This window comes from Pseudomonas sp. LAMO17WK12:I5, from assembly GCF_900215165.1.
Lineage (GTDB): Bacteria > Pseudomonadota > Gammaproteobacteria > Pseudomonadales > Pseudomonadaceae > Aquipseudomonas > Aquipseudomonas putida_A.
Map to the genome: position 1 here is coordinate 386,767 of NZ_OBDS01000003.1, position 110,119 is coordinate 496,885.

A 110,119-nucleotide genomic window follows, 5' to 3' on the forward strand; every position below is an offset into this window, starting at 1 on the left:
ACGAGACCGTCGCTTACGACAATCACGAGGCACGTTATGACTCGCGACACCGCCGTCACCCGTTATGGAAAACTCTCAATCACCCTGCACTGGCTGATGCTGGCGCTGTTCGTCGGCGTCTATGCCTGTGTCGAAATCAAGGGCTTCATGCCCAAGGGCAGCGAAGCGCGCGGCTTGCTGATGGGATTCCACGGCCTGTTCGGCACGAGCATCTTCGTCCTGGTCTGGGTGCGCCTGCTCGGTCGCTTGACCCCACGCCCGCCGATCACCCCCAAACCGCCTGCCTGGCAGACCGGCATCTCGCACCTGATGCACCTGGCGCTGTACGTGCTGATGATCGCCACGCCGATCCTCGCCTGGCTAATGCTCGCTGCCGCCGACAAACCGTTCCCATACTTCGGCTTCCACGTCCCGGCACCGGTCGCCATCGACCCGGACTTCGCCAAACAGCTCAAGTACTGGCATGAAACGCTGGGCAGCGCCGGCTACTGGCTGATCGGCTTGCACGCGGCGGCGGGGCTGTTTCACCACTACTGGGTGCGGGATAACACGCTGGTTCGGATGTTGCCGGGCCGCACGGAATAACCTCTTTCCTATTCAACCCCCAATCCCTGTGGGAGCGAGCTTGCTCGCGAAGGCGTCGTGTCAGCCGGCATCATCGCTGACTGACACACCGCCTTCGCGAGCAAGCTCGCTCCCACAGTTTTTTGTGGCGTCTGGCAGGACGGGAAAGTTGCCGCAATCGTACTTCGCGTCCACTCTATGGCATGCCGACAAGGAGCGTCGCCGACCCTCCGTCGTGACCCAAGGGAGCTTGCAGCATGAGCGAAGACAACAAGGTAAAAGGCCCGGCGTCGTACTTTCCCTCCATCGAAAAAAAGTACGGCCAGCCCATCGAACACTGGCTGAACCTGCTCGCCAGCATCACCGACAAGAAACACATGGAACTGGTGGCGTGGCTCAAGGCAGAACACGGCATGGGCCACGGCCATGCCAACGCGCTGGTCGCGCACCATTTAGGCGCAGGCAAAAAGTGAGGGCAGGGCAGCGATGAATTTCACCCACCGGCCCGTAACGGCCGACGACGTCAAAACCCTGTGCGGCTTTCCGCAGGGCGTTCAAGAGTTGTACTTCATGTTCCCGAAAGCGCAGTACCCGCTGACGGAAGAACAAATGCACACCGCGATCAGCCAGCGCTTCGACTCCACGGCTTTTCTGGCCAACGGCGAGTTCGTCGGCTTCGCCAACTTCTACCGTGCCGAGCACGACGGCGTCTGCTGCATCGGCAACGTCATCGTCGCACCTTACGCCCGTGGCCAGGGCGTCGCGCGCTACATCGTCGAAACCATGACTGCGGTCGGCTTTGAAAAGTACGGGGCAAGGGAAGTGCAGCTGTCCTGTTTCAACGAAAATACGGCGGGGTTGCTGCTCTACCCGAAACTCGGCTTCGTGCCGTTCTCCATCGAAGAGCGTGCTGCGCCGGGTGGCAGGCGTGTGGCGCTGATCAACATGACCCGCCACCGACAATAGCCATCCCCCAATCCCTGTGGGAGCCGGGCTCGCCCGCGATGACGCCAGCCGGCCAGAGATGCTTCCGAGCCTTGCGCGGAACCTGTGCGAGCTAGCACTCCAGGCGACGCATCAATTGTTGAGGGCTGTGCTAATCCGGGCCTAGTAAATGAATCAACAACAAAGCGAACAAGAATGGACACACTGAAAGAAGACTCGCGAGCAGTAAAGGTGGCAGCGGCTTGGCAGTCGCTGACCAAGCAGATGCTCAATGCAAAAGCGGTGCACCGGATCGAGCATCTGGTTTCCAGGCATCACCCTGTCAACGTACCGTCGAGTGCAGGAGTTTATGCATTCTGGTGGATGGGCTGCCGTAAGCTTCTCATGAGCGCTAATCGGCATATTATTCTGAAGGGGCCGGGAGGCTCTGATGTCGATGTGCGTTACCACGACTGGTGGCCGGCAGACGCACCGTACCCGTGTTTGTATGTCGGTAAGGCGACCGATTTAAAGCGTCGGCTGAGGGAACACCGTTTGCCTGGTACACCTGGTCGCGCGCACCCACCGTTAACCCAGAACAATAAGGCCAAGCCTCGAACAACCTCATGCCAGTTGCGGTTTGGCATCGAACACGTTTTTCCTCGGGAAGCTGATCCCCTGACATTGATAAACAACAACATCGGGTTTTCCTGGTGCGATGACTTTCCGGATAACGCGGTCGCTGAGCGTTTCTTTGCCGAAGACAAACTGGTTGGGCACCTTCGACCCTGGTTCAACATCGATTCAGAGCGGTGATATGCGATGAGGGGTTCTTGCCCCTTGTTGAGACTTTTCAAAGGGTTTGATGATGTCAGAAGCAATCTCACGCTTGATCTACCGACGCCCGAAGCCAGCAGACCTGCCTACCGTTTTCGCCATTTTCGGCGACCCACAAACCAACCTGTTCAACCCCGCCGGCCCCATGACCGACATCACACAAGCCGAAGCACTGCTGAATCGCTGGCTGCAACACTGGGAAGCCCACGGCTACGGATGGTGGGCAATCAGCAGCGCACAAGCCCCTGAGCAGATCCTCGGATTCGCCGGCATCGCCGCTCATGACTACCTGAGGAAAACGGTCACCAATCTCGGCTATCGTTTCGCCGTGGAAGCATGGGGCCACGGCTATGCAACAGAGGCCGCACAAACCGCGCTAACCCACGCCTTCGACCATCTCGGGTTGCCTGAAGTGTTCGGCCTGGTCAGGCCGGATCATGTGGCCTCGATCCGCGTTCTTGAGAAAATCGGCATGCGCCGTATCGATGAGTTAGACGACGTACCGGGCAAAGCACCAAGTCTGATATTCCGCATCCAACGGGACGACATTTGAACAAGGCACGTCATTCGAAACGCGTCCCCTGTAGGAGTGAGCCTGCTCGCGATGGCGCCCGCACAAGCGACACCGCACTCTATCCATAAAAGCCATCAACCAACCACTCAATCACTCAATCACTCAAACCTCCTCACCCCTAAGCTGACGACTCATCAGATCACAACTCGCCGACCACGACGTCAACCACTCCGGCATCTCGGGCGACTGCTCAGGCAACCCCAACTCCCTGACAAACTCACCCGGCGCAATCGTGCCTTTCGCCGAACGAAACAGCCCACGCATCACCACCACGCCGATCACCCGTCCCTTGCTCACGAAGCGATGCTCCATGAAGCTCCATTTATCGTCCCAGCCAAGCATCCGGCTGTGAATTTCAAACGCTTCAAACAGCTTCAGCTCACGCCGAAATTTACCCCAGGTATCGCCAACGATAGGCAAGGCTTTAGCGCGCAACGCCACCCGAAACGCGCCACTGCGCAACACAAAATCCATGCGCCCGACGTCAGCCATAGTGAAGTAGCGACCATTGGTGACATGCCGATTCAAATCGAGATCCAGCGGCCACACGCGCATGCGGATCACGGTGGATTCCAGCGCATTGACCGGCTTGCGCCACGGTCGGCGAAAAAGCATGCAGAGCAATCGAAACCACAGATTCATCAGTACGTCAGCCCGTTGAAAAGAGCGCTGCACTCTAGCGAGCCGGGCGATAGCGAGGTAGGTGCGTAAATGACTTTTTTGGACGGAACAGTGCATTCCGATCATTGCGGGTTGATGCTGGATCGGTAGCCCGTTTAACCGGCGGATAAACAGGAAATAATCGTGGTGTTTATATGAAGCCTGCGGTTACCACCGAAGCCCTACAACGCCTTGCGCCATCGCCTACGAGTACGCCAGAATCCGCCGGCTTGTGCGTCTAGAGCGCGGGTTCTATCGTCTGTCGGTCACTGAAAAACAGTGATCGGGTTTGGTAGCCCGCCATAACTAGTCGCATCGCGCACCGTTCGCAGACCTCATCAGGTCGCTGCTCAATGGTGGCCATGCGCAGGACACCTTCGGGTGTGCCGGGTCCTAGTTACCGGTCTACCAACCCGCGTGTGGCCGCCACCCTTCGTTTGGTAGCGAAGGTGAAGGCTCCTCTTCAATAACTAGGAATTTCACCATGATCAAACCAACACCCAACCCGCCAGAAACCGACCTCGCATCCCCCTACGAATCCCTCGATTCGAAAAAGCTCCACGAAGCCGCCGAACGCGCCCTCGACCATTACCTGTCCCCGGCCACCCAAATCATGGCCAGCCCCCACAAACCCGAACCCATGTACCTCGCCAACCCGAAGTGCGACACCGAATCCCTGCTCGCCAACGCCAGCGAAACCCTCGGCTCCGCCAGCGAAATGCTCAACAACTTCGCCGCCACACTCGACACCTCCCACCGCAAAACCGCACTGGGCATCGCCCAGGTCGTCATGCTCGGCGAACTCGCCGTAAACCAGGCCCTCGACAACGTCGAAATCGCCCACTGACCACCCGGTGCGACGAGCCCAAACCCTCGCCGCACCCAGCAATTTCAACCGAGCTGGCACAGAGCCACGCCTTGCGCCCCCAAGCCTCGGCTGTCACCCTTCGGCCCGTTCTTCAAGGATCAGAACAAGGAATCAAGGATTGAGTGGCTACGTTCCCAACCCCCCGAAAAACTACCGCTACGAAGAAGCCAAACCCGTCGATATTCATGCCCAGCGTTGGGCTGAGTATGAGAAACACGGGAAAGAGCCTGCGCGCGAGCCCGAGAAAATCGGCATTGCGTTGAGGATTGGGGTTTTCTTTGATGGTACTGGTAACAATGCGAACAACACGGCAGCAGGGTTGCTGTGTGGTGCGCAGCATCCGATTGCGCCGCAGGATATTCCTGCGAGTTGCATGCCTTACATGAGTGATCCGGATAGCAGCTACGGTAACGATGTCAGCAACGTGAAAAAGCTGAGCGAACTGTATGAGGCGCCGCGACGCGCTGAGGGGGAGGGGCCACGAAAGAAGGCTTCCGGTATGGTCTACGTCGAAGGCATAGGCACCCGTTCAGGTGAAGAAGACAGTAAATTCGGCGCTGGTACAGGACGTGGCGAAACCGGTGTTGCCGGGCGCGTCCAATCTTCTTTCGTGTTGATCGAACAGCGTATCACTGAGGTATTGGATAAAAATCCCGATAGTGAAATTACTTCGTTGACCTTCGACACTTTTGGCTTCAGTCGCGGTGCGGCAGCCGCCAGACATTTCGCCAATGAAATCGTGCGTGGCAAACAAGGCCCTTTGGGCGAGATTCTCCGCAGTAAGTCCGATGCCTTCAGTTCGACCTTTGTCGATCAATACAACAGCGACATCAACATGGGCTTCATTGGGTTGTTCGACACTGTACCGTCGATTGCTGGATGGTCCAATTTAGGCAACATCAAAAGTGCAGTCGCAACGGGGATCAAACTCTACCTCGACCGACGTTATTTCACCGACGTTGTGCAGTTGGCTGCTCGGGACGAATGCAGGGCTAACTTTGCTCTCAATCGAGTAGCGATGGATCATCCGGAAATTGTCTTGCCAGGAGTGCATTCTGATGTGGGCGGGGGTTACCTTGAGGAGGCTGAAGAATGCGTGCTCGTTAGCCCAATGCAAACGCTAGAAGTCGGCAATTACGCGGATGTCACCACCACATCGATCTATCAGGATGCGGTCAATGTGAGAAATCAGTGGTTAGCCAACGGCTGGCCTTCCGAAATGCTGGAAATAGTTACTCCAGCTCCATTGCTGATGCCGATCAGTCCTCAGGATCGACTGAGTCCTCGAGTCAAACGAGTCTATGCCGCCGTTCAACTCAAACGTCCGGTGAGTGGATTATTGTCGAGAGTGAGCCTGCGCGTGATGCATCAACTCGCCAAAGCTAAAGGCGTTCGCTTCGAAGATATTCCCGAGACGCCTGGCTTCTTCGTTCCTGAAGAACTCCAGCCTATGTGCGATCGTTTCGTCTCCGGCGACTACCGCACCACCCCCGAGGAGGAGCAAATGCTCAAGCTCAAGTACATTCACACATCTGCCAACTGGAATCATCCGCTTGGTAGGAGAGATGGAAGTGGTCTCAGAGCTGTTTACATTAATGCCCCCACGGAAGATGCAATCCGGGTAAAACACCCTCACGTACCTGACTGGACGCTTTGGTAATGAAGTTATTTGCAGCCCTGCTGTGCACGCTTTTTGTGGCCGGTTGTAATGCCGATCCGCTTTCAGCAAAGAACGACCCTAAATCTCCATGGTGGGAACTCGGTTTTACCGAACCTGACTACATGAAGGTCTGGGTTGAAGACAGCGCCGTGGAAGACATAAAGGGCAAGACGTTTCTACGCACTGGCGGTGGAATCGCATCGGGCGGGCAGCCTGAAGACGGTACAGAATCGGCCCGAGGTTGGGACGGAGTGGGTGCATCTGCCAAAGCAGTAGTAGGCGCTGATCTCCCAAAACGAATTTTTGTTCGCTGGCAGTCCATCGTGGAGCCTCAGACCTATCGCGCATGGGTGGACATACCCGAAGAAGCCAGACAATTGATGCTGACCTCGGTCAACCAGCGCTGTGCGAAAACCCCGGACCAGAAAGCTACCTATATATCTTCGGTCTACCTGGGATTGGCTCCCGGAGGTGTCGTACAAGTGTGGGTTAGAGACTCCTGCCACCATCCAGTCAAAGTGGCTAAAGCCCAAGCTGAAATCGAACCGCTAGGACCAAGCCAAGGTAAAACCCAAGGGCGTTACGCTTATCCTGTCAGCGAAAAGTCCAAGCGATATATCGAGAAATTCGGCATTCCTTACGGGAGTTGGTAAGCGGTAAACCCATGAAGCAATGCATAGTGGCGGTATGCGTGTTGTTACTGAGCGGCTGCCAGTCTGCCTCCCCGCTTTCCGTAAAAAACGACCCGAAAGCCGATTCGTGGGAGCTTGCGTTCACCGAACCCTATTACATGAAGGTTTGGGTTGAGGACAGTGCCGTCGAAGACATAAACGGCAAGCTATTCACGCGGACGGGAGGAGGCACAGCCGCTGGTGGCGAACCAGAGAATGGCAAAGAGTCCGCGCGCGGTTGGCATGCGGTAGGCGCGGCTGCGAAACCAGTGATTGGCGCTGGCTTGCCCAAACGCATTTACGTGCGCTGGCAATCCATTGTCGAGCCGCAGACCTATAAGGTTTGGGTGAATGTGCCTGAAGAGGCGAGGCAGCTGATGGCGCAATCGGTCAGTCAGCGGTGCCCGGAAACACCCGAGGAACAGGCCAGCTACAGCGCATCTATTTATCTGGGATTGGCTCCAGGGGGCGTTGTACAAGTTTTTGTTCGGGACGAGTGCCATCGCCCTGTCAAAGTCGCCAGAGCGCAGGCAGCGGTTGAGCCGCTGGGGCCTAGCCAAGGAAAGAACCAAGGGCGCTATGCGTATCCCGTCAGCGAAAAGTCTAGGCGGTATATCGATAAATTCGGCATCCCGTACGGGAGTTGGTAATCCTTAAGCCAATGAAACAACTCATAACGATACTTTGCGTTTTACTGATCTCAGGGTGCCAAGAAACTGATCCACTCTCAGCCAAAAATGACCCGAAGTCCGAATGGTGGGAGCTGGCGTTTACTGAGCCGGACTATATGAAGGTCTGGGTTGAAAACAGTTCTGTTCAAGACGTTAACAACCGGATTTTCTACAAAACCGGCGGCGGCACCGCTGCCGGGGGAGAGCCTGAAGATGGCACAGAGTCAGCCCGGGGGTGGGCAGGTGGAGTTGGCGGCAGCGGGAGGAGGGTGATAGGAGCAGACCTGCCCGTTCGAATCTGGGTCCGTTGGCAATCAATCCTCGAACAGAAAACCTGGCAAGCATGGGTAGATATTCCGGAAGAGGCCAGGCAGTTGATGGTGACGTCCGTCAATCAGCGCTGCCCGCGAACTCCCGATCGGCAAGCAAGATTCATGGCATCGGTTTATCTCGGCCTGGCTCCCGGCGGTGTCGTGCAGGTTTGGGTAAGAGACTCATGTCATCACCCAGTCAAGGTCGCGCGAGCACAGGCGGAAATTGAGCCACTGGGGCCGAGCCAAGGTAAGAACGAAGGGCGGTACGCCTATCCTGTGAGTGAAAAGGCTAAGCGGTATATCGACAAGTACGGCATTCCATATGGAAGTTGGTAGTCGTGACAAATACTTGAATGGATCATTCGTAATGAAAGCAACGATTGCACTGCTGGGCGCTTTATTGTTGTCCGGCTGCCAACGCAGTGGCCCAGAAACTGGCGAAAATGACCCTAAATATCCATGGTGGGAATTAGTGTTCGTTCAGCCGAATTACATGAAGATCTGGGTAGAGGACAGCTCCGTCCAAGACATCAATAACAGAGTCTTCTTTAGAGCTGGCAAAAGCACTGCAGCCAGCGGAGAACCCGATATCGGAACAGAGTCTGCCCGTGGTTGGGGGACGGTGTCGGGGAGCGGGATGCCTGTGACAGGCGCCGATCTTCCAAAACTGATCTTTGTCCGCTGGCAATCTATAACAGAGCAAAAAACCTACAAAGGCTTCATCGAAATTCCGGAAGAGGGCAGGCAACTGATGGTGAAGTCAACACACCAGCGTTGCCCGGAAACACCGGAGAAAACTGCTCGCTTTATGGCGTCACTTTACGTGGGGCTCGCTCCGGGCGGCGTGCTCAAAACATGGGTTAGAGATTCATGTCGAAATCCGGTTGAGATTTCTCGCGGTCAAGGAGCGATAGAGCCTCTGGGGCCGGAACAAGGGAAGCACGGTGGTCGTTATGCTTATCCGGTAAGTGAGAAGGCTAAGCGATACGTCGAGAAGTACGGCATTCCGTATGGGAGTTGGTAGGCGACACTTCTCTTGCCTGTCTTTCAATGACGTTGCCTTGAGTGAGTCACCTTTTTGAAAGCTTCCGCGTCAATGCTGAGCTCAACGAAGGTTCGCTTTCGGCCAAAAAGCGGACGCAGAACATTTCTGGGGAACGAAAGCGTCCCGCAAGTAGAACAAGCAGGGAATTAGGCGCTGTCAGATTAAATGCTTGCGTCAATGAGTATTTTACTCTCTGCGCTCTTCGATCGACTTTATCGCGTTCAAGGCAGTAAGTGCGGATTGCGAATCGTCAACTAACGACCGAAGACGTACTAGGTCATCTACAGAGCCATATTTACCTATGACGTTGATGGCAAATCTCAGTGCCTCGGCGTGATCCGCAAAGAATGCCCCATCGAAATAGCCCGGCTGGATGCTAGGGCTCTGGAGCGCGGCACGACACATCTCTAATGTTTGATCGGGGAATGCACGTACCAATTCAACCGAGCGTCCCTTGAAATCGGAGATAGACCGGGAGATGGTGTAAAGAACGCCTACTGCTACATCAGGGCTAGACTGAAGTACCTCAAGTGCCAATGCCGCCTGATACTCCTCCAGCACAAAGCTAGCGTCCCGCCGCTGAAGCCAATGGTAAAGAACGCCACATGCGAGAAGCGCATCCTCACGAGGCTCCCCTCCGAATCGAAGGTTTTCGGCGGGTAGGTCATTCGCAAGAGCGCCAAGCGCCACGAACGCAGCGATGAACGTTTCAATAGCTTGTTGAGGTAGCTTCGACTGCTGCGATGGCAGCTGAGTCCAGCGCATGATGTAGGGGATAGCAAGGCGATCTCCCTGCCGTGCAAGCTCATCAATAAGGGAGCTAAGAAAGAAATCGTCACCTTCAGCTCCTTCGCATGCGAGACGCAGCAATGATAGTTGCTCTTGGGCTGGCAATTCCTCAAATACCTGTATGTAGGCGCTGCTGAAGGGATGGTCGAATTGAGCGTTGTAGAAACCCCACGCTACGCCGGGAGCTTCTGCGGACTCCGAAGACAGTATTTCGCGTACTTGTAGACGAACACTCTCTACGTGCTGATCTTCCTCTTCTTGCAAAGCGCCCAGCCCGCTGAGTGCCTCAATGGCTGTCTGGGCCAACCATGGATGCAGATCAGGCAGGAGATATTGGAGTGCTTCGACGTACCCTTGTTGGATATGGTCCGGGACTTCACGAAGGGTGTGTGCGTAGTCAAGAAGGTCGAGGTGAACATGATAGGTAAGAAATTTCCAACGCTCTTGCTGAAGATACGGCAACACATACTGGGCGAAGGTATCCCGAACCTCATATGCCAAGCGTGATAGCGCTAAAATAAAGTAAAGCTGCCCGGTTGACGCGACGTCGCGCCATGCAAGTTCCAGTGATGCGGCCAAAGTTGAAGTGCTAGCTCTGCGCAAAGTGAGAGCGCCACTATGGAGGTCCGAGGCTATACGGGTGAGCCCCACACGCTCTGAGACGAACACGTACGTGACCGCGAACAGGCCACTGCGAATGTTGATCTGTTTCTCCGCTGCTTCCGAATGCAGCCTCCGGAATTCTGCGGCGAGAGTGGCATCCATCCTCTTCACCGCGCCGAGTACCTCCTTGATCCAGCGTCCTTCTGCCATCCCGGCCGCAAGCACTGAAAGAAGCGCAAAGTCGCGATCTGACCAAGTGGTTAGGCTGTCAGGGTTGATCGCCACCTTCCACAAACGTTCTGCAGAGATATCAAACCTCAGCCGCGATGCCTCCTCAGTGAGTCGCGCCGGAAGAGCAGCTACCACATCTGTGATGAGAAGGCGCGCAGCACTGCCACATTCACCAAGTAAACATGCTTCCAATAACTTGCTGTCAGACACCTTGCTGAGGATCGTCGCTAGCAGCGATTCGTCTTCAATAGCACCAATGAGAAATGTACGTAAGGCATCGTATTTCGGCACTGAAAGGGCGGCTAGGATCGCACCATCATCGAAACCTACCTGACGAACGAGAGCTTCGGTAGCAAAAACGCTACGGTACATCTCGTGGCACAGGCTCACACGATCGCCCCGCAGGTTTAGAACGCCTGATCTATGAGCCTGCCGCAGCGTCGAGGCCGGTAGGTCGAGTTCTGCTAGGAGCCGATCCACCTCTCTGATGGACAAGCTGTATGTCATGCGATCCACCAGTCGCTTCGCTATTGCGCAAAGAAGGCGTATGCCTTCGGTGGCCGAGTCACCTAACTTACGTCGCACGAAATAGTCGAAGAGCGCGAACCTGCTCGAAGATTGCGGAATCTCGCGCCCTATCTGGCCAACGAGGTCCGCCTCGATACCAGTGGTGGCCGCCTCAAGGAGCGGAATTAGGGATGCATCTGAGGACGGGTTGATACTCGCAATTTTCGCCTTCAGCTCATTCCCAGGCCGCCCGACGCTGACATGTCGAAGCTGCAGGAGATCGGGTCGCTCAATGTCGATCTGGGATGTGATTACAATTAGCGCGTTGTATCTGACTGATGCAGCGCGAAGAGCCCTTGTGAGTTGAACCCTACTAGTTTCCTGACACTCATTGTAGCCATCGACAAACACCGCAATCGGCCGGGACATACGCCGAGCAGCAGCAATCAGGGCAGCAGCGGATCGTAGGTCGAGCAGTGCGGCTTCGCTGTCTAGCGATGCAGCCAACTGTCCGTCGAAGGACTTGCAGTCAATTAAGACAGGGACAATACCTCCAGCAACAACGCGATTGGCAATGCACAGGGAAAGCAACGTCTTTCCACAACCTGAAGGGCCGCGAATCAGTAGGTCCGACCGCTCGCGCGAAAGCGCGACCTCAATGTCACCGAGCTCGCAGCTCTGTCCGTCCTGATCGTAGATGTCCGACACATATCGTGCGGCAATCGGCCCATAGGTGGCCGCAAACGCGCTTGTATAACGATTCAGAGATCGTTCCGCGTCGAGCAAACGCGTGTCGAACGCGCTCTCTGCATTGGTTATCCGCTGAAGGCCATGCATTTCAGCAAAATGATGCCAGCGGTCAGGACTCCACCGGAGCGTGGAATTCTGGTCGATCAGCGCTGAGAGTTCGTCAAGATCATTGAGGCTTACTTTGTGATTGCTTGCAGGAAGATCAGAGCCGTTAGGCAGTGAGGGCGTGAACATCACGCAGGCATCGGGGTACCCAGACAACAAGGGATCGTGTGCTCGCATGGCATCACGTAATACGTTCTTAGCCTGAAGTGCCTGAAGATAGGCGTTTCGATAGGGCTTCCACCGCCCGAGCCGTGTCAATGCGGTCCAGTCACTGTTGTAACCTCCACGAAGTGGGTGCAAGACCCCTTTCGCCTCAATGACCAAGGTGAGCTGATCGGTACCTATAACGAAGTCGAGTTGGCGACCACCTATGTGCAGGTTTGCAAACACCGTTGCAGGAACCGCACGCTCCTCCAGTATTGCCAGGAGAGCTCGAAGCACTACTCGTTCAGATTCTTCCTCTATGGGTGCACCGATGTAGAGGGCGATAGTGCTCAAAAGCATGTGTGCCTCAGGTAAATGTTTGTCTCGGCCTCAAAAATGCGGAAGTGGTCAGCGCTAACTTTTCAACCAACATCGCCATTCGCACCCGATGATTAGGGCTCTCTGCATATAGCGGTCCAAAATCGCCTAGGACCTTTCGCTACATCTTCGCACTCATGGCTAAACGATACTATGCGTTCGCCTCCTGGCCCCCTAATTCCCGAGGCTCAATTTAAGCTATAAGTCGTGAGCGGACGAAGTCGAACGACCGCTTTTGGCCGAGAGCAGCCCCATCCGTAATTCCCTATCAGTCCGAGTCCCGCCAGATCAGCGGAATCCATCAGCAGTATCAATCAGCAACAATCTCAAACGCAGCACTCCCCAAAACCTCCCCATTCACCAAAACCCTAACCCCATGCCGCCCCAAAAAATGCTTCCGCGTCGTAAAATCCTTAATCACCTGCCGCCTCCCCACAACCACTTCCCCAAACCCCGCCAACACCACCGTCTTCAACTTGAATACCTTCCCCGAAACCCCGCCGTTCGCCTTCACATAGTCAATCGCATAATCAATCACCAACCGCTGTTCATGCGCCACCGTCGACTTCACCGTAAACGATAACGTAATCGCTTCCCCCAACCGAACCACCGCCGGCTCAACCCGCACGTCCAGCAACTCAACCTCAGCCTTGGCCCCCGCGCCAATCACTGTCAGCGCGCGCAGATCGCCCTGTTTGATCAAGCTGCGCAACGCATGCTTGGCAATCCACGCCGTGTGTTTGTTCTCCAGTGGCCAGCTTTCAATCGTGTCCAGCACCCATTCCGGATGCTCTTTGGTCACGTCGTTCAGATGGTTCGCCACGGATTTGCGTACGTACAAACTCTCGTCGGCTTTCAACCGATCGAGGATTCCGGCGGCCAGTTGCGGGTTGGCTTGCACGGCTTCCAGGCGGAATGACCAGGGCAGGCGAGGGCGGGTGCCTTCGCTGGCGAGGCGGCGGATGTGGTGGTTTTCGTCTTGGGTCCAGTCGTGCATGAGTTCCAGCGAGCGTTCGAGGTCGCTGCGCAGGAAGTGGCGGATGGCGAATTCGGAGGAGCCGAAGGTCGTGAAGTATTTCAGTGCTTGCATCGAGGTATCGAAGGCGTGGCTGCCGTAGCTGGCGACGTAGTGCGGCAGGCACATGCTGACGAATCCGCTGTTGAGGCGGGGGGCGAGTTCGCGCAGGACTTCGAGGGAATCTTCGTAGTCCAGTGGCAGCACGGCGTGCAGGCTTTCGCTGACGTGGGCCATGCGTTGCATCACCGACAGTTCGGCCAGCCCTTGGTTGGCGTGCTTGAGAAACGCCTTGGCCTTGAACGCCGGGTACACGGCGCTCATTTCGCTTGCGATGTGTTGCAGGCGCTCGGCGTTGAAGATTTCCTTTAACGCCGGGGCGGCGGTGTCGGTGCTGCTCATGGTCAGGTCATCGGGGTGCTGACGAACGCTTCGAGGGTTTCGGCGTAGGCGGTGTATTGGGCGATGTGCGGGTAGCGGCGGGTATCGATCTGGTCGGGGACGACGAGGTCGGTGAAGCTCCATGCGACGGCGAGGCTGATGCCGGCCTGGGTGAGGGTGCCGTCGGTGGGCATGCCGGTTTTTTCCAGTTCCTGTTCGAGGGCGGTGAACGCGGCGGCGAGTTGGCCCTCGACGCGTTCGACCCACGGCTGGTATTGAATGTCGGCCGGGCGCAGGTTGCGTTCGTAGTAGAGCTGCACGGCTTTTTCGCAGGCGGCGAGGCTGAGGCCGATCAAGCGCAGGGCGTGGGCGCGTTGTTTTAGGTCGCTCGGCAACAGGCTTTTGCCGCTGGCGGCTTCGAGGTAGTCGAGGATGAGGGTGGAGTCCATCAGGACCACGCCGTCATCGAGGATCAGCGTGGGCGCCTTGACCACCGGGTTGATCTGCTGGAATTGCTCGAAGTGGCGGAACACCGAGACTGATTCATGTTCGAGGTCGATGCCGAGGCGTTTGGCGGAGATCGCCACGCGGCGCACGTAGGGGGAGTCCAGCATGCCGATCAGTTTCATGACGCGTTCCTTCAAGTCGAACCGGTGGGAAGGCATAACCTAGCCGAGCCTGAGGCAAATGTCAGTCGTCAAAACCGGCTTGTTCGTGAATCTCATCCACATTCAATTCCAGTCGATACGCCACCGCCACGAACAACGCCTGACACAAACACAACGTCGCGCTCAGCGAACGAAACGCCAATGCGCTGCCCTCATTCACCAGCAGCAGGCTATTGGCGTTTTTGGCCAATGGCGAGAGGTGGCTGTCGGTGAGGATCAGGGTGTTGGCCTGTTGCTGGCGGGCGTAGCGCAGGCAGTGTTGGGTTTCCTTGGCGTAGGGGGTGAAGCTGATGGCGATGACCAGATCGCCGCTACGCACGCTGCGCATCTGCTCGCGATAACTGCCGCCCAGCCCGGAAACCAGGTGTATGCGTTTGTGAGTGTGTTGCAAGTTGTAAACGAGGTAGTCGGCGACGGCGAAGGAGCGGCGCACGCCGACGACATAGATGTTGTCGGCGTTGACGATCAGGTCGACGGCTTTTTCGAACGCGACGTCGTCGAGTTCGCGGCCCAGGCGTTCGATGCCGGAGCGGGTGGCGTCGATGCATTCGCGGGCGAGGTCGCCGTCGCTGGCTTGCTGCGACTGGTTGGCGATCATGCTGCGGATGCGTTGCTGGTAGTTGTGTACCGGCGAGGCTTTGTGGGTGTAGGCGGCGCGGAACAGCGCCTGCATTTCGCTGAAGCCACTGAAGCCGAAGCGCTGCGAGAAGCGCACGATGGCGGACGGATGCACCTCGCATTCCCGGGCGATGTCGCTGATGCGGTCGACCATGATCCGGTCGCTTTGCTGGCTCATGTAGCTGGCGATGCGCTTGAGTTGGCGCGGCAGGGTGTCGTATTCGTCGGTGATCAGTTGCAGCAGACGCTCGGCATTGATCGGGGGGCTGGCGAGGGGGCGCTCGTCGTTGGCCGGCAGATCGGGGCGGGGCATAAGTCTTCCTTCAGGCTGATCAAATCACACAAAGTGCTGGGATGTGCCTGATGTTAGGAGGGCTTTTGGGGTTCTGCTTGGCTGAAACGATGCACCGGGAGAAGAAAAATTCGCGATGAGGCACCAGCGGTTAGCCGTTTGTCTTCTATATACAGCCGCTCGACTGAATTTCTTGCTATAAACGCACTCCGATGACCGCCATGAAGCCTGTGTCAGACCCGTTTACGGCTGTTGTCGGACAAATTCCCGGTATTTACAGTTGCTGAGGCCTCAAACGGGCCTTAGACTGCCGCCCCTTCGTAAATTGAGTGCCGGGTGGCGTTTGCAATAAACGATGCCTTTTCGTCGACCGGACACGGTTCGCCGGAACGCTCCCTATTTCGCCTTAATGCACGTTTTTTTATAGAGATATCAATGACAAAGGACAAGTTGCTGGCCATGCCGGCAGATGACTACATGAATGCCGAGCAACACGCTTTCTTCACTGAGCTGTTGCAGAACATGAAAGTCGAAACCCACGAGCGCATTGAGCAAAACCGTATCGCCATCGAAAGCCTGGACACTCCGGCCGACCCGGCGGACGCGGCTTCGGTTGAAGAAGAGCGCACCTGGCTGGTCAACGCGATCGATCGCGACCAGCGCATGCTGCCGCAACTGGAACAAGCCCTTGAGCGCATCAAGGAAGACAGTTTTGGCTGGTGCGACGACAGCGGCGAGGCCATCGGCCTGAAACGCCTGCTGATCAGCCCGACCACCAAGTACTGCATCGAAGCTCAAGAGCGTCACGAGCAGATCGACAAGCACCAGCGTCAGGCCTGATTCCATGGCTGCCCCCTGAATGGGGGGCGCCTGCAAAAGATCGCAGCCTTCGGCAGCTCCTACACGAGCTGACGGGGCTGCGATCTTTGCTTTTGCTCGTCCGCGATATTTCGCGCGTCGTTCCATTGACCTGCTGCAGACTCCACGACTAACGGACCATGGATAATGGCGTTCTAGTGGCGTTTAATGCAGTCACAACAATGAGAACAAGCGTGGGGTGTTGAAATGACGAGAGATGGATCTCTGGTTGGGGCTTTGCCCGCACCAGTGCTGTTGCCGAAAAAACGCTGGATCGCTCCGACCCTGCAAAGCATCGCCCTGATGCTGTTGCTCGTCGGCATGACGCTGGGTGAATGGTCGCTGTACATTGGCCTGCCGCTGGCGGTGCTGATTGTCTGGCTGCCGCGCCTGCGCTCGCGTGCCGTCGCCGATGTTGTGCCTGCCGAGACCGGTAGCGCGATTTCCGAACTCACCCGCGATCTTTCCTACACCACCAGTCATAACGCGCTGTCAGCCGCCGGTGTGGCGTTTTCCGTCAAGCAACTGGCGAGCAAACTCGAATCGCAACTCGATGCGGCGGCGCAGATTGTCAGCAACGCCGAAGTGATGATCGCCACCGAACACGCCACTTCGCAGCTCAGCCGTGAAGCGCTGGACGCCGCCAGCGAGGCGCATCACAGCAGCGCGGCGGGGCGCACCGAACTGGTGGATTCGATTGCGCGCATGCATCAACTCAGTCAACGCGCCAATGCCAGCCGTGAGCTGATCGAAGCCCTGAGTCTGCGCAGCGATGATATTCAACGGGTGACGCTGGTGATTCAGTCCATCGCCAGCCAGACCAATCTGCTGGCCCTCAACGCGGCGATTGAAGCGGCGCGGGCGGGTGAGCATGGCCGTGGTTTTGCGGTGGTGGCGGATGAGGTGCGCGGTCTGGCAGCGCGGACTGCCTCGGCGACCGGCGAAGTCGGGGAGATGGTTGCCGACATTCAGCAGCGTACGGCGCAAGTGGTGGAGCAGATCCGCGAGCTTTCCAGCGATCTGCAGATCGGTGTCGAACAAGTTGAAAACACCGGCCAGCATCTGCAAAACATCGCGCGGCTGGCGGCTGGGGTGGAAACCCAGGTCGGTGAAATCGCCCGTGGCGCGGAAACCAATCGCGAGCAGCTCGACAGTCTGTTCAAGGCCATCGAGCAGATGCGCAGTGATCTGGCGATCAGCGATCAACAAACCCGGCGTCTGGCCGAGGCCGCTGTGCAGATGGAAGGGCAGGCGGAAACCATCAGCGAGCGTCTGGCCGAAGTCGGTCTGGATGACTATCACCAGCGCGTCTATGACCTGGCGCGTGAGGGCGCGAGTCAGATTGCCGCGCGGTTCGAGGCGGATGTCGAGCAGGGGCGGATCAGTCTTGAGGATTTGTTCGACCGTCAATATCAACCGATTCCCGGGACGCAGCCGGCGAAGTTTCAGACCCGTTTCGACCGCTACACCGATCAGGTATTGCCGGCGATCCAGGAGCCGTTGCTGCCGCGTCATGAGGGGTTGGTGTTCGCCATCGCCTGCACGCCGCAGGGTTATGTGCCGACGCACAACCTGGCGTTCAGTCAGCCGTTGACCGGTGACGAGCAGGTCGACGCGGTGGGTAATCGCACCAAACGCAAGTTCGCTGATCGCACCGGGATCCGCTGCGGTAGCCATCAACAAGCGGTGTTGTTGCAGACCTACACCCGTGACACCGGGGAGCTGATGCACGACTTGTCGGTGCCGATCATGGTCAAGGGCCGGCATTGGGGCGGTCTGCGCCTGGGTTACAAGCCGGAGAATCCGCGTTGATCGATTGTTACCGCTCGCGCAATGAATCTGTGCACGGGCGTTGCTGTTTCCTCTGCGATGAAGTCATTAACATGGCCGTTAGTTAGGTAGCTAATGAAATCGAGAGGTCAGTATGTGCAGAGTCGATGTCGCGGTGATGATTGGCAGTGGTGTGCCCGCCGGATTGCGCGCGATGGGCCAGAGCGTCTGCTGGGTGGTGTTGCTCAATGGTGAGCGGCGCGGCACCGCGTTCGCCAGTCGCGACGAGGCGGAGGAGTGCAAGGCTGCCTGGCTCGCGCAACTGATGGCCGAGCCTGGCGACAGCCTGCACTGACATTTATTAACGTCCGTCGTGCAGGCGTACGTTCAATTCATCGACCATCACCGCTTCTTCGCCGTCGGCGCGCAGCCACTCCTTCAGCAGTTGCGCCTGTTGCGGAGTCCAGAACTCGGCATCGATCAACTTGGTGTTGGCATCCAGCGGATGTGCTTCGATGAAATCGTCGATGGCCCCATTTTCCGATGGCAGGCCCAGTTGGTCGAACAGGGTTTTCAGATCATATGCAGGCAGTTCCATCGTGTACTCCTTTTTGCGTGTGCCGGAATGGCGCTGTCGCTCGCTCTTTATCTGAGGCAGCCGTTGGACAAGAGTTCGATCCGTGATTCAAGCAAGCGGGCGAGGGCGCACGCTTCGTTATGGTCTTCGCGGAAACCTCTTACACGACCGGTGGAAGATTCCTTGATATGAAAGAACGCGTTACCTGCCGGGACCACCTGAAATCGCGGGGTCTGAACGCTTTGTGCGTATTGCGCAAGTTCCGGCAAATCAGTGCCGTGCAGCACGAAAGGCGTATCCATGACTGGTTTGGAGGGCTGGGCAAAGTGAGTCAGAGTGCACATATGAAGTCCTTTTCATGAGATAGCCGACGGTTACAGGTCGGTTCGGGTAGTCGGAAGCAGCATCGCTGCTCTAGAATCGCCAGTGTCTGCTGGCGACAGGTGCCTATCTAAAGCAATTTTTTACCGGCGATATGTCGGAAAAGGGCTTTTTTTCGTCAGTTTTTTCCCTAAAGTTTGTAGTCAGTCTTCGTTGCGCTTCAATGAAGATTTTTCCTTCAAGGCCTGGCGAACATCGAGGCAAGTTTCTCGCCTGACTTTCCAGTAGTCTTGCGAACTTGTGATGTATGGGCGCTCCGCTTGTTTCAGGTGTACTGAAGTCATTCGGTAACAGCATCGGCCTGGCCGTTTTTTTGCCGTGCGCGTTTTGGCGCCGGGTATTTTTTCAGATGTGGGGATGTTTCTTTGGCAGTCAGTAACCTCGATATGCATGCTTTGTTCGTGTTGGGTGATTTGCGTGCAAAGCTGGTCAAGCTGTTCCAGTCGCGTTTTGTTTACATCACCGAACAGAACGCCGAAGGCATTTACGTGGCCGAGATCGACACCGAAAGTGCGTTGGTAGTCGATGACAAACCGGGGCTCAAGCTCAAGGTCGGCGATCATTTCAGCGCGGCCGTGCTGCCCAGCCGTGAAGGCGGCAAGATGGACATTCGCTTTCGCGAAATCAAGCTGACGGTGTACGGCCTGGGCGATTACGCCTTTGTCGATACAGCGGACGGCCACGCGATTCTGTTCAAGGAAGGCCACAGCGTGGTGACGGTGTTTGCCGCACACCAGCAACTGCAGGAAGGCCTGACCAAGACCCTGAAAGCCGTTACCGGTAAAGCGGCGAAGTGGCGCAAGGGCGAACTGATCACGTTCAAGGCCAGCGAGTGATCGGTGGTGTGAGTCGCGCCGACTTCCATTCGCAAAACCTTGACCGTGCGCGTGAAGAGGCCTTGCGCCTGTTCATCGCCAAAGCCGAATTGCAGGGCACGTGGCTGAGCTGGGTGGCAGCGCAGATCTACACCTTGCGGCCTGCGGAATACGCCAGCATGGTCAGACGCGAGCTGCAAAGCTTGCAGGAAAAGTCTGAAACATAACCTCGCCGGGATTGGCCCCCGGAAAAAGCAGGAACCTCGGCTACAGTCAGTTGACTGAGTATTCAGAGGCTTGCGGTCTTCTGCCAGGCCATCCTGCTATTGCTGTGAACAGCACGAGGTGCAAAGCATGAAAGGAATTCGACGGCTATTGGCCGCCAGCGTGGTTTCGTTCGGTGTACTGACGGCCGCGCAGCCGGCAGCGGCGGCACAGGCACCGATTCATTTTGCCGACCTGAACTGGGAAAGCGGCAGCCTGATCACCGATGTCCTGCGGATCATCGTCGAGAAGGGTTATGGCCTGCCGACCGATACATTGCCGGGTACCACCATCACCCTGGAAACCGCGCTGGCCAACAATGACATTCAGGTCATTGGCGAAGAGTGGGCCGGGCGCAGTCCGGTGTGGGTCAAGGCTGAAGCGGAGGGCAAGGTCGTCAGTCTTGGCGATACGGTCAAGGGTGCCACTGAAGGCTGGTGGGTGCCGGAATACGTGATCAAGGGTGACCCGGCCAAGGGCATCAAGCCGTTGGCGCCGGACTTGCGCAGTGTCAGTGATCTGAAGAAATACAAGGACGTGTTCAAGGACCCGGAAAACCCGAGCAAGGGTCGGTTCCTCAACAGCCCGATCGGCTGGACCTCGGAAGTGGTGAACAAGCAGAAACTGACCGCTTACGGGCTGCAGGACGACTACACCAACTTCCGCAGTGGCTCGGGTGCGGCGCTGGATGCCGAGATCAGCTCTTCGATCCGTCGGGGCAAACCGGTGCTGTTCTATTACTGGTCGCCGACGCCATTGCTGGGCAAATTCAAACTGGTGCAGCTGGAAGAGCCACCGTTCGATGCCGAGGCGTGGAAGACCCTGACCGATGCCGATAACCCCAATCCGAAACCGACCCGTTCGCTGGCATCGAAGCTGTCGATCGGGGTTTCTACGCCGTTCCAGAAGCAGTATCCGCAGATCGCGGATTTCTTCAGCAAGGTGGATTTCCCGATCGAACCTCTGAACAAAGCGTTGGCCGAGATGAGCGAGAAGCACACCGCGCCACGGCAGGCGGCTGAGGCCTTCATGAAGGCGCATCCGGAGGTGTGGCAGGCGTGGGTGCCGAAGGATGTGGCGGAGAAGGTGGCGGCTGATCTGAAATAGATAGTTGAGACTGCTGGCCTCTTCGCGAGCAAGCCCGCTCCCACAATTGGAACGCGCTCTCCTGTGGGAGCAGGCTCACTCCCACAATTGGAACGTGTTTTTCTGTAGGAGCGGGCTTGCTCGCGAAGCTTTCCGGCTTTTAGAACTTCGTCTGCACCGCCAATTCAAAGGTGCGCGGTGTACCCAGATAGTAAGCCGGCGACACATGCGCAAACTCGGCATACACCTCGTTGGTCAGGTTGCGCACTCGGCCGGTGACGGTGGTGTGCGAGTCGACCTTGTAGCTGAGGAAGCTGCCGAACAGCGTGTACGACGGCACGGTCATGGTGTTCGCCGTGTCCGCATATACTGACGCCACATACCGCGCATCGACCCCACCTTGCCATTGCGGCGAAAAATCATAAGTCAGCCATAGATTGCCGACCCGATCCGGGACGTTGGTCGGCGTGTTGCCCTTGCGCGACACCACTACGCCGGCGGCATTCTTTTCGGTGAAGTCGTCGTATTGCGCATCGACCCAGGCGAAGTTGCCTTCGGCCAACAACTTGTCGGTAATCCGCAGGGAGCTGGCAATCTCGATGCCTTTCGAAGTTTGCTGACCTACCGGAATGCTGCTGGTCGGGTCCAGCGGATCAGTCACAGCGAAGTCCTTGCGCTCGATGGTGTACGCGGCAACCGTCGCCGAGCCACGGCCATCCAGGTAGTCGAATTTGCTGCCGATTTCCCATTGCTTGCCGGTCGACACGTCGAAGTCCTGCATGCCGTTCGGTTGTTCAGCGGCGGTGCTGTATTGCACGTAGACGTTGGCCGACGGGATGAACTGGTAGGTCAGACCGACGCGCCCGGTGACCGGCTCCCAGCTGCGTTTGAGGTGCTTGGGATTGGCGGCCGTCACGGTGCGATGGTTGGTCACGTCGAGGTCGATGTCGTCGTAACGCAGGCCAGTGAGCAACGCCAGTTTGTCGGTTAGTGCGAGGCGATTTTCCACGAACAGCGCCTTGGTGGTGACCTCGTTGGTCTTGTCGCTGATCAGCGCCGGGTTGGTGCCGGGAATATCGTAGAAGTGCCCGGGCTGGTAGTTGTTCGGATCGACTGTGCTCGCGCCTTTGATATTCAGCGGCGAGTTGGTGGTCTGGTTGACCTTATATTCGAAGCCGCCGGACCAGGTGGTGTCGAGGCCGAACAGGCTGTTGTCGTGGCGCAGTTCGAACTGGTTGCCGTTCTGCTCGCCCTGATGGCGTACCTGATACGCGGTGGAGCGGTTCACCGCCGTGTTGTCGGCGTTGTACTGATAGGTTTCGAGGTTACGGTAATCGCGCTGGCTGTCGAGGTGATACAGCGTATTGCGCAGGGTGGTGCTGTCGTTGATCCGGTAGTCAATGATCGAACGCACCCAGATCGTGCGCTGTTCGTAGCGCCCGTCCTCGACGTTGTAGTTGTTGAAGCGGTTGTGTTTGTCGATTTTCAACTCGCCAGCCTTGGGGTTGAGTACCGGCGTGCCCCAGTACGGGCTGTCTTCGTGTTCGTCCTGATATTCCAGGGCAAGGGTGTGCGACAGATCCGGCGTGAGGTCGCTGAGCAACGAGAACGCCACGCTCCAGGCATCGCGCTCCTGACGGTCGATGTAGCCGTTGCTGGTGTTGTGGCTGACATCGAGCCGCGCGTAGTGCTGCACGTCGGCGCTCGGGTCGGTCAGCGCGTGGTTGAGGCCGAACGCGGTTTCGGTGGTGTCGTAACTGCCGTAGCTGACGCGACCTTCAGCGGCTTGTTCATCGCGGGTCGCCAGTTTGGTCACGTAGTTCAACGAGCCGCCGACCGAGCCTGCGCCGTTGATCAGCGAAGACGGGCCGCCCACCAGTTCGACCCGATCATAGATCCATGAATCCACCGGCCGGGCGAGGCCCCCGGAGACGTTGATGCCATTGAACATCTGGGTGATCTGGCTGCTGGTGAAACCGCGATAGGAGACGAATCCGCCAAAGCCTGGCGGCGCGCTGGCATTGACCCCAGGCAGGGTGTTGGCGGCGTCCTGAAAGTTTTGTGCGCCGTGGCGTTCGATGTCGTTGCGGTTGGCGACGGCCACCGAGGCCGGTGTGTCGCGCACGCTCAAGCCGAGGCGCGAGGCCATGCCGCTGGATTGATCGAGGCTCAGGCCTGGTTCGCTGGTGGATTCGCCGTCGATGGTGATCGGCGCCAGGTCTACGGTGGATTGCGCCCAGGCGTTAAGGGACAGGCAGCCGCACAGGCTCGCCAGCAGAGGAATATGTTTCATCGTTGAATCCTGAATGCTTGTCTAGGAATCAGCGCACAGGCGAACGCCGCGCGTTGGCGCAGTGGGCTGAAAAATCAAAAAGGCAAAGACACTCAGGCGAGCGGCGGGGCACGAGGATTGGCCGAAGGCCAGGTGAAGCGGGCAGGGAGGTCGGCGCTGACGATGGGCGCCAGCGGCGGGCTGTGTTGCTCGGGCAGCACCGCGAGGGTCAGGCTGGAGTTGAACGCCGGGCCCATGCCGCCGCCGACCGAGCACAGCGGGCAGCCAAACGCCTTGGACAGGGTCGGCAATTGTTCTTCGCCGGGATTGCTGGTCAGTGGCGCTTGGGTGGCCGGGTCGACCGTACAGAACTGGCCGCCGATGCCGTTGAGCTGCATCCCGACCATTTGCCCGTGACCGATGCTGCAGGCGAACACGTTGAACAGGACGCAGCAATAAAGCATCCAGGCCAGCAGTGAACGATCGGAACGGGTGAATTTCATGGGGCGGCACTTTACCGTACCGCTGATCGGTCGTGCACTTCAAAAAATGCCGACTAGGATGTTTTGTTCAAATCCCTCGAAAGGATTCTCGACCATGACCTTTGTGTTGGCTCAATGGCTGGTGACGATATTTGCGGCAATCAGCCTGGTACACGTGTATTGGGCGCTGGGTGGGCAATGGGCGGCGGTGGCGGCGGTACCGCAAGTGCCGGTGCGAGGACTGGTGGCGACGGTGCGACCGGCGTTCAAACCGTCAGGCTGGATTACCTTGCTGGTAGCGGCAGCATTGTTGGTGATTGCCGCGCTGGTGTGCATGCGGGTCGGCTGGGGCATGCCGGCGGTGCATCACAAAGCGTTGCAATGGGTGATCAGTGCGATTGCGTTATTGATGTTCGCCCGGGCGATCGGCGATTCGAATCTGGTGGGGTTTTTCAAGGAAGTGAAGGGGTCGCGGTTTGCGCGGCTGGATACCTGGGTGTATTCGCCGCTGTGTCTGGTGTTGGGGGCGGGGTTGTTGGCGGTGGCTTGGGTCTGAGGTTTGAGGTGATCTGGAGATTGCTATCGCGAGCAGGCTCACTCCTACATTTGGAATGCGTTCCCCTGTAGGAGTGAGCCTGCTCGCGATGGCGTCATTGCAGACTATATAAAACTTCAACTACCACTCTCGGTCCTGCGACTGCTCACCTCAGCCGGCACATCATCCCCGGCCATGCGCTTGCGGAACAACGCCGCCCGCGCCAGCAGCAGGGTGGTCACCGGCACGGTGATCGCCAACAGAATCGGAATCAGCCAGGCATGCATCACCGGCCCGGACTTGAGTGCCGAAAAACAGATGATCGACGCCAGTGCCACACACCATGCGCCCAGCGTCGAGGCCAGCGCCGGCGGGTGCATGCGCTGGAAGTAATCCTTCATGCGCAGCAATCCGGTCGCGCCAATCAGTGCAAACACCCCGCTGAGCACCAGCAGGATCGCCACCGGAATCTCCACCCACAATGACAATTCAGCATTCATTCGATCACCTCGCCACGCAGCAGGAATTTCGCCAGCGCAAACGAGCCGACGAAGCCGAACAGCGCGATCAGCAGCGCCGCCTCGAAATAAGTGTCACTGGAATAACGAATGCCCAGGGTCAGCATCATCAGCATGGCGACGATGTACAGGTAATCCAGCGCGAGTACCCGATCCTGTGCCGACGGCCCCTTGAACAGGCGAATCAAGGTCAGGACCATTGCCAGCGAGAACAGGAACAGCGTCAGCAGAATCGCGTTCGACAGCAGCGGGCTCATTCGAAAATCTCCATCAACGGCTGCTCGTAGGCAGTCTTGAAGTGGTGGATGAAGTGCGCCTCGTCATCCAGATCCCAGACATGCAGCAGCAGAATGCTGCGATCCAGCGCCAGCTCCGACCACACGGTGCCGGGCACCACGGTGCAGATCATCGCCAGCGCCGCCAGACCGTTGGCATCGCGCAGGTCCAGCGGGACTTTGACGAAGCCTGAGCGCGGCGGGCGGCGACCGGCGTTGAGCACGCCCCAGGCGACGATCAGGTTGGAAAGGATCACGTCACGGCCGACCATCACGAACAGGCGCAAAATCGTCAGCGGGCGGCGGATGCGCACCTGTTTCGGACGCAGCTTGCGCATCATCAATGGTGCGGCGAACCCGAGGATTGCGCCGAGCAGCAGGTTGCCCGGGCTGACAGACAGGTTCAGCGTCAGCCACAAAACCCACAACGCCAGTGACAGTAATGGAGCCGGAAACACGCGCTTCATGGCTGCACCTCCAGCATCGCCGCTTTGGCTTCAGGGCTGGGAACGGCGCGGGTGCCGAGCACCGCCATTACGTATTGCTGCGGGTTGTTCAGCGCGTCGGCGGTGGCCTGGGTGTAACGCAGCAGCGGTTCGGCCTTGAAGGTCAGCGCGATGCTCAGCCCCAGCAACAGGAAGATCGGTGCGCATTCAAGCTTGCGCAGCAGCGGCGAAGGGCGCTCCTCGGGCGTCCAGAAACGCTGGATGCCCATGCGCGCGAATGCCATCAACGAGGCCAGTCCGGACAGGATCAGCAGCGCCAGCAACGCCCAGGCTGCGTTCGAGATCGGTGCCTCGCCGCCCAGCCCCAGCGGATTGAGCAGCGCACCGATCAGGTTGAGCTTGCCGATGAACCCGGACAGCGGCGGCATGCCGATGATCAGCAGCGCGCAGGCAATGAAACTCAGGCCGAGAAACGCCATGGTCCACGGGATGACCTGACCGACCACGGCTTTCTGCTCGTCATCGAGGTTGATGCCTTTGGGCGGTTGCAGGGATTCCTGCGGACGCGGCAGCAACTCGCTTTCGTCCTCCAGCGGGATTTCGTTGGCCGAACGCGAACGCTCGATCAACTCCGCCAGCAGGAACAGCGCACTCAGTGCCAGGGTCGAGCTGACCAGATAGAACAGCGCCGCGCCGATCAGGTTTGGCTGGGCGAAACCCACCGCCGACAACAGAATCCCCGCCGACACCAGAATGCTCAGGCTGGCCATGCGCTCCAGACGCTGTGCAGCCAGAATCGCCAGCGCCGCGCAGGCGATGGTCGCCATGCCGCCGTAGATGAGCCAGTCGCCACCGAAGAAGGCCGAGGCTCCGGCCTGACTGGAAAACAGCAGCGTCCACAGGCGCAGCAGGGTGTAGACGCCGACCTTGGTCATGATCGCGAACATCGCCGCCACCGGCGCGCTGGCCGAGGAGTAGGCCGGCACCAGCCAGAAGTTCAGCGGCCACATGCCGGCCTTGGCCAGGAATGCCACCGCAAGAATCCCCGCGCCGGCGTGCAGCAAGCCACGGTCGGCTTCCGGAACCAGCGGAATTTTCAGCGCCAGATCGGCCATGTTCAGCGTACCGGTGACGCCATAGATCAGCGCCGCGCCAATCAGGAACAGCGACGAGGCCAGCAGGTTGATCGAGATGTAATGCAGCCCCGACGACACCCGCGCCCGACCCGAACCGTGCAGCAACAGGCCATACGAGGCGGCGAGCAGCACCTCGAAGAACACGAACAGGTTGAACAGGTCGGCGGTGAGGAAGGCGCCATACAGGCCCATCAGCTGAATCTGGAACAACGCGTGGAAGCTCGATCCCGCGCCGTCCCAGCGCGCCATGGCGAACAGCAGGGCGCTGACGCCGATGATCCCGGTCAGCACCAGCATCAAGGCCGATAGGCGATCAACCACCAGTACGATGCCGAACGGCGCCTGCCAGTTGCCCGGCAGGTACACGCCGATGGAGCCGGGCACGCCGGTGGTTTGCGTCCACTGCAGCAGCATCACCGAAATGAACAGGCCGACAAGGCTGGAGAACAGGTTGATTTTCGCCTTCAACGGTCGGTGCTTTTCGCCGAGCATCAACATGATGGCGGCGGTCAGCAGCGGCAGCAGGATCGGTGCGGCGATCAGGTGAGTCATCGCCGTCATTCCTTGGGCTCCCGGCCGTCGACGTGGTCGGTGCCGGTCAGGCCCCGCGACGCCAGCAGCACCACCAGGAACAGCGCGGTCATGGCGAAGCTGATGACGATCGCGGTCAGCACCAGTGCCTGCGGCAGCGGATCGGTGTAGTGCAGCAGGTCCTGGGTCACGCCGTCCTTGATCACCGGCTCTTTACCGATGAACAGGCTGCCCATGCTGAAGATGAACAGGTTGACCGCGTAGGACAGCAGGCACAGGCCCATGACCACCTGAAACGTCCGTGGCCGCAGCACCAGCCAGACCCCGGAGGCGGCGAGCACGCCGATGGCGATTGCGATGACTTCTTCCATCAGACGGCTCCTTTGCTGGCGACGGACTTGGGCAGCGACGCGGTCTTGTGACCCCGCACCGATTGGTGGGCGAGTGCGGTGAGGATCAGCAGTGTCGAGCCCACGACCACGGCGTACACGCCGATATCGAAGAACAGCGCGCTGGCGATATGGATCTCGCCCAGCAGCGGCAAGGCGAAATGCCAGGTGTGGGTGGTCAGGAACGGATAACCGACCGCCATCGCCCCGAGACCAGTGGCGGTGGCGAACAGCAGCCCGGTGCCCATCCAGCGCAGCGGTCGCAGGCTCATTTGCGCCTCGACCCACTGCGTGCCGGCGACCATGTATTGCAGGATGAACGCCACCGACATCACCAGTCCGGCGACGAAACCGCCGCCCGGCTGGTTGTGACCGCGCATGAACAGGTAGCACGACACCACCAGCGCAATCGGCAGCAACAGGCGCACCAGCACCGCTGGCACCATCATGAAGCCGAGTGCGGTGTCGCTGGCGCTGCGCGGGTTGACCAGATCGGTGACCACGTCCGGCGCGAGCAGGCGTTGCTGGGCCGGCAGTTGCAGGCTTTCTTTCGGCGGGCGGAAGCGGCGCAGCAGGGCGAACACGGTCAGCGCCACGGCCACCAGCACGGTGATTTCACCGAGGGTGTCGAAGCCGCGGAAGTCCACCAGCATCACGTTGACCACGTTGCTGCCACCGCCCTCGGGCATGGCCCGGCTGAGGTAGAACGAGGAAATGTCGTTGGGCGTTTGCCGCGTCAGCATCGCGTAGGACAGCAGCGCCATGCCGGCGCCGACGGCAATCGACAGCAGCAAGTCGCGCAAGCGGCGCACCCGGGCCTTGCGCAGGCTCGACGGCAGTGGCGAGACTTCTTCGATGCGTCGCGGCAGCCAGCGCAGGCCGAGCAGGATCAACACCGTGGTCACCACTTCCACCGCCAGTTGCGTCAGGGCCAGATCCGGCGCCGAGAACCAGACGAAGGTCACGCAGGTCATCAACCCGCAGACGCTGACCATGGTCAGGGCGGCGAGACGGTGATACTTGGCCTGCCACGCGGCGCCGAGGGCGCAGGCAATCGCCAGCAGCCACAGGGTGACGAACACGATCGAACCCGGAATCTTCGGCCGGTCGCCCCAGCTCAGGCTGCTGTGCAACATCGGGATCAGGCCGGCGAGCACTGCCGCCAAGACCATCAGGAACAGTTGCATTTGCAGGCGGCGGGTGCCGAGTCGGCGTTCGACCCGACGGGCCATGCGCATCATCAGCACCAGACTGCGCTCGAACAGGCGCTTGCCGTTGAAGCGACCCACCAGCGGCGGGTATTTGAAGCGGCCCCGCTTGAGCTGGTTGCGCAGCAGCAGATAGACCACGATGCCGCTGGACATGGCGATCAGGCTCATGATCATCGGCGCGTTCAGACCGTGCCAGATCGCCAGGCTGTATTCCGGCAGCGTCCCGCCCACCACCGGCAGCGCGGCAGCCGCGAGCAGTGGGCCGACCACTTGCGCCGGGAAGATCCCGACGACCAGACAGGTGAACACCAGCAGCTCGACTGGCGCACGCATCCAGCGCGGCGGTTCGTGCGGGGTGTGCGGCAGGTCGGTGGCGGTAGGGCCGAAAAACACGTCGACGGTAAAGCGCAGCGAGTAGGCGACGCTGAAGGTACCGGCAATGGTCGCGACAATCGGCAACGCTGCTTCGACCCACGCGGTGGCGTTGATGAACACGGTTTCGGCGAAGAACATTTCTTTCGACAGAAAGCCGTTGAGCAACGGCACGCCAGCCATCGACGCACTGGCGACCATGGCCAATGTGGCGGTGAACGGAATCAGTTTGATCAGGCCGCTGAGTTTGCGGATGTCACGGGTGCCGCTTTCGTGGTCGATGATCCCGGCGGCCATAAACAGCGAAGCCTTGAAGGTCGCGTGGTTGAGAATGTGGAACACCGCGGCAACGGCTGCCAGCGGACTGTTCAGGCCCAACAAAAGAGTAATCAGTCCGAGGTGGCTGATTGTCGAGTAAGCCAGCAGGCCCTTGAGGTCGTTCTGGAACATCGCGCAGTAGGCGCCGAGCAACAACGTACACGCACCGGCGCCGCTGACGATGTAGAACCATTCTTCACTGCCGGACAATGACGGCCACAGACGCGCAAGCAGAAACACTCCAGCCTTGACCATGGTCGCCGAGTGTAGATAGGCCGAAACCGGAGTGGGCGCCGCCATGGCGTGCGGTAGCCAGAAATGGAAGGGGAACTGGGCGCTTTTGCTTAGGGCGCCAATGAGGATGAGGGGAAGCAGGATAGGGTAGAGGGCATGTGCGCGAATCTGATCGCCGGCGGCCAGGACCTTGTCCAGGTCATAGCTGCCGACGACATGGCCGAGGATCATGACCCCCGCCAGCAGGCACAATCCTCCCGCACCGGTGACCATCAGCGCCATGTAGGCGCCACGCCGGGCATCGGAGCGGTGGTGCCAGTAGCCGATCAACAGGAACGAGAAGAGGCTGGTCAGCTCCCAGAAGAACACGATCTGGATCAGGTTGCCGGAGATCACCAGCCCGAGCATGGCGCCCATGAACGCCAGGAAAAAGGCGAAGAAGCGCGGCACCGGGTCGTCCGGCGACATGTAATAACGCGCATATAAAGAGACCAGAGCGCCGATGCCCAGCACCAGCAACGAGAACAACCAGGCGAAGCCGTCCATGCGCAGGACGAAATTCAAACCGAGGCTGGGCAGCCACATGAATTCTTCGCGGATCACCCCGCCGTGGGCGATTTGCGGGTACAACAGCGCGACCTGCACGGTGCCGATCAAAGCGACCAGACCTGCCAACAGGGATTCGGTATTACGCGCGTTGTGTGGCAGCACCGCTGCCAGACAGCTGCCAATGAATGGCAGAAGCAGTAGAACTATCAGGGACATAGGCTTCTAATCTGCGGAAGTTTGTGAAGCATCATACGTGCCAGCTCCCTGATTACCAAACGCCAGGATGTCTCAGAATCCTACAAAGTAGTCTGGAATTTTCTGTTTGGCATTGTTTCAGGTAGATGGATATTGCTTGGAATGGCCTCATCGCGAGCAGGCTCACTCCTACAGGGGAAACGCATTTCAATTGTAGGAGTGAGCCTGCTCGCGATAGCTACGGTTCAGGCACTAAAGATATTGCGGATTAACCTTGGGTCTCCCGCTCCAGCTCCGCGTCTTCTTCGACAACCTTACCCTTGGTCTTCAGCTCGCTGACAATCACCGCCGCCACAATCAACCCCGCACCCACCAGCGCAATCGCCGGCAAGCGCTCCCCGGCGATTCGCCCGACGATCCCGGCCCACACCGGCTCACCGGCATAGATCAACGTCGCCCGGGTCGGCGAAACGCTTTTCTGCGCCCAGTTCATCGCCACCTGAATCGCCGCACTCGCCGCGCCGAGTCCCAGCGCGGTCACCAGCAAGGTCCAGGAAAAATCCGGAAGCGCTTCACCGGTCGGCACCACCAGCAGGAACGACAGCACCGAGGTCGCCGCCAGTTGCACCACGGTCACCCGGCGTACATCGACTTGACCGGCATAGGTGCTGATCAAAATGATCTCGGCGGCTATCGCGATGGCGCTGATCAGCGTGGCGATTTCGCCGGGGCTGAAGTTCAGCGCGGCCCCGGACGGCCCGGACAACAGCATCAAACCGGTAAACGCCAGCATGATGCCAATGCTCGGCATCAACCCCGGCCGACGGCCCAGCACCAGCCATTGCAGCAACGGCACGAAGGGCACGTACAGTGCGGTGATGAATGCCGACTGACTGCTCGGGATCGTTTGCAGACCAACCGTCTGCAAGCCATAACCGAGCATGATCGCCACGCCGATGAACGATCCGGCCTTGATCTCGACCAGGGTCAGTTCACGCAAGTGGCGCCAGGAGAACAGCGCGACAATGGCGGCCGCAGCGGCAAACCGCAGGCCGACAAAGAACATCGGTCCACTGACGGTCATGGCGTGTTGCACCAGCAGAAACGTACCGCCCCAGACCATGGTGATCAGCACCAGCACGCACTCGGCCTTGCTGAAACGGGAGAAGCGAAGAGGTGTGGGGGAGCTGTTCACTGACGTCATGTCCTTGCGCACTATAAAAGGCAGGACGCACAATGCGCCCAACGTTGCGCAGTATACTGCCCAACCCCACCGAGTGAGCAATATAGTGCACAAAGATTCCAGCCAACGGGCGTCCGTCCTGCAACACGTCAGCCACAACGTTCGGCGCCTGCGCCACGCTGCCGACATGAGCCAGACCGCGCTGGCCGAAAAGTCCGGCGTCAGTCGGCGCATGCTGGTGGCGATCGAGGCCGGGGAAAAGAATGTCAGCCTGACCACCCTCGATCGCGTTGCCGAAGCGCTCGACGTGGCCTTCAGCGACCTGATCCAGGCACCCGACGCGCGCGACCCGAGCCGCATCAACGAAGTAGCGTGGGCAGGTTCCATTCCCGGGAGCAAAGCGGTGCTGCTGTCCAAGGCCACCGCCACCCGTGAAGTCGAACAGTGGGAATGGTGCCTGCAACCGGGCGAGGTCTATCCGTCGCAACCGGATGCCGATGGCTGGAGCGAGCAGATTTATGTGTTCGAAGGTTGCCTGACGTTAACGGTGGGGGATGTGACCAATACCATTGCGACCGGCGAGTTTTTCATGTTTGCCAGCAACCAGCCCCATGGCTATCGCAATGACGGGCCGGTGGCGGTGCGTTTTGTGCGCAATGTGGTGATTTGAATGAGTCAGAACGCAGACATCCTGATCATCGGCGGTGGCCTCAGCGGCACGATGCTGGCCGTGCAATTGCTGCGACTGCCCGGCCAGCGTCGGATCCTGATCATCGAACCGCGCGCCGAACTCGGTCGCGGTGAAGCTTACAGCGCCGTCGAACTGGGCCACACGCTCAACGGCAATGCGGCGCGCATGAGTGTCGACCCCGATAACCCCGATGACCTGACTCAATGGCTGACCGCGCACATCGCTGCCGGTGGCTGGCCGGAATCTGCCGAGCAGAATGTGCCGATCAGTGAGCTGTTCCCGCCGCGCGGGCTGTTTGGCGTTTATGTGCAGCAGCGTCTGGCCGAGGCGCGCGTCGTTGGTGCGCAGTATGGTTCAACCGTCGAGCACGTTCGCGCTGAAGTCGTCGATCTGCAAACTGATGCGGATTCGGTGCAAATGAGCTTGAGCAATGGGCAGACTCTGCGCGGCGCCTATGCCGTGCTCGCTACGGGCATGTTCCCCGCCGCGCGCACGCCGCAGAAAGAGTCCAGCGGCCTGAACGCCGCAGCGCTTGATCCGTGGGATGTCGCCGCCATGCGTCAGCTCGATCCGCAGTCGACTGTGCTGATCATCGGCTCCGGCCTGACCATGGTCGATGCCGTGGTTTCACTGGAGCAGGCCGGTCATCGCGGGCCGATCGAAGTGTTTTCCCGTCACGGACTGTTGCCCCATGTGCGTCGGCAACCGCCGGCGTGGGTGGATTTTCTTGCCGAAGATCAGAGCATTCGCACACCTCGACAGTTGTTGCGTGAGCTGCGCAGGCATTGCCGCGAGGCGATCGCTCAGGGCATCGACTGGCAGGCGCCGCTGGACACGGTGCGCGCGCATATCGGGCGATTGTGGAGTCAGGCGACTGACGTTGAGCGTCGACAATTCGTACGCCATGTGCGGCCGTGGTGGGAAAGCCATCATCATCGTTCGCCGCCGCTGAGTGCCCAATTGGTCGAGCGGTTGCAGGGCGAAGGGCGGTTGCGGACTCAGGCAGCGTCGTTCAAAGGGTTAGAGCCTTGCGCGGAGGGCGGCGTGAGCATTCGCATTCGTCGCCGTGGTGATGCTGAAACCTGCTTAATTCATGGCGCAGCGCTGATTAATTCCAGCGGCATTGAATATGACTGGCGTCGGGTCGCGCGGCCATTGCCGCAGCAGTTGTTGGCGCGCGGACTGGTGCGGTCGGGGCCGTTGGCGTTGGGGATCGCGGCTGCGATTGATGGTGCGGTGCTGAACGAACACGGGCAGGTAGCGAACCGGCTGTTCGCCATGGGCCCTCCGTTGCGAGGGATGTGGTGGGAGAGTACGGCGGTGACGGATGTGGCGTCACAGGCGAAGGCGTTGGCTCTGAGGCTGGTGCGGTGAAGTCGAGGTTGCCGTTGGTCGGAATAAAGGCCCCGCCTGTAATTTCTGACAGTTGTGGACCTCCGGCGGCAGGGTCCTAATGGCTACGCAGCGATACCTTCGCGTGCTCAACCTGTTTTTAGAGGAATAAAGAAATGGCTAAGAATCTTGAACAACTTGTAATCAAAGAAGCTGTAGGCGGCATCGTAAAAATGACCGATGTCCCTGAGGGTGCTACTGCACAGATCCCGCCGGGTTTTTTGGCGGAGAGTGATCACATTCCATTTTTCGTTCAGGTTATTTTAGATGGCACGTGGATCGGTGAAAGATTTTCCGGTACCACTCCTTATTCGGAGACTATCGAGATAAAAGTACCTCGCGAAGACTTGCTAGAACATGCAGGCCCGCAGGGCGCTAAGTTTGCCTATGTGGTGAATTTGGGCGGAAATGAAGTGGACGCACCTTTTACGGAGTACAAAATTATTCATTAGGTTAGAGGTCTGTCGGGAAAATCCATTGGCATCCGGCGTTTAGGGCGCCGCATGTCAATGGAAGTCTTGCTTTGATCGCTGGCAAGACAGCTCCCAAGGTTTTGGGTGTGCCTGAACGTGTGTTACGCCACCACCCTATAGCACGGCACATACGCCGCGCCGCCCGGCAGTTTCATCCGGTGCTGGGCGACGAAGGCTTTGAGCAGCGCGTCGAGCGGTTGCATGATCGCCGCGTCACCACGGATCTGGTACGGCCCGTGCTCTTCAATCAGGCGAATACCCTTGTCCTTGACGTTGCCGGCGACAATCCCGGAGAACGCGCGGCGCAGGTTGGCGGCCAGTTCGTGGGGCGGCTGGTCGCGGTGCAGCTTGAGGTTGGCCATGTTCTCGTGGGTCGGATCGAACGGGCGCTGGAAGCTTTCGTCGATCTTCAGCAGCCAGTTGAAGTGGAACGCGTCGTTGCGCTCGCGGCGGAACTGCTTCACCGCTTTGAGGCCGGCGGTCATCTGCCGCGCGACTTCGGCCGGGTCGTCGATGATGATCTCGTAGTGCTGCTTCGCCGCATCGCCGAGGGTGGCGGTGACGAAGGCATCAAGCTGTTCCAGATACGGCGCGGCATGTTTCGGCCCGGTCAGGATCACCGGGAACGGCAGGCCGGCGTTGTCCGGGTGCATCAGGATACCCAGCAGGTACAGGAACTCTTCGGCGGTGCCAGCGCCGCCCGGGAAGATGATGATGCCGTGGCCAACACGCACGAACGCTTCCAGACGTTTTTCGATGTCCGGCAAGATCACCAGCTCATTGACGATCGGGTTCGGCGCTTCGGCGGCGATGATCCCCGGCTCGGTCAGGCCGAGGTAGCGCCCGCCATGGATGCGCTGCTTGGCGTGGGCGATGGTCGCGCCCTTCATCGGGCCTTTCATCACGCCGGGGCCGCAACCGGTGCAGATATCGAGGCTGCGCAGGCCCAGTTCGTGGCCGACTTTCTTGGTGTATTTGTATTCTTCGGTATTGATCGAGTGACCGCCCCAGCACACGACGATTTTCGGCTCCACGCCGGGGCGCAGGGTGCGCGCGTTGCGCAGCAGGTGGAACACGTAGTCGCTGATGCCTTGCGAGGTGCTGAGGTCGATGCGTTGGCTGTCGAGTTCGTTTTCGGTGTAGACGATGTCACGCAGGGCGCTGAACAGCATCTCGCGGGTGCTGGCGATCATTTCGCCGTCGACGAACGCGTCGGCCGGGGCGTTCAGCAGTTCGAGGCGCACGCCGCGATCCTGCTGGTGAATGCGGATTTCGAAGTCCTTGTAGGCTTCGAGGATGGTCTTGGCGTTGTCGACATGCGCGCCGGTATTGAGGATGGCCAGGGCGCACTGGCGGAAGAGGGTGTAGGTGCTGCCGGATCCGGCTTCGCTCAGTTGCTGAACTTCACGTTGAGAAAGAGTTTCCAGGCTGCCTTTCGGGCTGACCGAGGCATTGATTACGTGTCGTTGGGTCATGCAATGATCCTTAAAACGATGTCATCCCTGAACCAGGCGGATGGCATCCGAATAGTGTGTATCCATGAATGAAGATGGCACGATCTGCGCTGTACCGCCATGTCCCCGTTGGACGCTGAAAAGATGAAAAGGGCCCCCAGCATAGCTAAATCCCCGAGAGAGGCGATAATGCGCAGCGAGTTTTTTCCGTTGCCCTTTTATCGCTCAAGGAAGTCATGCCTGATGTTCGAGATCCAGCCGATGGACCCAGCAACGTTTCGCCAGCAGACGCGCCGCAGCACGTTGATCATTGCCGTGCTGTTCCTGGTGCTGGCGATGGTGCTTTCGACGGCGGCGGTGGCGCTGTTCGGCGAGCCTGGCGGGGATAACCTGCGGTTCAATGTCGGCGGGGTGTTCGTCGCGTTTCTGCTGACGGCGGCGCTGCTGCGCGGGCAGTTCTGGCAGCAGCCGTGGATGGCACCGGCGGTCTACAGCTGGCGGCTCAAACGCAGTCTGATGAGCGTGACCAACGTGATGCATCAGGTGACCGCAGCGGTGGAACAGAATGATCCGACCGCGATGAAGGTCTTGCGCTTCTATCATCTGGGCCTGACACAGATGCACGAACTGGACGGTAACTCCAGCGATCATGCGCAGTTGCGCCGGGAAGTCGAAGCGCACAAGGAGCGGATGCAGGCACTGGGTCTGGAGATCGACCAGAAGCGCCTGGATCCAGCCTGGCTGCAAACCTTGAAACCCGCCGCGCGTTAAAACGGAATACGGCTGGCGCGGCGCAGTTTCCACGCACGGGCCAGACGCCCGTAGACCAGCAGGTTGATCACCAGCACCACGCTGCCCAGCGCCAACTGGATCTGTGGCGTCAGACCTGCGGGGTAGATGATCGGCCAGATGTAGTGCTCGATGAAGCCGCCGGCGTATTCGGTCTGCCCGGCGGCGTGGCGCATCAGGTTTTCCCAGTAGGTCAACGGACAGGTCAGGTGCAACACCTCGACCGCCACGCCCCATGCAGCCGCCGGCAGATGCAGCCACATCAGGCGTGGCCACTTGAGCACCAGCAGCCCGCCGAACAGCACAAACAGAATGAATGACAGATGGAACAGCACCAGCCCGTCGGCTGCGATTCGGTACAGCATGTCGTCTCCCTGACGTGGTTGTGAAGGCCTCCATGGTACGCCGACAGCGGACTCGGGACGCGGCGATTTAGCGCAAGTGCGCAAGATTGTTCAAGCCACGAAGGGGCACTTGCTGGCAGAGTCTGCGACCGTTTCCTCGGTTGAAGAGCGTTATGTCTGACTCACTTATGCCGCGCCGTGCGTTTCTTCGCGGCGCTGCGGCGATCATGCCGTTATCACTGGCGACGGCGCCGTGGGGGCTGCTGGCCGGCTCCATGGCGATCGAAGCCAATCTCACGCCGTTACAGGGGCAGGGCCTGTCGAGCATCGTGTTTGCAGGGGCCGCGCAACTGGTGGCGATCGGTATGCTCAAGGGGGGTGCCGGGATTTTCTCGATCCTGCTGACCACGCTGCTGCTGACCTCGCAGCACTTGCTGTACGGGATGAGCATGCGCTCAGTGATTTCGCCGCTGCCCGGACGCTGGCGCATCGGCCTGGGCTTTTTGCTCACCGATGAACTGTTCGCCCTGACCAGTCAGCATGATCGTCAGCAGTTCAACCGCTGGTACGCCTTGGGCGTCGGCCTGACGTTCTATATCGCCTGGAACCTGTTCACCCTGGCCGGCATCGTGTTGGGCAGCAGCATTCCGGGGCTTGAGCACTTGGGGCTGGATTTCTCGATTGCCGCCACTTTCATCGCATTGATCACCCCGGTGGTGCGTAACGTGCCGACCGTGGTGTGTGTGGCGGTGTCGCTGTTCTGCTCGGTGCTGTTCAGTTATTGGCAGTGGGGCTCGGCACTGGTGTTGTCGGGCCTGGCGGGGATGACCGCAGGATTTGTCTGCAACAAGCTGTATCGGGGGCGCACATGATGGTCTGGGCAGTGATTTTCGGCATGGGGATTCTGGTGTTCCTCAACCGTTACGTGTTTCTCGAACCGCGCCTGCCGCTGCGCTTGAGCAGCAACGCACGGCAATTTCTCGGGTTTGCCGTACCGGGAATGCTCACAGCGATCTGCGGGCCGATCGTGTTCATGCCGGACAAACAGTTGAATTTGCAGTGGGATAATCCGTATTTGCTGAGTTCGCTCGTAGCGATCGGGCTGGTGCTGTACACCCGCAATACCTTGCTCAGCATGCTCTTGAGCATGGCGTTTTTCTTTTTGCTGCGCTGGTGGTTGTAAGTTGCCAGGAAAAAACTGTTCTAAGCTGGTTGGATGACTATTTTTGACAAGGCGAGGTGCACATGACGACCGAGCAAAAGCGTCCCGATGAAGACGAACAAGTAGACGATGAAGTAGACGAGCCCAGCGAAGAAGAAATCGAGCGTGAGAAACGCAAGGAACAGACGTGGAAGCACGACGATGGCAAGGAACTTACCGGGCCTGACGTGAAACTCTGACAACATGCAAGAAGCCCCGCAGCAGCGGGGCTTCTTTTTTTCAGAGGTCTTCCAGGTGCGGGAAGTCCGGATGTGACGCCCGATAGCCCAGAGTCTTGTCGATCCATGCATTGAGCTCGTTGACCATCACCGGCGGGTGACCGGGATAGCTTTCGAGCGTGGTGCGCAGGATGCGTTCGATGTCCGGCACTGAACGCAGGTTTCGGGTCTTGATGTAGTGGCCGATAAAACAGTCGAGTTGAAAGCGTTCTGTCATGGACAGATAGATACACTCCAGGCCGTTGGCCTGTTTGATTGCAAAATCGTCGCGCAACTTAGTTCTCTGCAAGGCTTGTTAAAGTTGTAGGGGATTCCTGGTTTTGCTGACTCTTTGGTCAACTGGTATGCCAAATGGAAATGCGGCGCGCATGCTATCCGTAGTGCATGTAAATGTATGTATGACGGTTGAAATGTCAGACAGGCGGTTAGTTCGCTCAAACGACTGTTTTTCTCGGGCTGTCTCAACAATGAAACACCAGCTGTAAAGATCTTGCGTCAACTACAAGGTAGACGCGTGAGAACGTGGATCTTTAAGCCACTTCTTCAATCAGCCCTGCACCCTGATTGCGTGAATTGCCGACTGCCTTGCCGACTTTGTGCCAGGCGAAGGCATCACTGGGTTCGCCTTCAAACAGGAGCATCTGTTCGGCGCGTTCAACAGGCGTGGCGCTGTCGAGCCACTCGGCAGCCATGTCAGCGCGAAAGACCACGGGTCTTCGATCATGAATATCGAGCAGGCCGCCGACGCTGTCGGCGGTGATGATCACAAAACCATCGTCGTCCCGGCCATCGCTGCCGGGTGTCGGAAATTGTCCGATGGCCGCACAGAAAACCGGCCCTTGATCGGCACGACGGATCAGCCACGGCTGTCGGGTTTTGTCCGGGCCGTCGACCCATTCGAACCAGTTGTCGACCGGCACGATCAACCGATGACGCCAGATCGCCCGGAAGAACGGCCCATGGGCGACTTTCTCCACGCGCGCGTTGATTGGCGCCGCGCGGTCCTTGGCCCAGTGCGGGCGCCAGCCCCAGCGCAGGTTGTCGGCATACAGGCGTTGATCATGTTGATGGAGCACCGCGAGTGACGTGGTCGGCGCCGCGTTGTATCGCTCCAGCGCAGCGTCGCCGACGTGATTGATCAGCGCATCGGGAATGCTCAGCACCGCGACAAAGTCGTGAATGCCGCGGTACTGCGAGAGTCTTCCGCACATGCGCCGAATCTCTGGATGGACGCTTTCAGCATAGTTGGCTCTGGCCAATCAATCCTGCGCCTCCTGGCCGGTGAACGTGTCGCGCCAGGCCAGCCAGCGGCGTTCCAGCGCCGCGAGCAAACCGTCGCTGAGTTTGCCGAGCAAGGCGAGCACGATGATCGCCGCCAGCACGATGTCCGGTCGCGAGGTTTCGCGGCCGTCGCTGAGCAGATAACCGAGGCCCTTGGTCGCGGCGATCAGCTCGGCGGCCACCAGAAACATCCACGCCAGACTCATGCCGCTGCGCAGTCCGGTGAACAGGCCGGGCAGAGCGGCGGGCAGCAGAATCCGCCGCACCAGTTGCCAGCGGCTGAAGCCATAGATACGTCCGACTTCGACCAGTTTGCGATCGATGTTGCGAATCGCCGCGACCACGTTGACGTACACCGGAAAGAACGCGCCGATGGCGATCAGCACGATCTTCGAGGTTTCATCGATGCCCAGCCACAGCAGCAACAGCGGCACCCAGGCCAGACTCGGAATCGAACGCAGCGCGGCGAACGTCGGTTCCAGATACGCCTCGGCCTCACGGCTCAGGCCGACCCAGGCGGCGAACACCAGCGCAAGGCTGGCGCCAATTGCAAAACCGAGCAACACCCGCAACAGGCTGGCGCTGATGTGTTTCCACAGGGCGCCTTCGGCGAGGTCGGTGAGGGTCAGGGCGATCTCGCTGGGCGCCGGCATTTGATAGGACGGAAGCCAGCCGAGACGCACGATGAACTCCAGGGCGACCACGATCAGCAGCGGCAGGGCCAGACCTTTCAGGCGCCGACGCCATGTCGGGGTGAGGGTGGAAGGGCGCGGCCTCGACAAGCTGCGAGGCGGCGCGGGCAGTTCGTTACTGCGAGTGGTCATACGTGGGCTCCGCTCACAGCGAATCCGCGTCGGGCGCGGATGGGCTGTGAGTCTGGTCGGTTACTGGCGGGCGACGGCTTGCTGCACACCATTGTCGAGCAACTGATCGATGACTTGATCGACATTCACCCCACGCCTCACCAGTTCTTCAGACACCAGAATCGGTGCCGCAGCCTTGGATGCCTGCACGTCGTTGGCGGTCAGTTGCGGGCTGCTCAGGTCGGTGCGCGACAACTGCAGTTTGGCCACGTCCAGCGGCAGACCGGATTCCTTGGCAAGCAGGGCGGCGAACTCGTCGGGATTTTTCAGCGCCCAGTCCCGCGCCTGCTCGTAGGCTTTGATCACGGTGTCGATGGTTTGCGGATGCTCCTTGGCGTACTGCTCGGTGACGCTGACTACGCCGTAGCTGTTGAATGCCGGATTGCGATACAGCAGACGCGAACCGGCCTGTACCTGACTGGCGGCCATGTGCGGATCGAGTCCGGCCCAGGCGTCGACATCGCCTTTTTCCAGCGCGGTGCGCCCGTCCGGATGTTGCAGGTGCACCAGTTCCACGTCGTCTTTCTTCAGCCCGGCCTGTTGCAGGCTGCGCAGGGTGAACAGGTACGGATCGGTGCCTTTGGTGGCAGCGATTTTCTTGCCCTTGAGGTCGGCGACGCTCTGGTAGGGCGAACCCTTGCGTACCACCAATGCGGTCCATTCGGCGCGGCTGTAGACGTAGACCGACTTGATCGGGCTACCGTTGGCCCGGCTCAGCACAGCGGCAAGGCTGGCGCTGGAGGCGAAATCGACGCCACCGCTGTTCAGGTATTCCAGTGAACGGTTACTGCCCTGGCTCAGCACCCAACTGATTTTGGACTGTGGCAGGGCCTTTTCGAGAAAACCGAAATGTTTGAGCACCAGACTCACGGGTGAGTAGTAAGCGTAATCCAGATGGACTTCCGCAGGCGGCGCTTCGGCGGCTTCGGCCAGCGGTTGCAGGCTCAATGCCATGGCGCTGGCGACCAGCAGCGTTTTGAGGCGGGTAAACTGTAAGAACGATGTCATGGGGCGCTCCGGCAAAGGCACTGGTTGTTATGTCCAAAAATATATTTTTATCGGCTGCGTCCTGCATGAATGGAATATTGCAGGCTCTGTGCCATGTGTGTTTCGACCCATGTTTACGGGGTTTTCGCCGGTTTTAGCGCCTTTCAACTGTTGCTTGGGAAACATTGTGGCAAGGCACTGTTGCGCAGCGGACAGTGAGCATTCCGGGCGCTGAGCTTATGCCTTAATCGAATTTAAAATCGGTTTATCAACAGCGTTATGGTCTATGCAAAATCCCGTCGCAGGACCTCCCATGAAGCTCTCTCGTTTGCTCCGCAGCACACTGATGACCGCGTTTTTCACCGCACCGCTTGCCCACGCCGCCGAGCCGTTGGTCCTGCACGTCGGTGACCAGAATTACTACAACATCCGCGCTTCGGTCGAAGCCTCCGGCGTGTTGAAAGACGCGCCTTACAGCGTCGACTGGAAGCACTTCCAGGCCGCCGCGCCACTGGCCGAGGCGTTGCAGACCGGCTCGCTGGATCTGGGCTTTCTTGGCGATTCGGGTTTTCTGTTTCTCGCCGCCAAACAGGCGCCGGTGAAACTGATCGGTGTGTCGCGGCAGAACCCGGACACTATCGCCTTGCTGGTGCCGAAAGATTCGCCGGTGAAAACCATCGCTGATCTGAAGGGCAAGAAAGTCGCCTACTGGCCCGGCGCCTGGAGCCAGCAGCTGACCTTGCGCGCCCTGGAGCAGGGCGGTCTGCCGGAAAACTACGTCGACTTCGTCAAATTGATGCCGATTGATGCGGCAGCGGCATTGCCACAGGGCAGCATCGACGCGTTCCCGGTGTGGGAACCGTATATCTCCCAGCAAATCGTGTTCTCCGGTGCGCGGCCGATTCTCACCGCGAAAAACCTGATGCCGGGACTCAGCGCGATTGCCGCGTCGGCGCCGTCGATCGACAGCAAGCGTGCCGCGATTGCCGATTTTCTCGGACGTTTGAAACAGGCGCGGGCCTGGGTCGACAGCCACACCGACGAATACGCGGACCTGTGGGCGAAGAAAGCCAATCTCGATCAGCAGGTCTCTCGACACTGGTTGCGTCAGGCGCACATGACTGTCGGGCCGGTGGATCAGCAGGCGGCGGTCGACCTGCAAGGCACCGCGGACTTCCTGTTCAAGGTCAAGGCACTGCCGGCGCCGCTGGCCACCGCCGGGGTCATCGATACCTCGTTTCAACAGGCTCTGGCTGACTGAGCGAGCGCCGGAACCAAAGCCTGTGTACCCTATCCAAATCTGGCTCGCGAAGCCGGGCGCAGGGATGGATCAGGGCGAGGGAGTTTTGCCAGTCGACAACAGGGCCGCAACGGCCAGGCGCAAGGCAAAACATGAAATACGCGTTCAATCTTCTATGTGCAGCGGCCATCGCGCTTGGGCTGGCCGGCTGCATTGCCGCGCCGATCGAGATGACCGCGCAAACCGAAACCCGGCTCAAGGCCCAGGCCCCGGTGCGTTTTCTGCTGACCTTCGATGATGGCCCCAGCGCCTCGAGTTTCTGGAACCCTTCGGCGACCGTGCTCGATAGCCTCAAGGTCAACCCGGTGCAACCGGACATCAAAGCGGTGTTCTTCGTCCAGACCCGCGCGCCTCGCGCCGGTAACAGTGACATTGGTCGCGGCATCATGCGGCGCGAGCACGCCGAAGGGCACATCCTCGGATTCCACACTGCCACCCATTGGCACACCAATCATCGCTCGCTCGATCCGCAAGAACTGGAGCAGTCGTTGCGCAACGGCACGGCGGATATCGCCGCGATCACCGGAGCAGCACCGATCCTGCTGCGCCCGCCATTCTGGAATTACGACAAGCGCACCTTCGCCGCGTATCAGCAGCATGGCTTGCACGTGTTGTTGACCGATTTGAGCGCCAATGACGGCAAGATCTGGGGCTTCAACGCCAGTCCCCGACGTCGGGCGAATATGCTGCGCCAGCTATCGGAAGTCCGCGAGCGCATTGCCCTCGGCGAATTTCCGACCGTAGACGGGGTGATTCCAGTGGTGGTGACCTTTCATGACCTCAACCGCTACACCGCGCGGCATACCCGCGAGTACCTGCAGATCCTGCTCGACAGCGCCGCCGCCACGGGCGTGAGACTGGCGGACAAACCGTTCTACGATGATCACGCGACGCTACAGAAAGCGGCGCTGGCGCGTACGGTTCAGCAGAGTTCGCAGCCGGTGCAGTTGCCGGGAATGTGGAACTGGATCTGGGATCATGACGCGCACTGAGGCTGGGCGAAAAATGTGATCGGGTTGGCACTTCTCTGGGCGGCGGGTTGCTGAGGGCTCATCTATGCTCAACGGGTCGACCGACTCATCGCCTGCGAGGCGTGCGCCCATGCTAGCCATTGCCGACATCTGCCGGATTGTCGAATCCGGCTTTCCGTCGCTTGAATGCGAATGCACACAAGTGGAGCAGGGGCTGCTGCGGATCAAGGTGTATGAGCCTGAGTCCGGGCGAGTCGAGTTGTTGCTCAATGGTGTGTCGCCGGAACATCTGGTGACGATCCGCGATCTGTCCAACTTCATTGGTGAGTTGCGCACGGAAATGAGCGCCGGGCGCCGGGCATTCGCCGGGTGATACCTTACAAGCGCCGTTGAAACGCCTGCACGATACGTAACGTCGCCTCGCTGGTGGGTAGATTCTGCACCGCGTCCAGCGGATGCCAGATACATTCGGTGATCTCGTTTTGCGGGCGCAACTGCTCAAGATCGAGCACCGACGCCTCGTAGACATGATGCTGGGTGCTGCCGCTGTGCAGTTCCATCAGATACAACATCTGCTCGGCATCCAGTGCTGTTTCTTCCTGCAGCTCGCGCGTCGCCGCCCCGGCTTTGGTTTCCCCAGGCTCGACCTTGCCGCCGGGCAATGTCCAGCGGCAGCGGGGTTTGCGCACCAGGAGAACGTGTCGATCCTGCTCGCAAATAACGGTGGCGCGTACTTTCATCTGTTACCTGTTTACTGCGTGTCACATAAATGAAATAAAACTGCAATATTCGAGCCGGGCCCGGATTCAAAGGTTCCCTTGGGGTTTTGAGTGTTTGGCGTGGCTGAAAGTGCCAGAGCCTTGGCGCCTCGCGATGGCGACATCCGGTCGGCACAACTGCGGCATCCGGGTGTAAGTTAAAAAGGCAGAGCTGACTCCACCGTCGGCAAAAAGGAGGTACCCATGAGCATTCCGGTCTTGAACAAAATGCACATGAACGGCTACGACGTACTCAGCGTGAACAACGGCCCGTGGCGGGTTTGTACTCAAGGCGATCGGCTTGCGTCGTTCGGTAGCAGAGAGGAGGCGCTGGCCTATGCCGCTGCGTTGCCGGGTTACAGAAAACGCTCGGTGCGAGCGCGAAGTCACGCTGCAAATTGAAGCAAATGTAACGAAAGAGCCCCGGTGATTGCCGGGGCTTTTGTTGGGGGCAGGGGGTGGTATCAGTGGACTTTGGTCCGGCTGATGGAGCGCGTTTTCACTTCCTTGGCATACAGCTGCAAGCGTTCTTCATCACTTTGCAGCACCTCGCAGGACCTGAGTACCGCCTGGGCATCCGCTTCATTGCCGCTCTTGCGCAGCTGTTCGGCGATGCGTTTGAGGTCGACCGCCGACCATCTCAGATCCGATGCAACGGCTTGCAGGTCGCGCTGAAGTTCGTGTTCGTATTCATTGAGCCGCATGATCACCTCCGGAACATTCTCGGTAGAACAGAGTAGTCGCATTTTTCTTCGATGATGCGCAGCTCGTCTGCCACCGGGCTGCATGCATGTAAATATTTGTCCAATCTCCCTTGTGGGCGACGTGCCGCGCTGGATGTACACCCGGTTACACGTTACATTCGCGTTTTTCAAGATCAGGGAAACACCATGCGGATATGGATCGGGAGTTTGGCGTTGGCATTGCTGGCGGGTTGCTCATTGCCAGCATCGCTGGTGCCGGGCGAGCCAAATCTCAGCAAAACCACCACCAAAGCGCCTAAAGACTATGCCGCGTGCTTGTTGCCGTTGTGGCAGCAGGACATTCCTAAGACCACGCAGACGTCCATTTCCAACGGCTACCGGATCAAGGCGCCGAGCCTCGTCACCGCCGACGAGATTCTCGACATCATCAAATACAAGGACGGCAGTCGCGTTTCCCTGTATCAGGGACCGCCATGGGCCAAGTCCGGGTCGTTGCGCAAATCGGTGCGTGACTGCCTGTAAAGCCCAGCCTTCGCTGCAAAAGCCAGCCCCACAAAAAGCAGAAACCGGATCAATGGTTTCTGCTTTTTTTTGCTTTGCGAAATGCGCTGTGACAGATCGGCACGAGGCGTATCCCCAGTGTGCGCTAGGCTTTTGAGTGCCGCCCGGTAACCGGAGGGGCATGCCTTTCAAGGAGCCACGGATCATGGATGATCTGGTCAAAGAAGTTATTCCGTTGTTGCAGTATCTGATTCCCGGATTTGTTTCTACCTGGATTTTCTACACGCTCACTTCATTCAAACGGCCTGATACGTTTGGGCAGATTGTGCAGGCGTTGATCTTTACGTTTGTGATTCATGGGGTGGTGTTGGGGATCGGCGCTATTGGTCTATGGGTAGGCTCGAAAGGCTTTTCTGTAGGAAAGTGGGATGGCAAATCCCAGGCCGTGTGGGCGTTCATGGTCTCAATGGCGCTCGGCTTGTTGTCGTGTGCTCTGGCGTCGAATGACAAATTGCACAAATGGTTACGAAGTAAAAATGTAACGAATAAAAACTCATATCCCAGCGAGTGGTACAGCACCTTTGCCCGCCACAATCGCCTGGTAACGCTGCATTTGACGGATGAAAGGCGATTGTTCGGCTGGCCCGTCGAGTGGCCTTCCGGCCCGCTGGAGGGGCAGTTCATCATGCTGAATCCAGGCTGGCTGGGGGAGGATGGCGTGGCGTTGCCTTTTGGCGCCGAACTATTGGTGATAGATTCCTCGAAAGTCCAGTGGGTCGAATTCAGTTCTGTCGAAGAGGTTTCATCATGAGCGCAAAAGAGCCTACTCCCATGCCGCCCAGCGTCAGGCGCCTGTTTTATGGCCCGGATGGCAAGCTGCTGGCCAAGCCCCTCGTCAAGGGGCCGAGTGCGCCGCCACCGCTAAAGCGCCAGTACCGGGATTGACTGAACGCCGCTCATCGAGCGGCGTTTCGTTATGTTTTGCATTTGTGGGGGCTGCGGTCAGAGCGTATCCACCAACCAATCCCTGAACGCTTTCAGTGACGGTAACGCCTCATTACGCGGCGGATACACCAGGTAGTAGCTGCGCCGGCTGGTGATCGGCTCCCCCAGTTGCTGCAGCTCGCCGTTAAGCAATTCATCCTCCACCAGAATCCGTGGCACCAGCCCCACGCCAATATTCGCCCGGACGGCCTGAATCAGGTGCGAAGTCATTTCAAAGCTCGGCCCGATGCGCATGCTGCGGTGTGGCAAACCATGATGCGTGAACCATTCCGCCCAGGCCTGGGCATTGCTGCTGACATTGAGCAGTAACTGCCCGGCGATGTGCTGTTCGGCTTCATCGCGCTCGGCCAACGACAACTGCGCACTGGCAATCACCACCAGCTCTTCAGTGTGCAGGGGTAGGGCGCTCAGCCCCGGCCAATCCCCCGCACCGACACAGATCGCCGCATCGATTTCGCTGGTGTCGAAGTCGATCGCTTCGATGCGCGAATGCAAGTGCACGGTCATGCCGGGATGTGCGGTGTAGAAGTCCTTGAGTCGCGGCAGCAGCCATTTCGAGCCGAAGGTCGGCAGCGTCGCCAGACGCAAACTATGAATGCCGGAACCGAACGCCATGGCCTGCAACGTCGCGCTGCGGATCTGCCCGAGGGCTTCGGCCAGTTCGCGCTGATACATGCGCCCGACATCGGTCAGCACCACTTGCCGGCCCTCGCGACTGAACAGGCGCATGCCGAGCATCTTTTCCAGAATCTGCACCTGACGGCTGACCGCGCTTTGCGTCAGCGACAGTTCGTGGGCAGCGCGGGTGTAGCTTTCATGGCGTGCGGCAGCCTCGAAAGCCAGCAGCAACGACATGGAAGGGGTGAGGGTTCGCGGATTCATTCGTTTTAGTCATGGATTACGGGTCGATTTTACGTTTGTCTCGATAGCACCAAGCAATGAACATAAGCACCATGAGATGGCGGGAGCGTGACGCAATCATTCATTGCGCACAACTGTTCACCGCCACACGGCCCGATTTTGACCGAGATTTCCCGACCGATGATTGCCCAGCTGTCGCCCGCCACTGCATTGACCGCCGATTACCAGAAGTTCCTCAAAGCCCTGAAAGCCAGTGGTTTTCGTGGCGAGATCAGCGCCGATTACGCCAGTCGCGTGGTGCTCGCCACCGACAACTCGATCTACCAGCGCCTGCCGCAAGCGGCAGTGTTTCCGAAGGATGCCGAGGACGTGGCGCGGGTCGCGCGGCTGATTGCCGAACCGGCCTATCAGCAAGTGGTGATCACTCCACGTGGCGGCGGCACCGGCACCAACGGCCAGTCGTTGACCGATGGCATCGTCGTCGACCTGTCGCGGCACATGAACCGCATTCTGGAAATCAACGTCGAAGAGCGCTGGGTGCGGGTACAGGCCGGGGTGGTCAAGGATCAGCTCAACGCCGCGCTGAAATCAGCCGGGCTGTTTTTCGCCCCGGAGCTGTCGACCTCCAACCGCGCCACCGTTGGCGGCATGATCAACACCGACGCCAGCGGACAGGGCAGTTGCACCTACGGCAAGACCCGCGACCATGTGCTGGAACTTGACATGGTCCTGCGCGGTGGCGAACGCCTGCACGGCGCAGCGCTGGCGGAAGAAGATCTGACAGCGCTGTGCGCCCGTGAAGATCGGGTGGGTGAAGTCTATCGCTGTGCGCGGCAGATCATTGATGAGCAGGGCGAGCTGATCAAACAGCGCTTCCCCGATCTCAACCGTTGCCTGACCGGCTACGACCTGGCGCACCTGCGCGAGGCGGACAATCGTTTCAATCTCAACAGCGTGCTGTGCGGCGCCGAAGGCTCGCTGGGCTTTGTGGTTGAGGCGAAGCTCAACGTACTGCCGATCCCCAAACACACGATGCTGGTGAACATTCGCTACGCCGGGTTCATGGATGCGTTGCGCGATGCCCGGGCGCTGATGGCGCTCAAGCCGCTGTCGATTGAAACCGTGGATTCCAAGGTGTTGCTGCTGGCGATGCAGGACATCGTCTGGCACGGCGTCGCCGAGTACTTCCCGGAAAGCGCCGAGCGCCCGACACTGGGGATCAACCTGGTGGAGTTCTGCGGTGACGATCCCGAGGATCTGCAGCGCCGGGTCGAAGCCTTCCTCGAACACTTGAGCAGCGACACCACCGTCGAACGCCTCGGCCATACCCTGGCGGTCGGCCAGGCGGCAGTGAACAAGGTTTATGGCATGCGCAAACGCGCAGTCGGCCTTCTCGGTAACGTTGCCGGCGAAGCGCGGCCGCAGCCGTTTGTCGAAGACACCGCAGTGCCGCCGCAGCACCTGGCCGAGTACATCGCCGAACTGCGCGAACTGCTCGACAGCCACGGTTTGCAGTACGGCATGTTCGGCCACGTCGATGCCGGTGTGTTGCACGTACGGCCGATTCTCGACATGAAGGATCCGCAGCAAGCGGCGCTGGTGCGTCCGGTGTCCGACGGTGTCGCCGCGCTCACCCAACGCTACGGCGGCCTGTTGTGGGGCGAACATGGTAAGGGTCTGCGCTCGGAATACGCGCCGGCGTTTTTCGGTGAGCTGTATCCGGCGTTGCAGGCACTGAAAGCTGCGTTTGACCCGTTCAATCAGTTCAACCCGGGCAAGATCGCCACCCCGGCCAATACCGGTGCGGCGTTGCTGAAAATCGACGAAGTGACCCTGCGCGGCGAACTCGATCGGCAGATCGATGAAAAAGTCTGGCAAAGCTACGGTGCGGCCATGCATTGCAACGGCAACGGCGCCTGCTACAACTTCGATCCCGACGACGCCATGTGCCCATCGTGGAAAGCCACCCGCGAGCGTGCGCAATCGCCCAAGGGTCGCGCATCGCTGATCCGCGAATGGCTGCGTTTGCAGGGCGAGGCAGGGGTGGATGTGCTGTCGGAGGCGATCCGTCGTCCGGCATTTTTCCGCAACCTGTGGACACGCTGGCGCAACAGCCGCGCGCAGGATGCAGACTTTTCCCATGAGGTGTATGACGCCATGGCCGGTTGCCTGGCGTGCAAATCCTGCGCGGGACAGTGCCCGGTCAAGGTCAACGTGCCGGAATTCCGTTCGCGTTTCCTTGAGCTGTATCACAGCCGTTATCTGCGCCCGGCGCGGGATTATCTGATTGCCTCGCTGGAGTACAGCATTCCGTACATGGCGCGGATTCCGGCGCTGTACAACGGTTTGATGGGCGCAACCTTTGTGCGCAAACAGTTGGAGCGTCTTGGCGGCATGGTCGATGTGCCGTTGCTCAGTCGCTTTGATTTCCACGCTGCGCTGCGCCGTTGGAAGGTGCAGCCGGCGACGGTTTCCACGCTGTCGGCGCTGACCCCGGCCCAGCGCGAGCGCAGTGTGGTGCTGGTGCAGGATGCCTTCACCCGTTACTTCGAAGCGCCGCTGCTAGTGGATCTGCTGGAGTTGATTTCACGACTTGGCTATCAGGTGTATCTGGCACCCTTCAGTGCCAATGGCAAGCCGCTGCATGTGCAGGGTTTCCTGTCAGCGTTCAACCGCGCGGCGTTGCGCAATGCCCGGCAACTGCGCGAGCTGGCGGACGTTGGCGTACCGCTGCTGGGGCTGGATCCGGCGATGACGCTGGTCTATCGCCAGGAATACCTGAAAGTGCCCGGCATGGACCAATGCCCGGAAGTCGCGCTGGTACAGGAATGGCTGCTCGAGGTGATGCCGGAGCAGGCCGCTGCCGATGCGGCCCGGTCATTCCGTCTGCTGGCACACTGCACCGAGAAAACCAACGCGCCGGCCGCCACTCGCCAGTGGGAGCAAGTGTTCGAGCGAGCCGGATTGAAACTGGCGACGCAGGCCACCGGCTGCTGCGGCATGTCCGGCACCTACGGCCATGAAGCGCGCAACCGCGAAACCTCGGCGGTGATCTACGAGCAATCGTGGGCGCGGCAGGTCGAAGCCCCGGCGGATCAGGGCGAAGCACTGGCCACCGGCTATTCGTGCCGCAGTCAGGTCAAGCGCCAGTCGGATCGGGCGCTGCGCCATCCGTTGCAGGTGCTGCTTGAGGTGGTGCGTCGCTGAGCGGTTCGTCGTCCGGGGCATTGTCCCAGATCAGCCGTGGGTCGAAACTCATCGCCGAGAGCATGGTGAACACCACCACCATGCCGAAAAACAGGATGCCCGGGCGTGGTTCGATATCGCCCAGCGCCTGGAATTTCACCAGCGCCGCGACCAGGGCGACCACCAGCACGTCGAGCATCGACCAGTAGCCGATCAGCTCGACGAAACGGTACAGCTTCGAACGCTCACGGCGCGCCCAGTCGCTGCCCCGCTGCACGGTGATCAGCAGCAGCGACAGGGCGACGAATTTGATCCCCGGCACCGCGATGCTGGCGATGAAAATGATCAGTGCGATGTCCCACGCGCCGCCCTCCCAGAACTCCAGCACGCCGCTCATGATCGTGCTGTCGGCGCCGTTGCCGAGCATCACCGTGTTCATCACCGGCAGTAGATTGGCCGGCACGTAAAACGCCAACGCGGCGAACAGATAGGCCCAGGTGCGCGTCAGGGAGTTGGTCTTGCGCCGATGCAGCGGCGCATCGCAGCGCGGGCACTCGTGCGGCTCGTCGGTCATGTCACAGGCCAGACCACAGCTGTGGCACAGGCACAGATTCAGTTCGCTGGCGGTCGCGGGTCGCTTCATAGAATGTCCCACAGATCACGAATGTCGCGGCCGGCAATCCGGATCATCATCAGGCTCAGCACCGCCAAAGCGAACAGGCCGATACCCGGCAGCACATCGAGCAGCCCGGCCAGTTTGAATACCGCGACCATCGCCCCCAGCAGACACACTTCGAGCATGCTCCACGGACGCAGGGTTTCCAGCCAGCGCATGCACAGCTTGAAGCCCGGCGCCCGGCGCGATGACAAGGCGAAACTCAGCACCCAGATCAGCAGCACCAGTTGAAACGCCGGGGCGATGATGATCGAAATCGCCGCGACCATCGCCATGAAGGTGATCGGCCCCTGACTTAGCGCCAGCACTGAATCCCACAGCGTCGCGCTGTTTTTCAGGCCCTTCATGCTGATGCTCATCACCGGGTAGAAATTGGCGAACAGCCACAGCATCGCCGCAGTGAAACTCAGGGCCAGCCGCTGCTCGACGGTCAAGCCGTTGTAGCGCTGCAGCACGCCGCCGCACCGCACGCAGAGGGTTTTCTGGTGTTTGCCGAGCACGACCTTTTCGTACACGCAGTCGCAATGCTCGCAGATGATCAGGTGTTCGGTTGAGGTCATGGGCAACGCTCGACAGCAGGCGCAAAGCGCAGGGGGCGCCTGATCACTATAGAAGCCTGACGTGATTGGGCAAATGTCGTTTGGGTTGGGAATCGACATTTTAATGTTATAGAGTAACGCGAATTTTTGGCGGGGCGTGCGGTTGCGATCCCCTGATTCATTTGCTCGTTGGCGAAATCTCCATGACGATTGTGTGTACCCGTTCCAACCCGCTGCCGACCGGCCGCTTGCTGTCCATTGATGCGTTACGCGGTCTGGTCATCCTGTTCATGCTGCTGGATCACGTGCGTGAAACGTTTCTGTTGCACCGTCAGGTGTCCGACCCGATGGACATCGCTAACACCGAGCCGGCGTTGTTTTTCAGTCGCACGTTGGCGCATCTGTGCGCACCGGTGTTCGTGTTGCTGACTGGATTGTCTGCGTGGCTGTTCGGCGAGAAGTACGCGGGCAAGGCCGATGTCAGTGCCTTCCTGTTCAAGCGTGGGCTGTTTCTGGTGGTGCTGGAATTCACCTTGGTGAATTTTGCATGGACGTTTCAGTTGCCGCCGAGCGTGATCTATCTGCAGGTGATCTGGGCGATTGGCCTGAGCATGATCGGGTTGTCGCTGCTGGTCTGGTTGCCACGCTGGTTGTTGCTGACGTTGAGTCTGGCGATCATTGCCGGGCATAACCTGCTGGACGGGCTGCATTTCGCGCCGGAGTCGGCACTGCATGTGCCATGGGCGATCCTGCATGATCGGGGCTGGATCGAGGTCGGTGACAGTCTGCGCTTGCGCACTTCTTATCCGCTGTTGCCGTGGATCGGCGTGATCGGTCTGGGTTATGCGCTGGGCCCATGGTTTGCCCGTGCGGCCGACGCCGGAGTTCGTCAGCAGTGCCTGTTGCTGGCTGGTATTGCCGGACTGCTGGGTTTCGTCGGACTGCGGCTGCTCAACGGATACGGCGAAAAGCCTTGGGCGGTTGAAGACACGACCGTGCAAACGCTGATGGCGTTTTTCAACATCACCAAGTACCCGCCATCGCTGCTGTTCATCACCCTGACGGTGAGCATCGGATTGCTGTTGTTGCTGGTGTTCGAACGGCTGCAGACCCGGCGCTGGATTCGCTGGCTGACGGTCTTCGGTTCGGCGCCGATGTTCTTTTATCTGTTGCACCTGTACGTGCTGAAGGTGCTGTATGTGATTGCCGTGGCGCTGTTCGGACTGAATCAGGGCAGCTATTTCGGCTTCGATTCAGTAGCGGCAATCTGGCTGGTGTCGATGCTGTTGGCGCTGGCACTGTATCCGGCGGTACGCTGGTTTTCCGCACTGAAATCGCGGCGCCGTGACATCGCCTGGCTGAAATATCTGTAAGCCCTAGTGACCACTGCGCTCGCGCGCAAAGTCGATAAAAGCCTTGAGCGGCGCCGGTACGTGGCGCCGGCTCGGGTAGTACAGATGCAGGCCCGGATAGTAAGGGCACCAGTCGGCCAACAGCTGAATCAGACGCCCCGATGCCAAGTGTTCGCTGACCATGTCATCGAACACATACGCCAATCCCAGGCCTTGCAGTGCAGGGCCGACCATCAAGCTGACGTCGCCCAGGGTCAGCGGGCCGTTGACCTCGATTTCCTGGGCAATGCCATCGCGTTCGAATTCCCAGCGATACAGGGCGCCACTGGGGTAGCGGTGGCGCAGGCACGGCAAGTCGTGCAGATCTTCGGGTTTTTGCGGCGCAGGATAGCGTTCGAGGAATGCCGGCGAAGCGACCACCACCGAACGCATCGCCGGGCCAATCGGCAGCGAGACCATGTCGGCCTGCAGTCGATCGCCAAAGCGCACGCCCGCATCAAATCCGCCAGCGACGATATCCAGCAACGCTTCGCTTTCGACCACCTCCATGCGAATGTCCGGATACGTCTGCAAGAACTCGCTGGCAATCGGCAGCAATACCAGTTCGCACGCCTGGCGTCCGCAGGTGATACGCAGGTTGCCGGTGGGTTTGTCGCGAAAATGGTTGAGGTCTTCCAGTGCATCGTCAATGTCGCGGAACGCCGGTTTCAGGCGCGCGTAAAAGCGCTCACCGGCCTCGGTCAACGCCACGCTGCGGGTGGTGCGATTGAACAGCCGTACACCGAGGCGATTCTCCAGTGCCTTTACCGAATGGCTCAGGGCAGACGGGGTGAGCCCGAGTTCGACGGCGGCCTTGCTGAAATTCAAGTGCTGCGCTGTACAGAGGAATACTGAAAGGTCTGCCGCTGAGGGTGATTTCATCTGTGAATGCCTTTCACAAAGTCATGCAAAATTGCTGGGATTATCGCATCAATCTAACGGCCTTAAAGTCGCAGCCTGGCAATTTCTTTAAAGGATGAATGCATGACAACGGTCGCTCATCAACCAGGCGCGCATAACAAGCTGCTGATCCTCGCGGCCGTGTGCCTGTCGGCATTGGTACTGCCCTTGAGTTTTACCGGTGGCGCGGTGGCGACGCCCGCCATTGGCCGTGATCTGGGCGGCAGTCCCGTGGCCCTGACCTGGATCACCAATGCGTTCATGTTGTCATTCGGCAGTTTGCTGATGGCGGCGGGCGCGTTGGCCGACGTCTATGGGCGTAAACGCCTGTTCAGCTTCGGCATGTTGCTGTTCACCGCAGCATCGATTGCGCAGAGCCTGGCACCGTCGGTGGACTGGCTGGATGGGCTGCGTGCGGTGCAGGGCGTGGCCGGTGCCGCGGCGTTGGCCAGCGGTTCAGCGTCGCTGGCGCAAGAATTCGAAGGCCATGCGCGAACCCGTGCATACAGCGTACTCGGCACCACATTCGGCATCGGTCTGGCTTTCGGGCCGCTGCTGGCCGGCGCGTTGATCGAGGTGTTCAACTGGCGGGCGATTTTTGTTTTCACCGCGCTGATCGGCGTAATCGCCATGGTCTTCGGCCTGCCGCGCATGCGCGAAAGCCGCAACCCGGATGCCACGGGACTGGATTGGCCGGGCACGATCACCTTCAGCACGATGCTGGCGCTGTTCACCTTCGGCGTGATTCAGGCCCCGGAAAGCGGTTGGGGCAGCCCGCTGGTGGGCGGTCTGCTGGGCGCTTCGGCATTGTTGCTTGGGTTGTTCGTGATGATCGAAAGGCGCGTCAAACATCCGATGCTCGATCTGACCCTGTTGCGTTTTCCGCGCTTCATCGGCGTGCAGATGCTGCCGATCGGCACCTGTTTTTGCTACATCGTGCTGGTGGTGATGTTGCCATTGCGCTTTATCGGCGTGGAAGGCTTGAGCGAAATCGATGCCGGCCTGCTGTTGCTGGCGCTGTCGGCGCCCATGCTGGTGGTACCGATGCTGGCGGCGTCGCTGACCCGGTTTGTCTCGGCGGGGATTCTCTCGGGGATCGGTTTTCTGATCGCTGCGGTGGGCTTGCACGGGTTGAGCCTGTACAACGTCGGCGAGCCAAAATCCGCCTTGGTCATTGCGATGCTGTTGATCGGGATTGGCACCGGTTTGCCGTGGGGCTTGATGGATGGTCTGTCGGTCAGCGTCGTACCGAAAGAGCGCGCGGGGATGGCGGCGGGGATCTTCAATACCGTGCGCGTGGCGGGTGAGGGTATTGCGCTGGCGGTGGTGGGCGCCGTGCTGACTTCGCTGCTGCATACCGATCTGACGGGTACAGTGGCAGGCAGTGTCGATGCGGCGTTGATTGCCGAGACCGCGCACCGCGTCACCACGGGGGACATGGCGCATGCGCTCGACACCGTTCCGGGGCTGGCCAAAGAGCGTCTGGTGCAGGGTTATGCCACGGCGTTTCAGTACCTGCTGCACGTCCTTACGCTGATTACCCTGGCCTCGGCGGCGGTGGTGCTCGGGTTGTTGAGCAAGGGGCGGGCGGTTGCGCAGCCGCAAAAAACAGCGCCCGACTTGCTATAGCGGTGTGTGCGGAATTTTCGAGTGTGGGAGCGGGCTTGCTCGCGAAGGCGTCAGGTCAGTCACTATCAATGCTGAACATGCCGGCCCCTTCGTGAGCAAGCCCACTCCCACCAGTGCGTGTTGGAGTCCTGATTATTTGCGATCCAGCCACACCGTCTGCGCGTTGCAGAACTCGCGCACGCCGAAGTGCGAGAGCTCGCGACCGAAACCGCTTTTCTTCACGCCACCGAACGTCACGCGCGGGTCACTGGCCGAATAGCCGTTGATGAACACGCCACCGGTGTCCAGTTCGCTGGTCAGTTGCTGGGCCAGTGCGACTTTGGCGGTGTAGATCGTCGCGGTCAGGCCGAAGTCGCTGTCGTTGGCCAGGGCCACGGCGTGCGCGCAATCGCGGGCGGTGATGATCGATGCCACCGGGCCGAACAGTTCCTGTTTGAACGAGGTCATGCGGTCGGTGACATCGGCCAGCACGGTTGGCTCGTAGTAGTTGCCCGGGCCTTGGGCCTTGCCGCCGCCGAGCAGCAGGGTCGCGCCTTCTTCGAGGGTGTCGCGCACTTGCTGGTCGAGTTCATCACGCAGATCGAAACGCGCCATCGGCCCGATGTAGGTGTCGGCGGACAGCGGATCGCCGACTTTCAATTGACGCGTGGCCTCGACGAATTTGCGGGTGAACTCTTCGACCACGCCTTCTTCGATGATCAGGCGCTTGGCCGCGGCGCAGACCTGGCCGGAGTTCTGGTAGCGGCCAATCACGGCGGCCTGCACGGCTTCGTCCAGATCAGCGTCATTGAGCACGATGAACGGATCGGAACCGCCCAGTTCCAGCACGCATTTCTTCAGCGCGGCACCGGCCTGAGCACCGATGGCCATACCGGCGCGCACGCTGCCGGTCAGGGTTACGGCGGCGATGCGCGGGTCGGCGATGGCGCTGGAAACGCCTTCCGGGGTGACGTTGATCACTTCAAACACGCCATCGGCAAAACCGGCGCGTTTAAAGGCGTCGCGCAGCAGGTAGGCGCTGCCCATCACGTTTGGCGCATGTTTGAGCACGTAAGTGTTGCCGGCGATCAGTGCCGGAACGGCACCGCGCAGCACTTGCCAGATCGGGAAGTTCCACGGCATCACCGCGAGGATCGGGCCGAGCGGCCGGTACTCGATGCGGGCCTTGCCGCCTTCGACCTGAGTCGGTTCGGCGTCGAGCATCGCCGGGCCGTGTTCGGCATACCACTCGCAGAGCTTGGCGCATTTCTCGATTTCGCCACGGGCCTGGGCGATCGGCTTGCCCATTTCCAGGGTGATCATGGTCGCCATGGCTTCGGCGCTGTCGCGCAGAGCGCCGGCGAGGGCGGTCAGGGCGCGGGAGCGATCCTGCAGCGGCTTGCGTTTCCATTTCGAGAAACCGAACGCGGCGCGGGTCAACGCGGAGTCGAGGGCTTCGGCGGATTCAAAGGCGTAGTGACCGATCTGTTCGCCGGTGGCGGGGTTGATCGAGATGGCGTGGGTCTGGCTGGAAATCTGGCTCATGGCGGGCTCCTGTGAGTTCAGTGGATGGGCCTAGAGTAGGGTGGCGTTTGTTTTCTGGAAACTGAATAATAAAGATCGTTTCTTTCACGATTGGAGAATGACTGTGGATCTGGTGCAGCTGGAAATCTTCAAGGCCGTTGCCGAGCACGGCAGCATCAGCGCCGCCGCGGCGCAGATTCATCGCGTGCCATCGAACCTGACCACGCGGATCAAGCAGTTGGAGCAGGACTTGGGCGTTGACCTGTTTATCCGCGAGAAAAGTCGTCTGCGTTTGTCGCCCGCCGGCTGGAGTTTTCTCGAGTACGCCCGGCGCATTCTCGATCTGGTGCAGGAAGCGCGGGCCACGGTCGCCGGTGAAGAACCGCAGGGCGCATTTCCCCTCGGTTCGCTGGAAAGTACCGCCGCCGTGCGCATCCCCGAACTGCTCGCGGCGTACAACCAGTTGCATCCCAAGGTCGATCTGGATCTGTCGACCGGCCCGTCCGGGACAATGATCGACGGCGTACTCTCCGGACGATTGGCGGCGGCATTCGTCGATGGCCCGGTGCTGCACCCGGCGCTGGAAGGCGTGCCGGCGTTCGAGGAAGAAATGGTCATCATCGCGCCGCTCAATCACCCCCCGGTGCGGCGCGCGGCGGATGTGAACGGCGAGAACATCTACGCGTTCCGCTCCAACTGCTCCTATCGTCATCACTTCGAAAAATGGTTTAGCACCGACGCTGCCGTGCCGGGCAAGATTTTCGAGATGGAGTCCTACCACGGCATGCTCGCCTGCGTCAGTGCCGGCGCCGGGCTGGCGCTGATGCCGCGCAAAATGCTGCAGAGCATGCCTGGCAGCGCAACCGTGAGCGTGTGGCCGCTGGCGGCGGATTTTCGCTATCTGACCACCTGGCTGGTGTGGCGCCGGGGCACGGTGTCGCGCAGCTTGAGCATGTTCGTGCGTTTGCTGGAGGAGCGCGGTGTGGTGCGTGCGGAAGAGTAATTGACACGTTGTGTCATGGCTGTATCTTGATCGGCGTTTCGCAATATAAAAAACTACACAGCGTAGCCATGAGGAACAAGCAAATGAGTGCAGCCCTGAGCGGTAAAGAAGCAGTCGGTGAGCGGTTTGTGCTGGAGACGATGCGCCACGCGCAGAATCTGACCTGGAACGCCGTTGACGCCATCGCCCAGGTGATCAAGCCCGGCATGCGTGAGTCCGAAGCCCAGGAGCGGGGCAAGCAGATTCTCGCCGAACTGGGCATGGACCGCATCTGGCATCCACTGCTGATTCGCTTCGGCGCCAATACGCTGAAGGCGTTCAAGGAGCGTTCCGAAGGCGATCCGGTGCTCGGTGACAACGATATTTTCTTCATTGACATGGGCGTGGTCTGGCAGGGGCACGAAGGCGATGCCGGCGCAACCTTCACCACCGGCTCCGATCCGGAAATGATCGCCTGTGCAGCGGCGTCCAAAGAGCTGTTCAAGCGCGTCGAGGCGTTATGGCGCCAAGGCGTGAGCGGTGTCGAGTTGTACCGTTACGCCAGCGATCAGGCTGAAACCATGGGCTGGAAACTCAATCTCGACATCAAGGGCCACCGCGTCAGCGATTTCCCTCACGCGATCCATCGCGGCGGCAATCTCGGCGATTTCGACCAGACGCCAAATGCCGGGGTGTGGATTCTGGAAATCCAGATCGCCCACCCGCAGCGACCGTTCGGCGCGTTTTATGAAGATCTGTTGATCTGATTGTCACGGCGTACCGTTTCTGCCGTACAGGCGAAAGCCTTCGCGTTGGCTCAGACGCTGGTAATACGCGCTAACGGCGGGATAGTCCGGATGCGCGAGCGGCGTTTCGAACCAGCGGTTGACTGACAGCCCGATGGGGATATCGGCGAGGGAAAACTGCTCGCCACTGACGTACGCGCCAGTCTTCTGCAACTGTTGATCGAGGATGCCCATGGTCTGCGACCACTGCTCGATGCCCTTGGCCAGAGCGGCGCTGTCCTGATAATTCGCTGACTGGCGCACCAGCGACATGAACGCATACGACCACGACCGGTTCAACTCCGAGGCCTGCCAGTCGATCCACTGATCGACCCGCGCACGAACTCGCGGCTCGGCGGGGTAGAGGTCTGCGCCGCCATAGTTGCCCGCCAGATAACGAATGATCGTGTTCGATTCCCACAGGGTGAAATCGCCGTCCTGAATCACCGGCACCATGGCGCAGGGGTTGAGGGCGAGAAACTCCGGGGTGTCGGTGGGTTTGAAGCCCGAGCCCCAATCCTCACGCTCGAACGGGATCTGCAGTTCAGCGCAGGTCCACAGCACTTTGCGCACGTTGATCGATGACGCCTTGCCCAGAATTCGCAGCATGAGTTTTCCCTGTCTCGTGGGTGCCTGTCGGGGCATCAAGAAATACCACACCACAACGCAGAAGGCCCGCGCATGGCAGGCCTTCTTTTTACATCGAATCAATCTCAGTGACTGCCCACCAGTTTCCCGCCCATCATCCGCCGCCGATAGGCGCTGTCACGACTGGCCAGCCAGAAGTACAGCGGCGAGGTCACCAGCAGCCCCACCAGCCACGACAGGTCGGCGCCGTTGATGTGCGCCGACACCGGGCCGACGTACAGCGGGGTGTTCATGAACGGGATCTGCACCGCAATGCCGATCGCATAGGCCAGCAACGCCTGCGGGTTGTAACGTCCGTAGATGCCACCGTCGACCTGGAAGATCGACTGGATGTCGTACTGGCCCTTGTGAATGGCGTAGAAGTCGATCAGGTTGATCGCGGTCCACGGTACCAGCACCACCAGCAGCACCAGCACCATGTCGACGAAGTGGCCGATGAAGTCCTTCGACGCGCCGACGGCGGCGAAGCAGCAGGCCAGCAGCACGATGATCGAGATCACCGCACGGCTCTTGGCGGTCGGAATCCAGCGATAGGCAAAGGTCTGCACCAGAGTGATCAGCGACAGCACCGCGCCGTACAGGTTGAGGGCGTTGTGGCTGATCACGCTGAGCAGAAACAGCACCAGCATCAGCGGGCCGATCGAGCCGGTGGCGAGTTTGACCGCGTCCATGGTGTCCATGCCCACGGGTGTCGCGAGGACGGCGACGGCACCGAAGATGAACGCCAGACTCGAACCCAGCGCCGACCCCAGATACGTGGTCCAGAACGTCGACGAGACTTTGACGTCGGCCGGCAAATAACGCGAATAGTCGGACACGTACGGCGCAAACGCGATCTGCCACAGCGCGGCGAGCGACACGGTGGCGAGCCAGCCGGAAAGGTTGAAGCTGCCGCGGGTGAGGAAGTCATCGGTCTGGATATGGGTGAAGATGTAGCCGAAACCGACGACGATGCCGATCCCCAGCACCCAGGTGCCGATGCGGTTGAGCACGTGGATGAATCGGTAGCCGATGATGCCGATGATCCCCGACCCGAGAGCGCCAATGACGATGCCGACCGGGACCGGCACGCTGTCGACCACGCCGTGCAGCGACTTGCCGGCCAGCACGATGTTGGAGGCGAAAAAGCCGATGTACATGACCCCGGCAATCAGCACCACCAGCAGCGCGCCGAGCGAGCCGAACTGTGCGCGGCTCTGGATCATCTGTGGAATGCCCATCTGCGGGCCTTGCGCCGAGTGCAGCGCCATCAGCACGCCGCCGACCAGATGACCGACCAGAATCGCGACGATGCCCCAGACCAGATTCAAGTGGAACAACTGCACGCCCAGCGCGCCGGTGACGATCGGCAACGGCGCGATGTTGCCGCCGAACCACAGCGTGAACAGATCCCTGACCTTTCCGTGGCGATCTTCGGGGGGCACGTATCCTATCGTGTGTTTTTCAATGAGCGGCGCGGATGTTGTTGCAGAGGTGGACATGACGAACTCCAAGGCAAGGATGAGTACGTGGACGTACTTCGGTAAGCGCCGACACGGACGGCGCATTTCTTGTTGAAGCGATCATGTGCAAAGGCCCGGGATAGATAAATTAGTAAGTTTGTTGCTTCAGACCTTAAAAAATATATGCCGCGTGTAATGCGTAGCTCCGGTATGTTCAGGCTTCACTCTGTCCTGGATTTACACAGTTTTGTGGTGAGGGGATTTATCCCCGATGGGCTGCGAAGCGGCCCCTCTTTTGACTTTAGAAACAGGGGCCGCTTCGCGCCCCATCGGGGATAAATCCCCTCACCACAAAAGCGTTGTCTCACTTGCAGAGGTTTTATATGGCTGCCTACAACCTGCGCCAGCTCAAATACTTCGTCACCACCGCCGATTGCGGCAGCGTCGCCGAAGCCTCGCGCAAGCTCTATATCGCGCAACCGTCGGTCTCCACCGCGATCAAACATCTGGAAGAAAGCTTCGGCGTGCAGCTGTTCATCCGCCATCACGCCCAGGGCGTGTCGCTGACGCCCAGTGGTTCGCGTTTCTATCGCAAGGCGCTGGAATTGCTGCGAGTGGCGCATGAGTTCGAGCAGAACGCGCTGGCGGACAACGACGTGGTTTCCGGACAGATCGATATCGGCTGTTTCGAAACCGTCGCGCCGTTGTACCTGCCGCGCCTGATCGCCGGGTTCAAGCAGCGCTGGCCGGGGGTGGAAATCCGTATTCGCGATGGCGAACAGCAGGAACTGGTGCAGGCGCTGACCGCCGGCAGCATCGATGTGGCGATGCTCTTTGAACATGACCTTGACACCACTATCGACACCACGCCGCTGATGCCACCGCAGCAGCCTTACGCCTTGCTGCCGGCCGACCACCGTTTTGCGCAACAGGCTAAAGTCTCGCTGCACGATCTGGTGCTGGAGCCGATGATCCTGCTCGACGTGGTGCCCAGCCGCACCTACTTCGTGAGCATTTTCGAGGAGCGCGGACTGACCCCGCATATCGTCTTCAGCTCGCCGTCGATCGAGATGGTGCGCGGCATGGTCGGGCGTGGGTTCGGCTTTTCGATTCTGGTGACCCGACCGTTCGGCGAGTACACCTACGACGGGCAGAAAGTGGTGTGCGTGCCGCTGGCGGAAACCGTGACCGGCTCGGGCTTGTCGGCAGCCTGGCTGCGTCGGGTGCAACTGACCAAACCGGTGCAGTTGTTCGTTGATCATTGCCGTGAGGAATTGGCCCGACTGCACGCTTGAAGGCAGGCAGTCAGGCCGAAAGGATCAGGCGCGAATCGAGGCCAGCATCCGTTGCAGCATCGCATCGCAGGCATCGAGTTGCACACGACTGACAAACTCGTCAGGTTTGTGCCCCTGATCCATGCTGCCGGGGCCACAGACCACGGTGGGTATACCCGCCGCATCGAACAGCCCGCCCTCGGTGCCGAACGCCACGGTGCCGTATTCCCGTGAACCGCAAAACGCCGCAATCAGCTCCGCGGCCTGACTCTGCGCATCGGTGGCCAGGCCCGGATAGGCCGACAGCTCACTGAAACGAATCGCGCTGTGCTCACTCACTGCCCGCATGCGCGGCAGCACTTGCTGCTCGGCGTAAGCTTGCAACTGTTGTGCGACCTGGGTTGGATCCTGCGAGGGCAGGGCGCGGATCTCGAAGTCGAAGCGACAATCGGCGGGGACGATGTTCAGCGCCTTGCCGCCGCTGATCACTCCGGTCTGCACCGTGCTGTAGGGCGGCTCGAAACGTGCGTCGTGATGCTCGGGTGCTTTCAGTTGCTGGCCGATGCGCCCAAGCTCACCGATCAGCTCGGCGGCGTACTCGATGGCGTTGACCCCCAGCGGTGCGTAGGCCGAATGACACGGATGGCCGTGCACGTCGCAGCGCATCGCCAGTTTGCCTTTATGGCCGAGCACCGGTTTGAGTTCGGTGGGTTCACCGATGATGCACAGCAAAGGTTTGACCGGACGCTGCTCCAGTTCTGCGAGCAACGAGCGCACCCCGAGGCAGCCGACTTCTTCGTCATAGGACAGGGCGATGTGCACCGGCATGCGCAGCTCTGCAGCGACCAGCGCCGGCACCAGGGCCAACACGCAGGCGATGTAGCCCTTCATGTCGGCGGTGCCGCGCCCGAATAGCTTGCCGTCGTGTTCGCTGAGTTCGAACGGCGCTACTGTCCATGGTTGACCATCGACCGGCACCACATCGGTGTGCCCCGAGAGCACGATGCCCGATTGCTCGGCCGGGCCAATCGTCGCGAACAGATTGGCCTTGCTGCGCTCGGCGTTGTAGATCAGCTCGCACGGCACATCGAAGCCTGCGAGGTAATTACGCACGAACTCGATCAGCTGCAGGTTGGATTCGCGGCTGGTGGTGTCGAAGCCCACCAGCGTCCTGAGCAACCCGACGCTGTTCATCGATCATCACCGGCAACGCCATAGCCCGGTGCCTTGGCCGGATCGAGGGCGCGATCAATATAGTCCTGCAACTGCGGCTGATAGGCGTCCCAGAGCTTTTGCAGTTGGCCGATCGGGCCTTCGTCGGCCCAATCAACGCGCAAATTGACGATCGGCCACGTCTGTTCGCCGACCACCACCACAGCCGCCGAATGCACCGGCCCGGCTTCGCCTCCGAGGGCCTGTGCGGCGTGCAGGGCTTTAAGCAGGCGATCGGCCAATTGGCCTTCGCCGTCTTCAAAGGCGCGGACCATCGCCTCGATGACCGCACGCCCGGCGAGCATGTTGCCAGCGGCCACGCATTGTTCGCCGGAGACCGCGTTGTGCACGCCAAGGGTCTGCGCGCCGCTGAAATGCGCGGTCTGGCCGAGGTGGTTGATCGCGGTGATCTGTCGGTACTGGCTGTAGCCGTTGCGGGTCAGCACCTGGTCCAGCGCCGCGTCGGGCGCCTGACCTTGTTCCATCAATGCGAGGACTTCCGGGCCGAGGGACGGCAGGGTGATGTTCTGGCTCGACACCGCGCCGACACCCGGCAACAGCCACGGGCAACGCGCGCCGACGGCGATGCTGGAGGAACTGATGGCGACACCGAACTGGCCGGTATCGGGGCAACGGGCTGCGATTGAAAAGGTCATGGTCTAACTCCTTGTGTGTCTGGGCCGGCCTCTTCGCGAGCAGGCTCGCTCCCACAGGGGATTGCATTTCAATGTGGGAGCGAGCCTGCTCGCGAAGGCCGCGACTCGGTCTTCCGACTTACTCGGGAATCACCGCCACCACATCAATCTCCATCAGCCACTGCGGCTGCCCCAGTGCCGACACCACCAGCCCGGTGGAGATCGGGAACACGCCTTTGAGCCACTTGCCGACTTCCTGATAAACCGGCTCGCGGTAGCGCGGGTCGATCAGGTAGGTGGTGGTCTTGACGATATGGCTCATGTCACTGCCGGCTTCTTCCAGCAGTTGCTTGACGTTGCGCATCGCCTGTTCGGCCTGCGCACGCGGATCCCCGAGGCCCACCAGATTACCGTCGAAATCGGTGCCGACCTGACCTCGGACGTACACCGTGTTGCCGGCGCGCACGGCCTGGCACAGGTCGTTGTCCAGGGTCTGGTTCGGGTAGGTGTCCTTGGTGTTGAACATACGGATGCGGGTGTGGGTTGGCTTGCTCATGTACAGCTCCAGACTGAGTGTTCAGCGGCGCACAGGGCACCGCCGCGAAAGAGGGCAATCAAGCGTCGACGGTATCGGCGGCTTTCGTGCTGGCGGTCGAATGCAGGGCGGCTTCACGCTGCTCGGCATCCTTGTAATCAAGGTATTTACGCTGGGTGGCGATGTGGTCGGCCACGTGTTTGGCGTCATGCCACACGCCCCAGATGAACGACGAACCGCGCCGCGACTGCCATGGCAGCCCGAGGAAATACACCCCCGGCTCACTGGACACGCCGCGCTGGTGCTGTGGTTTGCCCTTGTCGTCAAACGCCGCGACCTGCAGCCAGGAATAATCCACGGCGAACCCGGTGGCCCAGATGATCGAGGTGATGCCGGCTTCGGCCAGATCGAGATCGAGCAGCGGATTTTTTACGCACTCCGGATCCGGATAGGTTTCGCGCGCCTCGGGCTCTTCAGGCAGATCCAGGCCGTTGCGTTCGATGTAGGCATCCGCGGCATCCAGCAGCGCCAGATAGTTTTCGTCGCCACGCTTGAGGTTGTCGCGCAGATCCTGCTTGAAGGTCACCACGCCGTTGCTGAACGACTCGGTCACGCCGACGAGGGTCATGCCGCGATGGGCCAGACCACGAAAATCGATGGTGCGCCCGCCATGCGCGCCGCTGACCGCGATGGTCACATGCTCGCGACCGGGTTTCATCGCCGCCTGATCCCACTCGCCGAGCACCCCCAGCCACCAGCAGAAATCACGGTTGCGATAGGCACGCGGCGGACGGTCATGCGCACCGACCGACAGATAGACCTGCTTGCCGGAACGCTGCAATTCATCGGCAATCTGCACGCCCGACGAACCAGCGCCAACCACCAGCACTGCGCCTGCGGGCAGTTGCTGCGGGTTGCGATAATCAGCGGAGTGGATCTGCAACAGACGTGGGTCTTGCGGCGCGATCGGCGGGATCACCGGGCGCTGGAACGGGCCGGTTGCCGCGACCACGCGGCTGGCCTCGATCACGCCTTCGGAGGTCTCGACGGTGAAGCCCGGACGCCCGACATTGCGCACCACGCTTTTGACTTCAACGCCGGTGCGGATAGGCGCGTTGAATTTCTTCGCATAGGCTTCGAAGTAGTCCGCCACGCGCTCCTTGGGGGCGAAACCGTCGGGGTCGACATCATCGAATTCCAGCCCCGGAAAACGGTCGTGCCACGCCGGACCGTTGGCCACCAACGAGTCCCAGCGCCCGCTGCGCCAGCGTTCGGCAATGCGGCTGCGTTCCAGCACCAGATGCGGCACGCCGAGTTTGCACAGGTGCTCGCTCATCGCCACACCCGCCTGTCCGGCGCCCACGACAAGCGTGTCTGTTTTTATTATTTCAGTGGTCATTTCTACATCCTTCCTGGCAAGGCAAGTGGATTCGGATCGCTTCAGGCTTGTCCGTTTTGCTTGCGGTCAGACTAGGCAGGAGGGGGGTATCGGTAAAATATTATTAAGCTGGGCTGTGAATACAAATTGCTGATGCAGACAGGAAAAGCCTAGTAAAACCGAGGGTTTCAGGGCAGGGGGGAGAGTTGTCCCGGGCAGGAAAACCCGGGACAGAGAGGAGAAAACTCTACTTCAGGACGGGGAGCGTCGCCTCAGTTGCCGTCGGCGACCTTGCGTTCGATTTCATCGGTCTTGCGCTTGAGTTCTTCGGCGTCCTGTTCCTTTTCGCGAATGGACGTCGGTGTAATCGCCTCATCCACGGCGCGGGTGGCGTCGTCGCTGTCCTGCAGATCACGGCGCACCACATCCACCGGTTTGCCCGAGGAATCGAGCGGTGGTGCGTTATGCGGGGTTGCAGGCTTGCTGTCGTCGGTGCTTTTCATTTCTCATACCTCCATTGACTTACAACGTTGGATACGACGACATGACACGAGTTCGAGAAATTTCACGGGTGACCGCTGCCACCCTCGGCTGTGCGCTGCTGATCGCTGCCAATTCGGCACACGCCGCCAGTTTCGACTGCGCCAAGGCCAAAGCCGCGGACGAAAAAGCGGTCTGCGCCAACCGCACGCTGAACGATCTGGACGTAACCATGGGCGAGCTGTTCAGCCTCGACAAACGCCTGCTGCCGATGGGCGGGCGCGATGCGTTGATCGGTGAGCAGCAGGACTTCCTCAAAAGCCGCAAGGCCTGTGGCGCCAAGGTCGGGTGTTTGACTGATCTGTATCAGAAGCGCGTCGCTGCGCTGCGCAACATCATCGAGACGCGAGTGATGACGCAGGGGCCGTTTTGACGGACTGGTTGACCCTCTGGGCGATGCATAGCAGCATCCCGGGCGAAACCATTCGCCAACAGGAAATTGCCACGATGTCTGGCTCTGATGATCTTGATGAGTTGCTGGAGCGTGTGAACGACGAGCGATCGTTCATCACATTTATTCAGGCACTGGGTGCCGATTTCGCCCGTGAGCGGACGATGAACGAACCGCTGTTACCCTATGGTCGGGGCGCGTTGGGTTGGGAAAATGGATCTGTGGATGCGTTTCTTGAGGCAGCAGGTGCCTGGGCAATCGACAGTTCCAGGCAGGTGGCAGCAGAGGAATCTTCGGCCAACGTATGGCAGCGCTGCGCGAGCATTTTGCTGGCCGGCAAGTTTTATGAATGAACCGGGCGAGCATCAAGAACAGAGCAGGAAAATGTGTGATGAGTAGGCCGTTGAGTGAAGCTGACCTTCATCTGGTCATGTTGGAAGCGATTGAAGAAGGTTTGACCATCGATCTGCAACCCTTTTGTGAGCGGCTGCAGGTCGACCGTCGCGATCTGCTTAATCAAGTCTCGATCGCCGTAGCCAGAGATTTCCTGTCAAACACGCGTGATTTTGAGTTTGGCGATGAAGTGATGAATGCACTTATCAACTCCATCGTTGATGTGTCGATGCATGAAGAAATGCCCCAGCCAGCCTTTGACATCTATCAGGCATTTGATGCCGGCGAGTATCTGCACACAGGCGATGCGCAGGATGTTTGCCCTTGGGAGAAACATACGCGGCCGGGGCTGGAGAATATTTTGCGTAATCATTTGCCTACGTTGGAGTAGTAACCCGGCGGGTTGCCGAGTATGCAAACCGTCAGAGCAAACTCCACGACACCCCGACATAAACCCCCAGCCCTTCACCCGGCGTAGACCGCGCCGCATCCAGGCCCTTGTCGTCATACCCCGGTGTGACCGTCGCGGCGTAGTGTTTGTTGGTCAGGTTGCGCAGGTCGAGCCAGGTCTGCCAGTCGTTTTTCGGCGCGTTGTAGCCGACGGTGGCGCCGAACAGTGCGTAGGGATCGGCGTAGTAGCTGTTGGCGTAATCCACCGCGACTTTGGACACCAGTTGTGTGTTGACCGCTGCGAAGAAACCTTGTGGCCAGTCGTGGCGCAGTTCGCCCTGGTAATAGTGCATCGGCAGGCCGGGCAGGCGGTTGTCGCCGAAACGCTGGTCGTCGCGGTAGTGGAAGTCGCTGAAGGTGTAGGCCTGACGCAGGCTCAATTTACGTCCGTCGGCGGCTGACCACAGCGTGCTCTGCAGACTGGCTTCCACGCCTTGGTGCACGGTGGGGCTGGCGTTGAGTTCATACGGGGTGACGGCGTTGGCGTCCGGCAGTACCGACAGCAATTCGTGGCGCACCTGGGCGTAGTACCACTCCAGGCTCCACTGGCCGAGCGCGCTGTCGCCGCGACCGCCGAGTTCGAGGGTGGTCGCGGTCTGGTTCTGCAGTTTGATCGGGTCGCTCTGGGTGCCGGTCGCCGCACCGTTGCCGGCCGGGAAGCGGATGTTCGAGCTGTAGATCAGCGACCACGGGTGCGGTGCTTCGACCGAACGGCTGAGGTTGCCGAACAGTTGCAGGTCCGGCGTGACCTGATAGCGCAGACCCAGTCGTGGCGCGTAATCCCAGTCGTTCATGCTGGTCTTGCCGCCGCTTTGCGGGTAGGTGACGGCGCTTTCGCGGCGGGTGTAAATGGCGGCGAGGCCGGTGGTCAGCCACAGGTCGTCGGCGATTTCCAGGTCGTTGCCCACGTGCAGAACGGTGTCCGAACCCTGATAGGTGAAGTTGCGCATGCGGATGCCCGGGACATACGCGGCGGTGTTGCCGGACGGGATGCGCACGAACTCACTGGCGCCGTCGTTGGGCAGGTGTTTGGTGGTGCGCAGGCCCACAGTGCTGCGGCTTTCCATGCCGAACAGGGTGTCGCGGCGCTTGTAATCGAACGTGCCGCTGACGTCGGTGTAGGCCACCTTCAGACGGTTCGGGCCTTCGCGCAGGTCCATCGGGTAGTCGTGATAGACCAGCCCGGTCTGAATGCTCGAATCGTCGTCGATGTAGTAGGTGGTCTTGTTGCCGATGAAGGTGCTGCCCGGTTGTTTGCGGCTGTCGTCGCGCGCCACGTAGGCCGGGTTGGCCGCCCGTGGAGTGTGCTCGATCGAGTGTTTGGTCACGCGGCCGGCGAGGTCGTTGTCGGTCTCGCGATAGCGGAAATAGAAGCGGGTTTCCAGGTTCGGATTGAAGCGATAACCGAAGTTGGCGATCACGCCTTTGCTCTCGCTGGCGGTGTGATCCTGATACCCATCGGCGTTCGAGTCGGTCAGCGACACGTAGTAGTCGAAGTCGCCCAGCACCTGCCCGGAACTCACCTGACGCTGCTGATAACCATGGCTGCCGGTGGCATAGCGCACCTGCAATTTCGGCGCGTCATAGCCGGTGTGGCTGACGTAATCGATGGCGCCACCCAGCGCCAGTGCGCCCCGATCAAAACCGTTGGCGCCGCGCAGCACCTCCACATGGTCGAGCCACAGCGGTTCGAGCAATTCGTAGGGCGTGCCGCCGGGGCCGGTCAGCGGCAGGCCGTCGAGCATCGTGTACAACCCCGAAGCGTGCGCGCCCGGTGCGCGGTTGATCCCCGAACCACGGATCGAGATTTTCACCCCTTCATTACCCGCCGATTGCGCGTAGACCCCAGGCTGATACGCCAGCACATCCTGATTGCTCGCCACCCGGCCCTGCAACGGCTGGCGCAGGTCAACCACGTTGCTGCCGCCGGGCACCTGCGCCAGACGCGCTTGGGCCTCGGCGACGGAGGCATCTGCAACGCTTTGTTCTTCAGCCGAAATCAGCACCTGTCCCAACTCCATGCTCTTGGGTTCCTCGGCCATGACCGGGCAGGCGAGGGCCAGGCCCAGCAGGGCAGAGGGCAGGGATTTGGGTGACGGCATCGAAGAAACTCCAGGCAGACAGGAACGGGCAATGAACAGTGCGACGCAAGAAGGAACGACGGAAACACATGGCAATTTTGCTTTTTTAACGGGGTGCTGCGTGGCAGGCGGGGGCAGGATTGCTCAGGAGGCGGCAGTCAGGGCCATACACGCAGACGACTGGCCGGGCTCTATCGCGGCCAGTCGTCCGGCGTATATCTGGATCAAGCAATCTTCAGCGCCATGAGAATGTCCAGCGGTGTCTGGGCAAATGCCCGGGCCTGTTCGGTCATCTCGGCAAGGTTTTCTTCGGCCGTGAGCAGCGGCTGGTCACCCTTGTGCAGCACTTCGCCCTGATCACCGATGACGGCCCACGCCAACTGCGCCCAGTCTTGCGGGTCGGTCATGCCTTGCTTGATCGAAATCAGGAACAACTGCTGCACGCGGCTGATCGGTACGCCACCGCCGGTGACCGGACTGGCCAGCACCTGAATGTTGTTGTTGAACAGCGCGCGTTTGCACAGTTGCAGGTTGAGAGTGTCGCAATGTTCCTGCACCTGCCTTTCGGCGGCTTCGCTCTGGCACGGCGCGGCGACGCCCATGCCGATCAGCACGGTGACAGCCTGCACCAGGTCGTCGTAAGACACGGAGCCGACGGCCATCGACAACTGCTGCAGGGTTTTCGGTGCGTAGGCACTGGCAGCGAGCGCTTCGAGCACCGGGCTGTAAATCTCTGTTTGCAGCGCAGCCTCGCCGGCGGGACCAGTGACTGTGCCGGGAATGCTCTCAATCGCTTGCAGCAGGACAAAACGGCTTCTCAGCAGGCCATCGCGTTGCTCGGCGGCAGACAGCCGATTGGCGCCACGTACGTACAGATCCCGGCGGAAGTTCTGATTGATGAAGTAGTCGCGCGCCTGTTCGCGCATGATCGGGTGCTCGATACCTTCCAGAAAGTCCATGCCTTCTGCACTCAGATTCAGCGCAGCCACAGTGTCCAGCGGTACGGCCGTGGTGGCGTAGTCGAGTTTGGCTGCGGTCATGGCATCGACCACGTCGATGAAATACATGCAGTCCCAGTTGCGATTGAAATACTCATGGGCCACGTACTGACGGTTCTGGCCCTTGATGCTCTGCAACTGGGCACCCAGGGCCGGCGCCGCTCTGGCGTACTTCGGATTGGCCGCCAACAGCGTTTCGGAAAACTCCATCGCGGCATCGATGCGTTTGGCCGGGCTGGTCGAGGCCTGGCTGGCAAAGCGATTGTGCAGGCTGAACAGATTGCGCAGGGGCGCCGAAGGCGACCAGCCCGGGAAGCAGTTGTAGCTGACGTATAACATGCCGCCGGGCTTGAGGTGGCGACGGGCGAACTCGACGATCAGTTGCTGATTGTCGCGGCTGACCCAGGACCAGATGCCATGCAGGCTGATGCTGTCGAACGCCGGCAGATCATCGCGGGCCAGCAGTTGCTCGAAGCTGTCGTCATACAGACGGGCCTGGCTGTTCCAGTCGTTCGCCAATGCGATGGCATGCGCGGCCTGAGAGGGCGTGAAGTCGGTGCCGACGTAGTTGCCCGGGTTGGCGGCGGCGTGGATGTTGATCGAGACACCCTGGCCAAAGCCCAGTTCGCAGTGGTAGCCGCCGCTGCCTTCCAGGGTGGCAAAACCGCGCAACAACAAACAAAAACGCTGGAACACCGGGTTGATTTCCCGGCTGTACGAGTAGGTGTAGCCCTCGTCGGTGAAATACCCTTCGTTCCAGGCATTGCTCATGGGTGCATCCTTCAATTCGCGAGTGAGAGCCGCTCTTATAAGGGTTGGCAATGTGCACCACAAGCGGAAAAACATGTAAGTGAATCTTACGATTGCCGAGGCGTTTAGACGTCTGTCTGCCATCTCTGTTGTGGGCCGCAAATCGGTCATGCAGTCTTTCGGGCCAGCGCCCGGGTTAATTCGAGCACCATGCCCTGTAGGAGCTGCCGCAGGGGCGCGTGTGGAGTCAGCGGCCGTGCGCCGCGTCCGCCAGTTGCCCGGTATCGACCCGCACGAATACCGAATCACCTACCGCCGTCAGCACCTCCCCGGCATACACCTCGCAAATCACCCGCGTCTTGCGCCCGACGTCGCCCTCGACCCTGGCGCGCAAGGTCAGGGTGACGCCCATCGGTGTGGGTTTGATGAACTTGAGGCCGAGGTTGCCAGTGACGCAGTCGATGCGCGGCAGGCTGCCTGGTTCACGTTGTTCGTGGCGGTAGTGCCAGGCCATGGCGGTCCAGTTGGAGTGGCAGTCGACCAGCATTGCCAGCAGGCCGCCGTATACCAGGTCTGGCCAGCCGCAGTATTTGTCGTCCGGCAGGTGTTCGGCCATGACGTGCACGCCGTCCTCGTGCCAGTAGCTTTTGACGTGCAGGCCATGGGGGTTGCGGCTGCCACAGCCGTAGCAGACGCCTTCGGGGGCGGCGAGGTCTTGCAGAGGCGTTTCGGAGCGGGTCATGGGTCTGATCATCCTGAAGTGGTGAGCCCGGTCAGGCGCAGGCGGTTGCGCCCACCGCGCTTGGATTCGTAGAGCGCGGCGTCGCCTTGTTCGATCAATGCCGCGAGGCTGGCCGGTGGCTGGTTGAACAGGGTGGCGCCGATGCTCAGCGTCACTGGTTCGGCGGTGGGGAAGGTCTGGGCGGCGCTGCGCTGAAATTGATCGCGCAGGGCGTCGCCCAGTCTGACGATGTGATCACTCGGCGCGTTGCTCAGCAAAATCACGAACTCGTCGCCGCCCAAACGGGCGGCCAGCGCCTCATCGGTGGTCTCGGCGCGGATCATTTCGCTCAACGCCACCAGCAAACGGTCGCCGGCGCTGTGGCCGTACTGATCGTTGACCGATTTGAAGTTGTCGATATCGATCAATAGCAGGGCGCCGGGATGCGCCGCAGACACGCCCCGCAGCAGGCCCGGCGCGCGCATGTCGAGGGCGCGGCGGTTGTAGAGCGCGGTCAGTGGATCGCGGGCGGCCAGTCGGGCGATCTGCTCCTCGCGCCGGTAGCGTTCGGTGCCGGTCATCGACAGTGCAATGAGCATGATCGCCATCGCGCCCTCGACCAGCGAGATCTGGATGATGACGCCACGGAATGCAGCCAGGTCGATCAGCGTGCCGGGGATCACCACGGTCAGGGCCTTGGCCACATAGAAAATCCCATGCCCGAGCAGCACGTAGCGCAATTGCACCGCACCGACGCTCAGCGATTTGCCATGCGGGCGCAGCAGCAGGCTGGCCTTGAGCGTCGAGGCAGCGACCAGCAGCGAGTTGGCGGCGAGCATGACTTTCGACCATAGCGGCCCGTCCGGCAGCAACAGCATCACCAGCCAGCAGACGAAGATCAGGTACCAGGCCGGTGACAGGCGGATCTGCGTAAAGCGCGCCACCCCCAGCAGAAACAGGAAGTGCGCGGTCACCAGCAAGCCGTTGGCGAACCAGATGCCGATCAGCAAAAAGCCGTTGCTGCGCAGCAGGGCCAGGGTGGAACCGATGGTGATGGTGGCGAAACCGGCGCTCCAGAACAGCAGCGAAGGCTCACGAATGCTGCGCCACTCGACCGCCAGATACAGCGCGGCGGCGGCTGCGAGAGCGATCGAGATGGTCAGCATCGTTGGTGGGTCGAGCGGCATTTCCGGGGGAGCCTGTCAGAAGGTCGGTAAGGCCGCCGATTGTAAGCGTTCGGGGCCGTTTTGGCAGGCGCCGCATACGATCATCACCGACCGGCGTCCACGCTCATTCGTGAGGCGTGAGCCAGGTGTCGACGACCCGTCGATCCAGTTCTTCCCAGTACGCCATGCCCAGCACCCGGGTGGTGTTCAACCCGCGCAAATAGCCACGCAACTGATTGGCGGTATCGCGCTTGAGCTGCGCATCGGTGATGTCCTTGTCCAGCAACACGTTTTCGTACTGCACCAGGTATTCCGCCACCCGCTCGCGAAAGTCGGGCAGAACCGCGTCGCGGATCAGGTCAAAGGTTCTCAAATCGGCTTCCTCACTGTTGTTTTAGTCATTGGGGATGAGTGTGTACCCGTCTTTATCGTGCGCAACTATCGCTAGAAGTAATAGTGACCATCACGAAACGCAAGTTCAGCTTTGCTGGCAATAGGCGGAAAATTCCCCTCATTGAAAACGCAGCTCAAGGAAATTGCGCGATGAAGACACTGACCCGACTGGCGCTGACCGCTCTGCTGATGAGCGGCATGGTAGCCACGGCACCGTCTTACGCCGACGACGCCTGTGCGTGTCATCTTCAGCCAATCGCCGGCAGCAGCGCGACTTTGCAGCATTCACAAACCGTGGGTGTGTTGTACAGCGAAAACACCCGGGAAAACCTGCAATACCTGACGCGCTACCACGATATGGCGCTGCACGGGGCCAAGGATGCACTGGATCCGCGAATCCGCGCCGCGTTTGTCAGCAGCTCCGACCCGGAACTGGCGATCGACTGGTTGCTCAGCTCGTTGCAACGCCAGTTTCTGTCGGTGACCGTTTACGACAACCTCGATGCACTGATTCTGGCGCATCCGGACATCGTGGTGAAACTGGACACCTTCAACCGCTTGCTGACTCAGCAGAACAGCCTGTACGAGGCGCATTTCATCGCGCGTTTCTACGATGCCGACCTGCAGTACATCGGCAAAGCCGAGGGCTCGGTGGAGAAACAGATTTCGTCGGTCTGGGTACACGACAAAGCGGCGCACGAGATTGCCGCGCAGATCGAGCAGCAACGTGACCTGCAACTCAATGCCTTGAAGCAGTTCGATGCCTCGCTCAAGGCGCTGGTGGCTTCCAGCTGAACACTCAAAACCAAAAGGGCAGCGGCGGCGCCGTGACGCTGAATCGCTGCCAGATGAACCGAACCTTTATTTTCAGGATGACCCCGATGCGTGCTTTGTTTGCCCCGACCCTGGCTGTTGCTTCCTTGCTGCTCGCCGGTTGCGCCTCCGCACCGAACGACCCGACGCTGACCTTGCAGACCAACAAGACTCCGGCGCAATACGCCGATTGCGTAGTGCCGAAGCTGCAGGGCAGTGCGTTGAACCCGACCGTCTCGCAGACCCAGCGCAGCTACCGCATCGTGGTGCCGAGCAAGGTGTCGGCAGACAACGTGCTGGAAGCCTACAAGGCCGGCAACGGCGGCAAGGTGTTCATCTACGAGCGTCACTTGCTGGCTTCGAACTTCCTGCCTTCCAGTTTTGAACGCGCCGCCCAGGACTGCATCTGATCCGGCTGCACAAACCGTTTTAACCGAGCTCCTTTGGTTGGCCGCAACCAACCAATACTTTGCCCCGCACCTCATTCGGTTGCGGGGCTTTTTTTGTCTGACGTTTGCTGCTGTGGCGACGCCGACAATCGACCGCTCGCCCGGCGTCGTCGGCTTCTTGCAGCGTCATATTGAAATATGGTTGTATATTACAACTAAATTTCAGCGGTGATGTGTCATGAGTATTCCTACAGCCTTGATCGAAGAAATCCGTACAGCGTCGCGCACGATGGTGCGTGAATTCGGTTTCCTGCGCGCCACCCTGGCGGCGACCGACTATTCCGCCTCCGGCGTGCACGCATTGCTGGAAATCGAGGCCGGGGACGGCGTCAGCGCTGCACAACTGGCGCAAAGCCTTGGTCTGGAAAAATCCAGTGTCAGCCGCATGGTCGGCAAACTGATCAAGGCCGGGGAGATCGAGGAGCGTGCTGCCGAGGACGCCCGGGTCAAGCATTTGCACCTGACGGCGCAGGGCCGGCAGACCGTCGCCGACATTCATGCCTATGGCCAGGCCCAGGTCAGCAAAGCATTGGACACGCTCAATCCGTCGCAACAACAGAGCGTGGCGCAGGGCCTGTCAACCTACGCGCATGCGCTCAAGACCATCCGTCTGGGCGCCGACCGGCCACTTACGCCGAACCTGCACATCAGCGCCGGCTATCGCCCCGGGCTGATCGGCCGCGTGGCGCAAATGCATGCGGATTATTATTCGCGGCATTCCGGTTTCGGCGCGATCTTTGAAAGCCGCGTCGCCCGTGAAACGGCGGAGTTTGTCGGGCGCCTCGATCAGCCCTGCAACCAGATCTGGGTAGCCACGCTTGATGAGCGCATCGTCGGCTCGATCGCAATCGACGGCCAGGATCTGGGCAACAATCAGGCGCATTTGCGCTGGTTCATCCTCGACGACGGCTGCCGCGGCAGTGGCGTGGGCCGGCAACTGCTGAGCGCGGCAGTGGAGTTTTGCGATCAGCAGGGTTTTGATGCGATCCAGCTCTGGACCTTCAAGGGCCTAGACGCCGCGCGCCGACTGTACGAAGCGGCCGGGTTTGAATTGACCATGGAAGAGCAGGGCAGTCAGTGGGGCAGCGTGGTGACGGAACAGCAATTCACCCGAACAGCCGTCTCACGCTGAAGGTTGATTCAGCGTCATCACGTAGGCGCTGAACATGTCCGCCAGCCGGTCGGCGAAAGCCGTGATTTCCAGATCGCTGCGCGCAGTGCCGGAAAAGTCTTTGCCCACCGAACTGAGCGTGGTCAGGATCAGATCGCAGGCCGCGATGCGGGTTGGCTCATCGGATTCCGGCAGCAAATGCTGCATGAACGTGGCGAAGATCTGCCGTCCGGCCGTGCGCACTTCGTGGGCCTCGGGCGCATCGCGATACAGCGGCGCCGCGTCATTCAGCGCACCGCGCATCTGCGCTTCCTCGCACTCCGAACGGATGAAAGCCTGCACCAGTGTGCGCAGGCGCGTCAGGGGCGGCTGTTGATGATTTTCCAGAATCTGCTGCAGCATCTGCGTGGTGTGCAGCCACTCATCACTTTGTAATCGGAACAGGATCGCCGCCTTGTTGGGGAAGTACTGGTACAGCGAGCCGATGCTCACGCCGGCCTTTTCCGCGACCCGTGCGGTGGTGAATCGGGGCGCGCCATGCTCGGTCAAAACCTGAATAGCCGCCTGCAGAATCGCCGCGACCAAGTCAGTCGAGCGTGCCTGCTGCGGCTGTTTGCGCGAGGAAATACGGGCGGTCTGACGATTGCTCATGGGCGGCTCGGGCCTCGGGGGAAACGCGAATAGCGGATCGAGTGAATCACTTGCATCATTTAAATGCGACGAATCACTCGCATCTTAATCCCCCATTGACGGAAAGCAATCATGACCACCCTGACTTCTGAACCATTGGCCAGCCTGATCGAACGCCTCTACAGCCAGGCCAGCGCCGCCACCAGCCCGGTGCTGGAAACGGTGTCGGGCGAGGAGCGCGAGCGCCTGATGCACAGCAAGACCGAGTACCTGCAACTCTACGCCATGCTCAAGGACCTATGGCTGCCGGTCTCGCGCGACACCGGCAAACTGCTGTACATGCTGGCGCGCAATACCAAGGCCAAAGCGATTGTCGAGTTCGGCACCTCGTTCGGCCTGTCCACTCTGCACCTGGCGGCGGCACTGCGCGACAACGGTGGTGGCGTGCTGATCGGCAGCGAATTCGAACCGTCGAAAATCGCCCTGGCTCGCCATCACTTCATCGAGGGCGGCATCAGCGATCTGGTGGAAATCCGCGAAGGCGATGCTCTCGTCACACTCGCCAGCGACCTGCCGCCGTCAGTCGATTTGCTCCTGCTCGATGGGGCCAAGGCGTTGTACGGCGACGTGTTGAGGCTGGTGGAAAAACACCTGAAGCCTGGCGCACTGGTGGTGGCGGATAACACCAACTATTGCCCGGAATATCTGGCCCACGTGCGTGCGCCACAGAACGGTTACCTGTCGGTGCCATTTGCTGATGACATCGAGCTGTCGATGCGACTGGGCTGAGTCCTGCTTACCCCAGGGGCAAACCACTACAAACGCATGCCCATTTCGACAGCCCGAGTCTCAAAGCCGAACTCCGCATACATCCGCGCGGCACGGTTATTGAACGGCCAGACGTTCAAACGCAGATCCTGGGCATCCTGTTCGATCGCCCAGTTTTTCACCAGATTCATCAGCCCACGGCCGATGCCCTGTCCCGAAAACTGTTTGGCGACACACACCGAGCCGATGCGAACGACATTCTGCGGTTGCATCAACGGCCCTGAACTGGCCGACAGGCTGGCCGTGATAAACGCCGCAGGTTGATCGTCGACATGGGCGATGAACACAACGTGACCGGGTTTCTCGAACAGCGCTGACCAGTGGGGCAGGTCGCGGGAAAAGTCCGCGGTGGGAGGGGCATAGATGTCGGGGCGGGCAGTGTGATGCACGTCGTTAAGCAATTGCCCCAGCTCACACATGCTCAACGCGTCTGCGCTCGTCGCGGTGCGGTAAGTGATTTGTTCCATGTCGTGCGGTGCTCCTTGATTACGCGCAAGCCGCGAACGGCGCTGTTGATCGTTATTGTTCCAGCCAGTCAGGATAGATCTGCACAAAGTGCTGCTGCAGCCATTCGACAAATACCTGAACTTGCGCAGCCAGATGCGTGCGGCTGGGGTACAGCAGTGATACCGGGCGCGGGGTGGGCCGATAGGCGCTGAGGATTTCCACCAGGGTGCCGCTGGCCAGATATTCGGCCACGGTGATGCCTGGCGCCTGAATGATTCCAAAGCCCGCTACGCCGCACTGCACGTAAGCATTCGACTCGGTGACGGTGATGCCGGCGTTGCTGATGAACGCGCGGTCTTTGCCTTTGACCGAGAAGTGCCAGGGCAATGTCCTGTTGTTTTGGCCGGAAAGAAAATTCACCCCGCGATGGGCATTCAGATCGTCGAGTGTCCGCGGTTCGCCGTGTTCCTGCAGATACTCGGGGGCTGCGCACGTGACCATGGTTGCCATGGCGATCGGGCGAGCGATCAAGGTCGAGTCCGGTAACTCGCCAATTCGTAACGCGCAGTCGATGCCTTCACCGATCAGGTCGACCGCCCGATCAGTCACGCCCAGCACCATGTCGATCCCGGGGAAGGCGCTGGTGAAGGTTTTCAGGTTTTTGATGAAGTCCAGTTGCGCGAACGCGGTTGGGATATCGACCCGAAGCCGGCCTTCGAGCGTTGCTCCGCTGCGGTCGAACATCGAAGTGGCGGCCGAGATATCCGCGAGAATTTCCTGCACTCGCTCATAGAACAGTTGGCCTTCGGTGGTGAGCGCGACTTTTCTGGTGGTGCGCTGAAACAGACGCACACCCAGGGATGTTTCCAGCTCCTGGATGTAACGGGTGACCTGGGGGCGCCCGATGTCGAGCGATTCGGCGGCTTTGGTGAAGCTGCCGAGCTCGGCAAGCCGGGCGAACAGTCGCATCGATTGCAGCAATTCCATGATCGGGACCTGACGGAATTCAATTGTTGCTTGAGGATAGAATAATCATGTGCCTTTTTGCGTATTTATTGCGCGAGCCCAACAGCGAAAGATGTGCCCAGGCAAACCCTTGGTGGTTTGCAGCCATTGATCCGTTTTTGGAGATTCGCAATGAAAGCCTGGTTACTGAAAGATTTCGGCCTCGACAATCTGCACCTGGAAGAGACAGCGACCCCGCAGCCACAGTCCGGCGAATTGCTGGTAAAGGTCGGCGCCGTGTCCCTCAATTTTCGCGACAAGGCGATTGTTGACGGCATCTACGAGCCGCACATGGTGCCCAAACCGTTGATTCCGGTGAGCGACGCAGCGGGCACCGTGGTCGCGGTGGGTGACGGCGTCAGCCGCTTCAAGGTCGGCGATCGGGTCAACTCGCATCTGTATTCCCGCTGGCTGGATGGCGAGCCGGGGCCGAATGAACCGGACTACTGCTTTGGTTCGCCGTTGCCCGGCGGATTGGCCGAATACATGATCATCCATGAAGACAGCGCCGTTGCCGCGCCGGACAACATGAGCGACGAAGAGGCGGCGACGCTGCCGATTGCTGCGCTCACGGCGTGGTACTCACTGGTCGACTTTGGACAGATCCAGCCCGGCCAGACCGTGCTGGTTCAAGGCACGGGCGGGGTGTCGATTTTTGCCGTGCAGATCGCCACGGCGCTGGGCGCCAAAGTGATCGCCACATCGAGTAGCGAGCACAATCTGCAAGCCGTGAAGGAACTGGGAGCGGTCGCGGGCGTGAACTACAGAACGACACCGAACTGGGCCGATGAAGTGTTGCGGCTGACTGACGGAAAAGGCGTGGATCTGCTGCTCGACGTGGCCGGTGGCAACGGCATCAATCAGTCGGTTGCAGCGACCAAGGCTTCCGGGCGCATTGCCCAGATCGGTTTTTTGACCGGGCAGACCGTTGCACTCAATCTGATGCCGCTGATTTTCCGCCAGACCACCATTCGCGGTATCGCCGTGGCACCGCGCTCGTCCTTCGACCGAATGAACGTCTTCCTCAACCAGCACAAGATTCGCCCGGTGATCGATCAGGTGTATCCGTTCGAGAAAGCGCGCGAGGCGTACGAGCATCTGGCGAAGGGCGCGTTTGGCAAAGTGGTGATCAAAGTCGCCTGATATAGGCACAGGGCCAAGCAACGGGGCTCAATGCGATTGCGCCAGACCCTGTTGCGCCTTGGCTCTGGCAATCGAAAACGCCTTCGGCAGGCTGGCGCCATTCTTCGCGGCCAGGATCTCGGCCATCACGCTGACGGCGATCTCCGCCGGTGTCTTGCTGCCAATGTAGATGCCGATTGGCCCGTGCAGCCGTTCGAGTGATGCCTGGGTCTCACCAAAATGCTCGATCAGACGTTCGCGGCGCAGCTGACTGTTGCGCCGCGAGCCGATGGCGCCGATGTAAAACGCCGGGCTGTGGAGGGCCTCGAGCAGTGCCAGATCGTCGAGTCGCGGATCATGGCTCAAGGCGACGATGCAGGTGCGCAGATCGACCGCGAAGTCGCGCACCACGTCATCCGGCATGCCGATGATCCGCTCCACACCGTTCACCGCCCAGGTTTCGATGTATTCGGCACGCGGGTCGCACACCGCGACCTTGAAGCCGTTGAACAGCGCCATGGTCGCCAGATACTCGGCCAGCGCGCCGGCACCGATCATCAGCAGCCGATACCCCGGCCCGAGGGTATTGAGCATCCGGTGGCCGTCGAAACTGAATTGCTCAGGAGTTGCCGTGGTTTCCAGCGTGACGCGACCGCTATCCAGTGCCAGGCAGCGGCGCACCAGTTGCCCGGCATCCAGTTGCACCAGCAGTTCGTCGAGCACCTGCCACGACGGATTGAACTCGAGAATCAGCTCAAGCGTGCCGCCACAGGGCAAACCGAAACGATGCGCTTCGTCGGCACTGACGCCGTAGCGCACCACCTCGGGCGCACTGTCCTTGAGGCCGCTGCCGCCATGCGCGGTGGTGTAGCGCTGGATCAGGTCGTCCTCGATGCAGCCGCCGGACACGCTGCCCACCACGCGACCGTCGTTACGCAAGGCCATCATCGACCCTGTCGGGCGCGGCGAAGAGCCCCATGTGCGCGCCACCGTGGCGAGCAACACTTGCTCGCCGGCGGCGAGCCAGTCCCGCGCGGTGCGCAGGACCAGCAAGTCGATGCTTTCCATCAAACGTTCCTCTAACGCATTTGCAGGATGATCGGGCTGCTGCTGGCCGGATCCGTACGTTCACGCAGCTTGTTGACGGCCTGCGCTTCAACGGCACCGCCCTGATTGCCCCAGGTGCTGCGCATGAAGCTCAGCACTTCGGCGATCTCTTGATCCGATAACTGTTCACGGAACGCCGGCATGCGATAGGCGTCCGGTACTCCGGCGGCCACCACCCGTTGTGAACCGTTGAGGGTGATGTTGATTGCGGAGGCACTTTCCTTGGCCAGTGCCGAGGTGGCGCCGGCCAGCGGCGGCATCCATTCTGACTGGCCCTTGCCGTCCAAACCGTGGCACGAAGCACAGCGCGTGACGTAGGTATGAGCACCGGGCGCGTCCAGACGTTCCGTCGCCGAAACCGTTTGGTACTGCCATGGCTGGCCGTCGCGCTGACGGTCCCCCGGCAATGACTTGAGATAGCGGGCGATCGCGGTCAGATCGTCATCGCTCATGAACTGCGTCGAGTTGTTGAACGCCTCGGTCATTGAGCCATAAACCACTGCATGTTTGTTACGCCCGGTCTTGAGGAACTGCACGATCTCCGGTTCGCTCCAGCGGCCCAGACCGGTGTTGTGGTCGTCACGCAGGCTCGGCGCGTACCAGCCATCAAGCAAGGCGCCGGCGAGGTACGGCGTGGCGGATTCATCCAGAGCCTTCTCGTTGAACGCCAGACCGCGCGGCGTATGGCAACTGCCGCAGTGCCCGGCGCCTTGCACGAGATAAGCGCCGCGATTCCACACGGCATCCTGCGACGGTTTGGCCACGTAAGGTTCGGTATCGGCAAACACACCGTTCCACAACGCAATCGGCCAGCGCAGGTTCAACGGGAAAGGAATCGCACTCGGGATATTCACCTGCTTGACCGGTGCCACGCCTTTCATGAAAAACGCGTACAGCGCTCGCACATCGTCGTCACTGAGCTTGGCGTAGGACGGGTAGGGCATCGCCGGGTACAGACGACGGCTTTCAGGTGCCACGCCGTGGCGCACCGCACGGTCAAAGTCCGCCAGGCTGTAGCGACCGATGCCGGTTTCCGGCTCCGGGGTGATGTTGGTCGCGTGGATCGCGCCCAGTGGTGTGGCCATTTCCAGGCCGCCAGCGAACGGCGCACCGCCCGGCACGCTGTGGCATGCCACGCAATCGCTGAGTCGGGCGACGTATTCGCCACGAGCGACCAGCGCCGGGTCAATATCGGCCACGGCGGTGTGGTTGTTTTCAAGGCGCGAGACAGGCTCGCGGGTGACATACCAGGCCAGCAGGCCTGCCGCGACCAGGCACGGCACTGCCAGCCAGCCAGCGGTTCTTGCGAATCGGCTGTTATTCATGGACGCTCCGGCGCTGATCAAGTGAAGGTGTGTCGGCTCATGGGCAGGCTGCGCACCCGTTGCCCGGTCAGCGTTGCCACCGCATTGGCGACGGCGGGCGCGACAGCGGGCAACGGTGGTTCGCCGATGCCGCCCATTTTTTCCCCGCTCTCGACAACACGCACGTGGACCCGGGCCATCCGCGCAGGCGGCAGGATCGGATACAAGTCGTAGTTGCGCGCGCGCGGTTTGCCATCAATCCACACGGCTTCCTCCACCAGGGTCTGCGACAGGCCCAGCGCCACCGCGCCATTGACCTGCGCTTCGACAATCGCCGGATTGACGATGCTGCCGGGGTCGATCGCCTGCCAGATGTCGTGCACCTTGACCTGACCGTTCTCGATGGAGACCTCGGCGATCACGGCGGTCTGGGTACCGAACGGCGACGCCATCGCCACGCCTCGCGCACGTTTGCTGCCGTCCGCCGCGGTGAACGGCCCACGCTTCCAGCCACCCGACAGCTCGCCCACTGCTTGCAGCAGCGTGGTCAGTCGCGGGTTGTCGCGCAGCAGATGCAGGCGCAATTCGAACGGGTCCTTGCCACCCTTGTCGGCCAGTTCGTCAAGGAACGATTCGTAGAAGAAGTCGTTGAGCGAATTGCCCACCGAACGCCAGTAACCCAGCATCGCCGGGCCTTTGGCGTAGATCTGCGCGATGCGCTTGTTGGGGATCGCATAGGACTTGCCCGACAAGCCTTCAAGCGCCGTCGGGTCGAGTTTTTCACCCTGTTTGCCGGCCAGCGCCTCGGTCGGGCCTTCGGTGGCGCTGATTGCTTCGATTGCCAGCGGCCAGCCGTCGTTGTCCAGCGCGGCGCGGAAATTCACGGCGGCCACGGGACGCAGCACATCGCGCAGGAACTCTTCCTCGCGGCTCCAGATCAGTTTGACCGGGCGACCAACCGCTTTCGATAACTCGATTGCCTGCGGGTAGGGACTGGCGGCATCGTAGAGGAAGTGCCGACCGAAGAAGCCCCCGAGCAATGGCGAATGCAAGGTGATGCGCGACGGATCCAGCCCGGTGCGTTTGGCGATGTCGGCACGAAACATGTCCGGCGCCTGATTCGGCAGCCAGACTTCCAGCGAACCGTCGGGATTGAAGCGGGCCAGCGCCGACGGCGGCTCCAACTGACCGTGGTTCAGGTACTGGTTGTGGTAGGTGGCGTCGATCCGGGTCTTGGCACTTGCCAGAACTGCAGCCACGTCGCCCTCATTTTCATCATCCTTGGCCGGGCCTTTGTCTTCAGCCAGGCGCTTGAGCCAGGCATCGCTGGAAAAGTCGGCGGGCATCGGCCGTACCTTGCTGTCGGCCGTGGGTTCCTGCCAGTCGACCTGAATCGCTTCCACTGCACGTTTGGCGTGCCACCAGCGTTCGGCGACCACGGCCACGGCACCCGGCAGACGATGCACGGAATGCACGCCTTTCATTGCTTTGACCTGCTCTTCGTTGCGCAGGTTGCCCACGGTCATGCCCAAACGCGGGGCATGCTGAACGGCGGCGTGGAGCATGTCGTCGACCTTCAGGTCGATGCTGTACAGCGCTTTGCCCGTGGACTTGTCGTAGGCATCGACGCGCTTCACCGGTTTGCCGATCCAGCGGAACTGGCTCGGATCACGCAGTTGCACCGAGGCCGGATCGGGAACCGGCAGATCCATGGCATGTTCGGCCAGTTCGCCGTAGGCCAGCGAGCGGCCCGACTTGGCGTGCACGACTTTGCCGGGTTCGGTACTCAGTTCGCTCACCGGCACCCCAAGTTTCTGCGCGCCCGCCTGCAGCAGCATGGCGCGGGCGAGGGCGCCGAGGCGGCGCATCACCGGGTAACTCATGCGCACCGACATGCTGCCGCCGGTGATGCGCATACCGTTTTCCATCACCACATAGGCTTCGCCGGGCGGCGCGGCTTCGACCAGGAACGTCGCCGGGTCGGCATCCAGTTCTTCACCGACGATCTGCGCCATCGCGGTGAACGTACCTTGTCCGCCTTCCATGAACGGGCACAGCAGGCGCACGCGGTTGTCCGGGCGAATTTCCAGAAACGCCGGCACCTGCGTGCCACGCTCGGCAGTCGCGGCCGCCACTGCCGCTTGCACGCGCGTCGTGCCCAGCGGCAGGCCGAAACCGAGCACCAGTGCGCCGACAGCGGTGCCGGCCAGGAAACGTCTGCGCGACACGTTGATCGGTTCGTGCAGAGCCAGTGCTGATGCTTCCTGGGACGGATCGATACGCACGTTCATCAGGCGTCTCCCTTGCCGGCCAGTTCATGCACGGCGGCATGAATGGCGTTGTACGTGCCGCAGCGGCACAGGTTGACCATCGCCGCCTCGATCTGCGCATCACTTGGTTTGGGGTTCTGCTTGAGCAGTGCCGTGGCGGCCATCACCTGCCCGGACTGGCAGTAGCCACACTGGGCGACCTGCAGATCAACCCAGGTCGAGACCACCCGTTTGCCCACGTCATCGGCCTCGATCGCCTCAATGGTGGTGACCTCGCGGCCGACCACACCGGCCACCGGCGTGACGCACGAGCGCACCACGTTGCCGTCCACCAGCACGGAACAGGCGCCGCACTGCGCCAATCCACAGCCGTACTTGGTGCCGGTCATGCCCAGATCATCGCGGATCACCCATAGCAGGGGCGTATCGGCGTCGGCATCGACCTGATAGGTTTTCTGGTTGATTCGTAGTTCCATGGTTCACCCGCTCGATCATCGGTTAACGTGCATTTTTATAAGCGGTGAAACGCTGCGTGGCTCCTCACCGGTAAAGCGTGTTCTTTGCTCAACTGGCCGCGTTGCCCAGTGCTTCTGCGGCGAAGGGGTCGCCACGCAGTAGCGCGATGTCACGACTGGGTGCGGTGCCGTACAGGCGTGCGTATTCACGGCTGAACTGCGAGGGACTTTCATAACCGACCGCAAACGCCGCTCGCGAAACGTCCAGACGCTCCATCAACATCAGCCGACGGGCCTCGTTCAGTCGCAGCCATTTCTGGTACTGCAGCGGGCTCATGCCGGTGAGCTGGCGGAAGTGATGGTGAAAGGTCGGTGCGCTCATCTGCACCCGCGCCGCCAGTTCATCGATGCGCAGCGCCTCGGTGTAGTTGACCTTGAGCCAGTCGATGGCTTTGGCAATGCGATAACCCTGGCCATCGACGGCCGTGATCTGCCGCAGCCGCGCGCCTTGGTCGGTATGGAGCAGCCGATAGTGGATTTCCCGCAGCACCAGCGGCGCCAGCACCGGGATCGCTTCAGGCTCGTCGAGCAATGCCAGCAGGCGTTCGAGCGCGCCTTCCAGAGCGGAAGACATGTTGCCAATGCCAGCGCCGGTGTTCGTCGACGGCTGCCGTTTCGCAGGCAAGCCACCTTTGCTGAGGATCTCGGCGAGCATGCCGACATCCAGCTTCAGCACCAGCCCGACACAGGGCTGTTCGGGGCTGGCTGCAAGCACTTCGGAATTGGCGGGCAGATCCAGCGAGGTGACCAGAAACCGCGAAGGGTCGTAGCTGTAGCCCTCACCGCCGACCCACAAGCGCTTTTCCCCACGGCCCACCAGAATCAGGCTCGGCTCGATCATGCACACGCTCGGTGGCGCCGGCTGATCGCGACGAAACAGCGACAGGCCGGGTATCGACGTGGCGAAGTCGCCCGCTACGCTCACGCGCGAGTCAATGTTCAACGCCAGAGGTGATTGGTGGCGCAGCGGGGTAGGGATCATGTCGGGCAACTCCTGTTGAACGAACTCTAATCCGCTGCACAGGCGATTCCTATACACCTCCCTGCATCCTCAGAGGATCAGGCAAGCATTCAAGAGGAATGCACTAGGGCAGAGGTGAATCGACCGGGAGAATGTGTCAAACCATTACGGGATTGACGCGATTCGACGATGCGATCCCGGCACTGTGAAAAACAGTGCGTCCGGGCAATCGCCCGGACGCCTCTCGCAATACAGGTAGTTTCAATGACTTCTCTTTCTACAGAACAACGCGGCTGGAGCGCGGTGCTGGCCATGTCGCTGGCCGCCTTCGCCCTGGTCGCTTCAGAATTCATGCCGGTCAGTCTGCTGACGCCGATTGCCGCCGAACTGCACATCAGCGAAGGTCAGGCCGGGCAGGGGATTTCCGTGTCCGGTGCATTCGCCCTGATGACCAGCCTGGTGATTGCAGCGGTCGCTGCTCGTGTCGAGCGCAAGAAGCTGCTGTTGGGTCTGACCTTGCTGATGATCGTCTCGGGGACGGTTGTCGCGTTCGCGCCGGGCTACCCTTCGTTCATGTTCGGACGGGCCCTGATCGGCATCGCGATTGGCGGTTTCTGGTCGTTGTCGGCGGCAACCGCGATGCGTCTGGTGCCGCCTGACCAAGTGTCCCGGGCACTGGCGATCGTCAACGGCGGAAACGCGCTGGCGACGGTAATTGCCGCTCCGGCGGGGAGTTTTCTCGGCGCGTTGATAGGCTGGCGCGGCGCATTCTTCTGCGTAGTTCCGGTCGCCGTGCTGGCGGCCGTGTGGCTGCTGATCAGCCTGCCGTCCTTCAAACTTGAGCGTCAGGCCGGTAGCGGCAACGCCTTGCGGCTGATGAAGCAATGGCCGGTCGCCTTGGGGATGGTCGCTGTCAGCGTCTTTTTCATGGGGCAGTTCATGCTGTTTACCTACCTGCGGCCCTTTCTGGAGGGGGTCACCGGGGTCAGCGTTGCAACCCTGTCCTTGATGCTGCTGGGGCTGGGGCTTGCCGGTTTCATCGGGACCTTTGTGATCGAAAGATTCCTCGGCACTGGCCTGTACCGCACGCTGACAGTTATCCCGCTGATGATGGCGGTCATTGCGCTGGCGCTGGTGAACTTCGGCGCTTCGCCGCTGCTGACTGCGGTGCTGCTGGGCCTGTGGGGGCTGGTCGCCACGGCGGCTCCCGTGGGCTGGTGGACATGGCTGGCGCAGACGCTGCCGGAGGATGCCGAAGCCGGCGGAGGCTTGCTCGTGGCCATCGTGCAACTGGCCATCGCCGCAGGGGCCATCGTCGGTGGACTGGCGTTTGATCTGAGCGGTTATAAAGCCACCTTCGAGCTGAGCGCGGCGGTGTTAGTGATTGCGTCGGTGCTCGCTTGGTGCGCCGGTCGCAGTGCGACTGAAGTTCATCTGGTCGAGTCGAACGCGGCCGGCTGACGGGGACACGTTGTCATTTGAGCGTAACGACGACCTTGCCCTTGGCGCGCCCCTGCTCGACGTACTTCAACGCCTCTGCCGTCGAGGCAAACGAGAAGCTGCGGTCAATCACCGGTCGGATGATTGCCTCCTCGACCAGCGTGGCAATTTTTTGCAGTTGTGCACCATTGGCCCGCATGAAGACGAACGTGTAGTTGACCGCCTGCTTGCGCGCCTTGCGCCGGATACCGAAGCTCAACAGGCGCATGACCTGTTGCAATGGCCAGGACAAGCCTTGTTCTTGTGCGAACTGTGCAGTGGGCGGTCCCGAGATGGAAATGAGCTGGCCGCCGGGCTTCAGGACCTTGAGTGATTTTTGCAATACGTCCGCGCCGAGGCTGTTCAACACCACGTCGTAGTCGTGCAGGACGCTTTCGAAGTCTTGCTGCTTGTAGTCGATGACCAGATCGGCCCCCAGTGCCTTGACCCATTCGACGTTCGCGGTGCTGGTGGTCGTGGCGACGAAGGCGCCGAGGTGTCTGGCCAACTGGATGGCAATGCTGCCAACCCCACCGGATCCCGCGTGAATCAGTACTTTCTGGCCCTTTTTCAACTGTGCGATTTCGACCAGTACTTGCCAGGCCGTCAACGCGACCAAGGGCAGGGACGCGGCTTGTGCCATGCTGGTATTGGCGGGTTTTCGGGCGACCGCGTTTTCGTCCACGGCGATCCATTCGGCGAACGTTCCGATCCGCGTTTCCGGCGGGCGAGCGTAAACCTCGTCTCCCGATTTGAACCGCGTCACCTGTGAGCCAACCTCAACCACCACACCCGCCAGATCATTGCCCAGTATCAGCGGTAATGCATAGGGCAGAATCAGCTTGAACTCGCCACTGCTGATCTTCGAATCCAGCACATTGACGCTGCTGGCGTGTACCTCGATCAAGACATCACGGGCACCCACCACAGGGGCAGACGCTTCGCCAATGCGCCCGGTGTTCTTTCCATAGCGATCAATCAGAAATGCTTTCATCGTAGTGCGGCTCTTGGCGGTTGTAAGGAGGGTAGCTGGCGCGTTGCGGTGTTGCTGCGCCGTGTCGTCAGGCGTCGAGGAATGCCTGCGCCTTGGCGACAAAATCAACGCAGTGCTGGAAAATCCCGCCGTGCCCGGCATCCTCATAAATCACCAGTTGTGCGTTGGGAATACGCTTGGCCAGCGCCATCGAGTTCACGCTGGGCACCATGATGTCGCTGTCGCCGTTAACGATCAGTGTGGGTATGCGCAAGCGTCCGAGGTCTTGCGGCGGCTGTTGGCCCCACGCGGTGATCGCTTTCAACTGGCGCAGAAAAGCGCTCGGTGTCGGGCCTTTGTCGCGATTCTTTTTGCGTGTTTTCAGGCGTCGCAGATACTGCGCCGCAGATCGACGGCCATTGGCTGACGAGGTGAAGAACAGGTAGACCTTGGGATCGCGCAAGGTCAGCAAGCCTTTGAGGATCAATGGCCAGGTGACCGCACCGACTCTGTCGATGCCGTCGCCACCGGCCGGACCGGTACCGGTCAGAATCAAGCGACGCACCAGATCGGGCGCCTTCAGGGCGATGTCCTGAGCAACGAAGCCGCCGAGCGAGAATCCCAGTACATCAACGGTTTCCAACCCCAGCGCCCGGATCAACTGAATGGCATCGTCAGCCATTTCGCCGATGGTCAGTGGCGCGGTTCCACCAGAGCCGCCAATACCGCGATAGTCAGTGGTAATGACCCGTCGGGTTTGTGCCAGGCCATCAATGATCGCGGGATCGAAGTTGTCCAGCACGGCGCCCCAATGGTTGAACAGCACCAGCGGCACGCCGATCGCGGGGCCGATGTCGCGGTAAGCGAAGCGAACGCCGTTGACCGTGATCGACTGGTTCGCCGCGTTGCTGAATGGCGTCGACGCGCCAGTGTGGTTATTTGCCAGGATTTGATTCATTTCTGCTCCGGATCGCAGGCCGGATTCGATGCAGTGACTTGCGCCTGCATCGAATCCGCCGCGCGTGCTCGCTACCAGACAATCACTGTGGGTCCAGGTAGCGCTGGGCAACCGCAGACTGACGGATTTGCCCGATCAGGCCCTGACGTGCGCCTTGCAGATCATCCCAGCGTTGCGCTTCGTGCAGTGGCGGGATGGTCACCGGTTCGCGGCGATCGAAGCCGACCAGAGCGGCGTCCACCAGATCGCCCACTTCCATGATGTCGCTCAAGGTGTTGATGTCGATGCCGGAGCGATCCCAGATCTCCGTACGGGTGGCGGCGGGGAGTACGGCTTGCACGTAGACGCCCTGAGGTGACAGTTCCAGGCTCAGTCCCTGGGACAGGAACAGGACGAAGGCCTTGGTCGCACCGTAGACGGTCATGCCGAACTCCGGTGCCAGACCCACCACCGAACCGATGTTAATGATCGCGCCGTCACCGGCCTTGACCAGACGTGGAGCGATGGCGCTGGCCAGGCGCACCAGTGCGGTGGTGTTGAGGGCGACCAGTTGCGCAACGCTATCGGTGCTTTGGTCGATGAAGTTACCGGAGAGGGCGGCGCCGGCGTTATTGACGAGGATGCCGATACGGGCGTCCTCGCGCAGGCGGTTTTCAACGGTGCTCAGATCAGCGAGTTGGTTCAGGTCCGCCGGGATCACATCGACGGTGACATCGTGTTCGCTGCGCAAGCGGGCTGCAAGTGCGTCCAGGCGTGCCTGGTCGCGGGCGACCAATACCAGATCGTGGCCGCGTTGCGCGAAGCGCTCGGCGTAGACCGCGCCAATGCCGGTGGAGGCGCCAGTGATCAGAACAGTAGGGCGGGTGCTCATGGGGGATCTCTCTTTCAGGGTGTGAGAAACGGAACGCGCTCAGCTGGCGCTGACGCTCGATTCAGCCAGCGTCGGGTAGTCGATGTAGCCTGCCGCACCGCCGCCATAGAGGGTGGCGGGATCGAACGCGGACAACGGCGCGCCCTGCTTGAGGCGCTCCACCAGATCCGGATTGCCAATGAACGGGCGACCGAAGGCGATCAGGTCGGCGTGGTCTTCGGCGAGCTGCGAAGTCGCCAGGTCCAGGTCATAGCCGTTGTTGGCGATGTAGGTGTTTTTGAAGCGCTGGCGCAGTGCGCCGAAGTCGAAGGGCGCCACGTCGCGCGGGCCACCGGTCGCGCCTTCGACCACGTGCAGATAAACCACGCCGAGGGCATCGAGTTGCTCGGCGACGTAATCGAATTGCGCCTGCGGATCGCTGCTGGAGACGCCGTTGGCCGGCGACACCGGAGACAGGCGCACACCGGTGCGATTGGCGCCGATTTCATCAACGACGGCCGCCGTCACTTCAAGCAACAGACGCGCCCGGTTTGCAATCGAGCCGCCATAGGCGTCGGTTCGCAGATTGGCGCTGTCCCTGAGGAATTGATCGAGCAAATAGCCGTTCGCGCCGTGAATTTCCACACCATCAAACCCGGCGGCAATCGCGTTTGCCGCAGCCTGGCGAAAATCCGAGACGATCCCTGGCAGTTCAATGGTCTCCAGCGCGCGCGGCGCCGAGACATCTTCAAAGCGATTGTTGACGAAGACTTTGGTGGCGGCGCGCAGCGCAGAAGGGGCCACGGGGGCGGCGCCGTTTTCCTGCAGATCAACGTGCGATACGCGGCCGACATGCCACAGCTGCAGAAAAATTTTTCCGCCCTTGGCATGGACTGCATCGGTCACCTGGCGCCAGCCGTCAATCTGCGCCGGCGTGTAGATTCCCGGGGTGTCCTGATAGCCCTGACCTTGTCGGGAAATCTGCGTGGCTTCACTGATCAGCAAGCCTGCGCTGGCGCGTTGGCTGTAATAGGTGGCCGCGAACTCGCTGGGTACAAAGCCTGCGCCTGCACGGTTGCGAGTCAGCGGTGCGAGGACGACGCGGTTCGACAACGTCAGGTCGCCAAGTGTGTAAGGGGTGAACAGCGTCTGGTTACTCATCTGGTATTTCTTCCGTGCCCGTTGGTGGAGATCGGTGTGCGTGCAATTAGGATGATGATCGAAATCTAAACTGTCAACGGTTTTGATTATGACCAGCATCTATGTATGATTGGCGCAAGCATTCCCAATGAACACGAGGTACTGCACGTGCGAGTGACCAAGGCCCAGGCGCAGGCCAATCGAGAACACATCGTCGAGACCGCTTCCGAGCTGTTCCGTGAGCGTGGCTTTGACGGCGTCGGTGTGGCGGATCTCATGGCGGCTGCCGGTTTCACCCACGGTGGTTTTTACAAGCATTTCGGCTCCAAGGCCGACCTGATGGCTGAAGCCGCGTCCTGCAGTCTTGCCAAGTCGCTGGCAGGTGCCGAAGCGCTCGACGTGCCAGGCTTCATCGATGTCTATGTGACGAGAGAACATCGCGACGGACGTGGCAGCGGTTGCACCATGGCCGCGCTGTGTGGCGACGCGGCGCGTCAATCGGATGAGGTGAAAACGACGTTTGCCGAAGGGATCGAGCGCACCCTGCAGACCCTCGGAGACAAATATCCGACCGGGCCGGATGCCGTGGCGGGCGAGGGGAGAAAGAAAATGATCGACCTGTTGTCGCGGGCTGTCGGCGCGATTGTGCTGTCGCGTGCCTGTCCGGATGATTCCGCGCTGGCTGACGAGATTCTTGAGGTGTGCCGCGCTGAAATGCTGGCTTCGTTGCCGGTTGACGAAGAGGTGGTCTGAGGCGGCCGCTCGCTCAGTAAACCCAGTACAAAAACGCCCGTACGATCAGCGGCCAACCAACGGCCCGCCACTCAAAAAAGGCGCCGTCAAATCGCAGATTGACGGCGCCTCCTGCTCAGATCCAGACGTCGTTGTCAGCCGTGCGCCCGCCACCTTCGTGCCCGGTGTTACGCACACCCCGAGGCTCGATCATCATCAGGCGCGCTTCTCCTTCCGCTGCCGTCCGATGTTCGATCCCGCGCGGCACGACGTACAGCTCACCCGGTTCGACGTATACGCTGCCATGGGGCAGGTCGATCCGCAGCGTGCCCTCGATCACAATAAAGGCCTCATCTGTTTCCGGGTGGGAGTGCCAGATGAATTCACCTTCGATGCGAACCACTTTGAACTGGTAGTCATTCAGTTCGGCGACCACACGGGGGCTCCACTGCTGATCGATCAGCGCGGATTTCTGCGCCAGATTGATGGCGTGCAGTGCTGGTACTTTGCTGGTATGTGGCATGACAAATCCTCTATCAGACAGAAGTCGTCAGCCTAGCGAAGGCGCTATTGGCGATGCTTGTACGATCCTGCAAGTTGCCTTTGCCCCAGGACGCGTTCCAGCCAACGCGACGGAGATACCCCATAAGTGCGGGTGAAGTGCCGGGTCATATGACTTTGGTCGTGAAAACCCGCAGCCAGTGCGGCATCCACCAGCGAGAATCGGTCAAGCAGCAGCGTGCGCAATATATCCAGGCGACGCAGGGTCACGAAGCGATAGGGGCTGGTGCCAAACAGCACTCTGAAGTCCCGAGAGAGGCTCCATCTTTCACGACCGCTGGCGCGCTCCAGCATTTCCAGCGTAATGCTCTGGTGCAGGTGAGCCATGATGAATTCCCTTGCGCGCTCGGCTGCCGGGTAATCGAGCAGTTTGCGCCCGCGAGGTTTGCCGGCCACGGCGCGCAGGGCCATAGCCAGATCAAACAGGGCGTCCTGTTCTTCCAGCGGATCAAGTGAGTAATCCATCGCCTGCACGAACGCTTCGCTGGCGCGATACAGGCGTGGGTCGCTGGACAGACCTCCGGCGATGAAGGGTAGCGGTTCACCCTTCAACACCTGCTGAATCAAAGCCGGATCGACATAGGCCATTCGATAGCGAAACCCCGCTTCGGTCCCGGCCATGCCATCGTGCAGTTCATCAGGATGCAGGAGCAAGGTGTTTCCCGGTAAGCCGTGGCGCAGGCTGCCCTTGTAGTGAAAGCTTTGCACGCCAGAGAGTGTGCGACCGATCGAGTAAGTATCGTGCCGATGTGGGTGGTAGCCATGGCCGCCAAACCGGGCTTCGATACGTTCTATCCGCCCCGGTTGAGTGCTGCGCACTACCCAATCGGAATCTGGATCTGGTCTGGACTGTTCCATGGTTTCACTGTCTCTGAGAGAAGCCTGCTGCGAGCGATGATAGCCAACCTGATCGAAAGCAGGGTGTCACCGTTGCCCGCGCGTATTTTGCGCCAGACGCTCACGCCAGTTGCCACCGTGAGTACGCTGGCACGCCTCCTCGGAGTCGAAACGCACGTTGCGCTCTGAAGGGGACAGGTCGATATCGGCTTCCCTCAGCGCAGTGGCCGTCAGTTCGAAGAGGCGTGCCTTGGCGTCAGTCAGGGCGAGGTTTTTGTCGGCTTCGGTGTCGAACACCCAAATGACGTTCAGGGTCGCCGCCAACGCGTTCAGGTCAGCGGTGTGGGTCAGCCAGGTGAAGCCGTTGATTTCAGCTTTTGCGGTTTCACACGCGTCGGTGAGCGTGGCAATCAAGCGCCGCTCGATCCGCGCCAGTTCACGTTTTCCAGGGGGCATTGCAGATCCTTTGGCGACAGTGGTGGTGTGGTCTCAATGTAATTGCTGAGGTTCACAAATCCTCATGTCCAACCCGAATTCCCTGTGGGAGCGAGCTTGCTCGCGAAAGCGGTAGGACTGTGATGTCAGTGTTGACTGACTTGGCGCCTTCGCGAGCAAGCCCGCTCCCACAAATGTTGCTGTGATCCGGGATGTCCCTGTCCAGCACAAATCTTTGTGGGAATGTGGCGTTAGTCCAGATCGCTGGCCTGATGTCGCTCCGCAACCTGGCTCGCCTCGTCACCCCAGGTGCGATTGACCCGCTGGCCACGCTTGACTGCCGGGCGCTCGGCGATTTCTTCTGCCCAGCGTTGTACGTGGGTGTACTCCTGCGCTGCGAGGAATTCGGCCGCCGAATACACGTTATTGCGCACCAGTTGCCCGTACCACGGCCAGACCGCGATGTCGGCGATGGTGTAGCTGTCGCCGGCCAGGTAGCGGCTTTCCTTGAGGCGTCGGTCGAGTACATCGAGCTGACGCTTGGCTTCCATGGTGAAGCGGTTGATCGGGTATTCGAGCTTCTCCGGCGCATACGCATAGAAGTGCCCAAAGCCGCCGCCCAGATAAGGCGCAGAGCCCATCTGCCAGAACAACCAGTTCAGGGTTTCCGTGCGGCCAGCCGGGTCTTTCGGCAGGAAGGCGCCGAATTTCTCTGCCAGATACAGCAGGATCGAACCGGATTCGAATACCCGAATCGGCGGCTGTACGCTGTGGTCGAGCAGCGCCGGAATCTTCGAGTTCGGATTGATCTCGACAAAACCGCTGGAGAACTGATCGCCCTCGTTGATGCGGATCAGCCACGCGTCGTACTCGGCCTCGGTGTGCCCCAGTGCGAGCAATTCTTCCAGAAGGATGGTCACCTTGACGCCGTTGGGCGTCGCCAGTGAATACAGCTGCAGCGGGTGTTTGCCCACTGGGAGGGTCTTTTCATGCGTCGGCCCGGCAATCGGGCGGTTGATGCTAGCGAAATGGCCGCCGGACGGGGCTTCGTGTTTCCAGACTTTGGGCGGTACGTAGGGCGCTTTACTCATGAAATGGGCCTCATGGTGAACTTGCCGAGAATGACCTGACGGGTATCAGACCAGACAGCATAAACGCTCTAGCTCAAGACTGCGCAACCCCCGGAATGATCAAACACGCCGCCAGACCCATCAACGCGATCCCGATGGCCTTGTCGAGGAGCCGCTGTTTTTCCAGCAGGCGCCGGCGTAACCGTTCGGTGGAGAAAAACAGCGCGACCAGGCTGAACCACAGCCAATGAATGACCGACATGAACAGGCCATAGGCGAAGTTCAACGTCAGCGAACTGCCTGGCTCCACCACCTGACTGTACGCCGCTACCACGAACAACATGGTTTTCGGATTCAGTGCATTGGTCAGAAAACCTGAGCAGAACACCTTCCAGGCACGGGGTGCCGAAGCGCTCGCCTCGGCAAATGTCAGTACAGATTTATTGGTGAAGGATTTGATGCCCAGGTAGACCAGATACCCGGCACCCAGCAGCTTCATCATCCAGAACAGCATGGGTAACTGAGTGATGATCAGCGCCACCCCGAACACCGTGTAGAACACGTGAACCTGCACGCCACAGGCGATGCCCAGCGCAGCCAGCAAACCACTGCGCCGCCCGTAGGCATAACTGTTGCGAGTGACCATGGCAAAGTCCGGGCCGGGGCTGATCACCGCCAGAACAGTGATGGCGATTACCAGAAACAATTCATTCATCCATACGCTCCATCGCGTTATTTGCGCTACTTGAATTCACAGATACAACGCCTGCAGCATCGCCGCCAACAACGTGGATGGAATTAACAGGCCCTGAGTGGCGACATGATGGAGAAGTGTCTTTGGCAAAAAAAACGATTTATAGTCGCGAAAATCTGTGAGAAATCATCGTCTATATGAACCTGCCTCCGCTGGCTGCCTTTCGCTTCTTCAACACCGCCGCCCAGACCCAGAGTTTCGTCAAGGCCGCTGAGTTGCTGCACGTCACCCACGGCGCGGTCAGCCGTCAGGTGCGCTTGCTGGAGGAGGCGATCGGGGTCGAATTGTTCGAGCGGCGTAACCGCGCGATTTTTCTCAATCACGCGGGACGCTTGCTGTTCAACGTCACCGCGCCGATGTTCGAGCAATTGCAGAACACGGTTTATCGCCTGCAGCGTGAAGTCCACGACGATGTGCTGGTGGTGTCCTGCGAGCCAACCATCGCCATGAAGTGGTTGATCCCGCGCTTGCCTGACTTCCACAGCGCACACCCACAGTTGCAGGTGCAATTGCTGACGGCCGGCGGACCGATCGACTTCGCTCGTTCAGGCGTGGATCTGGCGATCCGCCGCGACGATTTCCATTGGGACGAGACCGTGCACGGCGTGACTATTTGCGAGGAGTGGATCGGTCCGGTTTGCGTGCCGTCCAGTCGTCCTGACGGCGAGCATTTGCGCGGCGCCTGCCTGCTGCACAGCAAGACGCGCCCGCAGGCGTGGGACAACTGGATGCGACAGACCCGGATCAGCGCGGCAGGGGGCAGTCGGGTCGATTACGAGCATTTCTACCTGTGCATTCAGGCCGCGCTGGCCGGGCTGGGCGTCGGTATGGCGTCGTTTCTGATGGTGCAGGACGAACTCAAATCCGGCCAGTTGATCGCGCCGTTCGGCTTCGTTCGCGACGGTTCGAGTTATTGCCTGCTGTCACCGCGACCCTTCGAACAGAGCGCCAATGCCATGCTTTTTCGTGAGTGGATTAGCCAGCAGATGAGTGCGTGCAGCCAATGGCTCGGGGGTGATCTGCAGCCTTGAAGACAGAGCGCTGCATTCATCAGCCAGGCATGATCAACGGGCTTGCATCGGCCAGCGCCTGTTCAGGTGCTCCGTCAAATAATCCATGAAGGCTCTGACCTTCGGCGTCATCGCCGCACGTTCCTGCACGCATGCATAGATGTCCATCGGTTCGACATGCCCGTGGGTTTCACCCGGAAGATCTTCGAACAGTTGCACCAGTTGACCGCTCTCGAGATAGGGCGCAGCGACGAATTCGGCCAGGCGCGTGACACCTGCGCCGTTGACTGCCATTTGCGCCAAGGCATCGATGTCGTCGCTGATGGCGGTGGCGTTGATCGGGGCGTCGTAGCGTTGGCCGTCGCGGATGAGGCCCCAGCGCAGAAAGCGTCCATTCAGTGGATAGCGAAACGCGAGGCAGGCGTGGTGTTGCAGCTCTTGCGGTGATTGCGGCACCCCGGCGCGCGCAAGGTAGGCGGGAGCGGCGCAGAAGATGAACGGCAGGGAAACAATCCGGCGCGCGACGATGCCGTCTTCCAGTTGCGGCTTGATCCGCAGGCTCAGGTCGATGCCGTCCTGGATGTGATTGATCTTGCCGTTGGTGGTCGACAGCTCGACCAGCAGGCGCGGATGCAGCGCGGCGAAACTGGCGAGTAACGGCGCCAGGACGTGGCGGCCGAATGCACTGGTGGAGGCGATGCTCAAGCGGCCCTGCAATTCGCTTTCATCGTTGATGATTGCGCTTTGCGCTGACTCCAGATCAGCCGCAATACGCCGCACCTTTTCGTAATACAACGCGCCGTTTTCAGTCAGCGCCATGCTGCGTGTGGTGCGCTGCAGCAGGCGCACGCCGAGGTGCGTTTCCAGGCGACTGAGGGTCTGGCTGACCGCTGCCGCACTGACGCCCAGGGTCTTGGCGGCGCCGACGATCGAGCCGGCTTCAACCACTTTGATAAAACTAGCAATCGCCGCCAACAGATTCATCCGTGTCCCGCCGCGTGGGTTTGATTCGTAAGTTGTGCTTTATAAAGTACCTGTGGCGGGCCGTCTAGTTGAGGGCAGGGGGCTTTGCTAAGGTGCCGGCTCCCTGTCAATGGATGGAAAAGCCATATGAATCAAAGAACCACTACCGAGGCCTTGTACTCGACGCGTCGCAAGTTGTCGTCACGGGCGACGCCGTATGTGTTTGCGTTGTACATGGCGACGATCATGGCGTTCCTGATGTCGCTGGTGATCACCGCCGCCAACTCGGGGATTGATAACGACTACCTGAGTAATGCGTTGCACGCCTACAAGCTGGCGATGCCGGTGGCTTTCCTTTGCATCCTCGTGGTGCGGCCGATCGTGATCAAACTGGTGGCGATGACGGTGCATCCGCATCGTTGAGATACACCTCAGAAAAACTCGTCGAGCAACTGATAAAAGGCGATTTTTTGCTGATCCGGTTGCACTCCGTAAGCCTCGAAAAATACCGGCAGCCATTGCTCGCCCAGGTTGTAGGCGATGCTGTGGGCTGCCAGTGCCAAGTCCTGAAACCGATCGGCAACCCCCAGTCGCCCGCAGTCGACGAAACCGCTGAAGCGACCGTTGTCGGCGAGCAAGTTGGGCAGGCATGCGTCGCCATGGGTCACCACCAGGTCTTCGCTGTGCGGGCGCGCGGCCAGCATCTGCTCGAACACCGCTTCGGCGCTTTGGCCGAGGCGCGAATCGTCGAAATCTTCTTCATCGATCAAACCAGCCAGCAGGTGCTCGCGGGCCAAGGCGATTTTCGCATCGAGGCGATGATCGAACGGGCAGTTTTTGATGTCGAGCGCATGCAAGGTGCGCAAGGCATTAGCCGCCAGCGAGACAATTTGCTGCGGTGCGAGATGCTCGCTGCTGGCGAGGTCACGCCCCGGTACGGCAGTCATCAGCAACCAGAAGCGCTCGCTTTCTTCGACGCTGTCGAGCACGCGCGCCGCTGGCAGATCCTGCTCCGCCAGCCAGCGCAGGCGCTGCACTTCGCCGGGCAATTCGGCAAAGGAAATCCGCGGTTCCGATTTGACGAACAGCGGGTCTGATCCAGCGGGCGTGAGGCGGAACACGTCGGCACGGGATTCACCGATGGTTTGTTGTTCGTAGCGGATATCAGCGAAGCGTTGGCGCCATGTCTGTGGCAGATCCATTTTCATTCGTCCCTTGTGACAGTGGGCGCCAGTGCGCCTTCAAGAATTCGATAAACACTTTGACCTTGCGCGTGCTGCGCCGGTGCGCCAGGTACAGCACGTAAATCCACGGGCCGAACGCGCTCGGCTCACGCCAGTATTCGGGCATCACTTCCACCAGTTCACCACGCGCCAGATACGCTGCGGCGCTCCATTGCGGCAGAAACTGCAGGCCCTGGCCCTTCAGCAGGCAGGCCAGCAGGAAGTCGTAATTGTCGCTGGCCACCCGTGGATTCGGCTGGGTCAGGCGAATCCGCCGGTCCCCTTGCTTGACCCACCAGAAATGCCGGTTGAGCAGCGGATGACGGAAGATCAGCCAGTCGTGCTGCTGATAGTTGTCCAGTGACACCTCTTTGCCCTTGCGCGCCAGGTACGCCGGGCTGGCGCACAACACCACCTGATTCTCGACGATAGGTTGGGCGATCACCCCCGGCAGGTCGATCGGGCCGTCACGCAGCGCCAGATCGTAACCGCCATCCACCGGATCGTCATAGCTGTCGCTCAGATCGACTTCCAGATGCACTTGCGGATGGGCGTCGAGAAAACGGCAACAGACCTCGTTGAGGAACGCCGGGGCGAAGGAGGGCGGGGCGGTGATGCGCAGGCCGCCGCTCAATTCGTGCTTGAGCTGTTCGACGCCTTCGCAGGCCAGTTGCAATTGCATCAGCGCCTGCCGCGCACCGTCCAGATAAATCCGTCCGGCCTCGGTCAGCGCCATGCGTCTGGTCGTACGGTCGAACAGGCGCGTGCCGAGCTCGTCTTCCAGCTGCGCCACGGCTTTGGTCAGGGCTGACGGCGTCTTGCCGAGCACCTCGGCGGCGCGGCTGAAATTGCCGTGTTCGGCGGTGGCAACGAACATGGTCAGGGCGCTCATCTTGTCCATTGATCTATTCCTGATGGGCACAGAAGTTGTGCGCGAGGTGGCATTCAGTTATCGCCAAGGCTTGGATAGGCTTGCTCGCAGCCTAACAAAAATAACGAGAAACCTCATGAAGCAGCTACTGACCCTGATGGTGTCATCGGCGCTGGCCTGTGCCTCGCTGGAAAGTCTGGCGTCTGCCGATCTGATCCTGCACAACGCCAAGGTCTACACCGCCGAACCCGGCCAAGCCTTGCAGCAGGCGGTGGCGGTGGAGAATGACAAGATTCTCGCCGTGGGCACGGATGCGCAGGTGATGCGCCTGAAAACGGCGGCCACGCAAGTGATCGACCTGCACGGCAAGGTGCTGATGCCGGGCTTCATCGACTCGCATTCGCACACGATCAAGGGCGGTCTGCAGATGTTGCAGGCCAACCTCGACGGGCAACTGTTGCCACTTGATCAACTGGAACAGCACCTGCGGAAATGGCGTCAGGACGGCAAGGCGCAGCGTGGAGAATTCCTCAGTGTCGGCGGATTGCCGTCGACTTACTGGAGCGACATTGCCGGCCTCGAACAGCGCTTCAATCAGGGCGAATGGGCGAACCAGCCGATCCTGCTGCTGGGCTGGGATCTGCACACCGGTTGGGCCAATCGGGCCATGCTCGACCGCGCTGGCGTGACGGCTGAAAAGATCAAGGCACTCAAAGGCGAAGAGCAGGCAACCATCGGCCACCACCCCGACGGCAGCCCGGATGGTTTCCTTGTCGATGCCGGTCTGTACCCGGTGCAGGCCCTGCTGCCGCCGCCGACGGCTGATGAGTTGCTGGCGGGCGGGCGCGCGGCGCTGAACTACTACAAGAGCCTGGGGATCACCGGGTGGCTGGATCCGCTCGCCAACGAAGTCCCCGGCAGTGACGTTACCAACACCTCGCTCGGCGTGCTGCCGACCTACAAAAAACTCTCGGAAAACGGCGAACTCACCGCTCACGTTGCGGCGCTGCTGATGGCGGACTCCAAGGCTACGCCGACCGACCTCGATGAGCTGGACAAGGTGCGCCAACAGTTTCTCGGGGTCAGCAACCTGACTCTGCCGGGGATCAAGATCTTCGCCGATGGTGTGGCCGAAGTGCCGGCGCAAAGCGCGGCGATGCTTGAGCCTTACCGCAACTCGAAAAACACCGGTGAGCTGCTGATCGACCCGGCGCACTTCGGCGAGCTGGTCAGTGCCGCCGATGCCCGTGGCTGGCTGGTGCACATCCACGCCATCGGCGACCGTGCGGTACGTGAATCGCTCAACGGCATCGAGCAGTCGCGCAAGGATCGGCAGAGCGGCATCGCCCATTCGATCACCCACCTGCAAATGGTCAACCCAAAGGAATTCGCCCGCTTCAAGGCGTTGAATGTGATCGCCTCGATGCAGATGTTCTGGGCCGCTGCCGACGAGTCGAGCATGGATCTGGTCAAGCCTTACGTCAGCGCGATGGCCTTCATGTACACCTATCCCGCGCGCTCGCTGCTCAAGAATGGCGCGACCATCGCCGGTGCCAGTGACTGGCCGATCACCACCCCCGAGCCGTGGAAGGCGATCTATCAGGCCGTCAGCCGCAAAGGCCCGAAAGGCGTGCTCAACGCCGCTGAAGACATCGACCGCCAGACGATGTTCCAGGCCTACACCCTCAACGCAGCCAAAGTGCTGCGCCTGGAAGACCGGATCGGTTCGCTCAAACCCGGCAAGCAGGCCGACATGATCGTCCTCGACCGCGATGTGTTCAGTGTCGAGCCGCAGGCCCTGCGCGACACCCAAGTGCTCAATACCTGGTTTGCCGGGCGCGAAATCTACCGCCGCAAGCCTTGACGGCATCTCTCTGTAAAGTAACCAAGGAAACCTTTTCGTGAATGTTCATTGCTTTGTCACCGACACCCGCAACCCACAGATTCGCGGGCAACAGATTGGCGCCACCTGGGCGGCTCAGATCCGCCAGACCGTCGAGCTCTATCTGGATTTCTTCAATCAGGTCGGTGTGCCTCAGGCACAGGTGCAGACCATCGGCGAAGCCAGTCTGCAAACCCTGCAAAACTGGTGCCCGAGCCTAGCCGAAGAGATCGTCGCCACTGCTGAGGGCGCTGGCGTGCCGCTGTGGCAGCTCGCCAGCCTGAATGCCCGCACCGAGATACTCGCGGTGATGCCGGCGTCCACCGAAGGCGAGTGCTCGACCGCCGTGTTCGCCCCCAATGGCGCGAGGGCCCCACGCACCATTCAGACCTGGGACTGGCACGATTCGCTGGTGCCCAACGGGTTGATTCTGCAACTGACCACGGCCAAGGGTATGACGGTCAAGCTGTTCACCGAATTCGGCATGCTCGGCAAGATTGGCGTCAACAGTGCGGGGCTGGGATTGCATTTCAACATCCTGCATCACGCCAGCGACAACGGGTCCGCCGGGGTGCCGGTGCACGCGATTGCGCGGCGCATCCTCGAAGAAGCCAGCAGCGTTGAGGAGGCGATTGCGCTGGCGCGTTCGGCACGGGTCAGTGCCTCGACGGTACTGACCGTGTTCTCCCGCGAGGACTCTACCCCGCGTGCGGTGAGCATCGAAATGTCGCCGGTCTTCACCGCTGTGGTGCGGCCCGATGCCGAAGGCTGGATCACCCATACCAACCACTTTCTCGATCCCGAACTGAGCCTCGGCGAGCGTACCCCCGATGCCTCGACGACTTACGCGCGTTTCGATCACGTCAACGCGGCGCTGCAAAACATGGCCAGCGGCAATCTGAGCCGCAGGGCTGAGGCGATGTGCGGCGAGGCGGGCGAAGACGCGCCGATCTGCTTCCACCCGGATCTGAGCATGCCGGCCACCGAGCGTTGGGAAACCTTGCTGAACATCGGCATCGACACTGAAAACAGCGTGCTCGAATACGCCGCCGGCAACCCCGCGCAGCTGGCCCGAAACGGCCATCTGCGCTTCTGAATCGCTGCCTCCAATAAAAACAAAACGAGCATTGCACATGGCTACCGAGATTGATCGCACGAGCGGTTCCCCGTCTGCGCTGAGGACGTTTTTCGTCTCCGGCATGGGCACCGCCCTGGAATTTTACGACTTCGTGATATACGGCACCGCCGCCGCGCTGGTGTTTCCCAAGGTGTTCTTTCCGCAGATGGACCCGCTGACCGCGACGCTGGTGGCGTTCGGCGCCTTTGGTGCCGGGTTTTTTGCCCGGCCCCTTGGCGGCATGGTATTCGGGCATTACGGCGACAAACTCGGCCGGCAGAAAATGCTGGTGATCACGCTGCTGTTGATGGGCCTGAGCACTTTGTTGATCGGGTGTCTGCCGGGCTATGCGACCCTTGGTGCTGGCGCACCGGTGTTGTTGGTGCTGCTCAGGCTGGTGCAAGGCTTTGCCGCCGGTGGCGAGTGGGGCGGTGCGGCGCTGTTCGGCATCGAGTCGGCGCCGCCCGGACGACGTGGTCTGTGGGGCAGTTTCACCAGCATGGGCATCGGAATCGGCGGGATTCTCGGCGCCGGGGTTTTCGCCATTGTCAGTGTCGCGTCGCACGATGACCTGACCGGATTTGCCTGGCGTATTCCATTCTGGCTCGGTGGCGTGCTGGTGCTGATCGGTCTGTATGCGCGCTTGCAAAAACCGCTTGAACAACCCGCCGAACCGCAGACGCACGTGCGCATGCCGTTGCTCGAAGCGCTGCGCGCACGGCCCAGAGCCATGCTGCTGTGCACCGGTATCGCTTTCGGCTACGTGACCATCGCCTACATCGGCAGCACGTTCTTTCTGTCGTACGCCACGCAACTGGGCTATGGCAGCACCGATGCGCTGGTTTTCGACTTGTCGCTGTCGATCGCCATTGTGATCACTGCGCCGTTGTTTGCCTTGCTCTCGGACCGCATCGGACGCCGCAAGGTAATGATCCTCGGCGCGGTGATCATGGCCCTCGGTTTTTTTGCGTTCTTCCCGCTGGTCGGCCTCAAGAGCCTGCTGGTTTCAACCGCCGCCTACGTCGCCATCGGTGCGTTCATGGGCGCGACGCAGGGGCCGATTCCCGCGTTTCTGGCGGAGCAGTTTCCGCGGCACATGCGTTATTCGGGAATGTCGGCTGCTTATCAGATCGGTGCGGCGCTGGGTGGGGGGACAGCCTCCAGTGCGGCCACAGCGATTCTGATCGCCAACAATCACAACGCCTTCGGGGTGGCAGTTTACGGCGCGATTGCGCTGGGCATCGTGGCGCTGTGTTCATTGCTGCTCAGAGAAACGGCGCACCTGAGTCTGGCGCAAATCGATGAGGCCGAGTGGCCTTCACCCATGCCCGCTGTCAGTTGAACCACTCGACCCTGTAGGAGCTGCCGAAGGCTGCGATCTTTTGATGTTGTTTTTCAAGATCTAAAGATCGCAGCCTGCGGCAGCTCCTACATAGGGCGGTTCGGCAATAAAAACAATCGAAACTTCGCGCGCGTCCCGACTGTCCAGACCCATGTACCGCCCGGCGGATATCTCGCCGGGCAGGCTTCACGCATCGGTGACAGGCGAGGAACGAGATGACGACGACAGTGGGAGATTTTCTGGTTGAGCGGCTCAGCCAATGGGGCGTCACGCGGATTTTTGGTTATCCGGGAGACGGCATCAATGGTGTGTTCGGCGCGCTCGCCCGAGCCAATGGCAAGATCGAATTCGTTCAGGCCCGGCACGAAGAAATGGCCGCTTTCATGGCCTCGGCCCACGCCAAGTTCACGGGCGAGTTGGGAGTGTGCATTGCCACTTCGGGACCGGGGGCTTCGCACCTGATCACTGGGTTATACGACGCCCGCATGGATCACCAACCGGTGCTGGCGATTGTCGGCCAGCAGGCGCGGACGGCGCTCGGCAGTCATTACCAGCAGGAGCTGGATCTGGTCTCGATGTTCAAGGATGTAGCCGGAGCGTTTGTGCAGCAGGCGTCGGCGCCGTCGCAGGTTCGGCATTTGCTCGACCGCGCCGTGCGTACGGCGGTTGGCGAGCGGCGGGTGACGGCGATCATCCTGCCCAATGATTTGCAGGATCTTGAGTATGAGCCTCCGGCGCGGGCGCACGGCACCGCGCATTCCGGCGTCGGTTACACCAAGCCGAAAGTGCTGCCCTACGAGGCCGATCTGCAGCGCGCCGCTGATGTGCTGAACAGCGGTGAAAAAGTCGCGATTCTGGTGGGCGCCGGTGCACTGCAGGCAACGGATGAAGTGATTGCAGTTGCGGAAAAGCTCGGTGCTGGCGTCGCCAAGGCGTTACTCGGCAAGGCTGCGCTGCCGGACGATTTGCCGTGGGTCACCGGTAGCATCGGCCTGCTGGGCACCGAACCGAGCTACAAGATGATGCACGAGTGCGACACCTTGCTGATGATCGGCTCGGGTTTCCCCTATGCCGAGTTCCTGCCCAAGGAAGGTCAGGCGCGTGGCGTGCAGATCGATCTGCAGCCAGACATGCTCAGCCTGCGTTATCCGATGGAGGTCAATCTGATCGGCGACTCCGCCGAAACCCTTGCTGCACTGCTGCCGTTGCTCGAACAGAAAACTTCGCACAAGTGGCGCAAGAAAATCGAAGGCTGGCGCAGCACCTGGGAAAAGACCCTGGAAAAACGCGCGATGTCCAAAGCCGATCCGATCAATCCGCAGCGGGTGGTGTATGAGCTGTCACCGCGTCTGCCGGAGCAGGCGATCATCACCAGCGACTCGGGTTCCTGCGCCAACTGGTACGCCCGTGACCTGAAGATTCGCCGCGGCATGCAGTGTTCGCTGTCCGGTGGCCTGGCCTCGATGGGCGCTGCCGTACCGTACGCGATCGCCGCCAAGTTCGCCCATCCGGAGCGTGCGGTGATTGCGCTGGTGGGTGACGGCGCGATGCAGATGAACAACATGGCCGAGCTGATCACCGTCGCCAAATACTGGCGCCAGTGGGACAGCCCGAAGTGGATCTGCGCGGTGTTCAACAACGAGGATCTGAATCAGGTCACCTGGGAACAGCGGGTGATGGAGGGCGATCCGAAGTTCGAAGCCTCGCAAAGCATTCCTGATGTGCCGTATCACCTGTTCGCCATTTCCATCGGCCTGAAAGGGATTTTCGTCGACCGCGAAGAAGACGTCGCCGCTGCCTGGGAGCAGGCGCTGGCCTCGGACGTACCGGTGCTGATCGAGTTCAAGACCGACCCCAACGTGCCGCCGTTGCCGCCACACATCAAACTCGAACAGGCAAAGAAATTTGCCACGACCTTGCTCAAGGGCGACCCCGACGAAGCGGGCGTGATCGTGCAAGCCGCCAAGCAGGTGCTGGCCAGCGTCCTGCCAGGCAAAAAATAACCCCATGTAGGAGCTGCCGCAGGCTGCGATCTTTTGATCTTGAAAAAGCAAATCAAAAGATCGCAGCCTGCGGCAGCTCCTACAGAGGGCCGTGAGGGATAAACCAATGAGCAAAACCGTCAGCGCCCACGACCTGCACATCAGCCTTGATCCGTTAAGTGAGGAGGGGTTGTTCAAATGGTTGCTCGCCAGTTTCCTGATGGGCAAGCGCATTCAGGCCGGCATTGCCGCCGAGGCCTATCGAGTGATTGCCGAGCGGCATCAGCGCGATACGCTGCGCAAACTCGCCCACTGCACGCATCGACAATTGGTCGGCATGCTCGGTGAGGCGCATTACGTGCGTTACGACGAAACCACGGCCACGCGGTTGCTGGCCCTGGCGGCGCGGCTCAATGATGAGTACGCCGGCAAGGTCGGCAACATCGTCAAGGCCAGCGTCGATCGTGCCGAGTTCGAACAGCGCCTGATGGCGTTTGACGGGATTGGTCCGAAGACCGTGGAGATTTTCATGCGTGAAGCGGCGAGGGTGCTTTTTTGATGTTCATCGGTTGCGCAGGCTGGAGTCTGGGGCGTGAGTATTGGCCGCAGTTTCCGGCCGAGGGCACGCATCTTCAACGTTATGCCGCGCAGTTCAACTGTGTGGAAATCAACAGCTCGTTCTATCGCCCGCATCGGCGTCAGACCTATGCGCGCTGGGCGGATTCGGTGCCGCCGGGCTTTCGCTTTTCAGTGAAGGTGCCGAAGCAGATTACTCATGAGTTGCGTCTGCAAAACTGTGAGCAAGCGCTGGATGAGTTTCTCGGGCAGTGCGAAGGCCTGGCCGATCGGCTGGGGTGTTTGCTGGTGCAACTGCCACCGTCGCTGACATTCACACCTGAAGTTGTCGAAGCGTTTTTCGTGGCGTTGCGCCAACGCTTCGCCGGTGCCGTAATGCTTGAGCCTCGGCATGAGTCATGGGTGGCGGCGGCGCCGATGTTGCAGACGTATCGGATTGCCCAGGTCGTGGTCGATCCGTCGCGGATCACTACCGATGGTTCGGCGCAGGGCTGGGCGGGTTTGCGCTATTGGCGGCTGCACGGTTCGCCACGCATCTACCACAGCGCCTACGATGAGCGCTATCTGCAAGCGCTGGCAGAGCAAATGAAAGTCGCGGCAGCAGAGGGTGCCGCGGCCTGGTGCATCTTCGACAACACTGCCAGTGGTGCCGCGCTGGGTAACGCGTTGGCACTGGCAGCGTTGATGGCAGATTGAAGCAGGCGGACAACTACTCTTAGAAGGTTGTCGCGCCGACGAACATCAGCGGTTCAGGAAACCCAGCAGGTCTTCGTTGAGCGCCTCGGCGTGTGTCACGGCAAAACCGTGGGGCGCGCCGGCATAGACTTTCAGCTCGGCGCCCTTGATCAGCGCGGCGGCTTGCTTGCCGGTGGTTTCGAACGGCACGATCTGATCGCCGTCGCCGTGGATCACCAGGGTCGGTACGTCGATCTTCGTCATGTCCGGACGGAAGTCGGTTTCGGAGAACGCGGTAACGCAATCCACGGTGCCTTTCAGCGAGGCGAGCAGGGCGACGTTCAGGGTTTGCGTGAGCACGCCGTCGGAGACTTTCTGGCCCTGATTGATGCCGTAGAACGGCGCGGCGAAATCAGCGATGAATTGCGCGCGATCCTTGAGCAGGCCGGCCTTGATCCCGTCGAACACCGAGGTGTCGACACCTTGCGGATAGTCGGCTTTCTTGCCGAACAGCGGCGTCACTGCACCGAGCAGCACCAGCCCGGCAACGCGCTCGCTGCCGTGGCGGGCGATGTAGCGGCTGACGTCGCCGCCGCCCATGGAGAAGCCGACCAGCGTCACGTCGCGCAGGTCGAGGTGGTTGATCAGTTGCGCGATGTCATCGGCAAAGGTGTCGTAGTCGTAGCCGGTCCATGGTTGATCGGAGCGGCCGAAACCACGGCGGTCGAAGGCAATCGTGCGGTAGCCGCGACTGCTCAGGTACTCCATCTGGTATTCCCACATGTCGGCATCCAGCGGCCAGCCATGGCTGAACAGCACGGGTTTGCCGCTGCCCCAGTCCTTGAAATAGATCTGTGTGCCGTCATCGGTAGTGAATGTGCTCATGGAAACTCCTTGCTGTGGGCAATCGTTCAGGAAGGCCGGATGCCGCATGGCCGCCCATCACTATCGGCGCAAATCGCGGCTGTCACTTGTACGCAAGTGCTCAATTGCCATGGCGGGTGGCGTGGTTCTTTTCCAGCTTCACAGTTGTAAGATGCAACCACACGCTGGATTTGACGGAGAAACACCCTGTGAAGCGCAAAAGCCTGCACGGCAACGCCTGCCCGGTCGCCCGTACGCTGGACCTGATCGGCGACTGGTGGTCGCTGCTGATCATCCGCGATGCGCTGGAGGGCATTCGCCGCTTCAGTGATTTTCAGAAGAATCTGGATATCGCCAAGAACATGCTCAGCGCCCGGCTCAAGGCCTTGGTGGAGCAGGGGATCCTGCAAACCGTGCCGGCCGCCGATGGCGGTGCCTATAAGGAATACGTGCTGACCGAACGCGGCAAGGCCTTGCAGACGGTGATCGTCGCGCTGTCGCAGTGGGGCGGGGAGCACCTGTATGCGCCGGGTGAGCCGGGTTCGGTGATGGTTGATGCGCATCAGCGGCAGCCGATCAGGAAACTGGAATTGCGTTCAGCGGATGGCCGCTTACTGGCACCTCAGGACGTGGCGACGAAGTTGGGCGTTGCGCACTGAACCAAGGATTCCCCTCGGAAAACCGCAGCCGCGTCGATTGTTCAATCCCTGTTACAAACCCGACAAAAGGTTGAAACGATTGTTTGACGTCAAAATGATGGCCATCTAATATCGCGCCACTATTTTGATGTCATTCCGTATCGAGGGATCGAACATGTACCCACCCGCCCTCGCGGCGAGGTTGTGCGCAGCTTTGCTGTGCCTGTCTCCACTCCAGATTGCCTTCGCTGCACCCACTCCCGGTGAAACCGACCTGATCCGCGATCGCCAGAATCGCTTGCTCGAAGAGCAGCAGCGGCGTCTTGAAGACCTGAAAAATCTCCCCGGCAAAGAGGCCGGTCCGGCGCAACCAGCGGCGCCCACCGACACCCGTTGTTTCCCGATCAAGGACATCGAACTCAAGGGCGCCGACAGTCTGTCCGACAGCGACAAAACCCGCCTGCTCAAGCGCTACATCGACCAGTGCCTCGGGGTGCCGCAACTCAACGAGTTGCTCAAGGTCATCACCGACCATTACATCGAGAAA

General features: G+C 60.4%; 119 protein-coding genes (1 of these 119 cut by a window edge). 57 read left to right on the top strand and 62 right to left on the bottom strand.

The window, feature by feature from the left end; all coding sequences use genetic code 11:
* Positions 1–36 precede the first annotated feature (36 nt).
* The 5 genes from CRO59_RS07255 (at position 37) to CRO59_RS07280 (ending at position 2,878) form a co-directional block, all read left to right on the top strand.
* On the top strand, positions 37–585 hold the full coding sequence (locus CRO59_RS07255) for a cytochrome b (protein WP_007966874.1): 549 nt from the start codon (positions 37–39) through the stop codon (positions 583–585).
* Positions 586–821: 236 nt separating this feature from the next.
* Positions 822–1,037 (top strand): DUF4287 domain-containing protein, encoded by a 216-nt coding sequence (locus CRO59_RS07265; protein WP_097090291.1) that lies wholly within the window; start codon positions 822–824, stop codon positions 1,035–1,037.
* Positions 1,038–1,050: 13 nt separating this feature from the next.
* A complete protein-coding gene (locus tag CRO59_RS07270; protein ID WP_097090292.1) occupies positions 1,051–1,530 on the top strand; it encodes a GNAT family N-acetyltransferase in 480 nt (159 codons plus the stop codon).
* Between the two features lie 174 nt (positions 1,531–1,704).
* Complete coding sequence (locus CRO59_RS07275; RefSeq protein ID WP_097090293.1) at positions 1,705–2,304, top strand: GIY-YIG nuclease family protein; 600 nt, start codon at positions 1,705–1,707, stop codon at positions 2,302–2,304.
* A gap of 52 nt (positions 2,305–2,356) precedes the next feature.
* Positions 2,357–2,878: a GNAT family N-acetyltransferase gene (locus CRO59_RS07280; protein ID WP_097090294.1), complete on the top strand. Its 522-nt coding sequence runs from the start codon at positions 2,357–2,359 to the stop codon at positions 2,876–2,878.
* Between the two features lie 123 nt (positions 2,879–3,001).
* Here the strand turns inward: CRO59_RS07280 and CRO59_RS07285 are convergent, their stop codons facing one another.
* Complete coding sequence (locus tag CRO59_RS07285; RefSeq protein WP_095136509.1) at positions 3,002–3,541, bottom strand: thioesterase family protein; 540 nt, start codon at positions 3,539–3,541, stop codon at positions 3,002–3,004.
* A 502-nt stretch (positions 3,542–4,043) separates the two neighbouring features.
* Between CRO59_RS07285 and CRO59_RS07290 the strand changes: the two genes are divergently transcribed.
* The 6 genes from CRO59_RS07290 to CRO59_RS07315 all read left to right on the top strand — a co-directional run bounded on the left by CRO59_RS07290 (position 4,044) and on the right by CRO59_RS07315 (position 8,767).
* Positions 4,044–4,406 carry a DUF6124 family protein gene (locus tag CRO59_RS07290; protein ID WP_003226001.1) on the top strand — a complete coding sequence of 121 codons (363 nt, stop codon included), beginning with the start codon at positions 4,044–4,046 and terminating at the stop codon, positions 4,404–4,406.
* Positions 4,407–4,545: 139 nt separating this feature from the next.
* A complete protein-coding gene (locus CRO59_RS07295) occupies positions 4,546–6,087 on the top strand; it encodes a DUF2235 domain-containing protein (RefSeq protein WP_097090295.1) in 1,542 nt (513 codons plus the stop codon).
* On the top strand, positions 6,087–6,740 hold the full coding sequence (locus tag CRO59_RS07300; RefSeq protein WP_097090296.1) for a DUF2931 family protein: 654 nt from the start codon (positions 6,087–6,089) through the stop codon (positions 6,738–6,740). The genes CRO59_RS07295 and CRO59_RS07300 overlap by 1 nt, the downstream gene beginning before the upstream one ends.
* A gap of 11 nt (positions 6,741–6,751) precedes the next feature.
* Complete coding sequence (locus tag CRO59_RS07305) at positions 6,752–7,408, top strand: DUF2931 family protein (protein ID WP_097090297.1); 657 nt, start codon at positions 6,752–6,754, stop codon at positions 7,406–7,408.
* An 11-nt stretch (positions 7,409–7,419) separates the two neighbouring features.
* Entirely contained in the window at positions 7,420–8,079 is a 660-nt protein-coding gene (locus CRO59_RS07310) for a DUF2931 family protein (RefSeq protein WP_097090298.1), read from the top strand.
* A gap of 31 nt (positions 8,080–8,110) precedes the next feature.
* Positions 8,111–8,767 (top strand): DUF2931 family protein, encoded by a 657-nt coding sequence (locus CRO59_RS07315; protein WP_097090299.1) that lies wholly within the window; start codon positions 8,111–8,113, stop codon positions 8,765–8,767.
* Positions 8,768–8,974: 207 nt separating this feature from the next.
* On the opposite strand, the gene CRO59_RS07320 is transcribed toward CRO59_RS07315, so the two are convergent.
* The 4 genes from CRO59_RS07320 to CRO59_RS07335 form a co-directional block, all read right to left on the bottom strand.
* A complete protein-coding gene (locus tag CRO59_RS07320) occupies positions 8,975–12,277 on the bottom strand; it encodes an NERD domain-containing protein (protein WP_097090300.1) in 3,303 nt (1,100 codons plus the stop codon).
* A 328-nt stretch (positions 12,278–12,605) separates the two neighbouring features.
* On the bottom strand, positions 12,606–13,712 hold the full coding sequence (locus CRO59_RS07325) for a DNA alkylation repair protein (protein WP_097090301.1): 1,107 nt from the start codon (positions 13,710–13,712) through the stop codon (positions 12,606–12,608).
* Positions 13,713–13,714: 2 nt separating this feature from the next.
* Positions 13,715–14,320, bottom strand: coding sequence for a glutathione S-transferase (locus CRO59_RS07330; protein ID WP_097090302.1), 606 nt, complete (start codon positions 14,318–14,320; stop codon positions 13,715–13,717).
* Positions 14,321–14,381: 61 nt separating this feature from the next.
* Complete coding sequence (locus CRO59_RS07335; RefSeq protein ID WP_007966905.1) at positions 14,382–15,290, bottom strand: MurR/RpiR family transcriptional regulator; 909 nt, start codon at positions 15,288–15,290, stop codon at positions 14,382–14,384.
* A gap of 414 nt (positions 15,291–15,704) precedes the next feature.
* Between CRO59_RS07335 and CRO59_RS07340 the strand changes: the two genes are divergently transcribed.
* The 3 genes from CRO59_RS07340 (at position 15,705) to CRO59_RS07350 (ending at position 18,252) form a co-directional block, all read left to right on the top strand.
* Positions 15,705–16,109 (top strand): TraR/DksA family transcriptional regulator, encoded by a 405-nt coding sequence (locus CRO59_RS07340; protein WP_003225981.1) that lies wholly within the window; start codon positions 15,705–15,707, stop codon positions 16,107–16,109.
* Between the two features lie 606 nt (positions 16,110–16,715).
* Complete coding sequence (locus tag CRO59_RS07345; protein ID WP_371917808.1) at positions 16,716–17,939, top strand: methyl-accepting chemotaxis protein; 1,224 nt, start codon at positions 16,716–16,718, stop codon at positions 17,937–17,939.
* A 112-nt stretch (positions 17,940–18,051) separates the two neighbouring features.
* Positions 18,052–18,252 carry a hypothetical protein gene (locus CRO59_RS07350; RefSeq protein WP_007966907.1) on the top strand — a complete coding sequence of 67 codons (201 nt, stop codon included), beginning with the start codon at positions 18,052–18,054 and terminating at the stop codon, positions 18,250–18,252.
* A 6-nt stretch (positions 18,253–18,258) separates the two neighbouring features.
* On the opposite strand, the gene CRO59_RS07355 is transcribed toward CRO59_RS07350, so the two are convergent.
* Together CRO59_RS07355 and CRO59_RS07360 are read right to left on the bottom strand one after the other, a co-directional pair.
* Positions 18,259–18,495 (bottom strand): DUF2789 family protein, encoded by a 237-nt coding sequence (locus CRO59_RS07355; protein ID WP_095666879.1) that lies wholly within the window; start codon positions 18,493–18,495, stop codon positions 18,259–18,261.
* 47 nt (positions 18,496–18,542) lie between these two features.
* Positions 18,543–18,818: a hypothetical protein gene (locus tag CRO59_RS07360; RefSeq protein WP_027612961.1), complete on the bottom strand. Its 276-nt coding sequence runs from the start codon at positions 18,816–18,818 to the stop codon at positions 18,543–18,545.
* 402 nt (positions 18,819–19,220) lie between these two features.
* Here CRO59_RS07360 and CRO59_RS07365 point away from each other — a divergent pair, with 402 nt between their 5' ends.
* From CRO59_RS07365 to CRO59_RS07375, 3 genes are all read left to right on the top strand, one after another.
* Positions 19,221–19,691, top strand: coding sequence for a hypothetical protein (locus CRO59_RS07365; RefSeq protein ID WP_007966910.1), 471 nt, complete (start codon positions 19,221–19,223; stop codon positions 19,689–19,691).
* A gap of 8 nt (positions 19,692–19,699) precedes the next feature.
* On the top strand, positions 19,700–19,897 hold the full coding sequence (locus CRO59_RS07370) for a hypothetical protein (protein ID WP_097090371.1): 198 nt from the start codon (positions 19,700–19,702) through the stop codon (positions 19,895–19,897).
* 127 nt (positions 19,898–20,024) lie between these two features.
* A complete protein-coding gene (locus tag CRO59_RS07375; protein WP_097090304.1) occupies positions 20,025–21,041 on the top strand; it encodes an ABC transporter substrate-binding protein in 1,017 nt (338 codons plus the stop codon).
* 139 nt (positions 21,042–21,180) lie between these two features.
* Here the strand turns inward: CRO59_RS07375 and CRO59_RS07380 are convergent, their stop codons facing one another.
* A complete protein-coding gene (locus tag CRO59_RS07380) occupies positions 21,181–23,313 on the bottom strand; it encodes a TonB-dependent siderophore receptor (protein ID WP_097090305.1) in 2,133 nt (710 codons plus the stop codon).
* 92 nt (positions 23,314–23,405) lie between these two features.
* Positions 23,406–23,795 (bottom strand): DUF2946 domain-containing protein, encoded by a 390-nt coding sequence (locus tag CRO59_RS07385; protein WP_097090306.1) that lies wholly within the window; start codon positions 23,793–23,795, stop codon positions 23,406–23,408.
* A 94-nt stretch (positions 23,796–23,889) separates the two neighbouring features.
* On the opposite strand from CRO59_RS07385, the gene CRO59_RS07390 reads away from it, so the two are divergent.
* Entirely contained in the window at positions 23,890–24,330 is a 441-nt protein-coding gene (locus tag CRO59_RS07390; protein WP_097090307.1) for a DUF3995 domain-containing protein, read from the top strand.
* A 116-nt stretch (positions 24,331–24,446) separates the two neighbouring features.
* Here the strand turns inward: CRO59_RS07390 and CRO59_RS07395 are convergent, their stop codons facing one another.
* The 7 genes from CRO59_RS07395 to CRO59_RS07425 all read right to left on the bottom strand — a co-directional run bounded on the left by CRO59_RS07395 (position 24,447) and on the right by CRO59_RS07425 (position 31,687).
* Complete coding sequence (locus CRO59_RS07395; RefSeq protein WP_027612967.1) at positions 24,447–24,809, bottom strand: Na+/H+ antiporter subunit G; 363 nt, start codon at positions 24,807–24,809, stop codon at positions 24,447–24,449.
* On the bottom strand, positions 24,806–25,084 hold the full coding sequence (locus CRO59_RS07400; protein ID WP_003225959.1) for a K+/H+ antiporter subunit F: 279 nt from the start codon (positions 25,082–25,084) through the stop codon (positions 24,806–24,808). Before CRO59_RS07400 ends, CRO59_RS07395 begins: the two co-directional genes overlap by 4 nt.
* The gene (locus tag CRO59_RS07405; protein ID WP_097090308.1) at positions 25,081–25,569 is read right to left on the bottom strand and encodes a Na+/H+ antiporter subunit E; all 489 of its coding nucleotides are present in this window, start codon (positions 25,567–25,569) and stop codon (positions 25,081–25,083) included. Before CRO59_RS07405 ends, CRO59_RS07400 begins: the two co-directional genes overlap by 4 nt.
* On the bottom strand, positions 25,566–27,245 hold the full coding sequence (locus tag CRO59_RS07410) for a monovalent cation/H+ antiporter subunit D (RefSeq protein WP_097090309.1): 1,680 nt from the start codon (positions 27,243–27,245) through the stop codon (positions 25,566–25,568). Before CRO59_RS07410 ends, CRO59_RS07405 begins: the two co-directional genes overlap by 4 nt.
* Positions 27,242–27,586: a Na+/H+ antiporter subunit C gene (locus CRO59_RS07415; protein WP_003225953.1), complete on the bottom strand. Its 345-nt coding sequence runs from the start codon at positions 27,584–27,586 to the stop codon at positions 27,242–27,244. The genes CRO59_RS07410 and CRO59_RS07415 overlap by 4 nt, the downstream gene beginning before the upstream one ends.
* Positions 27,586–30,504 (bottom strand): monovalent cation/H+ antiporter subunit A, encoded by a 2,919-nt coding sequence (locus CRO59_RS07420; protein WP_097090310.1) that lies wholly within the window; start codon positions 30,502–30,504, stop codon positions 27,586–27,588. The genes CRO59_RS07415 and CRO59_RS07420 overlap by 1 nt, the downstream gene beginning before the upstream one ends.
* A 247-nt stretch (positions 30,505–30,751) precedes the next feature.
* Complete coding sequence (locus CRO59_RS07425; RefSeq protein ID WP_097090311.1) at positions 30,752–31,687, bottom strand: DMT family transporter; 936 nt, start codon at positions 31,685–31,687, stop codon at positions 30,752–30,754.
* An 85-nt stretch (positions 31,688–31,772) separates the two neighbouring features.
* On the opposite strand from CRO59_RS07425, the gene CRO59_RS07430 reads away from it, so the two are divergent.
* From CRO59_RS07430 to CRO59_RS07440, 3 genes are all read left to right on the top strand, one after another.
* Positions 31,773–32,336, top strand: coding sequence for a helix-turn-helix domain-containing protein (locus CRO59_RS07430; protein ID WP_095136485.1), 564 nt, complete (start codon positions 31,773–31,775; stop codon positions 32,334–32,336).
* Positions 32,337–33,731, top strand: coding sequence for an FAD/NAD(P)-binding protein (locus CRO59_RS07435; RefSeq protein WP_097090312.1), 1,395 nt, complete (start codon positions 32,337–32,339; stop codon positions 33,729–33,731). It begins immediately after the preceding gene.
* Positions 33,732–33,865: 134 nt separating this feature from the next.
* On the top strand, positions 33,866–34,201 hold the full coding sequence (locus CRO59_RS07440; protein WP_096796386.1) for a hypothetical protein: 336 nt from the start codon (positions 33,866–33,868) through the stop codon (positions 34,199–34,201).
* Positions 34,202–34,323: 122 nt separating this feature from the next.
* On the opposite strand, the gene ppnN is transcribed toward CRO59_RS07440, so the two are convergent.
* Positions 34,324–35,697: a nucleotide 5'-monophosphate nucleosidase PpnN gene (gene ppnN, locus CRO59_RS07445; RefSeq protein WP_027612974.1), complete on the bottom strand. Its 1,374-nt coding sequence runs from the start codon at positions 35,695–35,697 to the stop codon at positions 34,324–34,326.
* A 222-nt stretch (positions 35,698–35,919) separates the two neighbouring features.
* On the opposite strand from ppnN, the gene CRO59_RS07450 reads away from it, so the two are divergent.
* Positions 35,920–36,447 carry a DUF3087 domain-containing protein gene (locus tag CRO59_RS07450; RefSeq protein WP_097090313.1) on the top strand — a complete coding sequence of 176 codons (528 nt, stop codon included), beginning with the start codon at positions 35,920–35,922 and terminating at the stop codon, positions 36,445–36,447.
* On the opposite strand, the gene CRO59_RS07455 is transcribed toward CRO59_RS07450, so the two are convergent.
* A complete protein-coding gene (locus CRO59_RS07455) occupies positions 36,444–36,830 on the bottom strand; it encodes a DUF2784 domain-containing protein (RefSeq protein WP_027612976.1) in 387 nt (128 codons plus the stop codon). The two genes, CRO59_RS07450 and CRO59_RS07455, sit on opposite strands and share 4 nt — an antisense overlap.
* Positions 36,831–36,982: 152 nt before the next feature.
* Here CRO59_RS07455 and CRO59_RS07460 point away from each other — a divergent pair, with 152 nt between their 5' ends.
* The 3 genes from CRO59_RS07460 (at position 36,983) to CRO59_RS28730 (ending at position 38,210) form a co-directional block, all read left to right on the top strand.
* Positions 36,983–37,681, top strand: coding sequence for an AzlC family ABC transporter permease (locus CRO59_RS07460; protein WP_027612977.1), 699 nt, complete (start codon positions 36,983–36,985; stop codon positions 37,679–37,681).
* Entirely contained in the window at positions 37,681–37,992 is a 312-nt protein-coding gene (locus CRO59_RS07465; protein WP_166497451.1) for an AzlD domain-containing protein, read from the top strand. Before CRO59_RS07460 ends, CRO59_RS07465 begins: the two co-directional genes overlap by 1 nt.
* Before the next feature lie 62 nt (positions 37,993–38,054).
* The gene (locus CRO59_RS28730) at positions 38,055–38,210 is read left to right on the top strand and encodes a hypothetical protein (RefSeq protein WP_177408965.1); all 156 of its coding nucleotides are present in this window, start codon (positions 38,055–38,057) and stop codon (positions 38,208–38,210) included.
* 40 nt (positions 38,211–38,250) lie between these two features.
* On the opposite strand, the gene CRO59_RS07470 is transcribed toward CRO59_RS28730, so the two are convergent.
* From CRO59_RS07470 to CRO59_RS07485, 4 genes are all read right to left on the bottom strand, one after another.
* Positions 38,251–38,523 (bottom strand): hypothetical protein, encoded by a 273-nt coding sequence (locus tag CRO59_RS07470; protein WP_097090314.1) that lies wholly within the window; start codon positions 38,521–38,523, stop codon positions 38,251–38,253.
* A gap of 256 nt (positions 38,524–38,779) precedes the next feature.
* A complete protein-coding gene (locus CRO59_RS07475; RefSeq protein WP_097090315.1) occupies positions 38,780–39,460 on the bottom strand; it encodes an SOS response-associated peptidase in 681 nt (226 codons plus the stop codon).
* 48 nt (positions 39,461–39,508) lie between these two features.
* Positions 39,509–40,354: an ABC transporter permease gene (locus CRO59_RS07480; protein WP_097090316.1), complete on the bottom strand. Its 846-nt coding sequence runs from the start codon at positions 40,352–40,354 to the stop codon at positions 39,509–39,511.
* Between the two features lie 60 nt (positions 40,355–40,414).
* Entirely contained in the window at positions 40,415–41,401 is a 987-nt protein-coding gene (locus CRO59_RS07485) for an aliphatic sulfonate ABC transporter substrate-binding protein (protein ID WP_097090317.1), read from the bottom strand.
* A gap of 292 nt (positions 41,402–41,693) precedes the next feature.
* On the opposite strand from CRO59_RS07485, the gene CRO59_RS07490 reads away from it, so the two are divergent.
* From CRO59_RS07490 to CRO59_RS07500, 3 genes are all read left to right on the top strand, one after another.
* The gene (locus tag CRO59_RS07490; RefSeq protein WP_097090318.1) at positions 41,694–42,641 is read left to right on the top strand and encodes an ABC transporter substrate-binding protein; all 948 of its coding nucleotides are present in this window, start codon (positions 41,694–41,696) and stop codon (positions 42,639–42,641) included.
* A 131-nt stretch (positions 42,642–42,772) separates the two neighbouring features.
* Positions 42,773–43,672 carry a polysaccharide deacetylase family protein gene (locus CRO59_RS07495; protein WP_027612984.1) on the top strand — a complete coding sequence of 300 codons (900 nt, stop codon included), beginning with the start codon at positions 42,773–42,775 and terminating at the stop codon, positions 43,670–43,672.
* Between the two features lie 109 nt (positions 43,673–43,781).
* Positions 43,782–44,024 carry a DUF1652 domain-containing protein gene (locus tag CRO59_RS07500; RefSeq protein ID WP_097090319.1) on the top strand — a complete coding sequence of 81 codons (243 nt, stop codon included), beginning with the start codon at positions 43,782–43,784 and terminating at the stop codon, positions 44,022–44,024.
* Between the two features lie 4 nt (positions 44,025–44,028).
* Here the strand turns inward: CRO59_RS07500 and CRO59_RS07505 are convergent, their stop codons facing one another.
* Complete coding sequence (locus CRO59_RS07505) at positions 44,029–44,391, bottom strand: NUDIX hydrolase (RefSeq protein ID WP_096796396.1); 363 nt, start codon at positions 44,389–44,391, stop codon at positions 44,029–44,031.
* 222 nt (positions 44,392–44,613) lie between these two features.
* On the opposite strand from CRO59_RS07505, the gene CRO59_RS07510 reads away from it, so the two are divergent.
* The gene (locus CRO59_RS07510; protein WP_097090320.1) at positions 44,614–44,811 is read left to right on the top strand and encodes a DUF2188 domain-containing protein; all 198 of its coding nucleotides are present in this window, start codon (positions 44,614–44,616) and stop codon (positions 44,809–44,811) included.
* Positions 44,812–44,873: 62 nt separating this feature from the next.
* Here CRO59_RS07510 and CRO59_RS07515 read toward each other — a convergent pair whose 3' ends face one another.
* The gene (locus tag CRO59_RS07515; RefSeq protein WP_095136471.1) at positions 44,874–45,113 is read right to left on the bottom strand and encodes a hypothetical protein; all 240 of its coding nucleotides are present in this window, start codon (positions 45,111–45,113) and stop codon (positions 44,874–44,876) included.
* Between the two features lie 186 nt (positions 45,114–45,299).
* On the opposite strand from CRO59_RS07515, the gene CRO59_RS07520 reads away from it, so the two are divergent.
* Together CRO59_RS07520 and CRO59_RS07525 are read left to right on the top strand one after the other, a co-directional pair.
* Positions 45,300–45,635: a hypothetical protein gene (locus CRO59_RS07520; protein ID WP_003225912.1), complete on the top strand. Its 336-nt coding sequence runs from the start codon at positions 45,300–45,302 to the stop codon at positions 45,633–45,635.
* A 184-nt stretch (positions 45,636–45,819) separates the two neighbouring features.
* Positions 45,820–46,425: a DUF6338 family protein gene (locus tag CRO59_RS07525; protein WP_097090321.1), complete on the top strand. Its 606-nt coding sequence runs from the start codon at positions 45,820–45,822 to the stop codon at positions 46,423–46,425.
* Positions 46,426–46,616: 191 nt separating this feature from the next.
* Here the strand turns inward: CRO59_RS07525 and CRO59_RS07530 are convergent, their stop codons facing one another.
* Positions 46,617–47,501 carry a LysR substrate-binding domain-containing protein gene (locus CRO59_RS07530; protein WP_097090322.1) on the bottom strand — a complete coding sequence of 295 codons (885 nt, stop codon included), beginning with the start codon at positions 47,499–47,501 and terminating at the stop codon, positions 46,617–46,619.
* A gap of 159 nt (positions 47,502–47,660) precedes the next feature.
* Between CRO59_RS07530 and CRO59_RS07535 the strand changes: the two genes are divergently transcribed.
* Complete coding sequence (locus tag CRO59_RS07535) at positions 47,661–50,687, top strand: FAD-binding and (Fe-S)-binding domain-containing protein (protein WP_097090323.1); 3,027 nt, start codon at positions 47,661–47,663, stop codon at positions 50,685–50,687.
* Here the strand turns inward: CRO59_RS07535 and CRO59_RS07540 are convergent.
* Both CRO59_RS07540 and CRO59_RS07545 read right to left on the bottom strand, forming a co-directional pair.
* Positions 50,620–51,309: a paraquat-inducible protein A gene (locus tag CRO59_RS07540; protein ID WP_027612991.1), complete on the bottom strand. Its 690-nt coding sequence runs from the start codon at positions 51,307–51,309 to the stop codon at positions 50,620–50,622. The genes CRO59_RS07535 and CRO59_RS07540 overlap by 68 nt on opposite strands.
* Complete coding sequence (locus tag CRO59_RS07545; RefSeq protein WP_003225887.1) at positions 51,306–51,902, bottom strand: paraquat-inducible protein A; 597 nt, start codon at positions 51,900–51,902, stop codon at positions 51,306–51,308. Before CRO59_RS07545 ends, CRO59_RS07540 begins: the two co-directional genes overlap by 4 nt.
* Positions 51,903–52,084: 182 nt before the next feature.
* Between CRO59_RS07545 and CRO59_RS07550 the strand changes: the two genes are divergently transcribed.
* Entirely contained in the window at positions 52,085–53,254 is a 1,170-nt protein-coding gene (locus CRO59_RS07550; RefSeq protein ID WP_097090324.1) for a DUF1624 domain-containing protein, read from the top strand.
* Between the two features lie 3 nt (positions 53,255–53,257).
* On the opposite strand, the gene CRO59_RS07555 is transcribed toward CRO59_RS07550, so the two are convergent.
* Positions 53,258–54,154 carry a LysR family transcriptional regulator gene (locus CRO59_RS07555; RefSeq protein ID WP_097090325.1) on the bottom strand — a complete coding sequence of 299 codons (897 nt, stop codon included), beginning with the start codon at positions 54,152–54,154 and terminating at the stop codon, positions 53,258–53,260.
* 102 nt (positions 54,155–54,256) lie between these two features.
* On the opposite strand from CRO59_RS07555, the gene CRO59_RS07560 reads away from it, so the two are divergent.
* Positions 54,257–55,801, top strand: coding sequence for an MFS transporter (locus CRO59_RS07560; protein WP_097090326.1), 1,545 nt, complete (start codon positions 54,257–54,259; stop codon positions 55,799–55,801).
* Positions 55,802–55,933: 132 nt separating this feature from the next.
* On the opposite strand, the gene CRO59_RS07565 is transcribed toward CRO59_RS07560, so the two are convergent.
* Positions 55,934–57,325, bottom strand: coding sequence for an aldehyde dehydrogenase family protein (locus CRO59_RS07565; protein ID WP_097090327.1), 1,392 nt, complete (start codon positions 57,323–57,325; stop codon positions 55,934–55,936).
* Positions 57,326–57,428: 103 nt separating this feature from the next.
* Between CRO59_RS07565 and CRO59_RS07570 the strand changes: the two genes are divergently transcribed.
* Together CRO59_RS07570 and CRO59_RS07575 are read left to right on the top strand one after the other, a co-directional pair.
* On the top strand, positions 57,429–58,307 hold the full coding sequence (locus tag CRO59_RS07570) for a LysR family transcriptional regulator (RefSeq protein WP_097090372.1): 879 nt from the start codon (positions 57,429–57,431) through the stop codon (positions 58,305–58,307).
* A gap of 83 nt (positions 58,308–58,390) precedes the next feature.
* Entirely contained in the window at positions 58,391–59,053 is a 663-nt protein-coding gene (locus CRO59_RS07575) for a M24 family metallopeptidase (protein WP_027612998.1), read from the top strand.
* A gap of 3 nt (positions 59,054–59,056) precedes the next feature.
* Here CRO59_RS07575 and CRO59_RS07580 read toward each other — a convergent pair whose 3' ends face one another.
* Both CRO59_RS07580 and CRO59_RS07585 read right to left on the bottom strand, forming a co-directional pair.
* Positions 59,057–59,680, bottom strand: a complete 624-nt coding sequence (locus tag CRO59_RS07580; RefSeq protein WP_097090328.1) for a glutathione S-transferase family protein — start codon at positions 59,678–59,680, stop codon at positions 59,057–59,059.
* A gap of 104 nt (positions 59,681–59,784) precedes the next feature.
* On the bottom strand, positions 59,785–61,200 hold the full coding sequence (locus CRO59_RS07585) for a cytosine permease (protein ID WP_096796404.1): 1,416 nt from the start codon (positions 61,198–61,200) through the stop codon (positions 59,785–59,787).
* A gap of 344 nt (positions 61,201–61,544) precedes the next feature.
* On the opposite strand from CRO59_RS07585, the gene CRO59_RS07590 reads away from it, so the two are divergent.
* A complete protein-coding gene (locus tag CRO59_RS07590; protein ID WP_095136462.1) occupies positions 61,545–62,456 on the top strand; it encodes a LysR family transcriptional regulator in 912 nt (303 codons plus the stop codon).
* A gap of 24 nt (positions 62,457–62,480) precedes the next feature.
* Here the strand turns inward: CRO59_RS07590 and argE are convergent, their stop codons facing one another.
* The 5 genes from argE to CRO59_RS07615 form a co-directional block, all read right to left on the bottom strand.
* A complete protein-coding gene (gene argE / locus CRO59_RS07595) occupies positions 62,481–63,629 on the bottom strand; it encodes an acetylornithine deacetylase (RefSeq protein WP_097090329.1) in 1,149 nt (382 codons plus the stop codon).
* Positions 63,626–64,303, bottom strand: coding sequence for a DUF1028 domain-containing protein (locus tag CRO59_RS07600; protein ID WP_097090330.1), 678 nt, complete (start codon positions 64,301–64,303; stop codon positions 63,626–63,628). The genes argE and CRO59_RS07600 overlap by 4 nt, the downstream gene beginning before the upstream one ends.
* A 118-nt stretch (positions 64,304–64,421) precedes the next feature.
* The gene (locus tag CRO59_RS07605) at positions 64,422–64,838 is read right to left on the bottom strand and encodes a RidA family protein (RefSeq protein WP_003225869.1); all 417 of its coding nucleotides are present in this window, start codon (positions 64,836–64,838) and stop codon (positions 64,422–64,424) included.
* 58 nt (positions 64,839–64,896) lie between these two features.
* A complete protein-coding gene (locus tag CRO59_RS07610; protein ID WP_097090331.1) occupies positions 64,897–66,216 on the bottom strand; it encodes an NAD(P)/FAD-dependent oxidoreductase in 1,320 nt (439 codons plus the stop codon).
* 251 nt (positions 66,217–66,467) lie between these two features.
* On the bottom strand, positions 66,468–66,698 hold the full coding sequence (locus CRO59_RS07615; protein ID WP_097090332.1) for a hypothetical protein: 231 nt from the start codon (positions 66,696–66,698) through the stop codon (positions 66,468–66,470).
* Positions 66,699–66,739: 41 nt separating this feature from the next.
* Here CRO59_RS07615 and CRO59_RS07620 point away from each other — a divergent pair, with 41 nt between their 5' ends.
* From CRO59_RS07620 to CRO59_RS07630, 3 genes are read left to right on the top strand one after another with little or no spacing between them, the layout of a single operon-like run.
* Positions 66,740–67,108: a lysozyme inhibitor LprI family protein gene (locus CRO59_RS07620; RefSeq protein ID WP_097090333.1), complete on the top strand. Its 369-nt coding sequence runs from the start codon at positions 66,740–66,742 to the stop codon at positions 67,106–67,108.
* Positions 67,105–67,479 (top strand): hypothetical protein, encoded by a 375-nt coding sequence (locus CRO59_RS07625; RefSeq protein ID WP_177408967.1) that lies wholly within the window; start codon positions 67,105–67,107, stop codon positions 67,477–67,479. The genes CRO59_RS07620 and CRO59_RS07625 overlap by 4 nt, the downstream gene beginning before the upstream one ends.
* 38 nt (positions 67,480–67,517) lie before the next feature.
* Positions 67,518–67,910 carry a hypothetical protein gene (locus CRO59_RS07630; RefSeq protein WP_097090334.1) on the top strand — a complete coding sequence of 131 codons (393 nt, stop codon included), beginning with the start codon at positions 67,518–67,520 and terminating at the stop codon, positions 67,908–67,910.
* Positions 67,911–67,941: 31 nt separating this feature from the next.
* On the opposite strand, the gene CRO59_RS07635 is transcribed toward CRO59_RS07630, so the two are convergent.
* The 5 genes from CRO59_RS07635 to CRO59_RS07655 form a co-directional block, all read right to left on the bottom strand.
* Positions 67,942–70,071: a TonB-dependent receptor domain-containing protein gene (locus CRO59_RS07635; protein WP_097090335.1), complete on the bottom strand. Its 2,130-nt coding sequence runs from the start codon at positions 70,069–70,071 to the stop codon at positions 67,942–67,944.
* Positions 70,072–70,274: 203 nt separating this feature from the next.
* The gene (locus tag CRO59_RS07640) at positions 70,275–71,819 is read right to left on the bottom strand and encodes a class I SAM-dependent methyltransferase (RefSeq protein WP_097090336.1); all 1,545 of its coding nucleotides are present in this window, start codon (positions 71,817–71,819) and stop codon (positions 70,275–70,277) included.
* 226 nt (positions 71,820–72,045) lie between these two features.
* A complete protein-coding gene (locus CRO59_RS07645) occupies positions 72,046–72,540 on the bottom strand; it encodes a PaaI family thioesterase (RefSeq protein WP_097090337.1) in 495 nt (164 codons plus the stop codon).
* An 8-nt stretch (positions 72,541–72,548) separates the two neighbouring features.
* Positions 72,549–73,706 (bottom strand): GGDEF domain-containing protein, encoded by a 1,158-nt coding sequence (locus CRO59_RS07650; protein WP_097090338.1) that lies wholly within the window; start codon positions 73,704–73,706, stop codon positions 72,549–72,551.
* 103 nt (positions 73,707–73,809) lie between these two features.
* Complete coding sequence (locus CRO59_RS07655; RefSeq protein ID WP_027613011.1) at positions 73,810–74,058, bottom strand: hypothetical protein; 249 nt, start codon at positions 74,056–74,058, stop codon at positions 73,810–73,812.
* Positions 74,059–74,228: 170 nt separating this feature from the next.
* Between CRO59_RS07655 and CRO59_RS07660 the strand changes: the two genes are divergently transcribed.
* The 3 genes from CRO59_RS07660 to CRO59_RS07670 all read left to right on the top strand — a co-directional run bounded on the left by CRO59_RS07660 (position 74,229) and on the right by CRO59_RS07670 (position 76,472).
* A complete protein-coding gene (locus CRO59_RS07660) occupies positions 74,229–74,873 on the top strand; it encodes an ATPase (protein ID WP_097090339.1) in 645 nt (214 codons plus the stop codon).
* A gap of 86 nt (positions 74,874–74,959) precedes the next feature.
* The gene (locus tag CRO59_RS07665) at positions 74,960–75,301 is read left to right on the top strand and encodes a hypothetical protein (RefSeq protein WP_095136448.1); all 342 of its coding nucleotides are present in this window, start codon (positions 74,960–74,962) and stop codon (positions 75,299–75,301) included.
* Between the two features lie 217 nt (positions 75,302–75,518).
* Positions 75,519–76,472 carry a helix-turn-helix domain-containing GNAT family N-acetyltransferase gene (locus CRO59_RS07670; protein WP_097090340.1) on the top strand — a complete coding sequence of 318 codons (954 nt, stop codon included), beginning with the start codon at positions 75,519–75,521 and terminating at the stop codon, positions 76,470–76,472.
* Here the strand turns inward: CRO59_RS07670 and CRO59_RS07675 are convergent.
* Positions 76,464–77,102, bottom strand: coding sequence for a TetR family transcriptional regulator (locus CRO59_RS07675; protein ID WP_097090341.1), 639 nt, complete (start codon positions 77,100–77,102; stop codon positions 76,464–76,466). The genes CRO59_RS07670 and CRO59_RS07675 overlap by 9 nt on opposite strands.
* 111 nt (positions 77,103–77,213) lie before the next feature.
* Here CRO59_RS07675 and CRO59_RS07680 point away from each other — a divergent pair, with 111 nt between their 5' ends.
* Positions 77,214–77,870 carry an O-methyltransferase gene (locus CRO59_RS07680; RefSeq protein WP_097090342.1) on the top strand — a complete coding sequence of 219 codons (657 nt, stop codon included), beginning with the start codon at positions 77,214–77,216 and terminating at the stop codon, positions 77,868–77,870.
* Positions 77,871–77,896: 26 nt separating this feature from the next.
* Here CRO59_RS07680 and CRO59_RS07685 read toward each other — a convergent pair whose 3' ends face one another.
* Together CRO59_RS07685 and CRO59_RS07690 are read right to left on the bottom strand one after the other, a co-directional pair.
* Positions 77,897–78,376 (bottom strand): GNAT family N-acetyltransferase, encoded by a 480-nt coding sequence (locus CRO59_RS07685; RefSeq protein ID WP_097090343.1) that lies wholly within the window; start codon positions 78,374–78,376, stop codon positions 77,897–77,899.
* Positions 78,377–78,428: 52 nt separating this feature from the next.
* The gene (locus CRO59_RS07690) at positions 78,429–79,325 is read right to left on the bottom strand and encodes a LysR family transcriptional regulator (protein ID WP_177408971.1); all 897 of its coding nucleotides are present in this window, start codon (positions 79,323–79,325) and stop codon (positions 78,429–78,431) included.
* 168 nt (positions 79,326–79,493) lie between these two features.
* On the opposite strand from CRO59_RS07690, the gene CRO59_RS07695 reads away from it, so the two are divergent.
* Entirely contained in the window at positions 79,494–80,504 is a 1,011-nt protein-coding gene (locus CRO59_RS07695) for an NAD(P)-dependent alcohol dehydrogenase (RefSeq protein ID WP_097090345.1), read from the top strand.
* A gap of 27 nt (positions 80,505–80,531) precedes the next feature.
* Here CRO59_RS07695 and CRO59_RS07700 read toward each other — a convergent pair whose 3' ends face one another.
* The 5 genes from CRO59_RS07700 to CRO59_RS07720 all read right to left on the bottom strand — a co-directional run bounded on the left by CRO59_RS07700 (position 80,532) and on the right by CRO59_RS07720 (position 86,661).
* The gene (locus tag CRO59_RS07700; protein WP_027613017.1) at positions 80,532–81,551 is read right to left on the bottom strand and encodes an XdhC family protein; all 1,020 of its coding nucleotides are present in this window, start codon (positions 81,549–81,551) and stop codon (positions 80,532–80,534) included.
* 11 nt (positions 81,552–81,562) lie between these two features.
* Positions 81,563–82,915, bottom strand: coding sequence for a cytochrome c (locus CRO59_RS07705; protein WP_097090346.1), 1,353 nt, complete (start codon positions 82,913–82,915; stop codon positions 81,563–81,565).
* Between the two features lie 17 nt (positions 82,916–82,932).
* Positions 82,933–85,185, bottom strand: a complete 2,253-nt coding sequence (locus CRO59_RS07710; RefSeq protein WP_097090347.1) for a xanthine dehydrogenase family protein molybdopterin-binding subunit — start codon at positions 85,183–85,185, stop codon at positions 82,933–82,935.
* Entirely contained in the window at positions 85,185–85,640 is a 456-nt protein-coding gene (locus tag CRO59_RS07715) for a (2Fe-2S)-binding protein (protein ID WP_027613020.1), read from the bottom strand. The genes CRO59_RS07710 and CRO59_RS07715 overlap by 1 nt, the downstream gene beginning before the upstream one ends.
* Before the next feature lie 88 nt (positions 85,641–85,728).
* A complete protein-coding gene (locus CRO59_RS07720) occupies positions 85,729–86,661 on the bottom strand; it encodes an AraC family transcriptional regulator (protein WP_097090348.1) in 933 nt (310 codons plus the stop codon).
* A 243-nt stretch (positions 86,662–86,904) separates the two neighbouring features.
* Here CRO59_RS07720 and CRO59_RS07725 point away from each other — a divergent pair, with 243 nt between their 5' ends.
* The gene (locus CRO59_RS07725; protein ID WP_097090349.1) at positions 86,905–88,101 is read left to right on the top strand and encodes an MFS transporter; all 1,197 of its coding nucleotides are present in this window, start codon (positions 86,905–86,907) and stop codon (positions 88,099–88,101) included.
* A 13-nt stretch (positions 88,102–88,114) separates the two neighbouring features.
* Here the strand turns inward: CRO59_RS07725 and CRO59_RS07730 are convergent, their stop codons facing one another.
* From CRO59_RS07730 to CRO59_RS07745, 4 genes are all read right to left on the bottom strand, one after another.
* Positions 88,115–89,113 carry an NADP-dependent oxidoreductase gene (locus CRO59_RS07730; RefSeq protein WP_096796424.1) on the bottom strand — a complete coding sequence of 333 codons (999 nt, stop codon included), beginning with the start codon at positions 89,111–89,113 and terminating at the stop codon, positions 88,115–88,117.
* 67 nt (positions 89,114–89,180) lie between these two features.
* Positions 89,181–90,050 (bottom strand): alpha/beta fold hydrolase, encoded by an 870-nt coding sequence (locus tag CRO59_RS07735; RefSeq protein WP_097090350.1) that lies wholly within the window; start codon positions 90,048–90,050, stop codon positions 89,181–89,183.
* A gap of 82 nt (positions 90,051–90,132) precedes the next feature.
* On the bottom strand, positions 90,133–90,921 hold the full coding sequence (locus CRO59_RS07740) for an SDR family oxidoreductase (RefSeq protein WP_097090351.1): 789 nt from the start codon (positions 90,919–90,921) through the stop codon (positions 90,133–90,135).
* A gap of 39 nt (positions 90,922–90,960) precedes the next feature.
* Positions 90,961–92,061, bottom strand: coding sequence for an alkene reductase (locus CRO59_RS07745; protein WP_097090352.1), 1,101 nt, complete (start codon positions 92,059–92,061; stop codon positions 90,961–90,963).
* Between the two features lie 105 nt (positions 92,062–92,166).
* Here CRO59_RS07745 and CRO59_RS07750 point away from each other — a divergent pair, with 105 nt between their 5' ends.
* Positions 92,167–92,793 carry a TetR/AcrR family transcriptional regulator gene (locus CRO59_RS07750; RefSeq protein ID WP_097090353.1) on the top strand — a complete coding sequence of 209 codons (627 nt, stop codon included), beginning with the start codon at positions 92,167–92,169 and terminating at the stop codon, positions 92,791–92,793.
* 115 nt (positions 92,794–92,908) lie between these two features.
* Here CRO59_RS07750 and CRO59_RS07755 read toward each other — a convergent pair whose 3' ends face one another.
* The 5 genes from CRO59_RS07755 to CRO59_RS07775 all read right to left on the bottom strand — a co-directional run bounded on the left by CRO59_RS07755 (position 92,909) and on the right by CRO59_RS07775 (position 96,390).
* A complete protein-coding gene (locus tag CRO59_RS07755) occupies positions 92,909–93,295 on the bottom strand; it encodes a cupin domain-containing protein (protein ID WP_097090354.1) in 387 nt (128 codons plus the stop codon).
* Between the two features lie 44 nt (positions 93,296–93,339).
* The gene (locus CRO59_RS07760; protein ID WP_096796430.1) at positions 93,340–94,191 is read right to left on the bottom strand and encodes an AraC family transcriptional regulator; all 852 of its coding nucleotides are present in this window, start codon (positions 94,189–94,191) and stop codon (positions 93,340–93,342) included.
* A gap of 66 nt (positions 94,192–94,257) precedes the next feature.
* Positions 94,258–94,626 carry a hypothetical protein gene (locus CRO59_RS07765; RefSeq protein WP_097090355.1) on the bottom strand — a complete coding sequence of 123 codons (369 nt, stop codon included), beginning with the start codon at positions 94,624–94,626 and terminating at the stop codon, positions 94,258–94,260.
* A gap of 230 nt (positions 94,627–94,856) precedes the next feature.
* Entirely contained in the window at positions 94,857–95,696 is an 840-nt protein-coding gene (gene yghU, locus CRO59_RS07770; RefSeq protein ID WP_097090356.1) for a glutathione-dependent disulfide-bond oxidoreductase, read from the bottom strand.
* Between the two features lie 73 nt (positions 95,697–95,769).
* Entirely contained in the window at positions 95,770–96,390 is a 621-nt protein-coding gene (locus CRO59_RS07775) for a LysE family translocator (RefSeq protein ID WP_097090357.1), read from the bottom strand.
* Positions 96,391–96,566: 176 nt separating this feature from the next.
* On the opposite strand from CRO59_RS07775, the gene CRO59_RS07780 reads away from it, so the two are divergent.
* Positions 96,567–97,460 carry a LysR substrate-binding domain-containing protein gene (locus CRO59_RS07780; RefSeq protein ID WP_097090358.1) on the top strand — a complete coding sequence of 298 codons (894 nt, stop codon included), beginning with the start codon at positions 96,567–96,569 and terminating at the stop codon, positions 97,458–97,460.
* A 33-nt stretch (positions 97,461–97,493) separates the two neighbouring features.
* Here CRO59_RS07780 and CRO59_RS07785 read toward each other — a convergent pair whose 3' ends face one another.
* Complete coding sequence (locus CRO59_RS07785; protein ID WP_097090359.1) at positions 97,494–98,423, bottom strand: LysR family transcriptional regulator; 930 nt, start codon at positions 98,421–98,423, stop codon at positions 97,494–97,496.
* 126 nt (positions 98,424–98,549) lie between these two features.
* Between CRO59_RS07785 and CRO59_RS07790 the strand changes: the two genes are divergently transcribed.
* Positions 98,550–98,825, top strand: coding sequence for a DUF2798 domain-containing protein (locus tag CRO59_RS07790; RefSeq protein ID WP_047598350.1), 276 nt, complete (start codon positions 98,550–98,552; stop codon positions 98,823–98,825).
* An 8-nt stretch (positions 98,826–98,833) separates the two neighbouring features.
* On the opposite strand, the gene CRO59_RS07795 is transcribed toward CRO59_RS07790, so the two are convergent.
* Both CRO59_RS07795 and CRO59_RS07800 read right to left on the bottom strand, forming a co-directional pair.
* Positions 98,834–99,604: an APH(3')-II family aminoglycoside O-phosphotransferase gene (locus tag CRO59_RS07795; protein ID WP_027613036.1), complete on the bottom strand. Its 771-nt coding sequence runs from the start codon at positions 99,602–99,604 to the stop codon at positions 98,834–98,836.
* Positions 99,567–100,526 (bottom strand): LysR family transcriptional regulator, encoded by a 960-nt coding sequence (locus CRO59_RS07800; protein WP_097090360.1) that lies wholly within the window; start codon positions 100,524–100,526, stop codon positions 99,567–99,569. The genes CRO59_RS07795 and CRO59_RS07800 overlap by 38 nt, the downstream gene beginning before the upstream one ends.
* A 106-nt stretch (positions 100,527–100,632) precedes the next feature.
* Between CRO59_RS07800 and CRO59_RS07805 the strand changes: the two genes are divergently transcribed.
* The 6 genes from CRO59_RS07805 (at position 100,633) to CRO59_RS07830 (ending at position 108,091) form a co-directional block, all read left to right on the top strand.
* Positions 100,633–102,360, top strand: coding sequence for an amidohydrolase (locus CRO59_RS07805; RefSeq protein WP_097090361.1), 1,728 nt, complete (start codon positions 100,633–100,635; stop codon positions 102,358–102,360).
* 37 nt (positions 102,361–102,397) lie between these two features.
* Positions 102,398–103,474, top strand: a complete 1,077-nt coding sequence (locus CRO59_RS07810) for a C45 family peptidase (RefSeq protein WP_097090362.1) — start codon at positions 102,398–102,400, stop codon at positions 103,472–103,474.
* Between the two features lie 37 nt (positions 103,475–103,511).
* A complete protein-coding gene (locus tag CRO59_RS07815) occupies positions 103,512–104,837 on the top strand; it encodes an MFS transporter (RefSeq protein ID WP_097090363.1) in 1,326 nt (441 codons plus the stop codon).
* Positions 104,838–105,052: 215 nt separating this feature from the next.
* Entirely contained in the window at positions 105,053–106,840 is a 1,788-nt protein-coding gene (locus tag CRO59_RS07820) for a thiamine pyrophosphate-requiring protein (protein WP_097090364.1), read from the top strand.
* 106 nt (positions 106,841–106,946) lie between these two features.
* The gene (locus tag CRO59_RS07825; protein WP_096797193.1) at positions 106,947–107,378 is read left to right on the top strand and encodes a DNA methylase; all 432 of its coding nucleotides are present in this window, start codon (positions 106,947–106,949) and stop codon (positions 107,376–107,378) included.
* A complete protein-coding gene (locus tag CRO59_RS07830) occupies positions 107,378–108,091 on the top strand; it encodes a DUF72 domain-containing protein (RefSeq protein ID WP_097090365.1) in 714 nt (237 codons plus the stop codon). Before CRO59_RS07825 ends, CRO59_RS07830 begins: the two co-directional genes overlap by 1 nt.
* A 45-nt stretch (positions 108,092–108,136) precedes the next feature.
* Here CRO59_RS07830 and CRO59_RS07835 read toward each other — a convergent pair whose 3' ends face one another.
* Complete coding sequence (locus tag CRO59_RS07835; protein WP_097090366.1) at positions 108,137–108,955, bottom strand: alpha/beta fold hydrolase; 819 nt, start codon at positions 108,953–108,955, stop codon at positions 108,137–108,139.
* Between the two features lie 188 nt (positions 108,956–109,143).
* Here CRO59_RS07835 and CRO59_RS07840 point away from each other — a divergent pair, with 188 nt between their 5' ends.
* Both CRO59_RS07840 and CRO59_RS07845 read left to right on the top strand, forming a co-directional pair.
* A complete protein-coding gene (locus tag CRO59_RS07840) occupies positions 109,144–109,593 on the top strand; it encodes a helix-turn-helix domain-containing protein (protein WP_097090367.1) in 450 nt (149 codons plus the stop codon).
* Positions 109,594–109,747: 154 nt separating this feature from the next.
* Positions 109,748–110,119, top strand: partial view of a ShlB/FhaC/HecB family hemolysin secretion/activation protein gene (locus tag CRO59_RS07845; RefSeq protein WP_097090368.1) — the 5' portion only. 1,335 nt of this gene lie beyond the right edge of the window; 372 of the gene's 1,707 nt are visible here — the first part of the coding sequence; the start codon lies at positions 109,748–109,750; the stop codon falls past the right edge of the window.

Coding starts and splice junctions, on each gene's coding strand:
- CRO59_RS07255 (WP_007966874.1), top strand. CDS start 37: ATGACTCGCGACACCGCCGTCACCCGTTATGGAAAACTCTCAATCACC.
- CRO59_RS07265 (WP_097090291.1), top strand. CDS start 822: ATGAGCGAAGACAACAAGGTAAAAGGCCCGGCGTCGTACTTTCCCTCC.
- CRO59_RS07270 (WP_097090292.1), top strand. CDS start 1,051: ATGAATTTCACCCACCGGCCCGTAACGGCCGACGACGTCAAAACCCTG.
- CRO59_RS07275 (WP_097090293.1), top strand. CDS start 1,705: ATGGACACACTGAAAGAAGACTCGCGAGCAGTAAAGGTGGCAGCGGCT.
- CRO59_RS07280 (WP_097090294.1), top strand. CDS start 2,357: ATGTCAGAAGCAATCTCACGCTTGATCTACCGACGCCCGAAGCCAGCA.
- CRO59_RS07285 (WP_095136509.1), bottom strand. CDS start 3,541: ATGAATCTGTGGTTTCGATTGCTCTGCATGCTTTTTCGCCGACCGTGG.
- CRO59_RS07290 (WP_003226001.1), top strand. CDS start 4,044: ATGATCAAACCAACACCCAACCCGCCAGAAACCGACCTCGCATCCCCC.
- CRO59_RS07300 (WP_097090296.1), top strand. CDS start 6,087: ATGAAGTTATTTGCAGCCCTGCTGTGCACGCTTTTTGTGGCCGGTTGT.
- CRO59_RS07305 (WP_097090297.1), top strand. CDS start 6,752: ATGAAGCAATGCATAGTGGCGGTATGCGTGTTGTTACTGAGCGGCTGC.
- CRO59_RS07310 (WP_097090298.1), top strand. CDS start 7,420: ATGAAACAACTCATAACGATACTTTGCGTTTTACTGATCTCAGGGTGC.
- CRO59_RS07315 (WP_097090299.1), top strand. CDS start 8,111: ATGAAAGCAACGATTGCACTGCTGGGCGCTTTATTGTTGTCCGGCTGC.
- CRO59_RS07320 (WP_097090300.1), bottom strand. CDS start 12,277: ATGCTTTTGAGCACTATCGCCCTCTACATCGGTGCACCCATAGAGGAA.
- CRO59_RS07325 (WP_097090301.1), bottom strand. CDS start 13,712: ATGAGCAGCACCGACACCGCCGCCCCGGCGTTAAAGGAAATCTTCAAC.
- CRO59_RS07330 (WP_097090302.1), bottom strand. CDS start 14,320: ATGAAACTGATCGGCATGCTGGACTCCCCCTACGTGCGCCGCGTGGCG.
- CRO59_RS07335 (WP_007966905.1), bottom strand. CDS start 15,290: ATGCCCCGCCCCGATCTGCCGGCCAACGACGAGCGCCCCCTCGCCAGC.
- CRO59_RS07340 (WP_003225981.1), top strand. CDS start 15,705: ATGACAAAGGACAAGTTGCTGGCCATGCCGGCAGATGACTACATGAAT.
- CRO59_RS07345 (WP_371917808.1), top strand. CDS start 16,716: ATGATCGCCACCGAACACGCCACTTCGCAGCTCAGCCGTGAAGCGCTG.
- CRO59_RS07350 (WP_007966907.1), top strand. CDS start 18,052: ATGTGCAGAGTCGATGTCGCGGTGATGATTGGCAGTGGTGTGCCCGCC.
- CRO59_RS07355 (WP_095666879.1), bottom strand. CDS start 18,495: ATGGAACTGCCTGCATATGATCTGAAAACCCTGTTCGACCAACTGGGC.
- CRO59_RS07360 (WP_027612961.1), bottom strand. CDS start 18,818: ATGTGCACTCTGACTCACTTTGCCCAGCCCTCCAAACCAGTCATGGAT.
- CRO59_RS07375 (WP_097090304.1), top strand. CDS start 20,025: ATGAAAGGAATTCGACGGCTATTGGCCGCCAGCGTGGTTTCGTTCGGT.
- CRO59_RS07380 (WP_097090305.1), bottom strand. CDS start 23,313: ATGAAACATATTCCTCTGCTGGCGAGCCTGTGCGGCTGCCTGTCCCTT.
- CRO59_RS07385 (WP_097090306.1), bottom strand. CDS start 23,795: ATGAAATTCACCCGTTCCGATCGTTCACTGCTGGCCTGGATGCTTTAT.
- CRO59_RS07390 (WP_097090307.1), top strand. CDS start 23,890: ATGACCTTTGTGTTGGCTCAATGGCTGGTGACGATATTTGCGGCAATC.
- CRO59_RS07395 (WP_027612967.1), bottom strand. CDS start 24,809: ATGAATGCTGAATTGTCATTGTGGGTGGAGATTCCGGTGGCGATCCTG.
- CRO59_RS07400 (WP_003225959.1), bottom strand. CDS start 25,084: ATGAGCCCGCTGCTGTCGAACGCGATTCTGCTGACGCTGTTCCTGTTC.
- CRO59_RS07405 (WP_097090308.1), bottom strand. CDS start 25,569: ATGAAGCGCGTGTTTCCGGCTCCATTACTGTCACTGGCGTTGTGGGTT.
- CRO59_RS07410 (WP_097090309.1), bottom strand. CDS start 27,245: ATGACGGCGATGACTCACCTGATCGCCGCACCGATCCTGCTGCCGCTG.
- CRO59_RS07415 (WP_003225953.1), bottom strand. CDS start 27,586: ATGGAAGAAGTCATCGCAATCGCCATCGGCGTGCTCGCCGCCTCCGGG.
- CRO59_RS07420 (WP_097090310.1), bottom strand. CDS start 30,504: ATGTCCCTGATAGTTCTACTGCTTCTGCCATTCATTGGCAGCTGTCTG.
- CRO59_RS07425 (WP_097090311.1), bottom strand. CDS start 31,687: ATGACGTCAGTGAACAGCTCCCCCACACCTCTTCGCTTCTCCCGTTTC.
- CRO59_RS07435 (WP_097090312.1), top strand. CDS start 32,337: ATGAGTCAGAACGCAGACATCCTGATCATCGGCGGTGGCCTCAGCGGC.
- CRO59_RS07440 (WP_096796386.1), top strand. CDS start 33,866: ATGGCTAAGAATCTTGAACAACTTGTAATCAAAGAAGCTGTAGGCGGC.
- ppnN (WP_027612974.1), bottom strand. CDS start 35,697: ATGACCCAACGACACGTAATCAATGCCTCGGTCAGCCCGAAAGGCAGC.
- CRO59_RS07450 (WP_097090313.1), top strand. CDS start 35,920: ATGTTCGAGATCCAGCCGATGGACCCAGCAACGTTTCGCCAGCAGACG.
- CRO59_RS07455 (WP_027612976.1), bottom strand. CDS start 36,830: ATGCTGTACCGAATCGCAGCCGACGGGCTGGTGCTGTTCCATCTGTCA.
- CRO59_RS07460 (WP_027612977.1), top strand. CDS start 36,983: ATGTCTGACTCACTTATGCCGCGCCGTGCGTTTCTTCGCGGCGCTGCG.
- CRO59_RS07465 (WP_166497451.1), top strand. CDS start 37,681: ATGGTCTGGGCAGTGATTTTCGGCATGGGGATTCTGGTGTTCCTCAAC.
- CRO59_RS28730 (WP_177408965.1), top strand. CDS start 38,055: ATGACGACCGAGCAAAAGCGTCCCGATGAAGACGAACAAGTAGACGAT.
- CRO59_RS07475 (WP_097090315.1), bottom strand. CDS start 39,460: ATGTGCGGAAGACTCTCGCAGTACCGCGGCATTCACGACTTTGTCGCG.
- CRO59_RS07480 (WP_097090316.1), bottom strand. CDS start 40,354: ATGACCACTCGCAGTAACGAACTGCCCGCGCCGCCTCGCAGCTTGTCG.
- CRO59_RS07485 (WP_097090317.1), bottom strand. CDS start 41,401: ATGACATCGTTCTTACAGTTTACCCGCCTCAAAACGCTGCTGGTCGCC.
- CRO59_RS07490 (WP_097090318.1), top strand. CDS start 41,694: ATGAAGCTCTCTCGTTTGCTCCGCAGCACACTGATGACCGCGTTTTTC.
- CRO59_RS07495 (WP_027612984.1), top strand. CDS start 42,773: ATGAAATACGCGTTCAATCTTCTATGTGCAGCGGCCATCGCGCTTGGG.
- CRO59_RS07500 (WP_097090319.1), top strand. CDS start 43,782: ATGCTAGCCATTGCCGACATCTGCCGGATTGTCGAATCCGGCTTTCCG.
- CRO59_RS07505 (WP_096796396.1), bottom strand. CDS start 44,391: ATGAAAGTACGCGCCACCGTTATTTGCGAGCAGGATCGACACGTTCTC.
- CRO59_RS07510 (WP_097090320.1), top strand. CDS start 44,614: ATGAGCATTCCGGTCTTGAACAAAATGCACATGAACGGCTACGACGTA.
- CRO59_RS07515 (WP_095136471.1), bottom strand. CDS start 45,113: ATGCGGCTCAATGAATACGAACACGAACTTCAGCGCGACCTGCAAGCC.
- CRO59_RS07520 (WP_003225912.1), top strand. CDS start 45,300: ATGCGGATATGGATCGGGAGTTTGGCGTTGGCATTGCTGGCGGGTTGC.
- CRO59_RS07525 (WP_097090321.1), top strand. CDS start 45,820: ATGGATGATCTGGTCAAAGAAGTTATTCCGTTGTTGCAGTATCTGATT.
- CRO59_RS07530 (WP_097090322.1), bottom strand. CDS start 47,501: ATGAATCCGCGAACCCTCACCCCTTCCATGTCGTTGCTGCTGGCTTTC.
- CRO59_RS07535 (WP_097090323.1), top strand. CDS start 47,661: ATGATTGCCCAGCTGTCGCCCGCCACTGCATTGACCGCCGATTACCAG.
- CRO59_RS07540 (WP_027612991.1), bottom strand. CDS start 51,309: ATGAAGCGACCCGCGACCGCCAGCGAACTGAATCTGTGCCTGTGCCAC.
- CRO59_RS07545 (WP_003225887.1), bottom strand. CDS start 51,902: ATGACCTCAACCGAACACCTGATCATCTGCGAGCATTGCGACTGCGTG.
- CRO59_RS07550 (WP_097090324.1), top strand. CDS start 52,085: ATGACGATTGTGTGTACCCGTTCCAACCCGCTGCCGACCGGCCGCTTG.
- CRO59_RS07555 (WP_097090325.1), bottom strand. CDS start 54,154: ATGAAATCACCCTCAGCGGCAGACCTTTCAGTATTCCTCTGTACAGCG.
- CRO59_RS07560 (WP_097090326.1), top strand. CDS start 54,257: ATGACAACGGTCGCTCATCAACCAGGCGCGCATAACAAGCTGCTGATC.
- CRO59_RS07565 (WP_097090327.1), bottom strand. CDS start 57,325: ATGAGCCAGATTTCCAGCCAGACCCACGCCATCTCGATCAACCCCGCC.
- CRO59_RS07575 (WP_027612998.1), top strand. CDS start 58,391: ATGAGTGCAGCCCTGAGCGGTAAAGAAGCAGTCGGTGAGCGGTTTGTG.
- CRO59_RS07580 (WP_097090328.1), bottom strand. CDS start 59,680: ATGCTGCGAATTCTGGGCAAGGCGTCATCGATCAACGTGCGCAAAGTG.
- CRO59_RS07585 (WP_096796404.1), bottom strand. CDS start 61,200: ATGTCCACCTCTGCAACAACATCCGCGCCGCTCATTGAAAAACACACG.
- CRO59_RS07590 (WP_095136462.1), top strand. CDS start 61,545: ATGGCTGCCTACAACCTGCGCCAGCTCAAATACTTCGTCACCACCGCC.
- argE (WP_097090329.1), bottom strand. CDS start 63,629: ATGAACAGCGTCGGGTTGCTCAGGACGCTGGTGGGCTTCGACACCACC.
- CRO59_RS07600 (WP_097090330.1), bottom strand. CDS start 64,303: ATGACCTTTTCAATCGCAGCCCGTTGCCCCGATACCGGCCAGTTCGGT.
- CRO59_RS07605 (WP_003225869.1), bottom strand. CDS start 64,838: ATGAGCAAGCCAACCCACACCCGCATCCGTATGTTCAACACCAAGGAC.
- CRO59_RS07610 (WP_097090331.1), bottom strand. CDS start 66,216: ATGACCACTGAAATAATAAAAACAGACACGCTTGTCGTGGGCGCCGGA.
- CRO59_RS07615 (WP_097090332.1), bottom strand. CDS start 66,698: ATGAAAAGCACCGACGACAGCAAGCCTGCAACCCCGCATAACGCACCA.
- CRO59_RS07620 (WP_097090333.1), top strand. CDS start 66,740: ATGACACGAGTTCGAGAAATTTCACGGGTGACCGCTGCCACCCTCGGC.
- CRO59_RS07630 (WP_097090334.1), top strand. CDS start 67,518: ATGAGTAGGCCGTTGAGTGAAGCTGACCTTCATCTGGTCATGTTGGAA.
- CRO59_RS07635 (WP_097090335.1), bottom strand. CDS start 70,071: ATGCCGTCACCCAAATCCCTGCCCTCTGCCCTGCTGGGCCTGGCCCTC.
- CRO59_RS07640 (WP_097090336.1), bottom strand. CDS start 71,819: ATGAGCAATGCCTGGAACGAAGGGTATTTCACCGACGAGGGCTACACC.
- CRO59_RS07645 (WP_097090337.1), bottom strand. CDS start 72,540: ATGACCCGCTCCGAAACGCCTCTGCAAGACCTCGCCGCCCCCGAAGGC.
- CRO59_RS07650 (WP_097090338.1), bottom strand. CDS start 73,706: ATGCCGCTCGACCCACCAACGATGCTGACCATCTCGATCGCTCTCGCA.
- CRO59_RS07660 (WP_097090339.1), top strand. CDS start 74,229: ATGAAGACACTGACCCGACTGGCGCTGACCGCTCTGCTGATGAGCGGC.
- CRO59_RS07665 (WP_095136448.1), top strand. CDS start 74,960: ATGCGTGCTTTGTTTGCCCCGACCCTGGCTGTTGCTTCCTTGCTGCTC.
- CRO59_RS07670 (WP_097090340.1), top strand. CDS start 75,519: ATGAGTATTCCTACAGCCTTGATCGAAGAAATCCGTACAGCGTCGCGC.
- CRO59_RS07675 (WP_097090341.1), bottom strand. CDS start 77,102: ATGAGCAATCGTCAGACCGCCCGTATTTCCTCGCGCAAACAGCCGCAG.
- CRO59_RS07680 (WP_097090342.1), top strand. CDS start 77,214: ATGACCACCCTGACTTCTGAACCATTGGCCAGCCTGATCGAACGCCTC.
- CRO59_RS07685 (WP_097090343.1), bottom strand. CDS start 78,376: ATGGAACAAATCACTTACCGCACCGCGACGAGCGCAGACGCGTTGAGC.
- CRO59_RS07690 (WP_177408971.1), bottom strand. CDS start 79,325: ATGCGACTGTTCGCCCGGCTTGCCGAGCTCGGCAGCTTCACCAAAGCC.
- CRO59_RS07695 (WP_097090345.1), top strand. CDS start 79,494: ATGAAAGCCTGGTTACTGAAAGATTTCGGCCTCGACAATCTGCACCTG.
- CRO59_RS07700 (WP_027613017.1), bottom strand. CDS start 81,551: ATGGAAAGCATCGACTTGCTGGTCCTGCGCACCGCGCGGGACTGGCTC.
- CRO59_RS07705 (WP_097090346.1), bottom strand. CDS start 82,915: ATGAATAACAGCCGATTCGCAAGAACCGCTGGCTGGCTGGCAGTGCCG.
- CRO59_RS07710 (WP_097090347.1), bottom strand. CDS start 85,185: ATGAACGTGCGTATCGATCCGTCCCAGGAAGCATCAGCACTGGCTCTG.
- CRO59_RS07715 (WP_027613020.1), bottom strand. CDS start 85,640: ATGGAACTACGAATCAACCAGAAAACCTATCAGGTCGATGCCGACGCC.
- CRO59_RS07720 (WP_097090348.1), bottom strand. CDS start 86,661: ATGATCCCTACCCCGCTGCGCCACCAATCACCTCTGGCGTTGAACATT.
- CRO59_RS07725 (WP_097090349.1), top strand. CDS start 86,905: ATGACTTCTCTTTCTACAGAACAACGCGGCTGGAGCGCGGTGCTGGCC.
- CRO59_RS07730 (WP_096796424.1), bottom strand. CDS start 89,113: ATGAAAGCATTTCTGATTGATCGCTATGGAAAGAACACCGGGCGCATT.
- CRO59_RS07735 (WP_097090350.1), bottom strand. CDS start 90,050: ATGAATCAAATCCTGGCAAATAACCACACTGGCGCGTCGACGCCATTC.
- CRO59_RS07740 (WP_097090351.1), bottom strand. CDS start 90,921: ATGAGCACCCGCCCTACTGTTCTGATCACTGGCGCCTCCACCGGCATT.
- CRO59_RS07745 (WP_097090352.1), bottom strand. CDS start 92,061: ATGAGTAACCAGACGCTGTTCACCCCTTACACACTTGGCGACCTGACG.
- CRO59_RS07750 (WP_097090353.1), top strand. CDS start 92,167: ATGATTGGCGCAAGCATTCCCAATGAACACGAGGTACTGCACGTGCGA.
- CRO59_RS07755 (WP_097090354.1), bottom strand. CDS start 93,295: ATGCCACATACCAGCAAAGTACCAGCACTGCACGCCATCAATCTGGCG.
- CRO59_RS07760 (WP_096796430.1), bottom strand. CDS start 94,191: ATGGAACAGTCCAGACCAGATCCAGATTCCGATTGGGTAGTGCGCAGC.
- CRO59_RS07765 (WP_097090355.1), bottom strand. CDS start 94,626: ATGCCCCCTGGAAAACGTGAACTGGCGCGGATCGAGCGGCGCTTGATT.
- yghU (WP_097090356.1), bottom strand. CDS start 95,696: ATGAGTAAAGCGCCCTACGTACCGCCCAAAGTCTGGAAACACGAAGCC.
- CRO59_RS07775 (WP_097090357.1), bottom strand. CDS start 96,390: ATGAATGAATTGTTTCTGGTAATCGCCATCACTGTTCTGGCGGTGATC.
- CRO59_RS07780 (WP_097090358.1), top strand. CDS start 96,567: ATGAACCTGCCTCCGCTGGCTGCCTTTCGCTTCTTCAACACCGCCGCC.
- CRO59_RS07785 (WP_097090359.1), bottom strand. CDS start 98,423: ATGAATCTGTTGGCGGCGATTGCTAGTTTTATCAAAGTGGTTGAAGCC.
- CRO59_RS07790 (WP_047598350.1), top strand. CDS start 98,550: ATGAATCAAAGAACCACTACCGAGGCCTTGTACTCGACGCGTCGCAAG.
- CRO59_RS07795 (WP_027613036.1), bottom strand. CDS start 99,604: ATGGATCTGCCACAGACATGGCGCCAACGCTTCGCTGATATCCGCTAC.
- CRO59_RS07800 (WP_097090360.1), bottom strand. CDS start 100,526: ATGGACAAGATGAGCGCCCTGACCATGTTCGTTGCCACCGCCGAACAC.
- CRO59_RS07805 (WP_097090361.1), top strand. CDS start 100,633: ATGAAGCAGCTACTGACCCTGATGGTGTCATCGGCGCTGGCCTGTGCC.
- CRO59_RS07815 (WP_097090363.1), top strand. CDS start 103,512: ATGGCTACCGAGATTGATCGCACGAGCGGTTCCCCGTCTGCGCTGAGG.
- CRO59_RS07820 (WP_097090364.1), top strand. CDS start 105,053: ATGACGACGACAGTGGGAGATTTTCTGGTTGAGCGGCTCAGCCAATGG.
- CRO59_RS07825 (WP_096797193.1), top strand. CDS start 106,947: ATGAGCAAAACCGTCAGCGCCCACGACCTGCACATCAGCCTTGATCCG.
- CRO59_RS07830 (WP_097090365.1), top strand. CDS start 107,378: ATGTTCATCGGTTGCGCAGGCTGGAGTCTGGGGCGTGAGTATTGGCCG.
- CRO59_RS07835 (WP_097090366.1), bottom strand. CDS start 108,955: ATGAGCACATTCACTACCGATGACGGCACACAGATCTATTTCAAGGAC.